Consider the following 112,981-nt stretch of genomic DNA (forward strand, 5'->3'; position numbering starts at 1 on the left):
CGCAATGAACGCGACGCTCGAAGGCCAGACCACCGCGCATTACATCGCCGAGCGCATCGAACGCTTCCCCGTCCGCGTCACCCAACTCGCGCACGGCCTGCCGGTCGGCGGCGAACTCGACTATCTCGACGAGGGCACGCTGGCGCAGGCTTTGAGAGCCAGAAGGCCAATGGCTTGACGCACTCCGCTTGACGATGGGCCCACGCGTACCTTAGCGAACGCGCATGACCGTCATGACCGTTCTCGAAGTCCCCGATCCCCGCCTGCGCCTCGTCGCGCAAGCCGTGGAGACGGTCGACGACTCCACCCGCACGCTCGTCGCCGACATGATCGAGACGATGTACGACTTCAACGGCATCGGCCTCGCCGCGACCCAGGTCGGCGTGCAGCAGCGCGTCCTCGTCATCGATCTCCAGGAGGAGAAGGACGAGGAAGACAAGCCGATCAAGGACCCGAAGGCGTACATCAACGCCGAGATCCTGTCGGTCAGCGAAGAGATGTCGACCTACAACGAAGGCTGCCTCTCGATTCCGGAGCAGTATGCCGAGGTCGCACGGCCCGCGCGCTGCCGGGTGAAGTGGCTCGATGAGACCGGCGCGACGTTCGAGGAAGACCTGGACGGCCTGCTCTCGACCTGCATGCAGCACGAGATCGACCATCTCAACGGCGTGCTGTTCATCGATCATATCAGCCGCCTGAAGCGCGATATCGTGCTGAAGAAGCTGGCAAAGGCGCGCAAGCTGGGGTGAAGCGTGGGTGTCGGTGCTGTCCGTGCTGAGAGTGCGGGCCTGAGAGCGCGCGGCTCATTCACCCAGCATGCTACCACCCCGGCGAAGGCCGGGGCCCAGTTGGAAAGGTCGCAGTAACGACGCGCTGCCCTAAGTTGGCAACGTCCCCCAACTGGGCCCCGGCCTCCGCCGGGGTAGTGCTGGTGGAAAAGGTGCCGACCTGCCCCTAGTTCCCCCGCGAAGGCGGGGGCCCAGGACCACAAGCGCCACCGCTTATAACCCTGGACCCCCGCCTCCGCGGGAGAACAATATTCCGATTGTCCTGCATCAATCGTTCGACGTATGTTCTCACCATGACGTTTCGAACCTTACCTCGAATTCCCTTGATCCCTGCTCTCGCTTCGGCGGCGAAAAATGGCTGAGTTCGCTATCATCGCCGTCCTTGCGCTAGCCGCCGGCATCCTCCTCGGCTGGCTTCTGGCCGCCCGCCGCGCCGCAACCCTCGCCAGCGAACTCGCCGTCGCCCGAACCAAGGTCGCCGACGCCGATCTCATCCGCACCGCGCGCGACGCGGTCGAACGCGAACGCAACGCCGCGATGCAGGACCTCGCCACCCTCCGCGCGCAGAACGCCGAGCGTACCACCGACACCGATCGCCTCCGCATCGACCTCGCGACGATCCGCACCGACCGCGACGCCGCCCGCACCGAAATCGCGACACTGAAGGCACAAGGCGAAGCGTTCGAAGCGCGCCTGCTCGAACTGCGCGAGGCGAAGGACGTCATGGCCGCGCAGTTCGGCGACGTCGCCAACAAGCTGCTCAGCGACGCGCAAAAGACCTTCCTCGACCGCGCCGACGCTCGCTTCCGCCAGTCGGAGGAGACCGCCGGGCAAAACCTGAAATCGATGCTCCAACCCGTCAGCGACCGCCTGCAACGCTACGAAGAGGGGGTCGCCAAGGTCGAGGCCGAGCGCCGCGATGCGTTCGGCGACCTCAAGGGCCAGATCGAACAGATGCGCCTCGGCCAGGAGAAGGTCTCGACCGAAGCCGCCAAGCTCGTCAATTCGCTCCGCAATGCCCCTAAATCCCGCGGTCGCTGGGGCGAGCAGCAGCTGAAGAACGTCCTCGAAACCTGTGGCCTCAGCGAGCACACCGACTTCCAAACCGAAGTCAGCGTGGCTGTCGGTGATGACGGCGCGAGATTGCGCCCCGACGCGATCATCCGCGTTCCCGGCGGCCGCGCACTGGTCATTGACGCGAAGGTTTCGCTCAACGCGTACCAGGACGCGTTCGGCGCGGTCGATGACGCCGAACGCCTGATCGGCCTCGCCGCACACGCAGCCTCGATGCGCGCGCACGTCAACGGGCTCGGCAACAAGGCCTATTGGAGCCAGTTCGCCGACACGCCCGACTACGTCATCATGTTCGTCCCCGGCGAACATTTCCTCTCGGCCGCGCTCGAACACGATCCGACGCTCTGGGACTTCGCCTTCGAAAAGCGCGTGCTGCTGGCAACGCCCACGAATTTGATCGCGATCGCCCGCACGGTCGCCGCGGTCTGGCGCCAGGAAAAGCTCGCCAACGAAGCACGAAAGATCGGCGAACTCGGCAAGGAAATGCACGATCGCCTTGCCAAGGTCGCGGACGACCTGCGGAAAGTCGGCGTCGGTCTCAACAGCGCGGTGAAGAACTTCAACGGCTTCACCAATTCGTTCAACAGTCGATTGATGGGCACGGGCCGGAAATTTCGCGATCTGAATATCGAGACGGGCCCACGCGATCTTGAGGACGTGCCGCTGGTAGAAGCGCTAGCGTTAGGCGAGGGGCCCGCGCTGATCGAGAAGCCGGAGAATGTCGAAAGCTGACCTTCCACTACCACCACCCCGGCGAAGGCCGGGGCCCAGTTGGGGGACGCGGATGATGGGCGCTGCGATCCGTTACTCCAGCTTTCCCACCTGGGCCCCGGCCTCCGCCTTGGTGGCGCTAAAAGAGGGTTTTCTCCGAACCGAAAACCGATCGGTACAAAATTCGTTCATCTCTCGGCAACCTTTCCCGACGCCGAGCATTAACCGGATAATAGTCCCTCACGAGTCATCCGGTCATGAAACACCTAGTCCCCATCCTCTGCGCCCTCATCCCCTTCGCAGCCATGATCGGCGCCTGCGTAACCTGTCCCTGACACCCCCCGCGAAACCACAAAACAAAAGGCCCGCCCGGATCACTCCGGGCGGGCCTTTCTGTATCGGCTAGAAGGGAAGCGAAGGGATCAACCCTGCGCTTCGTCCTCCTGGTCGCGCGGTGCTTCGGCGGTCGCGCCGGGCTCTGCGTTCGGATCGTAATCCTCGACGAAGCCAGCCTCGTCGCGCTCGAACATCGACGACATCACGTCGACGCCCGAAGCCTGCATCTCGGCCTCTTCAGGCGAGCGGGCGACGTTGACCTTGACGGCCACCGACACCTCCGGGTGCAGCGATACCTTGACGGTGTAGACACCGATCGCCTTGATCGGCTTGTCGAGCACGATCGCCGACTTGCCGACCTTGTGACCGTCGGCCACCAGCGCATCGACCAGATCGCGAACCGCGACCGAACCGTAGAGCTGACCGGTGTTCGACGCCTGACGGATCAGGGTCACGGTCGCGTCGTTGAAGGTCTTCGCTTCGGTCTCGGCATCGCTGCGACGCGATGCGTTGTCCGATTCGATCTTCGCACGGTTCGACTCGAACACCTTGCGGTTGGCTTCGTTCGAACGAAGCGCCTTCTTGTTGGGAAGCAGGAAGTTACGTGCGTAACCGTCCTTGACCTTCACCACGTCGCCGATAGCACCAAGCTTTTCGACGCGCTCAAGCAGAATGACGTCCATGGGGGCGCTCCTTACTTAACGATGTAGGGCAGCAGGCCCAGATGACGCGCACGCTTGATGGCCTGGGCCAGTTCGCGCTGCTTCTTTGCGGCCACCGAAGTGATACGCGACGGGACGATCTTGCCACGCTCGGACACGAAGCCCTGCAGCAACCGGACGTCCTTATAGTCGATCCGGGGAGCGTCTTTAGCGGAGAACGGGCAGCTCTTGCGACGGCGGAAGAATGGACGTGCCATAATTATTCTGCTCCCTCTTCACGGTCGCGGCGCGGGCCACGATCGGGACGATCGCCACGATCCGGACGGTCGCCACGGCCACCCTCACGGTCGCCACGACGCTCGCGGTCACGATCCGACTTGCGCATCATCACGGTCGGGCCCTCTTCGAGGGTGTCGACCTTGACCGTCATGTAACGGATGATGTCTTCGTTGATCTGGGTCTGGCGCTCCAGCTCTGCGATCACGCTGCCCGGGGCATCGATCTCGAGCATGACATAGTGCGCCTTGCGGTTCTTGGCGATCTTGTACGCCAGCGAACGCAGGCCCCAGTTCTCGGTCTTTACGACCCGACCTTCGTTGTCGTTCACGATCTTGGTGGCGATTTCCGCCAGTGCGTCCACCTGCGCTTGTGCCAGATCCTGGCGCGCAAGGAACACGTGCTCGTAAAGAGCCATGTCTTGTCCTTCGTCTTGGCCGATCGCTGATACACGCCCCATGCGTGCACCCCTCCGGCTGTCGTCTAGAATGCAAACAGGGGCGAGAGACGCGAATCTCTCACCCCGGTTGCAAAGGGCCTTACCCGATTATCCGGGAAAGGCAAGGCGCTGGTAGGCGTTACCGAAACGCGCCGCCACGAACCTGCACCACGTTGCCGCGGCCGTTGATCAGGAGCGCATCGTTGCCCGAGCGGACCCACTGGCTGCCACGCGGTGGAGTAGCGAGGCGATACGTCTTGTACGTCGTGATCACCCGGTAGTTCTGCGCCTGGCGACGATCGAACTGCTGGCCGGCGCGCCAGTTGCGATATTGTGGCGCCCGCGTGACGGTCTTCTTGGTGACGACGGTGCGGCCATTGTCGTTGTGGCGCACGGTGGTCACTTCGCGGCGCTGCTGCGCGTCTGCCGGTGCTGCGGCGAGCAGCGGGCTGGCGACGAGCGTGGCGGCAAGCGCGCTGAGGATGAACGTCTTCATGATAATCTCCCGTCTGAAACACGGCGCCGTTGCTGCGGCGTCCTCCATAATCTGGGAGCCGATTGTCGCAGGCGCTTGTCGCAAGGCCGGCGAAATGGTCGCATATTGTCGCAAGCCCGCAGGGTTCGTTCAGGTTGCAACTCGCCGCGCACCTTTCTAGGCCGCGACATCGAATTAGGAGAGGTCATGCGCGCGTTCATTTTCCCCGGCCAGGGGAGCCAGTCTGTCGGCATGGGCAAGGCGCTCGCCGATGCCAGTGCCACCGCCCGCGAGGTCTTCGCCGAAGTCGACGAGGCGCTCGGCCAGCACCTGTTCCGCCTGATGAGCGAAGGGCCCGCGGACGACCTGCTCCTCACCGAGAACGCCCAGCCCGCGATCATGGCGAACGCGATCGCCACCCTGCGCGTCGCCGAGAAGGAAGGCGGCATCCGCCTCGCCGACAAAGCCGACTATGTCGCCGGCCACAGCCTCGGCGAGTACACCGCGCTGTGTGCTGCCGGTGCGCTCGACCTATCAACTACGGCCCGCCTCCTGAAACTCCGCGGCCGCGCGATGCAGGCCGCCGTTCCGGTAGGCGAGGGCGCCATGGCTGCGTTGCTCGGCACCGATCTCGAAAAGGCGCAGGTCATCGCCGGCGCCGCAGTCGACGCGATTCTCGCGGAAGGTGGCCCCGAGCTGATCTGCACCGTCGCCAACGACAACGACCCCTCCCAGGTCGTCATCTCCGGCCACCGCCTCGCTATCGAAAAGGCGATCGCGCTGGCCAAGGACCTTGGCGCCAAGCGCGCGGTACTCCTCCCGGTATCCGCACCGTTCCACTGTCCGCTAATGCAGCCCGCCGCCGAAGCGATGGAGGCCGCGCTCCTCGAAGCCGACCTTCGCGCGCCCTTGGTCCCGGTCTTCGCCAACGTCGACGCGACCGCCGTCGCCGACCCCGGCGCGATCCGTCACCTGCTGGTCCAACAGGTCACCGGCATGGTCCGCTGGCGCGAATCGGTCCTCGCAATGCACGCGGCAGGTGTCGAGCACTTCGTCGAATTCGGCGGCAAGGTCCTCAGCCCGATGGTCAAGCGCATCACTCCCGATGTCGAAACCACCAGCGTCATCACGATGGACGACATCGAGGAATTCGTGAAGAAGATGTGATCACGCGGAGACGCGGAGCCGCGGAGAGTAGATTTGAGAGAGATCGATCAGATCAGCGGCGATGTGCTCGATCTCTCACTCCGCATCCACCGCGACTTGGGTCCGGGTCTCCTCGAAAGCGTCTACGAGATGGTGCTGGCGGGTAAGCTAGCCGGTCTGGGGTACCAAGTGGCGCGGCAGCGGCCGGTAGACATCGAATTTGAGGGGATGCGCTTCGAAGCGGCGTTCAGGATCGACCTCCTCGTCGACGAACGCCTCCTCGTCGAAATCAAATCGGTGGAGCAACTGAACGCCGCCCATGGCAAACAACTCCTGACATACTTACGCCTAACCCATCAGCCTGTAGGGCTGCTGATCAACTTCGGTGGCGCAACGCTGAAAGAGGGAGTGCGACGGATCGTAAACGACCATCGCCCCTCCGCGGCTCCGCGTCTCCGCGTGAACAAAATCTGATGGAGACCAAAATGTTCGACCTCACAGGCATGACCGCCCTCGTCACCGGGGCGTCCGGCGGAATCGGGTCCGAGATCGCCAAGGCCCTGGCCGCCCAAGGCGCGCGCCTCGCCGTATCCGGTTCCAACGCCGACAAGCTCGAAGCCTTCCGCGCCAGCCTCGGCGGCGACCACGTCGCGCTCCCCTGCAACCTCTCCGACGCCGCCGCCGTCGACGCGCTCGTCCCGCAAGCCGTCGAGGCACTCGGCGGCAGACTCGACATCCTCGTCAACAACGCCGGCGTCACCCGCGACAATCTGGCGATGCGGATGAAGGACGACGAGTGGGACAGCGTCATCCGCGTCAACCTCGAAGCCGCGTTCCGCCTCATGCGCGCCGCCGCCAAGCCGATGATGAAGGCAAGGTTCGGCCGGATGATCTCGGTCACGTCGATCGTCGGCGTCACCGGCAATCCCGGCCAGGCGAACTACGCCGCGTCGAAGGCGGGGCTCATCGGCATGTCGAAGTCGATGGCGCAGGAACTCGCCAGCCGCGGCATCACCGTCAACTGCGTCGCGCCCGGCTTCATCACCTCGCCGATGACCGATGCGCTGCCCGAGGCGCAGAAGACGGCACTCACCACGAAGATTCCCGCCGGCCGCCTCGGCGAAGGTGCAGACATCGGTGCGGCGATCGTGTACCTCGCAAGCCGCGAAGCCGGCTACGTCACGGGACAAACAGTGCACGTGAACGGCGGGATGGCGATGATCTGAACTTGCGCGCTGAACTGCCGCGTTCTAGGTGCGTTCAGGAAATACCGAAAACCCCCAGATTTGAAGAGGGAACTACCATGAGCGAGACCGCTGACCGCGTGAAGAAAATCGTCGTCGAGCATCTCGGCGTCGAAGCCGACAAGGTGACCGAGGACGCGAGCTTCATCGACGACCTGGGTGCCGACAGCCTCGACATCGTCGAACTCGTCATGGCGTTCGAGGAAGAATTCGGCGTCGAGATCCCCGATGATGCCGCCGAGAAGATCGCGACCGTCAAGGATGCGATCACCTACATCGACGAGCACAAGGCCTGATCGGGGCCCAATCGGGTAAGCACGGTCCGAGACTTTGGACCTGCCCTGATGGGTGTGATTTGAGCGGCTCCCCGTCCTTGGGCAAAGAGGGCGGGGAGCCGTTTCGTTTTGAGAGCAGACGGAGTTTGAAGCCATGCGGCGTGTCGTCGTAACCGGGCTAGGCCTGGTCACCCCTCTGGGGGCGGATGTTGAAACGGCCTGGGCGAATATCCTGGCCGGCAAATCGGGTGCAGCCACGATCACGCGCTTCGACGCGTCCGATTATGTCTGTCGGATCGCGTGCGAGGTTAAGCCCGCCGATCACCCCTATGGCTTCGATCCCGGCAAGCGCGTGGATCACAAGGTCCAGCGCCAGGTTGATCCGTTTATCATCTACGGCATCGATGCCGCCGGCCAGGCGCTCGAGGACGCAGGCCTGACCGAGATGACTCTCGAAGAGAGCTGGCGTGCCGGCGTCTCGATCGGTTCGGGAATCGGTGGGCTGCCAGGCATCGAGAGCGAATCGATCGTTCTCCACACCAAGGGCCCGCGCCGCGTGTCGCCGCACTTCGTCCACGGTCGCCTGATCAACCTGATCTCGGGCCAGGTCTCGATCAAATACGGCCTGCGCGGTCCGAATCACGCGGTCGTCACCGCCTGCTCGACCGGCGCGCACGCAATCGGCGATGCCGCCCGGATGATCGCGATGGATGACGCCGACGTGATGCTCGCGGGCGGCGCAGAGGGCACGGTGTGCCCGCTCGGCATCGCCGGGTTCGCACAGGCGCGCGCGCTGTCGACCAACTTCAACGATACGCCTGAAAAGGCTTCGCGTCCCTACGACAAGGATCGCGACGGCTTCGTGATGGGCGAAGGCGCGGGCGTGCTGGTGCTCGAGGAGTACGAGCATGCCAAGGCACGCGGCGCGAAAATCTATGCCGAGGTGATCGGTTACGGTCTGTCGGGCGACGCGTACCACGTGACCGCGCCGCATCCCGAAGGCGACGGCGCGTTCCGGTCGATGCAGATGGCGATCAAGAAGTCGGGCCTCAAGCTTGAGGACATCGATTACATCAACGCGCACGGCACCTCGACGCCGCTGGGCGACGAGCTCGAACTGGGCGCAGTCCGCCGCCTGTTCGGCGATGCGATCTCGGGTCTGTCGATGTCGTCGACCAAGTCGGCGATCGGGCATCTGCTCGGCGGCGCCGGTGCGGTCGAGAGCATCTTCTGTATCCTCGCGCTGCGCGACCAGATCGTTCCGCCGACGCTGAACCTCGACAATCCGAGCGACAGCTGCGTCGGCGTCGACCTCGTCCCGCACGTGGCCAAGAAGCGTGAAGTCCGCGCAGTGCTGAACAACTCGTTCGGCTTCGGCGGCACCAACGCCTCGCTGGTGATGACGAAGGTTCAGTAAACCTGTTCCCCGGCGAAGGCCGGGGTCCAGTTGGGTGATTGGTGCGATTTATCGGAGGGCCTGCCCAACTGGGCCCCGGCCTCCGCCGGGGAACTATAGTGCGCAAGGTCGGCTGTTTCGGACTCGTCTTAGCCCTGGCGGCAGTCGTTGCGCTGTTCCTGGTCGTCCAAGGCTGGGGCGGCGCTGGCCCCGCACCGCGCACGCTGACCGTGCAGATCGGCGAAGGCAGCACGCTGGCCGGCGCTGCCGCCGAACTCGAAAAGGCCGGCGCGATCCCCTCGGCCCGACGCTTTCGCCTGTACGCCCGCGTGTTCGGCTCGGGCGACCCGATCAAGGCCGGCGAATACCGCATCCCGCCACACACCAGCCAGTCCGACATCCTCAAACTGATGCAAGGCGGCAAGGTCGTCCAGCGCCTCGTCGTCGTCCCCGAAGGCTATCCTTCGGTCCTCGTGCACGACGCGCTGGCGAAGGCGGATGGCCTCACCGGCACCGTACCCGTCCCGGCGGAAGGCTCGATTCTCCCCGACAGCTACGCCTTCCAGGCCGGCGACACCCGCGCATCGGTCGTCACGCGGATGCAGGCGGCGATGAAGACCTACCTCGCCACCGCCTGGGCCGCGCGCAAGCCTGGCATCGCAGTGACGACGCCCGAACAGGCGATCATCCTCGCCTCGATCGTCGAGAAGGAAACCGGCAAGCCGTCCGAACGCCGCACCGTCGCCGCGGTCTACGGCAATCGCCTGCGCAACGGCATGCCGCTCCAGGCCGACCCGACCGTGATCTACCCGATCACCAAGGGCCGCCCGCTGGGCCGCCGCATCCTGCGGTCGGAACTGCACGCGAAGAACGGCTACAACACCTATGCCGAAGCCGGCCTGCCGGTCGGCCCGATCGCCAACCCAGGCCGCGCTTCGATCGACGCGGTGCTCAACCCGGCGCAGACCCAGGCGCTCTACTTCGTAGCAGACGGCACCGGCGGCCACGTGTTTGCGAACACGCTGGCCGAACACAACGCCAACGTGAAGAAATGGTACGCCATCCGCAAAGCCCGTGGTGAGATGTAGCGCGGGGCGTTCCGACTCACTCTCGACATTCCAGCGAAAGCTGGGATATCAGGCCGCAGGGACGGACTGTGTGGCACGAGATCCCAGCTTTCGCTGGGATGACGACTAGGCCCGCAACGCGTTAGCCGCACGAGCCTTGATCTCGATCTCGGCCATCGTCCCGCCGGTTACCCAGCTTCCCCCCACGCAGAGCACCGGCTTGAACGCCAGCCATTCGGGCGCGCTCGCCTCGGTGATCCCGCCGGTCGGGCAGAAGCTGCACTGGTAGAACGGCGCGGCCAAGGCCTTCAGCGCCTTCAATCCGCCATTCGCCTCGGCCGGGAAGAACTTGAAGTGCGTCAGCCCCAGGTCGAGCCCGGTCATGATGTCCGCCGCGTTGGCGATCCCCGGCAGGAACGGAATGCCGCTCTCGATGATCGGCGTGGCGAGGCGTTCGGTCAGGCCCGGCGAGACGATGAACTCCGCGCCAGCATCGCGGACCTGCGTGAACTGCTGCGTATTGACGACGGTGCCCGCGCCGACGATCGCGCCCGGCACCTTCTTCATCTCGGCAATGGCTTCGAGCGCGGCGCCAGTGCGCAACGTCACCTCGAGCACGCGCAACCCGCCCGCGACGAGCGCCTCGGCGAGCGGACGGGCAAGTGCGGCGTCCTCGATCACCAGCACCGGAATGACGGCGCTGGTCTGCATGATGTCTGCGATAGTGACGGTCGAGTTGGCGGTCATTGGGTATGTTCCTGTGCGAAGGCGGCCGCGGCGCCGAACAGGCCGGGCTGGGGATGAGTGATGAGCTTGACGGGCATCGCTGCCATCATGCCCTGGAAGCGGCCCTTGGCGACAAAGCGCTGGTCGAAGCCCGAGCGAATCAGGCGATCCTTGATCCGGAAGCCGAGCCCACCCGCAATCACGACCGCCTTGGCGCCCTGCGCCAGCGCCAGATCGCCCGCTACCGCACCGAGCGCGAGGCAGAAGCGGTCGAGCGCGGCGAGCGCGATCGAATCGGTGCCGTCGATCGCCTCGGTCCAGATCGTCTTGTCGTCGTGGCTGGGGACCGCGCGGCCCTCCAGCGCGGCGAGCGTCTCGTAGATCGCGACGATGCCGGGCCCGGCAACGACACGCTCGGCGGAGACGCGCGTGAACGTCTTGCGCAGCCGCTGCAATAAGGCATCCTCGATCCCGTCGAGCGGGGCGAAGTCCATGTGACCGCCCTCGGTTTCGAGAACCTGATAGCCGTCCTTGCGTCGCAGCAGCTGCGCGACGCCGAGCCCGGTGCCGGGGCCGCAGATCGTCGTGATGCCTTCGGACGGCAGCGGCGTATCAGGACCGCAGAGATGGATGAAGTCGCTGCTCGGCACCTGCGCGACGGCATGACCGACCGCGCCGAAATCGTTGACGACCACCCACTGGTCCGCCTTCAACCGTTCGGTGATCAGCGACTTGCGGATGATCCACGGGTTGTTGGTGAGGCGAATGACATCGTTCGCGACCGGCGACGCGACCGCGATCGCGAGCGCGCGGGGGAGGGGGCGGCCGAGCCCCGCCTCGAACGCCTGATACGCGGTCTGAAGCGACGCGTGGTCCGCGGTCTTCAGCGTCGCCGGCTCGCCGAGCGACACCACGCGGCCGTTCTCGACCTCGGCGATCGCGAAGCGGGCATGCGTTCCGCCGATATCTGCCGCTACGATTTCCATGTCATCCTCCGTCAGATATTATCATTACCGCCAACCCGTCATCCCAGCGAACGCTGGGATCTCGTGCCGCATAGTCCGTCCCCGTGGAGCGAGGTCCCGGCTTTCGCCGGGATGACGGGGGTGTGGCTGAGGCTACGGCGGCGTGTGTGACGTTCTAAAGTCCAGCCCCCGCCAGCATCGCCGACGCGCCCTTTTCGGCCTCGTCGGCCAGCCCGCGGAACATGCCGAACAGCTCGCGTCCCATGCCGCTTACCGGTGGCGGAACCGCGACCATCTTGCGCATCGCCCACACGTCCGCGTCGACCAGAGCCTCCAGCGTCCCGTTGACCGCATCGACCCGGATCATGTCGCCATCACGAATCAGCCCGATCGCGCCGTCGAGCAGAGCCTCGGGCGAGCAATGGATCGCGCAAGGCACTTTCCCGCTCGCCCCCGACATCCGGCCGTCGGTAACGAGCGCGACCTTGAACCCGCGATTCTGCAACACCCCCAGCGGCGGCGTGAGCTTGTGCAGCTCCGGCATGCCATTCGCGCGCGGCCCCTGGAACCGGACGACGACGACGACGTCCTTGTCCAGCTCGCCCCGCTTGAACGCCTCGATCACGTCCAACTGGTCGTTGAACACCACCGCAGGCGCCTCCACGATCCACCGCTCCCGCTCGACCGCGGACACCTTGATGCATGCGCGGCCGATATTGCCGGCGAGGATCCGCATGCCGCCATCGGCCGAGAACGGCGCGGTCGCAGGGCGCAGGATCGTCTCGTCGCCGCTGTCCGGCGTATCCCGCCAACCGAGCGTATCGCCCTCGACCACCGCGGTCTTCGCATACGCCGACAGATCGTCGCCGCCGATCGTCATGATGTCGCCGTGCAACAACCCTTCGCCGAGTAGCTCGCGGATTACATAGGGCATGCCCCCGGCAGCCTCGAACGCGTTCACGTCCGCCGAGCCATTGGGATACACGCGCGCAATCAGCGGGACCGCGCAGGAAAGGCGATCGAAATCCTCCCAGTCGATGATGATCCCCGCCGCGCGCGCGATCGCCGGAACGTGGAGCAGATGGTTTGTCGAGCCTCCCGTCGCGAGCAGGCCGACCGCGGCGTTCACGATCGCCTTCTCGTCGACGCAGTGCCCGAGCGGCCGATACGAATCGCCACGCGCGCCGATCTTCGCCAGCCGGTGCACCGCCGCCCGCGTCAGCTCCTGGCGCAGCTTGGTGCCCGGATTGACGAACGCCGCGCCGGGCATGTGGAGGCCCATGACCTCCATCATCATCTGGTTGGTGTTCGCCGTGCCGTAAAAGGTGCACGTGCCCTTCGAATGATACGCACCGATCTCGGCTTCGAGCAGCTCGTCGCGACCGACCAGTCCTTCTGCAAATTTCTCGCGAACCGCGGCCTTCGCCTTGTTCGGCAAACCGGTCGGCATCGGTCCGCCTGGAATCAGCACCATCGGCAGATGCCCGAAGCGCAACGCACCCATCAGCAAACCCGGTACGATCTTGTCGCAGATGCCGAGCAACGCGGCACCCTCGAACGTCCCATGCGACAACGCGATCGCCGTGCTCAGCGCGATCGTGTCGCGGCTGAACAGAGACAGCTCCATGCCCGGATAGCCCTGCGTCACGCCATCGCACATCGCCGGCACGCCGCCCGCGACCTGCGCGGTCGCACCCGCTTCGCGCGCCCAGATCTTCATCAGCTCGGGGTAGCGATAATAGACGGCGTGGGCCGACAGCATGTCGTTATACGCGGTGACGATGCCGATGTTCATGCCGGCATCGGCCTTCATCGCGTCGCGGTCTTCCTCGGTCCCGGCATAAGCGTGCGCTAGGTTCGCGCAGCCCAGACCCGGACGACGGACCTGCGCCGCCGCCTCGCGCTCGATCAGCGCGAGATAGGCGGCCCGGCTGTCGCGCGAGCGTTCGATGATCCGGTCGGTGACCGCGGAGACGACGGCGTTCAGCATTGTCACGGCGCCCAGTGCACGTCGACCGGGAGCTCGACTTCGGCAAGCACGCGGCCGATCGGATAGGACGACGACGGCCCCTGTTCGATCGCCTGCTCGAGCACCATCTTCTTCGCGTCGCCGGTGATCATGATCATCAGCGCCTTCGACGAAGCGATCGCCGCGGCCGACAACGTCACGCGTGCGAGGGGGGCTTCGGGCGGGAGCGGATCGGGCATCACGCCGAGCGCACGACGCTCTTTCGGACCGCTCAATGCCTCGTCGTAATCGGGACCGGGGAAGATCGACGCGGTATGCCCGTCGCCGCCCATGCCGAGCAGGCAGAAGTCGAGCGGCCAGTGCAAATCCTGCATCAGCGCATCCGCCGAACGACCCGCAGCCTTGTAGTCCGACATCGCCTCAGGGACGATCGGCTTCACGCGCGCACCCTTGGGGAGGAAGATCTTCGCCAGCGCGGTCACGTTCGACAGCGGATCGCCAAGCTTCACGATCCGCTCATCGCCGGGGATGATCGTGACCTTCTTCCAGTCTAGCTTGGCCTGAGCGAGCTTCTCATACGCAGCGAACGGCGTTTTGCCGCCCGCCAGCGCGATCACCGCCGAGCCGCGCGCGTCGAGTGCGCTCTCGATGACGAACTGGATATCACCCGCGACCGCGTTGGCGAGCTCGTCGGAATCCTCGTAATCCCACCATTCGATTTCGGTCATAAACTTGAACTCACTCAGAAAATTGCTGTCAAAAATGCCGTTCGTGCCGAGTAGGGATCGAGCGAAGCCGAGAGCCCGTATCGAGGTACAATGCCACAATCGGGCCGATCTCTCGATACGCCTTCTCGACTTCGCTCGAAGGCTACTCGGGATGAACAGAAAAAAACAAACTCAGTCGTCCTGCCAGGTCACGCCGTCACGCTCGGTCAGCGCGATCGCCGCCGACGGACCCCAGCTGCCCGACGCATAGCTCTTGGGCTTCATCGCGTTGGCCTTCCAGCCTTCGCGGATCGCGTCGATCCAGGTCCATTGCGCCTCGACCTCGTCACGCCGCACGAACAGCGTCTGGTCGCCCTCGATCAGGTCGAGCAGCAGCCGCTCATACGCGATCCGTCGACGCGAGCCTGCGAATTCGGCGTCCATGCTGAGGTTCAACGGTACTTCGCGCAGGCGGACGCCGTCGCGGTCGAGACCGGGCTCCTTCGCCATCACCAGCAGCTGGATATATTCCTCCGGCTGCAGGCGGATGATCAGCATGTTGGGCTGCAACAACCCACCACGCCCGGCGAACATCGAATGCGGCACGGCCTTGAACTGGATCGCGATCTCGCTGCGGCGCGTCGCCATGCGCTTGCCGGTGCGCAGGTAGAACGGCACGCCCTGCCAGCGCCAATTGTCGACATGCGCCTTGATCGCGACGAACGTCTCTGTGGTCGACGGCTTCCCCAGTTCGTCGGAGTAGCTCTTGACGATCTTCCCCTTCACCGCGCCGTCGGCATATTGCCCCGTCACCGTGACGTGCGGCACTTCCTCGGGCTTGATCAGCCGCAACGACCGAAAAACCTTCGACTTTTCGTCGCGGACATCGGTGCCCTCAAACCGTGCAGGCGGCTCCATCGCGATCAGCGCGAGCAGCTGCAACATGTGGTTGGCGACCATGTCGCGCAGTGCACCCGCCGTCTCGTAATAGCCCGCGCGATCTTCCAGCCCGACCGTTTCGGAGATCGTGATCTGGACGTTGTCGATGCCCTGCGCATTCCACACAGGCTCGAAGAACGAGTTGCCAAAGCGCAACGCGAGGATGTTCTGGACGGTTTCCTTGCCGAGATAATGATCGATCCGGTAGGTCCGATCCTCGGGGAAAGCCTTCGCCACCGCATCGTTGATCTCGCGGCTGGTCTCCAGGTCGTAGCCAAGTGGCTTCTCGAGCCCGACGCGCACCGTCTCACCGGCTAGTCCGACCTTGTGCAGCCCCTCGATCGCAGCTTCGAACAGCGATGGCGCGGTCGACAGGTAAATCGCCAGCCCGCCGGAAATATCGCCGATCTTGTCCGCCAGCGGCTGGAAGCTCGCCGGATCGGACAGGTCGGTCGGCTGGTAGAAGATGCGGTCGAGGAACGTCCCGATGGCGCTCTCGTCCTTGCGATCCTCGGGCAGGAACTCGTCGAGCGCCTTCTTGGCGAACTTGCGATAATCCTTGTCGTCATGCTCGTGACGCGCGGCGCCGGTGATCGTCAGTTCCTCGGGCAACAACCCGTCGGCGTGCAGGCCATAGAGCGACGGCAGCAGCATGCGCTGTGCAAGATCGCCGGTCGCGCCGAACAGGAGCAGCTTGGCTACGGGATTACGGTGCATGAAAGCTCCTGGATTTGGCGACGGACCGGGCGAAGAACGCCGGTCCTAGAAAACTAGGCCGGCTACGGGATCGACCCCGGCCATGATGTTGAGGTTCTGGACCGCTGCGCCGCCGGCGCCCTTGCCCAGATTGTCCAGCGTCGCGATCAGCCGCGCATGGCCGACCGCGTCGTTGCCGCAGACCCGCAGCGTCAGCCGATCGGTGCCAGCATTCTCCTCGATATCAACCGAGCCGATATCGCCGGGGGCAATCGAGACGAGCGTCGAGCCGTCGAACGCAGTGCGCAGGATTTCTTCAAGTACCGCGAGCGTTGGGCGGCCGGGCAAGGTGTGGAGGTGCAACGGCACTTCGACGACCATCCCGCGATAGGTATTAGCGACGGCAGGGGCGAAGATCGGCGCGTGCGTGAGGCCTGCGTGCTGCACCATCTCTGCGATATGCTTGTGCGCAAGGCCTAGCGCGTAGGCGCGGAAGGCCGTCGCGGGCTCACCATTCTCGAACGCCGTGATCATTGCCTTGCCGCCGCCTGAGTAGCCCGAGGTCGCGTTGACGCTCAGCGGCAGGTCGGCGGGGATGACACCAGCCGCGACCAGAGGCGCGACGAGCGCGAGGAATCCGGTAGGATAGCAGCCTGGATTCGACACGCGCATCGCGGTCGCAACCTTTTCGGCCTGGCCGGGCAGTTCGGGGAAGCCATAGGTCCAGCCGGCAGCGACCCGGTGTGCGCTCGACGCATCGATCACACGGGTGCGTGCATTGTCGATCAGCGACACTGCCTCACGCGAAGCGTCATCCGGCAGGCAGAGGATCACGAAATCGGCATCGTTCAGCGCCTCGCGCCGGGCCGCTGGATCCTTCCGGCGCTCTTCGGCGAGCAGGGCGATCGAAATATCGCTTCGCCCGGCAAGCCGCTCGCGGATCTCGAGACCCGTGGTGCCGACGGCGCCATCGATGAAGACGCTGGTCATGCGGCGTCCGTTGCCGAAAGGTCGAGCGCTTCGGCCGCGACGTAGCCGACGAGGCCACTAGGACGCGCAACGCCCCACGCAGAAACGCCGGCAATTTCCAGCACTTCGAAACTGTCGCCAGGATTGAGGTCGACCATCGTATCGCTCGTCTCGTCTCGTCCGCTGCGCAACAAAGCTGTGCGTGCCACGGGCCGTATCATCGGCACGGCATAGTGTGGAGCGAATACGTATTCGGCGAGGCGAATGTCGGCGATATCGCGGCGAACGGCATGGGTTCGCGGGTCGAGCTCGACCGAACGGCCCGTCAGCGCAAAGCTGGTGCGGGCCTGATCGTCAAAAGGCTCAAGCGTGAGCGGCAGCGCGCCCGTTGGAGCCAGCGGGGGCGGGGCCGTCGCCGATGAATTGCCCGAACTCTTCAAGAAAATCTGCCCCTTCGGTCGTGCGCGCGACGAAGATGTTGCGCTTGTCGCTATCGTCGCGTTGCCGGCGCAGATAGCCGAGGGCACCCAATCTGTTCAAGGCGCGCGTGACGACCGGCTTCGATACGTTCAGCGCGCGCGCCAGCCCACGCACCGTGTGGGGGCCCGGTTTGAGATAGACGAGCAAGAGTAGCGCCATTTGTCGATTGGTCAGATCGGGTTCACCCGAGCGGACGTAATCGACCAATGCGGTCATCCAGGTCGATAAGGTATTGGCTGCCATTGATGCCACAGCATTGATCCGCCATCTGAAAATGCCCGGCACCAGACGCTGTGCAGGACTTCATTACGGGGGCTCAACGCCCGCATGTGCGGCTTGTTTCCGCCTGTTGGCCGTGATGATGCGATATGACGTGGCCCCGTTCCGGTGATCGCCCGGTTGATCGCGGCCGCCGGGTCGCCTATGTGCCCGCCTTCGCAAAAGTTCCGGGGTCTTCCGCGCAATGTTCGCCTTTCTGCTTGTCATCCACGCGATCATCGCGGCCGCCCTCGTCACGGTGATCCTCATGCAGCGGTCGGAAGGCGGCGGCCTTGGCATGGGCGGCAGCCCGTCGGGCCTGATGTCGGCGCGCGGTGCGGCCGATTTCCTGACCCGCGCGACTGGCGTCCTTGCGACGATGTTCGTGCTGTTCTCGATCCTGCTCGCGGTCCTCGCGGCGAATCACCGGACGACCACGATCGATACGTCGCTCGCGCGCACTCCGGCGGCGGCAACGGCCGTTCCGACCGCGCAGCCCAAGGGTGACGCGGCACCGTTCGCCGGTGGCGCTGAGAACGCTGGCGTACCGGCTGGCACGACCAAGCCGGCCGATAACGGCGCGGTCCCGCTAGCCAACTAAACACTCCATTCGCCGATAAAAGGCCCCTGCGTGATCCGCGGGGGTCTTGTCGTTCGTCCCCAACACACGCTACGAGACTCTTCCCATGGCTCGGTACATTTTCATAACCGGGGGCGTGGTTTCGTCGCTCGGTAAAGGTCTCATGGCGGCATCGCTTGCCGCTCTCCTCCAGGCGCGCGGGTATACCGTCAGGATTCGGAAGTTCGATCCGTATCTGAACGTCGATCCCGGCACGATGTCGCCGTATCAGCACGGCGAGGTCTACGTCACCGACGACGGCGCCGAGACCGATCTCGACCTTGGCCATTACGAGCGCTTTACCGGCGTTCCCTCGCGCCAGTCGGACAACGTCACGTCGGGCCGCATCTATCAGCAGATCATCACGCGCGAGCGTCGTGGCGATTATCTCGGTGCGACCGTGCAGGTCATCCCGCACGTCACCGACGCGATCAAGGCATTCGCCCGCGCCGAAACCGACGGCATCGATTTCATCCTCTGCGAGATCGGCGGCACCGTCGGCGATATCGAATCGCTCCCGTTCATCGAGGCGATTCGCCAGCTCAAGAACGAGGAAGGTCGCGGCAACGCGATCAGCATCCACGTCACGCTGGTGCCGTACATCGCGGCTGCGGGCGAGCTGAAGACCAAGCCGACCCAGCATTCGGTCCGCGAACTCGCTGCGCTGGGCGTCCAGCCCGACGTGCTCGTCTGCCGCTGCGAGCACCCGCTGCCGCCATCGGAGCGCGCCAAGATCGCGCTGTTCTGCAACGTCCCCGCCAGCGCCGTCATCCCCGCGCTCGATGCGAAGAGCATCTACGCGGTGCCGCTCCAGTATCACGGCGAAGGTCTCGACATCGAAGTGCTCCGCGCCTTCGGGATCGAACCTGCCGAGGCTCCGGACCTGTCGCGCTGGACCGAGATCATGGACCGCCTGACCAACCCGCAGGGCGAAGTCACGATCGGCGTGGTCGGCAAATATGTCGGTCTCCAGGATGCGTACAAGTCGCTGAACGAGGCTTTGGTTCACGGCGGCATCGCGAATCGCGTGAAGGTCAACGTCCGCTGGATCGACGCCGAACTGTTCGAGAACGCCGAGAGCGACATCGCGGGACAGCTCGAGCCGTGCGACGCGATCCTCGTCCCCGGCGCGTTCGGGGAGCGCGGTGCGGAGGGCAAGATCGCTTCGGTCAAGTTCGCGCGCGAGCGGAAGATTCCGTATTTCGGCATTTGCTTCGGCATGCAGATGGCCTGCGTCGAGGGCGCGCGCGATCTTGCTGGTATCCCCAATGCGTCGTCGACCGAGTTCGGCCCGACCGACGAACCGGTGGTCGGCATGATCACCGAATGGATGGGCCGCGAAGGCCTCGAAACCCGCGCGGCCGAGGGCGACCTCGGCGGCACGATGCGGCTCGGCGCGTATGACGCGAAGCTCGACGGCAACAGCGTCGTCGCCTCGATCTACGGCGGCACCGACATCTCGGAACGGCATCGTCATCGCTACGAGGTCAACACGGGGTACAAGGAAGCGCTCGAACAGGGCGGGCTGGTCTTTTCGGGCATGTCACCCGACGGCACGCTCCCGGAGATCGTTGAACGCCCCGACCACCCCTGGTTCGTCGGTGTGCAGTTCCACCCGGAACTGAAGTCCAAGCCCTTCGACCCGCATCCGCTGTTCGCCAGCTTCATCGAAGCTGCGGTCAAGCAGAGCCGCCTGGTCTAAAATTGTCTGGCAACGGGGCGAGGAACACGCTGACCTCGCCCATGTCTTCAGTCCCCAAGGAGCGGCGATTTCAGGATCTGGCCGCGCCTTCGCCATTGCGGCGTCCAATTTCAGAAACGCCCTTGATACGAGCATATCAGCGGCCCGCGGCCTACGGGGGCAGGCGCGGGCGAGCATGGCGTCGATGCGCCCTGCGGTGATGGGGATCCGCGCAGACCATGTTTCTGCCGCCGCCAGGCGAAGTTTTTCTTGAAACACCGGCATCCCGAAACGACGTATGGTATGCGCGTAGTCGTCTGACTGGCCGTTTTCACGTTGGTATGCATCACCATTCCCTCTCCTACGTCTTTGCCCTGGCATGCCTACGCCACCGCGACGCCGCCTGATTTGCGGCGGGCCGTCATGCCGTCGAAGGGTGCCACGGCCAGCATAAGACAGCCTTTCGCTCGGGTAGGGTTTGCCGGTCCTGTCATGACCATAACCAACCGCCGCCGCGCCGCCGGCTCATTGATGCGAGCCCGTGCGACGTGCTGCAGATCGGGACTGCTGACGCAGTTCGCTCAAGGAGACTATCGATGACCACGACCTACGATACCAAGCTTGGCCTCTACATCGCCGGCGAATGGCTGGGGGCGGAGGGCCGCGATACGCAGGACGTCGTCAACCCCGCGACGGGGGCGGGGCAGGCTGCCTTGCCGCTCGCGAGCGTCGCGGATCTGGATCGTGCTTTGGAAGCGACCGAGCGCGGCTTTATCGCGTGGCGTGCCACCCCTCCCGAAAAACGCGCTGCAGTGCTCGTCCGTACCGCCCAGTTGCTGCGCGAACGCGGCGACCATATCGCGCGCATCGCGACGCTGGAGCAGGGCAAGATTCTTGCCGAAGCAAAGGGCGAGGTCGCTTTCGCCGCGTCGTTGCTCGAATTCCACGCCGGCGAAGCGCAGCGTATCTATGGTCGCGTCCTGCCCCGGCCCTCGGGTAGCCGCAGCATGGTACTGCATCAGCCGGTCGGACCGGTCGCGGCCTTTTGCGCGTGGAACTTCCCGATCATGAACGTCGTGCGCAAGATCGCGCCCGCCGTCGCCGCCGGCTGCTCGATCATCATCAAGCCATCGGAGGAGACCGCGGGCAGTGCGGTCGAGGTATTGCGCTGCTTCCAGGACGCAGGGCTTCCCGGCGACGTCGCCCAATGCGTGTTCGGCGTTCCCGACATGGTGTCGCGGCGCCTGCTCGCATCGCCGATCACCCGCAAGCTGAGTTTTACCGGCTCGGTTCCGGTCGGGAAGGCGCTGATGAAGCTTGCCGCCGACACGATGATGCGGACCACCATGGAGTTGGGCGGACATGGCCCGGTCCTGGTTTTCGACGACTGCGACCTCGACAAGACGCTCGATACGCTGGTCGCGCATAAATTCCGCAACGCCGGACAAGTCTGCGTCGCCCCCACGCGGTTCCACGTCCAGGACGGGATCTACGACCGTTTCGCCGCAGGCTTTGCCGAGCGCACGCGCCGGTTGAAGGTCGGCGACGGCATGGATGCCGCGAGCCAGATGGGCCCGATGGCGAATTCCCGTCGCCCGGACGCGATTGCCGATCTTGTCGGTGACGCGACGGCTGCCGGTGCCACGCTGCTGGCCGGTGGCGAGCGTGGCGGGGAGGGCGGTTTCTTCTTCCAGCCGACGGTCCTGTCCGAAGTCCCGCTCACGGCGCGGGCAATGAACGAGGAGCCGTTCGGGCCGCTGGCCCTGCTCAGCCGCTTCGGCAGCGACGAGGAGGCGATCACCGAGGCCAACCGCTTGCCGTTCGGCCTTGCCGCCTATTGCTTCACCGAGAACGGGCGACGCCAGAACATCCTCGGTGATGCGATCGAGGCGGGAATGATCGCGATCAACAACGTTCGCCTGAGCTACCCGGACAGCCCGTTCGGCGGGATGAAGGACAGCGGCCATGGCTCCGAGGATGGCCCGGAGGGTGTCGCTGCGCACCTCGTCACGAAGACCGTGCACATCAGCTAGGCGACGGTCAGGGGCTGTCGGGTACCGCATCGCGGACCGACGGCTCCTAGCCAGCTCTGGCGGCGTTGCTAGGGGGTGCCCTCAGCCGGGTCTGCGCCGCCGTCGAGCGTACGCGCGGTAGTCGAGGATGTGCAGCTTCAGCATGCCATGACGCGTCACTCGCCGGGTCAGCAAGGACAGGAACCGGCGCGAAGCCGTTGTCCGGGATAGCTGGAAAAAGCTTATGAACCCTACGAGGCTCGGCAATCGCGCCGCCCGTGACCGGCTGGATGTCCGCAAAAAGCTATACCGCCGGGTGATCGAGAGCGGGCATCACATTGAATATTATAAGCGATCCAGGGCGGCTTCTGGTTGGCCCGAACCTATGACGTCGGTCGATATACTGATAAGAAGTTGGGCGCCGCCGACGAGGCGCGAGACGCGAGACGCGAACGGTATGGACGTCCTGTCGTTTTCCAGGCGCAGGCCGTGGCGCGGAGTTGGTTCGACGAACTCGCGAGGGAGGGTTATGGCGCGCTGGCCGGGCCCTACGCGGTCACAGATGCCTGCGACGATTATTCCAAGCATTATCAGCATCGTCGATGCAAAAACGAAAAGAACAGGAAGGGCCGCTTAACCCGGATCAGGGGGGTGTTCGGGCCGCTCGAGGCGGGTAAGCCGAGCCAACCCCAGGTGACGCGGTTCGTCGTCAGGCGCATGTACCGCACCGGCTTAGCTGGGCCCGCCTGCTGGTCGAGTTGGAACCCCGCCGGGAGGGCAGGGTAGCCTAACGGTTCGGCCGATAGCTCTGATCCTCCTGCCTGGTATCGTACGCGTCGAAGGGGTTGCCGGTCTTCTAGACGTTATCCATTGCGATCGAGGCGGGGAGACATTGACCGGCTGCGCGGGCTCGGATCGCTTCGCGCGATGCCTGGAGGTTTTCGAGCGGGGCACCTGTCAGCAGATCGTCGCCGACCTCGGACGAGAGCGGGTCACCGAACCGATCGTCGGCAGCGCGAATGCCCTCCACAGTGCCGACGCCACGATCCAAAGGCACCGCCATCCTCCGAGCTGGTTCATTACTGGTTTCTCCGTAGCGCTGGCGGTCGCGGTGACCACGAACTCGTGGCGGAGGGGCTGATGCGCGCCGGTGCGAGTTGTGTCGGGGAGGGCGGCATGAGGGGCCGGTGCCGGAAAGGGTCTCCGCTAGCATAATCGATATAAGCAATCAGCGCGGCGGCCTTGCTAGGACGGTGTTACTCGAGCCGCATGATTATCGACACCCTCGCACGCGTCCGGCTATCGTTAGCGGATGAGCAATGATTCGTCCGAGCCTAAACGGCCGGAGCGCCTTAGGCGGTGGGCCAGTGCGCAGCGGGGGGCCGACGATGCCGTTGGCGCCGCTCGGGTGTTCAGCGTGCGGCAGCGGCTCGCGCTTCTTATCGGCTTCGCGCTGCTGGTGATCTTGCGTCTGCCGCTCGCCTGGGTGCAGGGGCGCTTCCTTGGAGAGGAAGGCAATATCTTCCTCGCCTTCGCGTGGCACCGGCCCGCGATTGAGGCTCTTCTGCGGTCGTTCGGCGGTTATCTAAACGTCGGTGCAAATGCGGCCACTCTGCTCGCCGCCCGCCTCGTGCGTGGCGGAGTACTGCCGCTCGAATTTGCGCCGTATTCGACGATGGTCACCGCGCTGCTGTTCCAGCTGTTCCCCGCGGCGCTGATCCTCACGGGTCGCACGTTCTGGCTTGGGAATCGTTGGGCGGTGCTCAGTGCGCTGTTAATCGTGGCGATTAGCCCGATGACCGAAGAAGTTTTTCTGAACGTGCTGCACATTCAGTTCCACCTCGCTCTGTGCGCGGGGCTAATCCTGGCGTTCGAGGTGCCGCGTCAGCGGGGTACGAGGATCAGCTATTGGACGGTGCTTTTCGTCGCGCCTCTGTGCGGCCCGGGCGCGATCGTGCTGTTGCCGTTCTTCGCTCTGCGCACGCTTGTCGAGCGTGATCGTGGCCGCCTTGCGCAGACCGCCGCCTTCACAATCGGTGCCGCGCTGCAACTGTTCGTGTTCTTTACCCCCAGCCCGGTGCGCGGCGCGTTCCTCGATCCCGCAGTACTCGCAGCGGTGATGTTCGTGCGGCTTGCCGCGTTGCCCTATCTCAGCTCCGGGACGGCCAACCGGCTCGGGGACATAACCTACACTTCGTACAGTGAGGGGGGCATCGGCTGGTGGGCGACGGTGGCGGCATCAATCGCGTATTTCGGGGCGCTTATAGCTTTTGCGCTGCGTAGTCGCCGCGACCGGCGCGATCCGGCGATCTGGCTGCTACTCTCGGGGCTAGCGATCGGCGGGGCATCGTTCGGCGGCGGCATGATTGCCACGGATCCGCACGAATGGTTCAGCGTAGACGCAGGAGAACGCTACAACTTCCTGCCACTGGTGCTGCTGACGCTGTCGTTGGTAGCGATTGCGATGAGGGAGGACGCCTATTTCCGTCGCATCTGCGCCACCTTAGTGACGCTGGCGCTGATTACGGGGGCGACCGGCTTTACCAAGCCGATCAGGGATTTGAGCAGTGGGCCGTCATGGCGGGCCGAGGTAGTCGCGTGGCGCGCGAATCACGATCATGCCTTAGTTCTCTAGCCCAAGGTATGGACCGCCGACCTCTCCGATCGGGCGCGGCCCTGCACCGGACTGGCGTCTGCGGATCCGGGCTACTGTGAAAGCGTCTGGCTGGGGCAAGTGGCGTCCCGCCCGCTTTCCCGACCCTATTCATCTACAATGCAATGAGCGCGTGGATCGTAAACTGGTCGCTGCGCCGGCCATATCTGTCGGGAGGCTCGCGCCGCGAAACATCAGGTACCGGGTCGGGCAAGGTAGGTAACCCGTCCCGGCTTCAGTAGGCTGGGGTTGGGGGTAGCGCACCGGCGTCCGGTGCATCGTCAAATCTACAAGCATTATCGCGGTGATCGCAGCGCCGAAGCGCCAACAGGCAATCCTCCCAAACCCAGCCCCGCCAATTTCCGGCTCGCACTGGCGTATTGGCACACAATCTCAATCGAGCTATTTTATATTGTAGCAGCACATGTACATGTTCGAACACGATTGTAACATTTCCTACAAATCTCGCGGGTTTTGTCAGAAATATCGCTAGGCTACGGGGTTTGCAATTGAGGTAACATTGTAGAATGCCGCGCTCTTGCACGAAATAGTCGCAGTTTTATTCGATATTTGAATTTTAGTTATTAATAGGCTGCGCCAATATTATGGCTGAAAAAATGCTGAGCATTGGCCTTTCCAAGCGCTCGTTTCCGGTGGCGGGGACGCTGCCATTGGCCAGCGCGACCCTGTGCAATTTTTCGGAACGACGGTATGCAGCGGCCAAAACGGGTCGCATGTAAGCCGTCTACAATCGTGCCACAGGGTTGCAGCGTAAACGGATACCGGGAAATTCTAATGGATGCCCTTAGGTCATCTAAAATGCGTTGCGCTAAATATTTGCGAAAGCTGGTGACCCCTACGAGAATCGAACTCGTGCTTACGCCGTGAGAGGGCGTCGTCCTAACCGCTAGACGAAGGGGCCGTTAGCAGATGCGGGCGTCTACGGAATGGGGTGGCCGTCGTCAAGACGGTTGCCGAACATTCCTTGGACGCCCGAAGTATTTTATCAGGCGGCGACCTTCTTGCGCTCGGCCATTTCTTCGTTGAGCATCTCGGCCAGCAGGAAGGCGAGCTCAAGGCTCTGGCTGGCGTTGAGGCGTGGGTCGCAGTGCGTGTGGTAGCGATCCGCCAGCGACTGCTCGGTGACGTCGACGGCGCCGCCGGTGCACTCGGTCACGTTCTGCCCGGTCATTTCGGCATGGATGCCACCGGCATGCGTGCCCTCCGCACGGTGAACCGCGAAGAAGCCGCGGACCTCGGCGAGGATGCGGTCGAACGGCCGCGTCTTGTAGCCGTTGGCAGCCTTGACGACGTTGCCGTGCATCGGGTCGCAGCTCCACACCACTGGATGGCCTTCACGCGTCACGGCGCGGACGAGGCGGGGCAGATTGGCCTCGATCTTGTCATAGCCATAGCGCGTGATCAGGGTCATCCGGCCGGGGATGCGGCCGGGGTTGAGCGTGTCCAGCATTCGCAGCAGCGCGTCGGGCTCGAGGCTCGGGCCGCACTTGATGCCGATCGGGTTGCCGATGCCACGCAGATATTCGACGTGGCTCGACCCTTCGAAGCGGGTGCGATCGCCGATCCACAGGAAGTGCGCGCTGGTGTCGTACCAGTCGCCGGTCAGTGAATCCTGCCGGGTCAGTGCCTGCTCGTATTGGAGCAGCAGCGCCTCGTGGCTGGTATAGAAATGCGTCTGCGCGAGTTGCGGCACGGTCTCCGGATCGATCCCGCAGGCGGCCATGAACTCCAGTGCCTCGCCGATCCGGTCCGCCGTCTCGGCATATTTCTTGGACCAGGGGCTGCGGCCCATGAAGTCGTGCGTCCAGCGGTGGACCTGATGCAAATTCGCATACCCACCTTGCGCGAACGCGCGCAGCAGGTTGAGCGTCGCTGCCGACTGCGAATAGGCGCGGATCATCCGCTGCGGATCGGGCGCGCGCGATTCGGCGGTAAAGGCGATATCGTTGACGTTGTCGCCGCGGTACGACGGCAACTCGATGCCGCCGATGGTCTCGGTATCGGTCGATCGTGGCTTGGCGAACTGGCCGGCCATGCGGCCGAGCTTCACGACCGGGAGCTTCGAGGCGAACGTCAGGACGACGGCCATCTGAAGGATGACGCGGAACGTGTCGCGGATGTTGTTCGCGCTATGCTCGGCAAAGCTCTCGGCACAATCGCCGCCTTGGAGCAGGAACGCCTTGCCGGCCGCGACCTCAGCCAGCGAGGCGGTCAGGTTGCGTGCTTCGCCGGCAAAGACCAGCGGCGGGAAGGTCGCGAGCTGGTCGGTCGCGACCGTCAGCGCTGCTGCGTCGGGATAGTTGGGAAGCTGCCGTGCTTCGTGACGCGTCCAGCTGTCGGGGGCCCAGTTCGCGGCCATATCATGTCGTCCGATTGGTGAATTGTGGCGCTCGCAATGCGCGAAAACACCTTTTTGCGCAACGAAGTAAAGCTTGGCTGGCAGCGGGCAAATGCTGCGCAGGTCAGTTCAACCGGATGTGGGCGATAAATCCATTCACCCTGGATTTAAAAATATATGGCGTCTTCGCTGTCCAATCGGCATGGTGGCCATATGGACATGCCAATGCGTATCATCATCGCACTCTCGATTATCGGCGGGGGCATCTTGGTCGGCGTACCGATCCTGATCATGTACTCGCGTCGTCGCCGCGCCGACAAACTTCGTCGCCGCGGGATCAAGAGCTACAATCGCAGCCCCCGTCCGGTCACGACCCGGACCGGTCAGTAACCCGCGTCGAGATCGGCGACGTTCTTCATCGGGCGACCGGCGAGGAATGCCGCAAGGTTGTCGAGGAACAGCGTCGCCCCTCGAGCGAACATCGTTGATTGGCTACGGCCCGACAGGTGCATCGTTACGATCGCGTTGGGTGCCGACCAAAGCGAATGATTCGCGGGCAGGGGCTCCGGGCTGGTCGGATCGAGCACGGCTCCGGCAATCGAACCGTCTGTCAGAGCCGCGATCAGCGCCTCGTCGTCGATCATGTCGCCGCGCGCGATGTTGATCAGCCAGGCGGACGGCTTCATCCGCTGTAACTCTTCGCGACCGATCATCGCGTGCGTCGCGTTTGTCGAGGGCGCGGCGAGGATTACCCAGTCGAACGCGTCGAGCCGGTCGCGCCAGGCGTCGGGCGTGATCGTGCCATCGCGGCCGGTGCGCGTGACGCCAGCGATCTCGACCCCGAACGCGGCCAATCGGTCACCGATCATCCTGCCGATCGTGCCATAGCCAATGATCAAGGCCTTGGTGCCGGCCAGTTCGATCTTTCCGGGCGCGTCCTTCAGCCATTCATGTCGGTCCTGCGCGCGGACGACGGTATCGAAGCGCTTGGCGGCGACGAGTACCGCCATCACCGCATATTCCGCGACCGCGACGGCGTTGATGCCGGCACCGTTCGTCAGCATGACGCCGTTCTCGCGCAGTGTATCGAGCGGGAACGCGTCGAGCCCGGCATAGATCGTCGAGACCCATTTGAGGTTCGGCCCCGCATGGCGGATCGCGTCGGCGACGAGTTCGGTCGGCTGCATGTCTACCCAGGCGATATCCGCATCGGCGATCATCGCGTTGGCCTCCGCGGGTTTGACGAACCATGCGGCATCGAGGTCCGCGGGCAGATGCGATTCGAGGAGCGGGCGGGCGGCGGCTGGCAGGACGGCTTTCATGGTGCGAACATCGGCGTACCGCGAGGCATGTCAAGTCGACCGGCTTTCGCAGTCAGGACTGTTCCGGCATCCAGGGTGCCGCTCATTCGAACACCTGCGAACTAAGGAGCAGCGAACCTCAGAACCAGTCGGCCCGCATCCTCTGGAGACGAGGTAGAATGTTTCCCCGCGAAGGCGGGGACCCAGACTGGGCTCCCGCCTTCGCGGGAGAACAAGAACGAACGGACCGTCGCCCGAACGCCGCCTCATTCTTCGTTCGGAGCAATAGCCGCCGGATAAGCCTTGGGTGACGAAGCGATGCGGACATTGCTCTGGCTCACGGTGAAGCGTGCGCTTCGAGAAGCGGTTAAAGCGCGATCTTCCAGTCCCACCCGAGCGAGTCGCCGTCCATCACCTCGACGCCCGAGGCCGCGAGTTCGTCGCGGATCGCATCCGACCGCTTGAAATCTTTCGCAGCGCGCGCGTCGCGGCGATCCTTTAACCGTGCTGCGATCATATCCTCGCCGATCGTCGCCGAGATCGGCCGGATCCGCAGGTCCTCGCGGCTGATCGTCGCCAGCTCCAGCCCCAGCACCGCGTCGAAATCGTCCAGCGCAGCGACCCGGTCCGCGGGCGCGACCCGCTTGTCCGCGAGCAGTTCGTCGAGGATCGGCAGCGCGCGCGGCGTGGCGAGATCGTCCGAAACCGCCTCCTCCAGCCGGTCGGCATAGGCATGCGCGCTACCCGACGGGCCGCCGGGCTCGCGAGCGCGCAGCGTTTCTACCGCCTGCACCATGCGCTTCAGGCGAATGGCCGCGGCCGCCAGATTCTCCCACGAGAATTCGAGTTCGCTACGGTACTGCGCCTGGAGGCACATCAACCGGTAGGCGAGGGGATGGAAGCCGCGATCCACGATCGTCTGCATCGTCGTGAACTGACCGGTCGATTTGGACATCTTGCCCGCGCGCTCGACCAGGAAGTTGTTGTGCATCCAGACCGTCGCGCCGGTGTCCGCGCAATCGCAATGCGCCTGGTTCTGCGCGATCTCGTTGGGATGGTGGATCTCGCGGTGATCGATGCCGCCGGTGTGGATGTCGAAATGCGCGCCTAGATAATGCTTGCTCATCACCGAACATTCGAGGTGCCAGCCGGGGGCACCGCGACCCCAGGGCGAGTCCCACTCCATCTGACGGTTCTCGCCAGGTGCGGACGTTCGCCAGATCGCGAAATCCTGCGGGTTGCGCTTGCCTGCGACCGGTTCGATCCGGCTTTCCACATCATCGTTGCCCGCACGCGCCAGACGCCCGTAGTCGGGCACCGTCGTCACGTCGAAATACAGGCCGTTTTCCAGAACATAGCAGTGCTCAGGCGCGATCTTCTCGGCGAACGCGATCATCTCGGCGATATGATCCGTGGCGACCGCCCATCGTGCCGGGGGCACGATGTTCAGGCGAGCGACATCGCGTTTGAACACGTCGGTATAATAGGCCGCGATCTCCCAGATCGAACGCCCTTGCACGGCGGCGGCCTTCTCCATCTTGTCGTCGCCGATATCGGCGTCGGACGTCAGGTGCCCGACATCGGTAATGTTGATGATATGGGTCGTCGGCCACCCCTTCCAGCGAAGCACGCGGCCCAGCGTGTCGGCGAACAGGAAGGCGCGCATGTTGCCGATGTGCTGATAGTTATACACGGTCGGCCCGCAGGTGTAGAGCCCGACATCGGTGGGATCGGTCGGTCGAAAGGTCTCGAGCTGCCGCGTGAGGCTGTTATAGAGTGTCAGGGGAGTACGGGTCATTCGCTGCTCTTAGCGACGCTTGGGCCCTCTCGCAAAGCCGTCACGCCGGTTGCCAGTAGATGACCTCGCCCGTGCGTTCGGCGCCAGCACTTTGGCTTGAAACACGGGCAGTGCCCTGATAGGGCACCCAGTTCATGCGGCGCGGACCAGTTCGCGACGGCAAAAATCTATTCGACCGGAGCTTAACGGGTTTATGCAGATCATCGTACGCGACAACAACGTCGACCAGGCCCTTCGCGCGCTTAAGAAGAAGCTGCAGCGCGAGGGCGTGTATCGCGAGATGAAGTTGCGCCGTCACTATGAGAAGCCGTCGGAGAAGCGTGCACGCGAGCGTGCAGCAGCGATCCGTCGTTCGCGCAAGCTCGACCGCAAGCGCGCCGAGCGCGACGGCGCACGCTAAACCTAGCCTCGGCCCGTATCCGATGATCGGATCGGGCCGAAACTCCGGTGCTCATTGGCTCCGGTATATTTTCCACGGCACGCGCGGCGCCCCGGCGTGACCAGATGACCGGGGCCCTGATTCGATGTCGATCACCGCAGTGCCGCTGCAGCCTGTAAAGCGCAGCTACCTCGTTTATCTCTGGATCGGCATTGCGCTCGCGCTGGTCGCGGCCGTCGCGCTTGCCCGGCAGGGCGATGACCCCTTGGCGCGCAACGCGCGGGCTCGCGGCGTGATGGTTACGGCCTCGGGCTTGCAGTACAAGGTGATCGCGCCGGGCAAGCCGAACGCGGCCAAGCCGACCGATGCAGATGTCGCGCTGGTCAATTACGAAGGCAAGTTGCTCAACGGCACGACCTTCGACAAGTCGCAGCAGCCTACGCCGATGCCGGTCACGGGTGTCGTGCCCGGCTTCTCGGAAGCGCTCAAGCTGATGCCCAAGGGCTCGAAATATCGCTTCTGGCTGAAGTCGTCGCTTGGTTACGGTGACAAGGCAACGGGGCCGATCCCGGCGAATTCGACGCTCGTGTTCGACGTCGAATTGCTCGATTTTCTCCCGCAGAGCGTCGTTCAGCAGATGCAGGCGCAGGCTCAGATGAGCCGCGGTGCCCCTGGCGGCGTTCCCGGTGGCGCCCCGGGTCAGCCTCAGCCGTAATTGCCGCGACGGCCGGGCGTTATCGATACGAGCTCGCCCGCCTCGGACTTTAAGAACGCAAAACGCGCCTCGGTTCGCCGCCGGGCGCGTTTTTTGTTTGGCGCTTGCTTTGGATATGAGGAGACTCAGGTCCTGCATCTCGACGGCGATCTCTATTGAGTCGGAGACGCTTTCGTTATCCTACCGGCAAAACGACGGTATCGGTCTTCGGCACGGGATGGGGTGCGGACACCGGTACAGCGCTGCGCTGACCTCGACGGGATAGGCCCGTTATAGGGGGTGACGGTCCAGCTCAGGCGGGAAATCGCTTCTAGTGAGGACCCGAACGGACGCTGCCCTTTCAGTCTCTCGAAATTTAAGATCACCTGTACGGCAGGCAAAAAAATAGCGGCCCGAAGACCGCTATTTTCTCGAACCAAGTCGTAAGACTTAGTTGCTGTCCGAATCGTCGTCGTTGTCAGCAACGATAACGATACCGGCAACGACTGCAGCCGCTGCGAGAACCGCAACGATGATGCCGCCGCCAGCGAGTTCGTTCTTCTTGCCCGAAACCGAACCGGTACGAACCGACTTAGCAACCGACAGATTTGCCGGTGCTGCCATGGCCGGAGCAACTGCCATCGTGGCTGCTGCTGCGGTCAGGATATACTTCCCAAGACGCATGATGAACTCCCTTTGTGCTCGTCACCTCAGGCAATGGCATAAAACCGCTTCCCAGGCAACCGAGGTCGCTGAAACAGTACGAAGCTTTTCGGACTGTTGCCGCAGTGCAACACACACCACCGCAACATCAGTATAGCGGTCGAGGCTCGGCGGTGAAGCCAAAGTTTGCGCAATGCCCGATATTTGGGCCAAAACCGTTAGTCCGCGCCAGCCCGATCATGCACTGATCGGCGTACCCGTCTGCAGCGACCAGGTTTCAGCGTTCTCCATCCCCAATGCCGTCAGGCGACCGGACGCGTAGGCACCGGTATCGATACCGATACGGTGGCCGCGACGCTCGACTTCGTCGGTCATCGTATGTCCGTGAACGATCGTCTTCTCCAGCGTGGAGCGATGGTCGAGGAACGGATCGCGGATCCAGCGCAAGTCGGTCGTCCGCTGCAGATCGAGCGGTGTGTCGGGACGCACGCCCGCATGGACGAACGCATAGTCGCCGATCACGATCATGTCCTCGAACTTGGCGAGAAAATCACGGTGCTCGTCTGGCACCAGCACTTCCAGCCGCTGTACGAGTTCCTCGTAATCCAGCCGCTCGTATTCAGCGGCCTCCATGCCGTAGCTGAGCACGGTTTCGCGTCCGCCGATTCGGCAGAACAGCCGCAGCGCTTTGGGTTCCCCTTCGAGCGCACCGAGAAAGATCTCCTCGTGATTGCCCAGCAGGAAGCGGACGTCTGCACGGGTCGCGGCCAGCCTGCGCAGGCGATCGATCACGGTCGCGGACGCAGGCCCCCTGTCGACGATATCACCAAGGAATATCAACGTCGTCTCCGCGGCGCCGCGCGCGGTTTCGTCCGCTTCGATCAACGTTAACAGTTCGTCGAGCAGGTCCGCTCGGCCGTGAATATCACCTACCGCGTAGACACGACGTCCCTTCGGGATATGCGACGGGCTTGCCTTGGGAACGCCACGAGACTTGAAAAGCTTTGAAATCATACTGCTAACGATGTGGAGGAGAAGATGTACGAGAGCTGATCGGACGTGACTTCGCATACGACGTTCGACGATTGGTCGCAATCAGTCGCGGCTCGGCGCACCGTTTTTACGTCCATCACGCATGACGCGACCGCGTGCGCTGGTTAAGGGATGTTGATGCCGATGATCGCGAACTTTTTGCCGCTCCTGATGCTCACCGTAGCGCTACCCGCCGCCGCTTCCCCGGCAGCCGAAGCACCGCCGGCGGCGTTTTTCGAAACACTCAGGACCGCGGATCTGCGGCTGGCGACCATCGCCTATCGGTTGACCACCGCGAACGCAGCGCTTTGTGATCGTCTGCAACCGCAGATTGGCATGCCAATCCACGCGCTGACGCAATACGGCCCAGCCGTGCGTACGGTCGCGATCACGACGTTCGGTTTCGAGACGACCATCGGCGTCGAAGCCGTCGTGCCGGGCGGACCCGCAGCACGTGCAGGGGTCCGGGCGAACGATTCGATCGTGACGATCAACGACGCCGTGCAACCCCCGCTACCGGGCATGGATGCCCCGGAAGGAGCCGGGACCCGTGATGCAGCCGAGGCCACGATCGCCGGGTCGCCGATCGCGAAACCGTTGCAGCTGACGATCCTCCGCGGCGGACAACGCTTGCCGGTCGTGATCACACCGGTAGCGGGATGCCGCTCACGCTTCGAAGTTCTGCTGGGGAGTGGTCTGGACGCGAGCGCAGACGGATCGGTCGTACAGATCGGCGAGAAGTTTTTCGATGGATACACGGACGATGAGATCGCGGTCGTCGTCGCGCACGAACTCTCGCACAACATCCTGCGACATCGCGATCGGCTGGATGCGGCAAAGATCAACCGTGGGTTGCTTGCCGAACTCGGGCGCAATGGCCGCTTGATCCGCGAAACCGAGGATCAGGCGGATCTGCTTGGAATCTATCTCCTGGCAAACGCCGGTTACGATCCGATGTCGGCGCCTGCATTTTGGCGGCAAAAGGGTGGCAGGATCGACGGTGGCCTGTTCCGCAGCCGTACGCACGCGTCGTCCAAGGCGCGCGCTGAGATGCTCGAAGTCGCCGCGCGTCAGATCGCCGCCACCCCAGGCAGGCCGATCATTCCGCCAGTCGTCGCAACCCGAGACGTGCCGCTTCGCTAGCGCCTCAGGCTAAAGGCGCACGCGGCTGGTCGGGCCAGATTCCGCGCGTGTCCAGCACGGCCTTGTCGGCGCGCTCTTCGAGCGGGATAGATTTGAACACGTCGTGATCGACGAGCACGATCATGATCGAGCACGTCTCGATCGCGGTATCGACGTCGATCAGCGTCGCACCGGTGTTGGCGAGTGCCGCCGGCAACGTCTGTGCATAGGGTTCGACGATCCGCACGCGGTGGCCGAACTGCCGTGCGACGGCCTCGGCGACCTTGACGGCCGGGCTCTCGCGGAAGTCGTCGATATTCGCCTTGAACGCCAACCCTAGGCACGCCACCAGAGCGTCAGGCTTCGCTTCGACGAGAGCCGCGACTTGGGCGATCACGTGATCGGTCTTGCCGTCGTTCACTTCGCGTGCGGTGCGGATCAGCGGGGTCTGCTCAGGCGCGGCATGGACCAGGAACCACGGATCGACGGCGATGCAGTGTCCGCCCACACCGGGACCGGGCTGGAGAATGTTGACGCGGGGGTGACGGTTCGCGAGGCGAATGACTTCCCACACGTCGACGCCCATCGTGTCGGCGATCAATGACAATTCGTTGGCAAACGCGATGTTGACGTCGCGAAACGCATTTTCGGTCAGCTTGGTCATCTCCGCCGCCCGCGCGGTCGTCGTGACACACGCTCCGCGGACGAACCGACGGTAGAACGTCAGTGCCTTGCGCGCGCACCGCGGCGTGATGCCGCCAATGACACGGTCGTTGTCGATCAGTTCGACGAGGATGCGGCCGGGCAGCACGCGCTCCGGGCAATAGGCGATCGCAATGTCGGCCTGATCCCCGGTCCGTCCGGGTACGCGCAAATCGGGGCGTAGCGTCGCCAGCAGATCGCGGACTCGTTCGGTGGTGCCGACGGGCGAGGTCGATTCGAGGATGATCGTGTCACCGGCCTTCAGCACGGTCGCGATCGTCGTCGCTGCGTCGAGCACATAGCCGATGTTCGGCGCGTGATCGTCGTCGAACGGCGTCGGCACGGCGATGACGAAGACGTCGGCGGGTTCGATCGCCGTCGAGGCGCGCAATGTCCCCCGCGCGACTACCCCCGATACCAGTCCGTCGAGATCGACCTCCTCAATGTGCACGTGTCCGGAGTTGACCGTCTCAACGACCGATTCGGTGACATCGACGCCGAGCACCTGCGCACCGGTGCGAGCGATGATGGCCGCGGTGGGAAGGCCGATATAGCCAAGCCCGAGGACGACGACGTTGAGGTTAGAGTCCGACAGCATGCGCGACGACCTTTGCGATTTTGACTGCGGCATGGCCGTCCCCGAACGGGTTATGGGCGCGGGCCATGGCGGAATAGCGCGACATGTCGTCGAGCAGGGTGAAGATTTCGGAAACGATGCGGTCTTCGTCGGTGCCGATCAGTTTCGCGGTGCCGGCGGCGACGCCTTCTGGCCGTTCCGTCGTTTCGCGCATCACGAGGACTGGCTTGCCGAGGGCAGGGGCTTCCTCCTGAACGCCGCCCGAATCGGTCAGCACGATATGCGCCATTCCGAGCGCACGGACGAAGTGCGGGTAGTCGAGCGGCTCGATCCGCGCGACGTTCGCGCGGGCGCCCAAAATCTCGTCCATGACCGAGACGACATTGGGGTTGGGATGGACGGGGAACAGTACCGCAACGTCGTCCCGTGCGGCAATGCGTCCGATCGCACGGGCGATGGCGGCCATGCCGTCGCCGAAATTCTCGCGTCGATGCGTGGTAACCAGCACGATCCGCTTGTCCGCGAACCGTTCGGCAATGTCGTCGAGACCCGCCGCCAGCGAGGGATCGGCCGCTACCCGGTCTACGGTCCAGTGCAAGGCATCGATCACCGTGTTGCCGGTGACGTGGATCGTGCTGGGCGCGATCGTCTCGCGGCGAAGTGCCTCCGCCGCCGTCTCCGTGGGCGCGAAGTGCAACGCGGCGATCGGCGCGACGATCCGCCGGTTCACCTCTTCCGGCCAGGGATGGTAGATGTCCCCCGATCGCAGTCCCGCCTCGACATGTGCGACCGGGACCTTTCGGTAATAGGCTGCGAGCGCGCCCGTCATCGCGGTCGCAGTGTCACCCTGCACCATGACGAGGTCCGGCTTTTCGGCATCCATGACGTCGCCGAGGCCGGTAAGCAGTCGCGCGGTCAGGCGATCGAGCGTCTGGCCCGGTTCCATCAAGTCGAGGTCGATGTCGGGCGACAGATCGGCGATCGCAAGGACCTGGTCGAGCAGACCGCGATGCTGGGCAGTGACGCAGGTTCGGACGGATAGCCCCGGGGTCGCAGCGAGCGCACGGATGACCGGGAAGAGTTTGATCGCTTCTGGACGCGTACCGAAAATGACTAGAATCTTTGACATGGCGCATCCTTAAACCAACGGCTTTAATGACGCGCTAATTGACTGCATCGATTTGCACGCATGCCTGCCGGCCGGTAGACGGACCAGCGAGATTACAGGGAGCTTCGAATGACGATTAAGCCGCTGCGCAAGGCCGTATTTCCGGTCGCCGGACTGGGCACGCGCTTCCTTCCGGCTACGAAGGCCATGCCGAAGGAAATGCTCACCGTCGTCGATAAGCCACTGATTCAGTACGCCGTTGAGGAAGCGCTCGAGGCGGGGATCGAGCAGATCATCTTCGTGACCGGTCGCAACAAGGGATCGCTCGAGGATCATTTCGATATCTCGTACGAGCTTGAGGATACGATGCGCGCGCGCGGCAAGTCGCTGGACGCGATCAGTCATATCCGTATGAAGCCAGGTTCGCCGGTCTATGTCCGCCAGCAGGAGCCGCTCGGTCTCGGTCACGCCGTATGGTGCGCGCGCGAGATCGTCGGCGACGAGCCCTTTGCCGTATTGCTCCCAGACGAGCTGATGGTCGGGAAGCCCGGGTTCATGAAGCAGATGGTCGAGGCGTATAACAGGGTCGGCGGCAACGTGATCGGCGCGCTCGAAGTCGCTGATTCGGAAACCGACAAATACGGCATCATTTCGCCGGGTGCGATCGACGGACGGCTCACCGAGGTGACTGCCCTGGTCGAGAAGCCGAAGCGCGGCAGCGCGCCTTCGAATCTCATGATCCCCGGCCGCTACATTCTACAGCCGGAGGTGATGCGTATCCTGGAGACGCAGGAGAAGGGCGCGGGCGGCGAGATCCAGTTGACCGACGCGATGGCGCAGTTGATCGGCAACCAGCCGTTCCATGGTTTCACGTTCGACGGCCAGCGGTACGATTGCGGCGACAAGGCCGGTTATATCCAGGCGAATCTGGCGATCGCGCTCGCCCGCGACGATATCGGACCAATCGTCCGCGAGTTCGCGACGAACCTGCTCGCGCGCTGAGCTACCAGCGTGCGCACCGGAACGTCAGAAGGCGTTCCGGTGCAGCAGGACGCGGAAGGTCAGGACGATGATCTTGATGTCGCGCCAGATCGACCAGTGCTCGAGATATTCGAGATCGGCCTGGAGCCGGTTGCGCAGGTCGTCTTCGTACACGGTTGCGCCGCGGTAGCCGCGAACTTGGGCGAGACCCGTCAGGCCGGGCTTGGCCGCGTGGCGATGCCAGTATCGCTCGTCGACTTCCCAGAACAACTTGTCTGCCGCACGGGATCCAAGCGCGTGCGGACGTGGGCCCACGATGCTCATGTCGCCTTTCAGGACGTTCAGAAGTTGCGGTAGCTCGTCGATACTGGTGCTGCGAATGAACTTGCCGATCCGCGTGACGCGATCGTCGTCGCGCGACGTCGAGCGTGCACCGGCCCCATCGCAACCGTCGACGCGCATGCTCCGAAATTTCATCAACCGGAACATCTTGTTGCTTCGTCCGATGCGCGTCTGGCTGAAGAAAACCGGCCCGCGCGAGTCGAGCTTTACCCATATCGCGATCATGACCAGCATCGGCATCAGCATCAGGAGTGTGCCGCTGGCGACGATGACGTCGAAGCAGCGCTTCACGAACCGGTCGAACAGCATCAGCGGTCCGTTTGCGATGATGACCGTCGGTATTTGTGCATGCGCACTGATGCCGAGCGGTGCCAGTGCGTTCAGCTCCGGCATGAATATCTCGCTCTGGATATTCGCGCCCTTAAGCGCCTGCGCCCAGGCGAGGCGACGTTCCGGGCTGCAGGCCACGATCACCCGGTCCGCGCCCGACAGGGATTGGGCCAGACGATCGTACATCACCGGGTCGTGGCGATCGGGGTCGAAATAGGAGTCCGAGGCGATTACCACGGAGAACTCGCCGGTCGGTATCGGCTGGCCCGGATCATAGAGCAATACGATGCTGAACGGGTTTCCGCCGATGATGGTAGGTAGATGCCGGACGAACAGAAACCGCCCGAACGCCAGCAGGACGATCCCAAAACCCGATCCCATTGCAACGACGAGGCGCGGGAACGTATCGCTCGCCTTCAGGCAGAACGCGATGAAGATGACGCCGGATAGCGCGAGCGCGTACCCCTGAAGTGCCTTTGCGACAGACCTGAACGGGTCACGCAGATTTACCGCAGCATAACTGCCATTGTTGAGCGTCGTTATCACGAACACGGGGATCAGCATTGCGAGAATGACGATCCAGTCGGTATTGGCGACGAACACGCCGCGTAGTCCGGCGGCCGCCAGATAACTGACGACGATGCACCCGGTATCTACCGTGAGGAGGCCGAGGATCAGGCGAATGCGTAGCGAGGACGCGCTGGGCCGCCATGTCCGCGCAAGTTTGTTCGCACGTGACGACGGAGCGCGGCTTAGCGCCCCGCTGTTCACATTCATGACCCAATTGGACGCACGCGCAGTCCCCCCTGCTCGAAGCACTACCGTTAAATGCCGCGATGCAAAAGAACAACTAGTCGCCCTTTGCGGGACGTTAGTTGAGATTTTTCCAATTCTGCTCGCAGATCAGCATGATGCGACAGCGAATTTATTTCGGCGTCTGACTTTTACCACAGGATGTGCATCCCGGATCCTTCGGTAGTCGAATCGTTCGAAACCGGAGTGCCAGGAGATCGATCAACAGCAACTTGCCCGCCGGATTGTCGCCGAACGGAGCGAGCGCACGCAACACTTCCAGCGCGGCCAGACTGCCGATCACGCCGGTAACGGGGCCGAGCACACCGTCCTCCGCGCAACTCGTCTCGGCGCGTTCGGGATCCTCACCGACGAAACACCGATAACATGGCTTGTCCGGTTCCCACCCGCGATAGGTCGCCAGTTGCCCCTCGAACTGGCCGACGGCCGCCGATACCAGCGGTATCCGCAGGCGATAGGCAGCATCGGCGACACAGAACCGGGTCGCGAAATTGTCGCAGCCGTCGAGGATCACGTCGGTGCCGGTCAACAGGTCCGTCACGGTGTCCACGTCGATCCGGACGCGGTGGGTATCGACCGTCACATGCGGATTGATGCGCGCCACCGCTGCGGCCGCGGCGTCCACTTTCGCGGTACCGGTATCCGCGGTCGTAAAGATCGTCTGACGTTGGAGGTTCGAAGGTTCGACGGTATCATCGTCGATCAGGATCAACCGACCAACGCCGGCCGCGCCCAGATACTGGATCGCGGGCGAGCCGATGCCCCCAGCACCGACGATCGCCACCGACGCCGCCTTGAGCCGCGTCTGTCCGGTGCCGCCGAATTCCTTGAGTACGATATGCCGCGCGTACCGGCTCAGCTCGTCGTCCGAAAGTGTCATCCGCCCCACGCGAACGTCAGGCTGGTACGATACCAGGTGTCGGTGTCCGCCTCGCCGACGTCCAGCGCGTCGCGGGTGCCAAGGATCACACCGGCGGCATATTGCTCGACCGTCGGACAGTCGATGGCGCGCGGCGTAACCCGTCGCACGCCGCCGCGCGGCGTCATCAGCACCGCCAGATCGACGGTGATCGTCCATCCCTGTGCGGTGCGTACCGCCTTTGCACAGCGGCCAGCCATCACTTCGCCGTGTACGTAGGCCGACGTGTTGGCGAGCGTGCTGGCCCGCCTGCGCGTGCGCAGTAGAGGCAATGTGCTCCAATCCTGCGGGGGCAAGGCGTTCGCGGCCGCCGGCGTGGACGCCGTTCCGGGCGGAACCGCAGGCGGCGTCGCCGCGGTCTGGAGCAGGAGGAGCAACGCCGCGATCATCATCGGCCGGTCGACCCGAACCCGCCCATACCGCGTGGCGTCTCGTCCAGCGTCGCGACCTCATCGAGAGCCGCCCGCAGCACGACGGCAGGCACGAGTTGCGCGATCCGGTCACCGCGCGCGATCGCGAACGCCTCGCGACCCAGATTGGCGAGAATCACCTTCACTTCGCCGCGATAATCGCTGTCGATGGTGCCTGGCGTATTAAGGCACGTGATGCCGTGCTTGATCGCAAGACCGGACCGTGGCCGCACCTGCACCTCATGGCCGGCCGGAATCGCGAGGGCGAAGCCGGTGGCGATCGCGGCACGATCGCCCGGCTGGAGAGTAAGGGCTTCGGCTGCAACGATATCCATGCCGGCCGCGCCTTGGCTTGCATACGCGGGAACCGGTAGACCATCGCCATGCGGCAAGCGTTTGAGTTCAATACGGATCATGGCGTGCGCTCTAGCGCATCGGCGATGCGGTCCGCCAGTCGGCTCGCAACGTCGGCCTTTGACAGCCTTTCCCAACTCTCGACGCCGGATCCGGTCACGAGGTGGACCGTGTTGCTCTCCCCGCCCATCACGTCGCCCGATACGTCGTTGGCGACGATCCAGTCGGCGGTCTTGCGCTCCCGCTTGGCGACCGCGTGTTCGATCACGTGCTCGGTCTCTGCGGCAAATCCGATCAGCAGGCGAGGGCGCCTGGCACCGCGGGCGAGCGCCGCGAGAATATCGGGATTTTCCGACAGGGTCAGCGTCGGCGTGCGCTCACCCTTCTTGATCTTCTGTGCGACGGCATCGACGTGCCAGTCCGCTACGGCTGCGACCATGACCGCCGCATCGACCGGTAACGCCCGCTCGACTGCGTCCGCCATCTCACGAGCGGTCTCGACATCGACACGATCGACGGCGGCGGGCGTTTGAAGCGTGACCGGTCCCGCGACAAGCGTTACGCGCGCGCCGCGTTCGGCAAGGGCCCCGGCAATGGCGAACCCCTGTTTACCCGAAGACCGATTGGCAATGTAGCGTACCGGGTCGATCGGTTCGTGCGTCGGCCCCGCGGTCACCAGGACATGGCGCCCGGCAAGACGTTTGGGCGGCGTCGGCGCGACCATCGCCTCGATCGCGGCCGCAATCATCGCCGGCTCCGGCAGGCGGCCAGGACCATATTCGCCGCACGCCATGATGCCCTCGTCCGGCGTCATCACCGTCACGCCGTCGGCGCGAAGCTGCACGACGTTGCGGACGGTCGCGGCGTGGCGCCACATGCGGACGTTCATCGCCGGTGCGACCAGCACGGGCTTATCGGTCGCCAGCAGCAGCGTCGTCGCCAGGTCGTTGGCGAGGCCCGCCGTCATCCGTGCCATCAGGTCTGCGGTGGCGGGCGCCACGACGATCAGGTCGGCCTCGCGACTGAGCTGGATATGACCCATCTCGGCCTCGTCCTTCAGGTCCCACAGCGTCGTATAGACCTTGTCTTCGCTGAGCGCCGCGAGCGTCATCGGCGTGACGAAATGATGCGCGGCCTCGGTCATCACGCAGCGCACCGCGTGGCCGCGGGTCTTGAGCAGGCGGATCAGTTCGGCGGCCTTGTAGGCGGCGATCCCGCCACCGACGATCAGGAGTATGCGCTTCATGACCGCGTCATTAGCGGATAACGCGCGTCACCGTAATGCGTCGCGTATCACGTGCAGCCACGATCATGTCGCGCAGGCCGTCGACCGCGAACACGATCCCGACCAGCAACACGGGTGTGGTGATCAGGGCCCAGTAGAAATTGTCGCTGCGGGCGAACAGCGAGATAAGCGCGGCATAGCCGGCGAACATCGCCAGCGCGCGGGTGGCAGTCGCATCGCGCCAGGCGACCCAGCCGAACAGGGAGGTGCCGAGAAGCAGCGAGGCAAGCCACTGCGGCACGATGTCGAGGCCGGACGAGATGGTCGCGAGCCTGACGTAGAAGCCGAACCCCTCGAGCCCGCTCCAGCCTTGCGAGGCACGGTCGAGCGGACCGCTGATGAGCGATACCGCATGCGCATGGGCTGCAAGGACGCCGGCGAAGATCGCGATCGCGCCAAGCCAACCGAGCGTCTCGCGCCGTTCGCCTTCGACCCACGCCATCACCGCCATGATCGCGACATACAGCAACGCGGTCTCGCGGATCAGCATGGCCGACAGTCCGAACGCGACCGCGGGTAGCCAATGGCCGGGGCGGCGCAGCGCCAGCGACAACGCGATCAAGGGACCCGCCCAGATCTCGTGGAATACCACGAAACTCGGGTCGAGATTTACATACAGACCGGCTATCACGAGCAGGCCTGCCGCACCGAGCGGCACCAAGCCGGTCATCGCCGGACGAAGCCGCGCTACCCAGGCCAATATCGTCCCGATGCACAACACGAGCAGCAGCAGGTTCACCAGTGTCGGTGGCAACGCCGCCTCGACGACGGCGAGCGTCGGGAGGCGAACCGCGAAGAACGGCTTGAGCGGGTAATGCCCGCTGCGCTGCGCTTCGGCAGCGACGGTGTAGTAGGGGGAGCCGCTACGGACGCCGGCGACGATCGTCTGGTACAGCAGCAGTTCGGTCTGGCCCGCCGGCGGAGCGTCGGACGCGATCGAGGACGCCGCGGCCCCCGAGTCGACGTCTGGCCGGGGTCCCGGTGACGCGATCGCGCTGAGGCAGGCGATGAGAAACACGATGAAGAGCGCGAGGCCGATACGGGCCTGCGTGTTCGGCATGCCTGCGAACCGGGTCGCGCCGGTCATCCATATCGGAGCACCGCGACGCGTCTTCATGCGTTCATCCGAAAAGCAGCGTCGTCGCGACCCCGGCCGCTGCAGCCAGCACCGCGACGAGGGCGTAGCGCCAGCCACCGCCGATCCGGATGACCTCGATCTCGCGCAGTGGCATCGTCGGCGGCGCGCCACCGGGGGCGGGGTAATGCGCTTCGATCCGGCGGACGAGCTCGGGAAGGCGGGTGAGCGTCTGGAAGTCGGCGATCAAGCGGTCGGCGATCATAGCTTCGGGACCCAACTCACCGCGGATCCAGTCGCGGACGAACGGTTCGGCGGCTTCCCAGAGGTTGATGTCGGGGTTGAGGCTGGTCGCGACACCTTCGACCATCACCATCGTCTTCTGGAGCAACAGCAGATGCGGCTGCGTCACCATGTCGAAATCACGCGTGATCGAGAACAGGCTGTCGAGCATCATGCCGATCGACATGTCCTTGACCGGCAGCCCGCGCATCGGCTCGCCGACCGCGCGGAGTGCGGTCGCGAATTCGGCGACGTCGTGGTGCGCGGGGACGTAGCCGGCCTCGAAATGGATCTCGGCGACGCGTTTGTAGTTGCCGGTGATCAGGCCGTAGAGGATTTCCGCGAGCCAGACGCGCGCGCGGCGGTCGATCCGGCCCATGATGCCGAAATCGATTGCGGCGATGCGATTGCCGGGGAGCGCGAACAGGTTTCCCTGGTGCATGTCGGCGTGGAAGAAGCCGTCGGCGATCGCCTGGCGCAGGAACGCGCGGACCAAAGTTTGCGCGAGGGCAGGCAGGTCGTAGCCGGCGGCGACGAGCGCGGGTCGATCCGACAGCTTGATGCCGTCGATCCATTCGATCGTCATGACCTTCGCGGTGGAGCGCGCCCAGTCGATCGCGGGAATGACGAAATCGGGCTCGGCGGTCATGCCTTCCGCGAGTTCGGACGCCGACGCAGCTTCGCGGCGAAAATTGAGTTCGCGCAGCGTCCAGCGCTTGAACGTCTCGATCGTCAGGCGCGGGCGCAGCCGCATCGCTTCGGGGCTGAGCGCCTCGAGTTGTGCGGCGGCCCAGCTATACGTGTCGATCGCACGCGCGAAGTCGGCTTCGACGCCGGGGCGAAGCACCTTGACCGCGACCTGACGACCATCGGTGGTGACGGCGCGGTGCACCTGCGCGATCGACGCGGCGCCGACCGGGACCTGCTCTATGCGGGAGAACAGCGTCTCCAGTGGCTTGCCGAAGCTCGCCAGCATCGCCGCTTCGATGGTCTCGTACGGTACGGGGGACAACTGGTCCTGAAGCCGCAGCAGATCATGCGCGGCTTCCTCGCCGACGAGATCGGGCCTGGTGGCGAGCGTCTGCCCGAGCTTGATCGCCGCAGGCCCGATCGCCTGGAAGGCATCGGCGTAGCGCGGCACCGCGGGCACGCGCGCGCCGAACCGCGCGATCCGTGCAAGGCGGCGGACAGGGGCAGGCGTGTTCGGGTCACGCTCGATGCCACGCAGCGCGCCGTGGCGAGCGAGGATACGGCCCCATTTGAGGAGGCGCCAGACGTGGGTGGTGGAGGCAGTCACTGGGCGTGTGCGCCTTGAGAAGGGCTTTGTTCACGCGAAGGCGCGAAGGCGCGAAGACAGATTGGTTCACGCGGAGACGCGGAGACGCGAAGAGGAGGAAGAAGTGGTTCGCGCAGGGGCGCGGGGGCGCAGAGGTATCGCGCTACGCCGCGAATGCGGCTTTTCACCGTCAGCGAAGAGGTAGCAGAGCGCTGTCGCGCAAAAGACCCGGCGCCTTCGCGCCTACTTACTCTCCGCGTCTCCGCGTCTCCGCGTGAACCACTCTTCGCGCCTTCGCGCCTTCGCGTGATCACTAGATCTTCCACCCGCTGTGGATCGCGACCAGACCGCCGAGCAGCGGTTCGACCTTTGTCTGCACGAAGCCCGCGTCCGCGATCATGCCCTTGAACTTGGGCATGTCGGGGAAGCGGCGGATCGACTCGATCAGATAGCGGTAGCTGTCGGCGTCCTGCGCCAGAAGCTGACCCAGCTTCGGGACCATCTTGTGCGAATAGGCGTCGTACACCTCTGCAAAACCGGGCCACACGGTGGTCGAGAATTCGAGGCAGTAGAACCGCCCGCCACGCCGCAGGACGCGGTGCGCCTCGCGCAGAGCCTTCGGAATATCCGTCACGTTCCGGATGCCGAACGCGATCGTGTACGCGTCGAAGAACTTGTCGGGAAAGGTCAGCGTCTCCGCATTAGCTTCGGTCCAGACCAGGCCGTCGATGCCGCGCTTCTGGGCGCGCTGCATGCCGACTTCGAGCATCTGCGGGTTGATGTCGGCGACCGTGATCGAGGCGCCCGATGGCTCCATGCGAAAGGCGATGTCGCCCGTGCCGCCGGCCATGTCGAGGATCTGTTCGCCTTCGCGCGGCTTCACCCGGCGGACGAAGCGGTCCTTCCACAGGCGGTGCATGCCGCCCGACATCGCGTCGTTCATCAGGTCGTATTTGGCCGCGACGTTCGAGAAGACGCCGCCCACGCGGGCAGTCTTCTCGGTGGCGGGGATGTCTTCGTAGCCGAAGGAGACGGTATCGGGCGTGAGGGGGGCTGCGGGCGCGATCAAGTCGTTCATACCCTGCGCTCTAGCCGCGCCTTGTGGCGCGAGCAAACGCAACCTAGCTGCAAGGCGTGCCTGAATTACCAGAAGTCGAAACCACCGTCCGCGGGCTTGAACCCGTCCTGAAGGGCCAGCGCCTGACATCGGTCGAGCCGCGTCGTGCCGACCTGCGGAAAGCGATCCCGGTCGATCTGCGCCAGAGGATGACCGGGGCGACCGTGACGCACCTTGGCCGGCGGGCCAAATATGGCCTGATCGACACCGATCGCGGCGATACGCTCGTCTTCCATCTCGGCATGTCGGGACGATGGCGAGTCGATCCGAGCGAGATCCTGCAGCACGATCATTTGCTGATCGGCACGGCGGCGGGGCGCGTGGTGGCGCTCAACGATCCGCGGCGGTTCGGCTTTCTCGATCTGTGGGCGACGGACGACATTGCCAATTATCCGCCTTTCCTCGTCATGGGGCCGGAGCCACTCGGGCCGGATCTGACGGCGGCGTATCTGCTCGAGGTGCTGGAGGGGCGTGGCGCGTCGATCAAGGCGATGCTGCTCGACCAGCGAATCGTCGCGGGGCTCGGCAATATCTATGTGTGCGAGGCGCTGCACATGGCGAAGATCGCCCCGTCACGCGCGGCGGGGCGGATCTCGCTGTTTCGACTCGAGCGGCTCGTCGAGGCGATCCGTACGGTGCTGACGGCGGCGATCCTCGCGGGCGGTTCGTCGCTCCGCGATTACGTTCGCCCGGACGGCGAGCTCGGCTATTTCTCCAAGCAATGGCGCGTCTATGGGCGCAAGGGCGAGCCGTGCGAATGCGGGGCTACCGTGAAGCGGCGTACCGAGGGCGGACGCTCGACGTTCTGGTGCCCGAAGTGCCAACGCGGTTGAGCGTTTCGGTTGACGCACGGGAGCAAAGTGGCTAGGGCCGCGGCTTCGAGAGGGCGTAGGAGCAATCCGGCGCCCCTTTTTATTCATTCGAACATCCAGAGGGCTTCATGGCGAACACGCCGCAGGCGAAAAAGCGTATCCGTCGCAACGACCGTCGCGCGGAAGTGAACGGCAACCGAGTCGGCCGTATCCGTACCTTCATCAAGAAGGTCGAGGCTGCATTGGCTTCGGGCGACAAGGGTGCTGCAACCACCGCACTCGCAGCGGCTCAGCCTGAGCTGCAGCGTGGCGTCGCCAAGGGCGTGCTGCACAAGAACACCGCGAGCCGCAAGTTCGCGCGTCTGACCAAGGCCGTGACCGGGCTCGCGTAAGCGAGTGTCATAGTCGATCGTCAGTATCGAAGCGGATTGCCCGCCGGTTCATTCCGGCGGGTTTTTTGCGTCTGCGAACGGAACCTGCCGGGTCCCAGTAAAACCTTAGGATTCCCCGCGATTCGAGTGGCCCGAAGTCAAGGCACGGAATGGTCCAAATCGCAAAAAATGCGTAAACACAGCAACTTATAAAAATATCGACGCATTTCCGGGGCTTGGTCAAGTCAACCCGCTTTATTTCGGAAATGTGACGTGTGCGGCCCTTGCTCCTCGCGCCGATCGCTTCATAACTGACCGCACAGCGACGGCGGATCACAGCGGTGAATCACCGGCGCTTCATGATAGGGCGAAGATGCCGGACGACCGTTTTACGGCGTCCTGGGGATCATTTTCTGTCGGGACTATATCACCAGCGCGAGTGTCGCGCGGGGCCGGAGAAGTGTGCGCGTGGCGAAGTGGCAGGGATCGATGACGCAGACGAGCGAGGCCGAAAAGGCCTGGGCCCGCGTGCGTACGTCCTTGCGCGAATCCGCCGGTGCGCGGTTGTTCGAGCAGTGGTTGAAGCCGATCGAGCTGATCCCGGGCGAGGACCCCGAATCGATCCGTTTGGCGCTGCCGTCGGCATTCATGACCAACTGGGTGCGCAATCATTATGCGGACCGGCTGGCGCTCGAATTCAAGCAGATCCTGCCGCACGTCCGCACCGTCCAGATCGAGACCCGGGCGCCGGCGCGCGCGTCTGTGGTGCTTGCGATCGAGCCTGTGCGTGCACCCGTGCCTGCGCCCGTGATCGCTGCGCCCGTCGCAGATCCGGTCGCCACCGAATCGAAGCCGGCAGCCGAGCCTGCGCAAGTCGCGATGAAGTTCGGTGTCGATCCGTCGTTGAAGCCGGCTCCGGCGGCGCCCGTTGCTGCACCGGTGGTGATGGGCACGCCTGCAGAGCGCCCGCCGCTCGACCCCCGTTACACCTTCGCGCGGTTTGTCGTCGATCCGTCCAACAAGGTCGCGTTCAACGCGGCCAGGGTGCTTGCCGAGCCGGGCCCCGTGCGGTTCAGCCCATTATTCCTCCACAGCGGCACGGGGCAGGGCAAGACCCACCTCATGCATGCGATCGGCCACGCATTCCTCGAACATAATCCGAACGCGGTCGTGCTGTGCATGTCCGCCGAGCGGTTCATGTACGATTTCGTCGCGTCGATGCGCGCGCGCGACACGCATGCGTTCAAGCAGCGGCTGCGCGGTGCCGACCTGCTGTTGATCGACGATCTCCAGTTCATCGCCGGCAAGGACGCGACGCAGGAAGAATTCTTCCACACCGTCAACGAGATCATGGCGGCGGGCAAGCGGCTGGTGATCTCCGCCGATCGCTGCCCACAGGCGCTGGAAGGCGTCGAGGCGCGGATCGTCAGCCGCATGTCGGTGGGGCTCGTCGCGGACATCAAGGCACCGGACCTGGTGCTGCGGCGGACGATCCTCGACCGCAAGCTGGTCGACCTGCCCGACATGCGCGTGCCGACCGACGTGCTCGACCTGCTGGCGAGCCGCATCCATGCGAACATCCGCGAGCTGGAAGGCGCGCTGAACCGCGTCGTCGCCTATGCGCAGCTAACTGGCGACACGATCGACCTCGACTTTGCGGTGGCGACGCTCGGCGAAGTGCTGCGCGGCGCGCAGAAGCGCGTGACGATCGACGAGATCCAGAAGCTCGTATCGGCGCATTTCGAGCTGAAGCCGCTCGACCTGATCTCCGCACGGCGTGCCCGGGCCGTGGCACGGCCGCGGCAGATCGCGATGTATCTGGCAAAGCGGCTGACGACGCGGTCGCTGCCCGAGATCGGGCGGAAGTTCGGCGGGCGCGATCACTCGACGGTGATCCATGCGGTGCGCAAGATCGAGGAACTGCGAGATTCCGACCGCGACATCGATGCGGCGGTGCGCGTGTTGATGCGCGAGCTGGAAGGCTAGCCAGCTCTTCCTTCATTGTTCTCCCGCGAAGGCGGGAGCCCAGTTCAGGCCCTCGAACATATTGCGCTGGCAGTGTTCGCCGCTGAGCAACCTCGCCAAGATCGTCATCCCAGCGAAAGCTGGGATCTCCCCGTGTGGCAGATGTCGCGTGCAACGAGAGAGACCCCAGCTTTCGCTGGGGTGACGATCTTTGGTTGAGTGCCGATCAAGCGGCCGCGGTGGCCGTCAGAACGTCAGACCTGCAACCCCATCGCGTCCTGCGTCGCCTTCAACACCGGCGCCGCCAGCGCACGCGCCTTCTCCGCCCCGGCCTGCAACACCGCCGTCACCGCGCTGCGGTCGTCGAGCAACCGGACCATCTCGTCACGGATCGGTCCGAGCTTCGCAACCGCCAGATCCGCCAGCGCGGGCTTGAACGCGCCGAAGCCCTTGCCGCCAAACTCGCCGAGCACGGTCGCCACGTCACTGTCCGCCAGCGCCGCGTAGATCGTCAGCAGGTTCCGCGCCTCGGCCCGATCGCCGAGCTCCTCGACGCTCGCCGGCAACACGTCAGGATCGGTCTTCGCCTTGCGGAACTTGTCGGCGATGGTGTCGTCGCTGTCGATCAGCTTTACCACTGACTGCTCGGACGGGTTCGACTTCGACATCTTCGCCGACGCATCGCGCAAGGACATGATCCGCGGTGCCGCCTTGCTGATCAGCGGCGCCGGCAGCGTGAACAGGTCCACCTCGTAGTCGCCGTTGAACTTGGTCGCGATGTCGCGCGCGAGTTCGAGATGCTGCTTCTGGTCCTCGCCGACCGGCACGTGCGTCGCGTTGTAGAGCAGCACGTCGGCGGCCATCAGCACCGGATAGTCGTACAGCCCGACGCTCGCGCCTTCGCGGTTCTTGCCCGCCTTGTCCTTGAACTGCGTCATCCGGTTGAGCCAGCCCACGCGCGCGACCGTGTTGAGCAGCCACGCCATCTCGCTATGCGCCGGCACCCGCGCTTGGTTGAACAGGATCGACCTGGCCGGATCGATGCCGGCCGCGATCATCGTCGCCGCGACCTCGATCGTGTGCGACGCGAGCTCGGCAGGCGCGATCCATTCGGTGGGTGCGTGAAGATCGGCGATGAAGAACATCGACTCGCCACCTTGCGCCGCGACGTCGTCCTGCAGCGTCACCCACTGCTTCACCGCGCCGAGGTAATTGCCGAGATGGAGATTACCGGTGGGCTTGATGCCGGAGACGACGCGCATAGTGAAACCTATCTGGAACGACGCAGAAGCGTGGAGATGTCGCCCAACCGGAACGCGCCGGTGAGCAATGTCGCGATCGCATAGACCACGCCGCCGGTCGTAACCAGCACCAGCATCGCGCCCCAGCGTTGTATGCTGGTGCCGGTCACGAAGGGCTGGAACAGGTCGTTCAGGAAATACATCACGACACCCATGATGAGCGCGGCGACCAGCAGCCGCCAGGTTCGCCGGCGAAGGCGCGCGTCCGCGACGAAATGTCCCCGTCGGGCGAGCGTGCGGTACAGCATCGCGACGTTGACGGTGCTCGCGATCGCGGTGGCGAGCGGTGGCCCCATGTGACCGAGCGGCTTGATGAAGGCGAGGTTGAGGACGAGGTTCACGACCATCGACATCGTCGCATAGCGGACCGGCGTCTTCGTGTCGGAACGCGCGTAATAGCCGGGCGTGAGGACCTTAACGAGGATGTACGACGGCAGGCCGATCGAGAAGGCAGCGAGCGCCTGCGCGGTCAGCACGCTGTCGTCGAGCGCGAACTTGCCGTGCTGGAACAGCGCGCCGACGATCGGGACGCCGCACACGATCAGCGCGACGGTTGCGGGCAGCGTCAGGAACAGCGCGAGCTCCATGCCGCGGTTCTGCGTCGCCATCGCCTCGGCATCCTCGCCGCGTCCGAGCTGGCGCGAGATGGTGGGAAGCAGGACGGTGCCCAGACCGATGCCGATCAGGCCCAATGGCAGCTGGTTCAGACGGTCGGCAAAATAGATGTAGGAAACCGAGCCCGCTGGGAGCAGCGCGGCGGCGAGCGCGGTCGAGACGACCAGGTTGATCTGCACGGCGCCGGCCCCGGCCGCCGCGGGCCAGATCAGCGACATGAGCTTCTTCACGTCGGGATTAAGCTGAGGACGCTTCAGCCGGAGCTTTACCCCGGATGCGCGACACGCCCAGATAAGCCATCCGAGCTGCAACGCCCCCGACACCGTCACCGCGATCGCCTGGTTGCGCGCGGTCAGCAGCGGCTGGTGTTCGTGGAACAGCAGCAGCGCCGCGATCAGTGTGGCGTTCAGCAGGATCGGCGCGGCGGCATTGATCCAGAACTTGTGCAGCGAATTGAGGATGCCACCGAGCAGCGACACGAGGCTGATCAGCAGCAGATAGGGCAGCGTGATCCGCGAGAGGTGGACGACATAGTCGAACCGCTCCGCGCTCGCGCCGTTGAACCCGAAGGTCAGCAGCCACGTCATCGGCCACGCCGCGAGTTCGAAGATCGCGGTCATCAGGATCAGCGTCGGCAGCAGCACCGACAGCGCGTCCTCGGCGAACGCGATCCCGTCAGGCAGCCCGCGGCCGTCCTTGTCGCCGACCTTCCGATTGAACATCGGAATGAACGCAGCGGAGAAGGCGCCCTCCGCGAAGAGGGCGCGGAACATGTTGGGGAGGCGGAACGCGATCAGGAACGCGTCCGACGCGAACCCGGCGCCAACGAACCGCGCGAACAGCGAGTCGCGCACCAAACCCAGGATGCGGCTGGCGAGCGTCAGCCCGCCGACCGATCCCAGCGCCTTGGCAAGGTTCATCTATTCCGCCCCCCGCTTCCTTCGATCAAGCCTGGCCGAAATCGCCGACGTTCGGCTGGATGCCCTGCTGCTCGGACTGCTGAAGGTACAGCTGCGAGAAGTCGATCGGCTCGAGCAGCAGCGGCGGGAAGCCACCGTCACGCACCGCATCCGACAGCACGCGGCGTGCGAACGGGAACAGCAGGCGCGGCGCCTCGCCCAGCAGGAACGGCTGGACATGCTCGGCCGGAATGTTGCGGAGGCCGAAGAGCCCGGCGTAGGAGAGGTCGACGATGAACGCGACCTGGCCGTCGGTCTCGGCGCGGACGTCGATCTTCAGCACGACTTCGTGAACCTCGTCGCCGACCTGCGCCGCGCCGATATTGAACTGCACGTCGATCGCCGGCGGAGTCTGGTTCTGGTAGACGGCGGGGGCATTCGGGTTCTCGAACGACAGATCCTTGACGTATTGCGAGATCAGGCCGGCAGCGGGAACCGTGTCCTCTCCGTTCGCGATAGCCTGGTCGCCAAACTGGCCGGGGGCAGTCACGCCGTTGTCCTGGTCATCCATTCGTCTTGTCCTTGAAGATATACGTAAGGGGAAGATTAGCGCAAAGAGGGGACCGAAGCGGAACGCTCGCGCGTTCTGGTTGGTCGAGGCGGTGCGATTAGCAGTGCCGACGGGGCGTTTCAACGGGCGCGGGTTTGAATAAGCGCAGCTTTGGCCTATGTTAGCCCGAAGATCGGAGGCACGGTTGTTTTACGTAGTTCTTCTCGCGATGGTGGCAGGCTTTCTCGCCATGCGCCTGTACAGCGTGCTCGGTAAGCGGACCGGGCATGAGCAGCCGCTGCCGCGCGCGGCCGAAGACCGACCTGCGCTTGCCGTCGTTCCGCGAACGGTCGACGCCGTTGCCGAACCGCGCGAGGTCGCCAACCGCAACATCGAGCCTCAGGCGGAGGCAGGTCTCCGCGCCATCGTCGCAGGCGAGCCCGGCTTCGACGTTGGCCGCTTCCTCGAAGGCTCGCAGGCTGCGTACCGCATGATCCTGGAAGCCTTTTGGAAGGGTGACGAGGACGCGCTTGCCGATCTTGCCAGCGACGACGTCCGTGCCGCTTTCGTCGAAGCGATCGAAGCCCGCCGCGTGGCCGGTGAAGTGCTCGACAACCGCCTCGTGTCGATCGAGCGCGCGATCATCGCAGATGCGAGCGTCTCGGGCCGCGATGCGCGGATTACCGTGCGTTTCGATGCGGACATCGCCGCCGTTACCCGCGATGCAGAGGGCAACGTCCTCGCCGGTTCGCTGACCGATGCGGTCGAGACGCACGACGTCTGGACGTTCGCCCGGACGCTCAAGAGCAGCGATCCGAACTGGAAGCTTGCGGACACTGACGAAGCCTGATGCGGGGTTTCAGGGGGGCAGGGCTTGGCGGCGTAGGGCTTGCGCTGCTGTTGAGCGCATGTGTCGGTGGCGTCGAGCCGCCACGTAGCAGTCCGGCACCGGTCGATCGCGATACTCGTCCCGACGAGCCGGTTCGCGTACATCCTTCGCGTGATACCGGCGCGTCGCCGAACATTCGCGGTATTCAGGCGCCCGCCCGGATCGTCGGCGCGGTGCCTTTGCTACCGGCGCCGGTGGTGCTCCCGGTCGAGCCATCGAACGCGGCAGCGGCTGGGGTGACGCCGGGACCGTCGCTTGCGGGTCTGCCGATCGACGACGCGCAGGCCCAGGCGGCGCTCGCGGCGTTCGTGACGAGTTGCCCTTCGCTGGTCCGACGGACCGACACGTCGGGCCTGACCCGCGGTACGGATTGGCAGCCGGCGTGCACGGCGGCGGCGTCGACTGATCGCCGGGATGCACGTACGTTCTTCGCACAATGGTTCGAAACGGCGCAGATCGGCGACGGCAAGGCCTTCGCGACTGGCTATTACGAGCCGGAAATCGCCGGTTCGCTGGATCGTCGCGACGGATATGCGCCGATCTATGGACGGCCGAGCGACCTGATCGACGTCGATCTCGGCGCGTTCTCGACCGCGCTCAAGGGCAAGAAAGTGCGCGGGCGGGTCGATCGCAGCAACCTCGTGCCGTATTACGATCGGACCGCGATCGAGCAGGGTGCGCTGTCGGGCAAGGCACCGATCCTCGCCTGGGCACGCGACCCGATCGAGCTGTTCTTCCTCCAGATCCAGGGTTCGGGGCGGCTGCGGCTGCCCGATGGCGAGATCCTGCGGATTGGCTACGCAACGCAGAACGGCCGTGACTATACCGGTATCGGCGCACTGATGAAGTCGCGCGGCTTGCTGCAGCCGGGCCAGACCTCGATGCAGGGCATCGTCGCCTGGCTCCACGCGCATCCGGCCGAGGGGCAGGCGATCATGCGCGAGAACAAGAGCTTCGTGTTCTTCCGCGAGCTGGAGGGGGCTCCGTTGGGCGCACTGGGGTTGCCGGTCACCGGCCAGGTCAGCGCAGCGGCGGACGTCAAGTTCGTGCCGCTCGGCGCGCCCGTCTTCCTGTCGCTCGATCGCCAGGACGCGAGCGGGCTATGGGTGGCGCAGGATACCGGCGGCGCGATCGAGGGGAGCAATCGCTTCGACACCTTCTGGGGTGCGGGTGCTGCGGCCGAGGCAACCGCCGGCGGCATGGCCGGGCGCGGTACCGCGTATCTGCTGCTGCCGATTGGCACCGTGGCTCGCCTGAACAGCCAAGCGAGTGGGGCGCGATATGGCGGGCCGTCCGCTCAACCCTGAAGAGGCGCAGCTCTGGGCGCGCGTGATGGCGAGCGTCCGGCCGATGCGCGCGGTCGCCGTGCGCATTCCCGAGCGTGCCCCGCCGCTACCCTCTCCGGCCAAGCCGGTGATCGGTCCCAATGGCAAGATCGTGCCGCCGCCGCCTGCACCGATGGGGCGGGTCAAGCCGATCGTGCGCAACGTGGTCACGCCGTTCGCAAGCCGGCCTGGCGCGAAGCCGCCGGTAGCGTCGCGCCCGGTCGCCAAGCAGATCACCGCGAATACGCTCGACGGCGGCTGGGACAAGAAGCTCGTGCGCGGCGCGGTGATCCCCGACAGCTCGATCGATCTGCACGGCCACACGCTGGCCTCCGCGCATACGATGCTCGACATTGGGCTGGGGCGAGCGATCGCGCGTGGTGACCGGGTGCTCCTGCTGGTGACGGGCAAGCCGCCGCGTCCCGAGAGCGAGCGGCCGCACGCCCGCGGCGCGATCCGGTCGGCAGTGACCGACTGGCTGGCCGGGTCACGCCACGCGGACGCCATTGCCGCTGTACGAGGCGCGCATCCACGGCATGGCGGGCTGGGTGCGCTGTACATCGTCCTGCGGCGCGGGCGGGAGCCGGCTCAGGGCTACTAGCTCCCGCCGCTAAGCCGGCGGAAGCAGTTTGGAACGCGTGCGGCTCGCTGGCCTAAGTTGCAGACCGGGCAGGTGTCTGCCAGCCGCCGCCCAACGCACGGAACAGGTCAACTTGCGCGCCGGCGATGCGGGCGTCCGCCGCCGCGAGGTCCGTGTCCGTGTCCGCGAGCGTCCGCTCCGCATCGAGGACGTCGAGGAAGTCGATCTGGCCTTCGCGCTGGCGGGCACGGGTGATGCGGGCGGCGGTGGCGGCGTTGTCATGGGCGGACTGCAACTGCGTGCGGCGATCGAGTTCGCGGGCATAGTTCGACAGCGCGGTCTCGGTTTCCTCGAGCGCGGTGAGGACGCTGCCGTCGAAATTGGCGAGTGCGCCGCGCGAGTCCGCCTCCGCGCCGGCGATCCGCGCGCGCGCGGCCGACTGGTTGAGCGACCAGTTCAGGAGTGGTCCTAGCAACCAGCGGATCGGGCCGCCGGTAAAGATGTCGCCGACGCTGAGCGCGGTCGAGCCGATCGATCCGCCAAGCGAGATCTGCGGGTAAAGCTGCGAGGTCTGGACCCCGATCCGCGCGGTCGCCGCCGCGAGGCGACGTTCGGCGGCGTGGACGTCGGGGCGACGGGCGAGCAGCGCCGCGCCGTCGCCGATCGGGATCGGCTGGTCGAGACGCGGCGTGGTGGTTCGCGCGCCGGCGCTGGCGGGCAGGTCCTGCGGCGTGCGCCCTGTAAGCGTGGCCAGACGGAACAGCGCCGCCTGACGCTCGGCCTCGATCTGCGGGATGTTAGCGGCGCGCTGATCACGCAGGGCTGCGATCCGGACCTGGTCGAGGCGGGCTGCGCGACCGGCGTCGACGCGCTTGCCCGTCAGCGTATTCGACTTGTCGAGCAGGTCTACGATGCGCCGCGCGACCGCAAGACGTTCGGCGGACGAGGCTGCATCGACATAGGCGCGCGTTGTTGCCGCGACGATCGAGACCCGGACGGCGTCCGCATCGGCCTGCGCCGCGCCGACGTCACCGCGGGCAGCTTCGACGTTGCGGCGGACTCTGCCGGCGAGATCGACTTCGTAGCTGACGTCGAGCCCTACATCGTAGGTGGCGCGTTCACGATCGAGGCCGGGCAGGTTCTGGAGTTGCGAGGTGCGCGCGTAATTGCCGCTCGCGCCCGCGTTTACCTGTGGCTCGCGATCCGTCTTCGCGCCGCGCAACGACGCGCGGGCGCTGTCTAGGCGGGCCACGGCGACACGGAGGTCGGTGTTGGCCGCCAACGCATCCGCGACGAGGCCGTCGAGGACCGGGTCGCGGTACATCCGCCACCAGTCGTTGTCGGGCGCCGTCGTGACGGTGGCGGCGTTGGCAGTGACGAACGACGCCGCCGCCTTGGGTGGGGTGATCGGCGCGACATAGTCGGGGCCGGCGGCGCACGCGGCGAGCGTCAGCGCCGAGAGGCTCGCGAGGAGGGCGGACTTCATGATGCTGGTCCTATTCGGCTGGCTGGAGCGTCGGGGCGGGTGCAGCAGGACGGCGGCGTTCGAACCGCAGCGCCAGCGCCCGTGCGACGACATAGAAGGTGGGGGTGAAGAGCAGCCCGAACCCGGTCACGCCGATCATCCCGAAGAACACTGCGGTCCCAAGCGCCTGGCGGAGTTCCGCACCGGCACCGGTCGCGATCACCAGCGGCACCGCGCCGAGGATGAACGCGAAGCTCGTCATCAGGATCGGCCGCAACCGGTCCTTCGCCGCGCGTACCGCGGCCTCGACCGGGGTGAGCCCGTCCTGTTCCTCGGCCTGCTTGGCGAACTCGACCACGAGGATCGCGTTCTTCGCGGCGAGCGCAATCAGCACGACCAGGCCGATCTGCGTGAGGACGTTGTTGTCCATACCCCGCAGGTTCACGCCGGTCATCGCGGCCAACAGGCACATCGGCACGATCAGGATGATCGCGAGCGGCAACGTCAGGCTCTCGTACTGCGCGGCGAGGACGAGGAAGACGAACACCACCGCCATGCCGAAGACGAGCGCGGCGGTGCTGCCGGCGGCCTTTTGCTGGTAGGCGATGCCGGTCCATTCATGCGCATAGCCCGCGGGCAGCGACGCATCGGCGAGCTTTTCCATCGCGACCAGCGACTGGCCCGAGGAATAGCCCTTGGCGGTGTCGCCATCGACCTCGACCGCGGGGAAGAGGTTGTAGCGGACGACGCGGTACGGGCCGGTCTTGTCCTTGAAGGTCGAGACCGAGCCGACCGGGACCATCTGACCCGAGTTGGAGCGCGTCTTGAGGTTGGCGATGTCCGCGGTGGTGTTGCGGAACGGTGCGTCGGCCTGCGCCGTGACGCGGTAGGTGCGGCCGAGCAGGTTGAAGTCGTTGACGAACGCCGAACCAAGATAGACCTGCAACGCCTCGAACACGCGCTCCGGGGGGACGCCCAAGAGGTTGGCCTTGGCGCGGTCGACGTCGGCGAAGATGCGCGGCGTGGCGGTGTCGAAGAACGTGTAGATCTGGGCGAGACCCTTGGTCTGGTTCGCCTGGCCGATCAGCGCGTAACTCGTCTTGCCGAGGTCGGCGTATCCGTGGCCGCCCTGGTCCTGCACCATCAGGCGGTAGCCGCCTGCCGAGCCGATACCCTGGATGAGCGGCGGAGGGACGATCAGCAGGCGCGCTTCGGTGATGTCGCCAGTCGCCTTCTGCGATTCCGCCATGATGCTCGCGAGCGTGACGCCGAGCTTCTTGCGTTCCTCGAAGCTTTTCAGCGGAATGTAGGCGGCGGCCGAGTTGGGGGCGAGCGTCTGCGAGGGGCCGTCGAAGCCCGCGAGCATGACCGCGCCCTTGACTCCGGCGAGCGGCAGGATGCGTTTCGCGACCTTCTGCATGACGGCATCGGTGCGCTCGACCGACGAGCCGGGCGGGAGCTGGATGACGGTCAGGAAGTAGCCTTGGTCCTGTGCTGGCACGAAGCCCGACGGAGTGACCATGAACACGCCGACCGTGACCGCGATCAGCGCGGCATAGGCGACCATCATCCGCTTCGGCGCGGTGACGAGACGCGCAGTGAGGCGGGCATAGCTGTTGCCCATCCGCTCGAACCCGCGATTGAAGGCATCGCCGGCGCGGCGCACGGTGCGGGTCAGGCGGTTGCCCGAGCCTGCGGGCGCGGTCGGCTTGAGCAGCATCGCGGCGAGCGCCGGCGACAGCGTCAGTGAGATCAGTAGCGAGATGATCGTCGCGGTCGAGATCGTCACCGCGAACTGGCGGTAGAACGCGCCGGACAGGCCGGTGAGGAACACGGTCGGGATGAACACCGCGCACAGCACGAGCACGATCGCGACCAGCGCGCCCGACACTTCGTCCATCGACGTACGCGCCGCCTCCAACGGGGAGAGCCCGTGCTCGAGGTTGCGCTCGACATTCTCCACCACGACGATCGCGTCATCGACGACGATGCCGATCGCGAGGACGAGGCCGAACAGCGACAGGTTGTTGAGGCTGTACCCGGCGGCGGCGAGCACCGCGAAGGTGCCGATCAGCGAGACCGGGATCGCCACGATCGGGATGATCGCCGCGCGCCATTTCTGCAGGAAGACGAGGATCACCAGTACCACGAGGATCATCGCCTCGAAGAGCGTGTGCTTCACCGCGTCGATCGACTGCGCGATGAACTCGGTCGGGTTGTAGATGACCTTGTATTCGAGGCCCTTGGGGAAGCGCTTCGACATGCTCTCCATCTCGGCGGTGACGGCTTGCGCCGCGCCGAGTGCGTTCGAGCCGGGACGCTGGAAGACCGCGGCGATGACCGTGGGCTTGCCGCTGAGATAGGTATTCGCGCCGTAATCCTGCGCGCCGAGTTCGACGCGGGCGACGTCCGAAACGCGGACCTGGCGGCCTTGCGCATCGGTGCGGATGACGACGTCGGCGAACTGCTTGGGATCGGTCAGGCGGCCCTGCGTCTCGACGTTGAGCTGGAACGCGCTGTTGCCCTTGTCATAGGGCGGCTGGCCGAGCGTACCCGCGGCGACCTGGACGTTCTGCGCACGCAACGCCGCGACGATCTCGCCGGCGGTGAGGTCGAGCGCGGCGGCGCGACCGGGGTCGATCCAGACGCGCATCGAGTAATCGCGCGCGCCGAACAGCTGCACGTCGCCGACGCCGTCGATCCGGCTGAGGCGATCGCGGACCTGGGTCAGCGCGTAGTTGGAGATATAGCCGCGATCGAGCGAGTTGTCGGGCGAAACGAGGTTCACGACCATCAGGAAGTCGGGCGACGTTTTCCGCGTCACCACACCGAGGCGCTGGACGTCCTCGGGCAGGCGCGGGACGGCGACCGCGACGCGGTTCTGGACGAGCACCTGCGCGGCGTCGAGGTTGGTGCCGATCTTGAAGGTGACGGTGATCGTGACCTTGCCGTCGCCGGTCGATTGCGACGACTGGTACAGCATGTTGTCGACGCCGTTGATCTCCTGCTCGATCGGTGCGGCGACGGTCTCGGCAACCGTCTCGGCGGACGCGCCGGGATAGGTCGCGCTGACCGTGACGGTGGGGGGGACGATGTCGGGATATTGCGACACCGGCAGCGTCATGTAGGCGATCGCACCGACGATCGTGATGATCACCGCGATCACGCCTGCGAAGATCGGCCGGGTGATGAAGAAGCGCGAGAAGCGCATGGGAATTTCCTCGGTAGAGGGGCGCGCAGCACCAACCGTTCCCCGGCGCAGGCCGGGGCCCAGTTGGGCGAACAGCAGTGATTAGTTCGAAACGCTATGCCACCTGGGCCCCGGCCTTCGCCGGGGAACGGTGGTTACTTCGCGAGCGTGGCTTCACCCGAGATGGGCTGGACCGACGACGGCGCACTCGTACCCGAGGCCACCACGATCCGGCCGGCCTTCGGCGCGACGGTCGCACCGGGCATCGCCATCTGCGTGCCCGAAATGATGATCCGGTCGTTAGGCCCGATCCCCGAGCGCACGATGCGGAGACCATCGACCACCGGACCAAGCTCGACCGGCTTCTGGCTCACGACGTTCTTCGCATCGATCGTCAGCAGAACCTTCCGCGCCTGATCGGTCTGTACCGCATCGTCGGGAACCAGCAGCGCCTGCCGTGTCCCTGCACTTGCAAGGCGCATGTTGCCGAACATCCCCGGCGTCAGGAAATAGCCCGGGTTGGCGAGCACCGCGCGACCGCGGATCGTGCCCGAACGCTGGTCGAGACCGTTGTCGGTGAAGTCGAGCTTGCCCTTCCAGCGATGCTCGGTCTCGTCCTGCAACTGGATCTCGACCGCTGCCGGTGTCGCACCGGGCTGCCGGGCGCGCTGCGTCTTGAGGTACAGCGCCTCGGAGCCGTCGAACGTGAAGTAGATCGGGTCGAGCGCGTTGATCGTCGTCAGCACCGTACCGCCGGTGCCTTCGCCGCCCGCGACCTGATTGCCCGCATCGACGCGGCGATCGGAGATGCGACCGCCGATCGGGGCGCGAACCTGCGTAAAGCCGACGTCGAGTGCGCGGGCGCGTTCGCGTGCCTGGGCTGCGGCGAGCGCGGCCTGCGCCGCTTCGAGCTTGCCGCGAAGGGCGTCGACCTCGCCGGCGGAGACTGCTTCGTCGGCGACCAGGCGTTGTGCGCGGCCAAGGTCAGTGCGGGCCAGCGACAAGGCGCTCTTGGCGCTGGCAACGTTGGCATGCGCCTCAGCAAGGGCAGCCGCGAACGGGCGGGAGTCGATCGTGAAGAGCAGCTGCCCCTTGCTGACGATCTCACCGTCGCGGAAGTGAATGCCGGTGACTTCGCCAGCGACGCGCGGACGGATCTCGACCGTGCGGCTCGGTGCGAAGCGGCCGACATAATCGTCCCACTCACTGACCTGTCGCACCAGTGGCGAGGCGACCGTGACGGCGGCGGGCGGGGGCGCCGCCATCGCCGCATCGGGATGATCGAACAGCTTCACGCCGACCGCACCGAGCAGTGCGATCGGCACGAGCACCATCGCGCCGCGCTGCCAGGCTGGCCGTCGATGACGGTCCGTGGGCGGCGAAGACGCGACGTCGGCGTCGTTCGCGGCCGTGATCGTGGTAAGTTGGTTCACGCTGCGATGCTCCGCTTCTGCTGGATGCCGACGCGCATGCCGGTCACGCTCTCGACGAGCGTTTCGATCTGTGCCTCGACGAAGCCGGCGGCGAGGAAGCCCTGGATCTCGGCCATCGGCAGCGCGAACCCGCGACGCCATGCGTACACGGCCATCCGCCGCAGCGCCTCGAGCCGGGGGTCGGCGAGCCGCGATGCGGTGCTGAGCCCGAACAGGCTGCCCATCGCCCGCGACATGCGGCTCGGGCCGGACAGGCTGCGCAACGTATCGCGCTTGGCGAGCGCGATGACGCTCCATTCCAGCGCCGAAAAGCCGGTCGGGGCAGGGGCTGCCGCCGTCTGCGTGCGGCTGGTGACGGGCGAAGCGAACATGTTGTCGAGGTCGAGATAAGCCATGGGATTGTCCCCCTTTTTGATCTTGGGCAAGCGCCGGCCTTCGTTGGTGGACGGTCCACCGACGTCGGCTGGTCGCAAGGCGCGCGCGGTCGTTGCCAGCATATCGTCATGCCGCGCCTGCCCGCTTGAATGTCGTGAGTTCGGTCGGCCGAGGCCGTCCGGTCTTAGGTTGTCACCGTGGTCATGGGTTGCTGTCCCCGGTTGCCTCATCCGAAACAGGAGGAAGCTTCGATACCAGTCGGTATATAAACCTGGGGTTCATCTAGTCAACAGACTTTTGTACCGCCCGGTATTTTTTATCGTGAGCGTAACGAACCGTGACTTTTTTGTCGGCCTGAGCGCCGCAGTCAGATTATTTGGTGGGCCAAACCGATAGGCTGGTCTCGACCAGCTGATTCAGCTCGATGCAGGTCGCGCCGGATCCCGCCTGGATCGACAGCCCCTGCATGATCGCGAACAGGTACCGCATCAGCGCATGCGACTCGAGGCCATCGGGGAACTCGCCCGCCGCCTTGGCCTCGTCGAACCGCTTCATCAAAGCGGCTTCGGACGACGCGCGACGCTTGGCGACCTCGGCCTTGATCGGCTCGGCTTCGGCGCTGCACGCAACGCTGCTGATGACGCTCAGGCACCCCTTGGGATCGCAGGTGCTCATCTGCATCTGCAGCGCACCGCGCAGCAGCCTTTCCGCTACGGCCCGCGCGGTCGGCGCATCGAGCGCCGAGGTCATATACGCCAGCTTTTCGCGCTCGTAGAGGTCAAGCGCCTTGTGGAAAAGCGCCTCCTTGTTGCCGAACGCCGCATAGAGACTGGGCTTGGTGATCCCCATCTCGGCGGTGAGTTCGGCCATCGACGCGCCTTCATACCCGTTGCGCCAGAACACGCGCAACGCACCCGCCAGCGCTTCGTCGAGATCAAACTCGCGGGGGCGGCCCTTGGGGGCGGTGAGCGTGCAAAGCCTATTCATACCGTTCGGTATATAGTGATGCGGGGCGAAAGGTCCAGCGAGCAGAATGTGTTGGCCCCGGCGATCAACGACCGACCGCCGTGTAAGCGAAGCCGGCCTGTTCGACGTCGGCGCGCTGATACACGTTGCGCAGGTCGACCATGACGGGTCCGGCCATCACGCGCTTCAACCGTGCGAGATCGAGCGCCCGATAGGCATCCCACTCCGTCACGATCACGACCGCGTCGGCACCGTCTGCGGCGTCATAGGCGTCGGAGCAATAAACGAGGTCGGGCATCATCGCCTTGGCCGGTGTCATGCCTTCGGGATCGTGCGTGCGAACCGTCACGCCGGCGTCCGCGAGCGCCGTCGCGATCGCGAGGCTGGGAGCGTCGCGCATGTCGTCGGTGTTCGGCTTGAACGTGAGGCCGAGCAGCGCGACCGTCTTCCCGCGCGGATTGTCACCGAGCGCGTGGAGTACCTTGCGGCCCATCGCGCGCTTGCGGCTGTCGTTCACCTTCACGACGGCTTCGACGATATGGACGGGCGTCTGGTAATCCTCGGCGGTCTTCAGCAGCGCCAGCGTGTCCTTGGGGAAGCACGAGCCGCCGTAACCGGGGCCGGCATGAAGGAATTTCTTGCCGATCCGGTTGTCGAGCCCGATCCCGCGCGAGACGTCCTGCACGTCGGCACCAACCGCTTCGCACAGGTCCGCGATCTCGTTGATGAACGTGATCTTGGTCGCGAGGAACGCGTTGGCCGCGTATTTGATCAGCTCGGACGTGCGGCGGCCCGTGAACAGGATCGGTGATTCGTTGAGATAGAGGGGACGGTAGACATCGCGCATGACCTGCTTCGCGCGCTCGTTATCGGTGCCGATGACGATCCGGTCGGGCCGCTTGAAGTCGCCGATGGCGGCCCCCTCGCGCAGGAACTCGGGGTTTGAAACGACCTCGACGTCGACGTCCGCGCGCTTTTCGCGGAAGATAGCTTCCACGCGGTCGCCGGTGCCGACCGGGACGGTCGACTTGGTCACGACGACGGTCGGCCCGGTTACCGCGGCGGCGATCTCTTCGGTCGCGGCAAACACATAGCTGAGATCGGCATGGCCATCCCCGCGGCGCGACGGCGTCCCGACGGCGATGAAGATCGCGTCCGCGCCGGCGACTGCGCTAGCGAGATCGGCGGTGAAGGTCAGTCGGCCGGCGGCGACGTTCGACGCGACCAACTGGTCGAGGCCGGGTTCGAAGATCGGCATGCGACCGGCAAGCAGCGCGTCGATCTTCGACTGATCCTTGTCGACGCAGATCACGTCGTGGCCGAAGTCCGAAAAACAGGCGCCGGATACCAGGCCGACATAGCCCGAACCGATCATCGTGATACGCATGGAGTTTCCCCGTAAAAGCCGCGCGACCTATCGGCAGTAATGCGCGTCGGTGCAAGCTGGAGAAGGGTGCTCGGTGTCGTTCGCGCCAGCCGGTCCGGCGCTTTCGACGGTAGGCAACTTACCACATTGCGCGCATCATGCGGTCGAGACTGGAGGCGGATATGCGTGTGACGATGATGGGCTGGGCTTTGGTGGCGCTGACGACGTTGGCGGCTGCGGATCGGGTCGATGCGGGACAGGCGGCCGCTCCGCCGTGCCCGGCTATCGTCTCGGCCGAATTTGCGGGGTGGAGCAAGCCGGTTTCGGTCGCGCCGGGCGGGATGCTTGCGATCGGCGCGGTCAAGAGACTCGCGCTCAAGCCGTCCGGAGGGGTTTCGTTCGAGGTCGCGCCCGCAAAAAGGCCCGCTACGGATACGTTTTCCGGCGTCGTCCGGTTCAACGTTGCGAAGGCTGCGACATACCGCGTGGCGCTTGCCGGGCCGGCGTGGGTCGATGTCGTCCAGGGCGGCAAGGTGCTGACCTCTCTCGCGCACGCGCATGGGCCGGCGTGTTCACCAGTGAAGAAGATGGTCGACTTCATGTTGCCGGCGGGGCGCTACGCCCTGCAGCTATCGGGTGCGAAGACGTCCGATCTGGCCGTGTCGATCACGATGATCCGCTGACCGGGGCGGCTGCAACCAAAGCCGGGCATGCCGGTTGAAACCACGACCGATAGCGCAACAGAGGAGCCAGACGATGGCAGACGACTTCAAGCAGGCAGTCGATGACGGTGCGAACGCGAGCAAGACAGCCACGGACCGCGCGGCGGATGCGGCCAAGGGCGCGGCGGACACGATGCGCGAGAATGCCGAGAAGGTCCGCGACGCATTCTCCGAGAAAGTCGTCGATCCGGCGAAGCGGGCGGGGGCGGCAATGAAGGAGTCCGGTGAGAAGATCGCGGAAGGCGGTGCGACGATCGGCAAGGCGATGATCGACCAGGCCGAACAGAACGCACGCGAGGCGTTCGCGGCGATGCGCGAGGCGGCAAGCGCGAAGGACCTGACGCAGGTGATGAAGATCCAGGGCGACTATCTGCGCGAGCAAAGCCAGCGCAGCATGGGCCAAGCGCGCGAGATCGGCGAACTCATCATGAAGTTCGGCAAGGATGCAGTGGCACCGCTGCGCGGCGGCGGCACTGAATAATCTACCTGACCGTGCGTTGCTTTAGCCCGTGGTGGAGCGGCGTACGGACGAGCAAGAACGCCGCCGCTCCGTGTCTATGACGGAGCCGGCGGCGGTCGGCCTTACCGATATTTGCGGTTAGACGAACAAGCCGACGAGCAGGTACGTGCCTGCACCGATCAGGCCCGCTGCGGGCAATGTCAGGGTCCATGCGACGACGATGTTGCTGGCAACGTTCCAGCGAACGGCAGACAATCTCCGCGCGGCGCCGACGCCGACGATCGAGCCCGTGATGGTATGCGTCGACGATACCGGGATACCCCAGAACGTCGCGGCGAATAGCGTGATCGCGCCGCCGGTCTCTGCGCAGAAGCCCTGCGCCGGGGTGAGGCGGGTGATCTTCGAGCCCATCGTGTGGACGATCCGCCAGCCGCCCGACAACGTCCCCAGTGCCATCGCCGCCTGGCAGGACAGGACGACCCATAAAGGAACGTGGAAGCTGCCACCGATCAACCCCTGCGAGTACAGGAGCACGGCGATGATCCCCATCGTCTTCTGCGCGTCGTTGCCGCCGTGGCCGAGCGAATACATCGCCGCCGAAATCAGCTGGAGTTTGCGGAACCGCTTGTCGACCCCGAGCGGGGTAAGCTTGAGACTGGTCCAGGCCACCGCGAGCACCAGCACCAGCGCGAGCATCAGGCCGATCGCGGGTGAGGCGAAGATCGCGACGACGGTCTTGATCACGCCGCTCCACACGATCGCGCCGAACCCGACCTTGGCGATGCCGGCACCCAGGAGCCCGCCGATTAGCGCATGGCTGCTGCTGGACGGGATGCCGAGCACCCAGGTGATGACGTTCCACGCGATCGCGCCGATCAGCGCGGCGAAGATCACCTGCGCATCGATGACGTGCGCCTGGACGATCCCGGTGCCGACGGTCTGTGCGACGTGGAGCCCGAACACCGCGAATGCGATGAAGTTGAAAAATGCTGCCCAGAGCACGGCATATTGCGGCTTGAGGACGCGCGTCGACACGACGGTCGCGATCGAGTTCGCTGCGTCGTGGAGGCCGTTCAGGAAGTCGAACAGCAGCGCGATGCCGATCAGGCCGATGAGGAGGGGGAGGGAGAGGATCATGCGCGGCCGCCTTCACCCGAACATAGACCCGACCCAGCCTGTTCTCCCGCGAAGGCGGGAGCCAAGGATACCAATAGGCGTCGTGGGTGGGATTCCTGGGCCCCCGCGTTCGCGAGGGAACAGCAAGGGCGTGCGCGATCCGCTACACGCCCGCGAAACACATCAAGCATGGTCGATGACCAGCCCCTGGATCTCGTTCGCGACGTCTTCGAAGCGGTCGACGATCTTCTCGAGGCTGCTGTAGATTTCGCGATTGATGATGAAGGTCATCGGGTCCGCGCTGATCTTCGATGCCTGGAACAGCGCGCGCAGGCCGGTGTCGTGGATATCGTCGGCATGACCCTCGATCTGGATCAGTCGGGCGGTCAGATCGTGCAACCGGCCAGCGTTGGTGCCGAGCGAGCGGAGCAGGGGGATCGCCTCTGCCGTAATCCGTGCTGCCTCGACGATGATGCCCGCCATATCGCGCATCTCGGGCGAAAATTCGGTCACCTCGTACAGGGCGATCGCGTTCGCCGTACCGTTCATCTGGTCGATCGCATCGTCCATGACACCGATCAGATCGGTGATCGCGCTGCGGTCGAACGGAGTCACGAACACCCGGCGGACGTCCTGAAGAACCTCGCGCGTGATATCGTCGGCCTCGTGCTCGCGCTTGACGATCTCGGCGATCTGACCCTCGATCGAGCCCTCGCCGTGCAGCAGTCGCGCAAGCGCATCGGCGCCGGCGACCAGAGTCGCGGCATGCGCGTCGAACAGTTCAAAGAACCGCCCCTGCTTCGGCATCAACGACTGGAACCAGCCCAGCATCGGAATTCTCCTTTTTGCGCTCTTGCGCACGACGGGTAAGATACGTTGCGCGAACGACGCCTGGATCGGCGGCTCGCGGAAAGCGGCGATCAGCGCCTTCAGGCCGGGCTCATTGACAGCCTCTGCCGCGCGATCAAGCGTAAACCAGCGGGTGTCGCGCTGTTCCCGCTCGGGCCAGTCGTCCAGTTGCTCGACGAAGGCGAGCGGAAACACGGTGACGACCATGTCGCGATAGCGGCCGGTGCGCCGGCGTTTTCGGTAGGCAAACTGGCCGACCGGGGCGGGGCAGGGGATGCCGCGGATGCCGGCTTCCTCATAAGCCTCCTGCGCGGCGGCCTCATGGCTCGCAAGTCCGACGATCGGATTGCCCTTGGGAATCACCCACCTACCGGTATCGCGCGAGGTGATCAGCATCACGCGCGCGTGTCCGGCTTCGTCGATCACATACGGAAGCGCGCCGATCTGCTGGATTGTCAGGATCCTCTGGCACCGCAGAATCGCGGGCGATGACGGCAGCTTATACCTGGTCTTTGCGCAAAGACAGTGGTTCGGCGACGTCGCCGGACGCCGATGCCGGGCGCCGTTACCGGCGCCCCAAATCTGTCCCATTCCCGGACGCGGCCAGCTTAACCACTTTTGCGACTGGTCGATCTGGTAAACGCGGCGTTAACGTTTGCAACATGACCAGACGCCTAGTCCTTACCAACGAAGCCGCCCGCCATCCGCTGCGCCGTTCGTTGCCGCCGCCCGTAGTCGCAGTCGCCAAGAACGACGACCAGGACATGAAGCTGTTCGCACTCAGCTTTGCCGCGTTCTTCACCTGTTTCTACAGCTTCATCTTCTAAAGCGAACGATCCTCCTCGCCCTGGAATCCGGCGCAGCCTGACGGACGGGAGATCGGCAACCATGCCTGCTTCACGTCCTCGCTTTCATCTCCTTCGGCGATACCTAATCCCGGCGAGGATCCTAGTGTCGCAACGTCGGCAGGCATCCGTCAGCATCGTCGTCGCACGCGCGGTGCAGCTTCTGCGCCAGCCATGCCGAGACCAGGCACATTGCCGCGACCAGGAACAGCATGTCCTCCGGCGTCACGCCCATCGCGGTGATGCCGATGACGAGGATCGATCCGATCGTCATCGCGCCCGAATTGACGACGTTGTTCGCCGCCACCGTGCGGGCGGTCTGGTCCTTCTCCACGGTCGTCGTCAGAAACGCATAGAGCGGGACGACGAACATGCCACCGGTGATCGCGATCGCCAGCAGGGTCGCCAGCACGGGAATCGCGCCCGGCTGGTGGATGAACCCGGCCCAGTCATAATAGTGTCCCGCCGGCGCCGGCGTCCAGTTTCGTGCCAGGAACGAGAACAACACGACGAAGCCGCCCATCGCTATCACCGATGCCGGCGAGAACTTCGCCGAGATGCGCCCTCGCAGCATCGAATTGATCACCACCGACCCGATGGCCACGCCGACCGAGAACACCGCGATCACGAAGCTGGCCACGCGCTCGTCAGCCGTCAGCACGTTCTTCACCAGCGGCGGGAAGACGATGATCAGTACCGCCCCGATCGTCCAGAAGAAGCTGATCGCGACGATCGCAAGGAAGAGTCGCGGGATGTGCAGCGTCGCGCTGATCAGCCGCCACGATGCGGTGAACGGGTTGTAGTCGAGCTTGAGGGGCGGACCTTCGCGGGGCGCCGGCGGAACCTGTCGTCCCGCGAACCAGCCGATCGCGGCGACGACCAGCACGCTGGCGGCGGCGCCCTCGATCGGGATCCAGCCCGCGGTCACGGTGCCGAGCAGGATCGCGAGATAGGTGCCTGCTTCGACCAGTCCGGTGCCGCCGAGCACGTCGCAGGGCGACAGGTGCTGCGGCAGGATCGCGTATTTGATCGGGCCGAAGAACGTCGAATGGACGCCGAGGCACAGCACCGCACCGAGCATCAGGCCAATTCCCAGCGACGGATGTCCGAACCGTGCGACCATCAGTCCGCTCGCGCCGAGCAGCATGATGCCGATCTCGACCGTCTTCACGATCCGGATGATCCGCGCCTTGTCGTGGCTGTCCGCCAACTGCCCGGCCAGCGCGGAGAGCAGGAAGAACGGCAGGATGCCGAGCCCCGTCGCCAACGCGTTGAAATTCGCCTCCATCTTCGGGTCGTTGAAGACCGCGTAGGTGGCGAACAGGACCATCGAGGTCTTGAACAGATTGTCGTTGAACGCGCCGAGAAACTGCGTCGTGAACAGGGGCAGGAAGCGACGTTGCTTCAGCAACCCAAGGGCATTGAGCATGACGGGAAATAGCCCTGATCGTTGCGATAATACCGCCAAGCCTTAGCCCAGAGCCATCCTCACGCCAACGCTTAAACCGGTTTCGCCTCGCGAGGGACCGGTATACAGGTGGTGTGTGTTGAGCTTGCCTAACCTCCTGACATTGTCGCGGATCGTCGCGGTGCCCCTGCTGGTCTGGTTCCTGTGGTGGCCGGATTGGGAGGCGGGATACGGCATCGCCTTCGTGCTGTACTGCCTGATGGGCATCACCGATTATTTCGATGGCTATCTCGCGCGGTCGAGCGGCGCGGTGTCGCGGCTGGGGATCTTCCTTGATCCGATCGCGGACAAGATCATGGTTGCCGCGGTGATCCTGATCCTCGTCGGCACGCGCGATATCGCCGGCATCCATGTCATCGCTGCGCTGGTGATCCTGCTGCGCGAGATCGCGGTGTCGGGGCTGCGCGAGTTCCTGGCGCAGGTGCAGGTTTCGGTACCCGTGTCGCAACTGGCAAAATGGAAGACGACGCTGCAGCTCGTATCGCTTGGCGGTATCATCCTCGGCGGCGCTGTCCCTGACATGGTCTGGGTCCACACCGTGGGCATCGTCGCGTTGTGGGGCGCGGCCGTCCTCACGCTGCTGACGGGATGGGATTATCTCCGCGTCGGCCTGAAGCACATGGACTGATCATGACGATACGGATGGTGTATTTCGCCTGGGTGCGCGAACGCATCGGCACGGGCGAAGAATCGGTCGAGCCGCCCGCGACTGTCGCGACGGTGGCCGACCTCGTCGACTGGCTGGCGGGTACGAGCGCGCCGCATGCCGAAGCGTTCGCGAACCGATCGCGGCTGCGCGCGGCGATCGATCAGGATTTCGTCCCACTCGATACGCCGATCGGCAGCGCGCAGGAGATCGCGATCTTCCCACCGGTCACCGGCGGATGATCCATATCTCGGTCCAGCAGTCGCCGATCGATATCGCGGCGGAGATGATACGTGCCGAAGCTGCGGGTGCAGGTGCGGTCGCGACGTTCACCGGCCTGGTCCGCGCAGACGACGGCGTGGGGACGCTCGAGCTCGAGCATTACCCGGGCGCGACCGAGGCTGCTTTGCTCAAGGTTGCGCAGGGCGCGGTCGCGCGCTGGTCGCTAAGCGCGGCGATCATCGTTCACCGTGTCGGGCCGATGCAGCCGGGCGAGCGGATTGTGTTCGTGGCGGCTACGGCCGCGCATCGTGGTGCGGCACTGGAAGCCTCCGCGTATCTGATCGATCGGTTAAAGACCGATGCGCCGTTCTGGAAGCGCGAGACCCGGGGTTCGACGTCCAACTGGGTGGAGGCACGCGATGGCGACCATGCCGCTGCCGCGAAGTGGGACGCCCCGACGAACTAGCGTGCCGCTCCCCTGGTTTGCTCTCGCGCAGAGACGGAAGTTCATGCTGGCTCCGGCCTTCGGAAGGCAACAATCGGGCCGCGATCTTAGATCGCGGCCCGCATCATATCAGCCGAGCTTCGGAACGCTCATGCCGTTGGTGAGATGAACGATGCCGTTCGTTTCCTTGATGTCCGCCGTGTCGACGAACGACTTGATCCCAGCCGTATCGGTCAACGCGATATTGCCGTTAGCCTCGAGCGACGCGACCAATGGCTGGCCGGCGAGTGTCGTCAGCGTAGCCTTGCCACCGCCCGCGGTGATCTGCGCCTTCAGCTGATCGGCGGTGATCGCGCCGGCAACGACGTGATACTTGATGATCGTCGCCAGCGTCGGCGCCGACTCGGGCTTCAGCAACGTATCCAGCGCACCGGCGGGAAGCCGCGTGAACGCTTCGTCGCTCGGCGCGAACAGCGTGTACGGGCCGGTGCCTGCGAGCGTCGTCTGCAACTTGGCGGCGGTCACCAGCTTGGCCAATGTGGCGCGGTTCGGCAGGGTTGGCAGCGCGGCCGCGATCGTCGTGGTTGCAGCAGCGGTGGGGGCGGCAGGAGCGCCAGGAGCCGTCGCCGTGGCCGTCGTTGGCGCAGGGGTCTGCGACGCGGCGGGCGCAGTAGTCTGTGCAGTCGCGCCGGCGGCGAGAAACAGGCTCGATGCCGCGATCATAAGGTTGGTCTTAACAGTCATCTGCAACTCCAGAGATTGTGAATGGGACTTGTGAAACTCGAACTGGTAAACTTGGGACGTTCAAAGCTTGATCTCAATGAATTTGCCGGCAAGGCGTAGCATAGGCGCGATGAACCGAGCCAAAATGCACGCGAACTAGCTCAACTTCGGGACGATAACGCCGTTGACGACGTGCACGACACCGTTCGACTGGCGAACATCTGCGGTCTCGACGTAACTCTTGTTACCGTTGACGTCGGTGAGTGCGATTACTGCGCCGACAAGTGTCGCGGTGATCGGGTCGCCCTCGACCGTGGTCAGCGTCGCCGTGCCGCCACCGGCCGCGATCCGCTGGCGCAGATCGTCGGCGGTGATGACGCCCGGCACGACGTGATAGGTCAGCACCTTGGTCAGCGAGGCCTTGTTCTCCGGCTTCAACAGCGTGTCGACCATCCCCGGCGCCAGCCGCCCGAACGCATCGTTGGTCGGCGCGAATACGGTGAACGGCCCGGGACCGGACAGCGTGCCCACCAGGTCGGCTGCCTTCACGGCGGCGACCAGCGTCGACAGGTTCGGTGCCGCCGAAGCGTTGTCTACGATTGTCCGTGTCGCCATCATCGGTACGCCGCCGACCGTCGGATTGGCCACTGCGGGTGGGCCATTCGGCACCGCGAGCGCCGGGTTGGCGGGCGTCGTCGAAGCGCTGGCCACGTCGTTTTTCGATTTGCCGCTGCATGCGGCGAGCGCCAGCGCGCTGGTCATCAGCAGCAGTGGAAGCGTCTTCGACATCGTTCGATCTCCAGCGGGAACTGGGAAACATACGATCGACGCCCGAGTTGGTTGCGCTCCCGTGCCAACCGCACGTCGCGCAGATCCCGTTACTGCACGTCCGCCAGGGCCCTTGCCATCAACCGGAAATCCTTCTCGCGTGGGCTCGCTCGACGCCAGACCAGCGCGATCCGGCGCACCGCGTTCTTCTCGTCCAGCGGCCGTGCGGTGATGTTGGTGTTATCCAGAATGCCGGCCTTGATCGCCATTTCTGGCAGCATCGTGATGCCGAGCCCGTTGTCGACCATCTGCACGATGGTATGGAGCGAGGTGCCGAGCATGGTCGCTTCCGCACGAAGTTCCGGCCGGTTGCACGCGCCGAGCGCATGATCCTTCAGGCAATGCCCGTCCTCGAGCAGCAACAGCCGCGTCTCGTCGATCGCCGACGCCGGGATAGCAGGCCGGGCCGACGGCACCTCGCCCGAGGGATAGGCGACGAACAGCCGGTCCTCGAACAACGTTTCCGACGTCACCTCGCCGCAGGCATAGGGAAGGGCGAGCAGCACGCAATCGGTTCGGCCATTGTGCAGCCCCTCGCACGCGGGGCCGCTCGGCTCCTCGCGCAGGAACAGCTTCAGATCGGGGTAGTCCTTGCGCAACCGCGGCAGGATCCTCGGCAGCATGAACGGCGCGATCGTAGGGATCACGCTCATCCGCATGTCGCCCGACAAGGGCTGGCCGGCGGCGCGGGCCATGTCGCCCAGCTCCTCCGCCTCGCGCAATACGCGCCGTGCCTTGTCGGCGATCCCGTCACCCAGCGGCGTGAACCGCACGACCCGCCGAGTCCGCTCGACCAGCACCACGCCGATCAGCGTCTCCAGTTCGCGAAGGCCCGCCGACAGCGTCGACTGCGTCACGAAACACGCCTCGGCCGCCCGCCCGAAATGGCCATGGTCCTTCAGCGCAACGAGGTACTGCAACTGCTTGAGCGTCGGTAGGTAGGTCGCAGCCATTAATCGCCTCGATCGATCATCAGCCAATAAATAGAGCGCCGGCTCGATAACGCCAGCGTTCATCGACCGGGTCGCACACCGAGAAGGGCCTTAGCCCCCTGCGCCTCTGCACTTTAGTGCCAGATCGCCCGGTAAAGCCCGAACAGGCTCGTGATCGTCAGGATCACTCCCACCAACACCATCAGCGTCTTGGCCGGTACGCGCTTTGCGAGCATCGCTCCGAACGGGGCCGCCATCACGCCGCCGATCAACAGGCCCACGGTGGCCTGCGTGAACGCCGCCCAGCCGAGCTGCGTAATGAACGTCGCCGAGATCGTCGCGGTCAGGAAAAACTCGGCGGTGTTCACGGTCCCGATCGTGGTCCGCGGCGCAGCGCCCTGGACCAGCAGGTTCGATGTCACCACCGGCCCCCAGCCACCGCCGCCCGCCGCGTCGAGAAAACCACCAATCAGGCCCAACGGCTCGACGATCTTCGGCTCCTTCTGCTTCGGCGGATAGCGCAGTCCGCGGTACAACAGATACACGCCGATCGACGTCAGATATGCCAGGATGAACGGCTTGGCCGTGCTCGCATCGATGTTCGACAATACGTACGCGCCCAGCACACCGCCGATTACCCCGGGGATCATCAGCCGCAGGAACAGCGTCCAGTTCACGTTCTTGTGCAGCACATGGCTGATCCCGGACACTGCGGTCGTGAAGGTCTCGACGGTATGCACCCCCGCCGATGCCGCGGCGGGCGGCACCCCGACCCACAGCAGCAACGTGTTCGAGATCACGCCGAACGCCATGCCCAGTGCGCCGTCGACGATCTGCGCGGCAAACCCGACCAGGACGAACGGTAGCAGCGTCTCGAAACTCAAGGTCGTCAGGTCGAACATTGGCATCCCCGGATGTATCCCGCGTCGTGTCGTCGCGGTGATCGCGCGCAAATTGCAACGCGAACGCAAACCCCACAACAAAGATAGGCTTTACCCCGATCCCTTGGGGCGGTCACGACGACGGTTCCAGGATCGGCCGGTTCTGGAAATAGCAGAGCCGATGCCCTAGATACGAGCCTCGCGAAGGGGACTACGCATGTCGAGCGGACTATTGGCCTATCTGGATTCGATCCGCGCACGCGATCCCGCTCCGCATTCGCGTGCCGAGATCATGCTGTATCCGGGCGTCTGGGCGCTCGGCTGGCACCGCATCGCGCATCGCCTGTATCGCTCGAAATTCTATTTCCTCGCGCGCTGCGTGAATCACTGGTCGCGCTTCACCACGGCGATCGATATCCATCCAGGCGCCAAGATCGGTCGCAACTTCTTCATCGATCACGGCTTCGTCGTGATCGGCGAGACCGCGGAAATCGGCGACGACGTCACGATCTACCAGTGCGTCACGCTCGGCGGCACCAGCCCGGACAACGGCGTCCAGGGCAAGCGCCACCCGACCATCCTGGACGGCGCGATCATAGGCTCGGGCGCGCAGGTGCTCGGTCCGATCACGCTTGGCCAGCGCTCGCGCGTCGGCGCCAATGCGGTCGTGACGCGCGACGTGCCCGCCGGCACGACCGTCGTCGGTATTCCAGCGCGGGCGACCACGATCGAGGGCGGCAACGCGCCCGAACTGCCGCGTTTCGTGCCGTACGGTACGCCCTGCAGCGAAGCGTTCGATCCCGCGACGCAGAAGATGGAGATCATGCGCTGCGAGCTGGAGACGATGCGCAAGCGGCTCGATGCACTTCTCGCGGATGGGCAGGCCGAGGACCATCTAGAGGACCGTCGCGACCGCGCATGATGGCAGATAGCTGATGGGCGTCGTACCTTTCCCAACGCCATCGAAGGCGACCCAGGTCGGTTTCGAACGCATGGAATTGACGCGGATTCTCGACCTCTATGGCCGGATGGTCGCTGCCGGACATTGGCGCGACTACGCGATCAACCTCGGTAAGGACGCCGCCGTCTTCGCAGCGTTCCGCCGTGCCGCCGAACGCCCCGAATTCCGGATCGAGAAACGGCCCTCGCTCCGCAACAAGCAGGGCATGTGGGCACTGATCGGCGAAGCGGGGGCCGTCATCAAGCGCGGCCACGAATTGGGTCCAGTCCTCGCGCCGGTCGAACGGCGGCTGATGAAGCTGGTCGAGAACTAGGCCCGCCGGAGTCGATAGCCACGGATCGTCGGCAGTTGCCGGACCGTCACACCAGCACTGGCGATGTCGCGCGGTCGGCTTCGCCGAATACGCGGAGATAGCGCGCGATCTCGGCCGGCTCGCCGGTCGCCTTGGCCGGGTTGTCCGACAGCTTGACGGCGGGGCGACCGTTCGCGTCGATCACCTTGCAGACCAGCGAGATCGGCTCCAGCGCCATCGCCCCATCCGGATCGCATCCCCGGAAGTCATTGGTCAGGTTCGTTCCCCAGCCAAAGCTCATCCGCACGCGCCCGTGGAAATGGCGATAGGTCTGCTCGATCGTGTCGATGTCCATCCCGTCGGAGAAGATCAGGAGTTTGGTCTTCGGATCGACACCCTGCTGCTGCCACCAGCGGATGATCTGCTCGCCACCGGCGATCGGCGGCGCGCTGTCGGGACGGAAGCCGGTCCATTCTGCAAGCCACGAAGGCGCGTTGCGCAGGAACGCCGTCGTCCCGAACGCATCGGGCAGCGCGATCAGCAGATTGCCGTTATAATGTTGCCGCCAATGCTCGAGGACGCGGTACGGTGCCTCGGCGAGCGCAGCATCGTCCACCGCAAGCGCGGCGGCGACCATCGGCAGTTCGTGCGCGTTCGTGCCGATCGCCTCAAGGTCCGAATCCATCGCCAGCAGCACGTTCGACGTGCCGATGAACCGATCGCCCAGGCCTTCCTTGAGCGCCTCGACGCACCAACGCTGCCACAGGAACCCGTGGCGTCGCCGGGTACCGAAATCCGAGAGCACCAGGTCGGGCAATTCTCGCAACCGCTCGACCTTCTCCCACAGCTTGGCCTTGGCGCGCGCATAGACGATATCGAGGGCGAACCGCCCGCGGTCGCGCAGCGCGGCACGCGACTTCAGTTCGTTGATGATGGTCAGCGCGGGGATCTCCCACATCGTCGTGTTCGCCCACGGACCCTCGAAATGCAGCTCATACTGGCCGTCGACCTTGCGCAGATCATACGGCGGCAGGCGGAAGTCGGCGAGCCAGACCAGGAAGTCGGGGCCGAACATCTGGGCCTTGCCGTAAAAGCTGTTGCCCGCGAGCCAGATCAGTTCCTTCTTCGCGAACCGCAGCGTCCGTGCATGGTCGAGTTGCGCACGCAGTTCGCCTTCGTCGACGATGTCCGCGAGCCGTACCGCCTTGGTCCGGTTGATGAGTGCGAAGGTGGCCGAGACGTCCGGGTATACGTGCCGGATCATCTGCAGCATCAGCAGCTTGTAGAAATCGGTGTCGAGCAGACTGCGCACGATCGGATCGAGCCGGAAATTGTGGTTGTAGGTCCGTGTGGCGATATCGGTGACAGCCATGCTGCGGGCTCCTGCGTTGCTCGCGCTGCGGGTGTCCGAGAAGACGCGATTGTGTCAAGCGGCGGCAAAGGAGACGGCAATGGCGCGGTTCGTGGTGGTGGTCGACACGCAGTGGGATTTCATGGCGGGCGCGGGGGCACTGAGCGTCGCGGGCGCCGAGCAACTCGTCGAGCCGATGCAACGCTGGTTGGCGACGCTCGCCCCCGATGATGTAACCGGCATTCTGTTCACGTTCGACACGCACTTTCGCGAAACCTATCCGGCATCGCCGGAGGCGCAGATGTTTCCGATCCACTGCGTTCGCGGCACGCAGGGGTGGGGCAACATGCTGGATATGGCGCAGATCGACCCGGCGATCCCCCTCTATCGGATTGAAAAGGGCGTCTTCGACATGTGGGCCGAGCCCGGCCTTGCGATCGAGAATGCACGCGGTGCCACCAGGCCGACGGTCGATCGCGAAGCTTTCTTCGCCGATCTGGCACGTCGCGGGATCACCGATGTCACCGTGATCGGTGTCGCCGCGGATTACTGCGTTCGCTGGGCGGTCGACGGGCTGCTCGATCGCGGTTTTGCGGTAAGCGTCGCTGCCGATCTCACGCGCGGCATAGAACGCCAGATCGAGGCCGTCGCCGCCGATGAGTTTGCCGGCAAGCCGATGACCGTCGACCGCGTCACCGACCCACGCGGGGCGGCCGCGGCCTAGGCCATCTCCGCGAGCAGTCGCCCGACGTCGACGGTTGCGAACGACGCGAAATTATCCGCGACGCCAAATGGCAGCAACAGCGTCCGGCCGTGGACGATGCCGCCACAGCTATAGACGACGTTCGGAACATAGCCGTCGCGTTCCTTTGGGCTGGGGACGATCAACGGCTGCGTCATGCGCGCCAGCAGCTTGGTCGGGTCGTCCTTGTCGAGCAGGCAGGCGCCGATGCAATAGTTGCGGACGCTGCCGACACCGTGGGTCAGCACCAGCCAGCCCTCGTCGATTTCGATCGGCGATCCGCAATTGCCCATCTGGATGAACTCCCACGGCCATTTGGGCTCGACGATCTTGGTACCCCCGTCCCAGGTCAGCAGGTCGTCCGACGTGAGGAACCAGATATTCTCGTTGTCCTGGCGGCCGAGCATGGCGAAACGCCCGTCGATCTTGCGCGGGAACAGCGCCATACCCTTGGTGCCGGAGACAGCGCCGCGCATCGGCTGCATTTCGAACGTCTTGAAGTCTTCGCCGCGGATCAGTTCGCAGCGCGCCTCGGAACCGCTGAACGCGGTATAGGTCCCGAGATACTGGATCTCGCCATCGTCCTCGAATCGCACCAGTCGAAGGTCTTCGATCCCCTGGCGCTGGCTCGGCAACACGGGGAAGAGTACCGTCTCCGACAGTTCGCGACTTCCCCCGCATTGCAGGCGGGTCGGCCCGCCGTCCGAGGCGCCTTGATCGGAGGGTTCGATCCGCGGCGGCACCGCCGTCTGGCTGGCCGGATCGACCGAAAATCCGTCCGCCGGGGACCATGCACCGGTCCGGAACGTGACCGACGAGACATGGCCCTCGCCGATCCCGCGCAGCGACAGGATGAAGCGAAGGCCGTCGCTCGGGGCGTCAGCCTGGTCGGGATCCAGAACCATGCTGGGATTGAACAGCGCGGCAGCCTCGAAGGAATATTCCTCGCTCAGATACGCGCCGATCAACAATTGCTGGTCGCGGTCGATCGGACGCGGGTCGTGCAGTACCGCCATCACTTCGCCGAACCGGTGCAACAGCAGGTCGTCGACGTCGCGGTGGCGTTCGTCGAGCGACACCATCACGCGCTCGCGCTCGGCGTGCAGTTCGTCGGTGGTGAGCGACAGGACCCGGTCGATCACGCGCTGGGCACGCGGGTGTCCCTCGACCTTGAAAGCGCCCGGATATTCGACGTTGAACGGCCGGATTACCGTTCGTGAGGGATCCGGCCGCAACTGGATATTGGAGAAGGCGACGAGATCGTTTGCGGCCATTATGCGCTCCAGATGGTATTTGCGGTCTTGGAACCGTCCTTGCCAGTGAACGCCGAAGCGCCCGGAACGACTACATGAAAACCGCGTCATGCACGCGGATCAGGATAACACCGCCAGCCGCCGAAACACCGCAGAAAAATTCGCGCGCGATGACGAGCAGCCGGCCTTTCGGGAGGGCGGGCTGAAGAGGGGCGTATTGTGCAGACACCAGTATCAGGGCCGGCACCACGGTCGGGCGATTGCGCGCTCGGTCGCCACACCCCGCGGTCGCGTCACCGCGATATCAAGGACGAGCCGATCCAGCGCTCGGCCTGTCGGTGTTGCGGCGCCGCGATCGTCAAATCCGCCGTCAGCCGCCGGTGGATCATATCAGGCCTGCTCGGTTGAGCGGCGTACATCGTAACAAGAGGGGAAGTACCATGCAGAGTATGATAATACGGGGGACGGTGATGAGCATCGTCCTGATGACCTCGCCGCTGCCCGCGATCGCCCAGGGGCCGGGCGGGCAACACGGGGAGGATCGCGGGCCCTCGCCGGCGGCACTTGCGGAGCATCAGGCCCGCGAGGCCGACGACATGGCGCTGCTGCTCAACCTGCGGCCGGAGCAACGTCCGGTATTGATGACGTTCCTGCGATCGATGGCGCCACCCCGGTTTCCGTCCCCCCAGTCTCCGCCGCCGCGCGGTGCTTCGGATCCGGCACGGACCGATGGCACGGCATGGCAACTGGACCGGATGACCCGCGACGCGGCGCGGCGTTCGGCCGACGATACGCAGCGTATCGCGTCGTTGCGCGGTTTTTACGACGCGCTCGATCCGGCGCAGCGACGGGCGTTCGATGCGCTGATGCGACTGCGGCATGGCCCGGCACCACGCGGGCCGATGCACGGCGGCGACGGACCGCCGCCGCCGATCGACGGCATGCCGCCGCGGGGCTGATCGCGGCCGACACTCCGATCTGCCACGCGGTGCGTGACAGATCAGGGTTCGGGTTGCTCCAGTGGCGGCGCGATCGGCGCGTCCGAACCGTTACGCCACGTTTCTGCGCCTGCCCGTGGCAATTCGCCACGGGTCAGTGCGCCGTCGTCGTTTCGGTCGAGCGCCGCGAACCGGGTCGCTGCCGCCTTTGCAAACTCGGCGGCATCGACGCCGCGGTTCAGGTTGGCGTCCGCGGCGATGACCGGCTCGGGCAGGTCGAAGAATCCGTAGCGAGCGGCGCCCAGGCGTTCGTGCACGGTCGCAGCGCCCTTCTTGCCGTCGTCACCGCCCAGGCGCATGCCCTGGCCACCAGACCCGCCTCCGCCCCGGCCTCCGCCCCGGCTTCCGCCACCGCCCGGACCGCCGTGGCCGCCGCCCCGCGCGCCGCCCGAGGGGCCGCGTGCGCCGCCGGCGACACGGATTTCCGGAACCATGACGTTTTCGTACACGGCGATATCGTCCGGATCGATCTCTCCGTCCTTGCCGCGATCGAGGACCGCGAAGAACCGGCTCGCGTCGCGCTGGAACTCGGCCAGCGTGATACGGCCGTCACCATCGGCATCCGCGCCGGCGAACCACAGGTCCTGGGCCGCGCCCGGCCGCTGCGACGTCCGGAACGGCTCGCCCATCGGGCTGATGAAAAGCTGCCCTCGACCACGGGCGGAACCGTCCGGGCCAGGCCGGTGGCCGGGACGTCGACCGTGTTGCCCGCCTTGCATCGGGCCCCCCGGCCGGGACGGCTGTGCCGCGCACCCCGCGATTGTCGCCGCGATGCCGAACAGAAGGACGATACGCATGCAAACTCCTCGCGTGGTGGAATGCGTCTCTGACACGTCGATCGTTGCCGGCATGTTTCAACGCACGGCTACACCGGCAAAGTGACCTGTGCGATCAGTCCGCCGCCCGGCCGGTTCTCGATCGTCGCGTCGCCGCCGTGCCCGCGGGCCACCGCGCGGACGCTAGCAAGGCCCAACCCGCTGCCGCCGGTATCGCGGTTGCGCGACTGCTCGGCGCGGAAGAACGGCTCGAACGCGCGCGCCAGATCCGACGGGGCCATGCCGGGTCCCGTATCCGAGACCTCGACGATCGCGACGCTGCCTTCGCGCCGTACCACGACGTCGGCGTGGCCGGCATAGTTGACCGCGTTGCCGACAAGGTTGGCCAGCAACGCCTTCAGCGACGGTGCGTCGCCTTCGAGCGTCAGGGGCTCACCCGGTTGCAGCACCACGGTTGCGCCATCGTCGGCAAAATCGTCCGACACGCTTTCGGCCAGCGACCGGAGGTCCAGCTTCTGCCGCCGGACGTGGCGGGTCATGTCGCGGACGAACGCCATCGCCGAGCCGATGCGCTGGCTCATTTCCTGGATATCGCCCTCGCTTGCCGCGCGAATATCGTCTGGCGCCTTTTCCAGGCGAAGCGACAGCCGCATCAACGGCGTCCGCAGGTCGTGCGCGACCGCGGCGATCAACGTCGTGCGATCCTCGACATAGCGGTTCAGTCGCTCCTGCATCAGGTTGAAGGCGCCGGCGGCCTCGGCGATCTCGGGCGGGCCGGAGACCGGTAGCGGGTCGGTGCGCGGATCACGGCCGAGCCGTTCGGCGGCGGCCGCGAACAACGCGATCGGTTTGGCCACGCGGCGTGCCAATGCCCACGCGATCGGCGCCGCGACCGCCATCGCGACCAGGAACCAGAGGACGATCCGCATCCGCCACGGACCGAGCGTGCCGTGTGCCGGGCGGATGACGTGCCACTTCCCGCTCGCGGCTTCGATCGAGACGACGAAGGGGCCGAACAGCGCGTTGTCGAACGACGGTAGCCGGTGGGGAGGGCGGCCCATGCCGATCGGCAACGGCGGGCGAAGCGCCCCTGCGAACATCGGCATTGCGGATCGCTCGGTCTCGACCGTCACCTTTTCGCGCGGCAGTTCCAGATCGGACGCGATCATCTCGGCGAGATGCGCATCCCGGGGGCTATCGGTCGGTTGGGGCCTGCCGGCGGATATCTCGATCTTGAGCAGCCCGGTCGGATCCTTACCCAGTTTCGCGACGGTGGCGACACGGTTGGCGGTGAATATCACGGGCGTCGGCGGCGGCATCAGCAACACGACGGCGAAGTTCAACACCTGCACCAGTAGAACCGTCGCCAGCATCAGTGCGAAGATCCGCAGGAACAACGGCCACGAACGTTGACCGTCGCGCTTCGCGATCGACACTTGGCGCGCCTCGAAACGGGTCATTGGCGGACCACGCGCGGTACGAAGAAATAGCCTTCGTTGCGGATCGTCCGGATGATCTCGTCGCCGCGCGTCCTCAACTTCCGCCGCAAGCGACTGACCTGGACGTCGATCGCGCGGTCGAACGCGTCGGTATCGGGTCCGCGGGCAGCCTCCAGCAGCGCATCGCGGGCCAGTACACGCCGTGGTCGCTCGACGAACGCACGCAGAACCGCGAACTCGCCGTCGGTAAGGTCGATCAGCGTACCGTCCGGATCGAACAGCTCGTGCGCGGCGAAGTTCACCCGCCACCCCAGGAACCCGAAGGCGCGGCTTTCCCCCGCATCCTGCATCTCGCGCGCGCGCAACGCCGCCCGGACTGTCGCCAGGATCTCGCGTGGGCTGCACGGCTTGGACAGATAGTGGCTCGCGCCGATTTCCAGCCCGAGGATACGATCGGGTTCGTCGCCGAGCGCGCTCAGCATGACGACCGGCGGCGCATTCATCCGCGCCAGGCGGCGGCAGACCGATAGCCCATCCTCGCCGGGCATCATCACGTCCAGCAGGATCAACGACACGGAGCACCGCGCCAGCACGCCGTCCATTTCCTGCGCGTTGATCGCGGTCTCGACCTGATATCCGTGCATACCCAGGCTCTGCGCCAGCAACGTGCGAATCATATGGTCGTCATCGACCACGAGCAGCACGGGTCTTGCCGGATCGGGAACGGGGCGTGGAGTCATTGGGCACTCCTGAACGTAAAGTGTGTTCGGTATATTTCCGTGCAGGTTAGCGTGACGTCTCGGCTTTCCAGTTTATCGGCCGGATCGGGTGTCTGCGACGAAATCGATTAACGCCCGCAAAGGTGCGGGGAGGTACCGCCGACCTGGGTAATAGAGAAACGGCCCGGAGAAGCGCTGCCACCATGGCTCCAGTACGGGCACGAGCGCACCGCTATCCAGGTGCGGCCGCAGCCACTCCTCGAACAGGTAGATGATGCCGGTGCCGGCGATCGCGGCGTCGACCGCGAGGTCGGTTGCCGATCCGATCCGCACCAGCAGCGGCCCGCTGGGCTCGACCTTGACGATTTCGCCCGCGCGTTCGAACTCCCAGACGTCCATCGCGCCGCTCGCGAACTGGCCGCGAAGGCAGGCATGGCCGAGCAGGTCGCGAGGATGGGCGGGGGCCCCTCGTCGGGCGACATAGTCAGGCGACGCAGCCGTTGCGAACCGTTGTTCGCGTGGGCCGATCGGCACCGCAATCATGTCCTGTTCCAGCCGCTCGTCATATCGGATTCCGGCATCGCACCCCGCCGCGAGCATGTCGACGAAGCCATCCTCGGCAATGACTTCCAGCCTGATATCGGGATAGGCCGCGAGGAACGCGGGTACGATGGCGGGCAGCACCAGTCGCGCTGCGCTGACCGGGACGTTGAGCCGTAACGGCCCCGCAGGCGTGTCCCGGTAACCGTTGACGATGTCGAGCGCCGCCTCGACTTCGGCAAGTGCCGGGCCCAGCCTGTCGAGCAGGCGCGCACCCGCTTCCGTCGGGGCTACGCTTCGCGTCGTACGATTGAGCAGCCGGACGCCGAGCTTCGATTCAAGGCGCCGGACCGCTTCGCTCAGCCCCGACGCACTTACCCCGCCGGCCCGCGCGCCTTCGCGAAAGCCGCCTGCACGTGCGACCGTCACAAAGGCATTCAGATCGCCGATATCCGCCGCCATTGTGCGCCCTTTCGAACAACCTGTGCCGATACTGCCCTGTTATCGTAAAAGCCGGCGCGGTCCATATGCCGATCCGAGGATCACGTCGCGGAGGACCATGTCATGAACACCAGTAATCCTGTCGCCGAAAGCACCGTCCAACTCGGTGCGCGGCACGTCAAGCGTATCGGCTACGGCGCGATGCAACTCGCCGGGCCCGGTGTTTTCGGCCCGCCCAAGGATCACGGCGCCGCATTGGAGGTGCTCCGCGCCGCAGTAGCAGCCGGCGTCGACCATATCGACACGAGCGATTTCTACGGTCCTCACGTCACCAACCGCCTGATCCGCGAGGCGCTGCACCCGTACTCCGACGACCTGGTCATCGTGACCAAGATCGGCGCTAAGCGCGGGTCGCAGGGGTCATGGGAGCCGGCCTATTCGGCGGACGAACTCAGGAGCGCGGTTCACGACAATCTTCGCAACCTGGGACTGGAAACGCTCGACGTCGTCAACCTGCGGATCATGTTCGATGCGCATGGACCTGCCGAGGGCTCGATCGCAGCGCCGCTCGCCACGCTTGTCGACCTGCAACGCGAAGGCCTGGTACGCCATATCGGCCTCAGCAACGTGACCGCGCAGCAAGTGGCGGAAGGGCGTTCGATGGCGACCATCGCGTGCGTGCAGAACCAGTATAATCTCGCGCATCGTGACGACGATGCGCTGATCGAGGACCTGGCGGCGTCGGGTATCGCCTATGTGCCGTTCTTTCCGCTCGGTGGGTTTTCGCCGCTGCAATCGACGGCTTTGTCAGATGTCGCGCACAGCCTCGACGCGACGCCGATGCAGGTTGCGCTCGCATGGTTGCTGCAGCGCGCACCCAATATCCTGCTGATCCCCGGCACGTCGTCGATCGGCCACCTGCGCGAAAATCTTGCAGCGTCGCGGATCGTGCTGTCGGCGGATGCGGTTGCGATCCTCGACCGGATCGGGGCGGATACGGGAACGAACTGACCGATGAACAGCGATGTGCGCGGATGCCGCCATGGATCCGCGCACATCGCGCATTTCCGTTGCGGACGCGGGCGTCTATCGGTCGCTGGATGTCGAAGAAACGCTACCTGACCGCGACGCTGCCTGATGGCTATGTGAAGACGATCGGTCCGACCTCGGCACCGTTCACGCATTACTGGCGGATCGTCGCGGTGCTCGAGAACGGAAAGACCGAGATTTTCTGGGGGCATACCAAGTCGCTCGCCGAGGCGAAAAAGAAGCGCAACGCGCTCGCCGATGCCGCAACCCAGCGCGGCTGGCGACGCTATGATTTCGAGTTTGTCGGCTTGACGGTGACAGACGGGTAGAACGGCGGACGTGACCCGAACGCTGGTTCAGCGCCGGTTCGATACGCCCTCAGCCGATGCCCCAATCCACCAACCGTGCCGTACCGTCGGTGGTAGGGGCGATCCGGCCCGGCGTTCGCGACAGGCGCGGGGCGGGGGCGGCCTGCCACACACCGTCGACGCTATCGCCGCGGTCCGCCATGTGCCCGTGCATTGGGACCTCGTCGAGTTCGAGCACCGGGGCGAAACAGGTGTCGGTTCCTTCCAGCACCGCACACCAGTCATCGCGAGATCTGGTCACGAAGATCGAGGCGAATCGTCGTGCGGTTTCGGGCCAGCGGTCCACGATCATCTGGTCCGCCGCCAGTTCGACCGGCAACTCAAGCTTACCGAGCAGTTCGGCGTAGAATTTCGGCTCGATCGCGCCGACCGCGACAAAGCGGCCGTCGGCGCAGGTGTAGCAGCGATAAAAGGGCGCCGCCCCGCCAAGCATGTTGCGGTCCCGGTCCATCGACAGGTGTCCGGCGGCGGTCAGCCCTGTGAACATCGTCATCATCGACGAGACGCCGTCGACGATCGCTGCATCGACGACCTGACCACGCCCGGAGCGTCCGCGTTCGAGCAACGCCGCGAGAATCCCGGTGACGAGGTACAGCGAGCCGCCGCCGAAGTCGCCGATCAGGTTCAGCGGGGGAGGGGGCGGGTCGCCGGGCGTGCCGATCGCCGCCAGCGCCCCGGTCAGCGCGATGTAATTGAGGTCGTGCCCGGCGACCTGCGCGAGCGGACCGGTCTGCCCCCAGCCGGTCATTCGGCCGTAGACGAGCCGCGGATTGCGTTCGAGCATTGTCTCGGGCCCGAGCCCGAGCCGCTCCATCACGCCCGGCCGCAATCCCTCGATCACGACGTCGGCATGATCGACGATCGCCAGCGCCCGGTCGCGCCCTTCCGGCGTCCGGATATCGAGCGGGAGGCGCGCACGGCCGCGGTCCATGACCGGGTTGTGCCAGCCGCCACCACCGACCCGCTCGATCCGCAGCACCTCGGCCCCCAGATCGGAGAGGAGCATCGCGGCATGCGGGCCCGGCCCGATGCTGGCGAACTCGACGACGCGGAGGCCGGCGAGCGCGGTCACCGGTTCAGCATTTCGACGATCGTGACGTTCGCCATCCCGCCGCCCTCGCACATCGTCTGCAGGCCATAGCGGCCGCCGCGCGCCTTCAGCGCATGGATCAGGGTCGCCATCAGCTTCGTGCCGCTCGCGCCGAGCGGATGGCCGAGTGCGATCGCGCCGCCGTTGACGTTGAGCTGCGCAGGATCGACGCCGGTCGCCTTGAGCCACGCCAGCGGGATCGCCGCGAACGCTTCGTTCACCTCGAACAGGTCGATGTCGTCGATCGACAACCCGGCGCGCTTCAGGGCCTTGAACGTCGCCGGGATCGGCTCCTCCAGCATGATGACCGGATCGCCGGCGGACACCGTCAGCGTGTGGACGCGCGCGAGCGGCGTCAGGCCATATGTCTTCAACGCCGCCTCGCTGACGATCAACGTCGCCGAGGCGCCGTCGGTGATCTGGCTCGCGTTGGCGGCGGTAATCGTGCCGCCCTCGGCGATCGGCTTGACCCCGGCAATGCCCTCGATCGATGCATCGGCGCGAATGCCTTCGTCATGCGCCAGCGTACCGACCGGGACGATCTCGTCGTTGAACGCTCCGACAGCCGTCGCGACTGCGGCGCGCTTGTGGCTTTGCAGGGCGTAGGCGTCCATCGCCTCGCGGGTCAGGCCGTATTTGTCGGCGACCATCTGCGCGCCCTTGAACTGGCTGAATTCGGCGACCTCGAACCGGTCGAGGATCGCTTGGCTCCACGGACCTTTACCCAGTCCAGCCTCGGCATACAGACGGACGTTCGAGCCCATCGGCACCCGCGTCATGCTTTCGGCACCGGCGGCGATCACGACGTCCTGCGTACCCGACATGCTCGCCTGCGCGGCGAAGTGCAGCGCCTGTTGCGACGATCCGCACTGGCGATCGATCGTGACTGCGGGGACGCTGACAGGCAGTGACGACGCGAGCACCATGTTGCGCCCGAACGCGAACGCCTGCTCGCCCACCTGGCTGACGCAGCCGACGATCACATCCTCGATAACCGCGGGGTCGAGCCCGGTTCGCGTTACCAGCGCGTCGAGCACGATCGCCCCCAGATCCGCCGCATGAGCCCCTGCTAGCGCACCCTTGCGGCGGCCACCGGGCGTGCGCAATGCGTCGACGATATAGGCATGGGCCATCGGACTACTCCTGAGAAACGGGTCTTGGGATATCGGTTCTGCGGTCGAGGGCCTCGGTTTCTGGCAGATCGCGGGTGCGGCATGTCCGACGCTGTCACGCCCGACACGCCGTACCGGTCGTCAGTCGATCAGTTCGACCGCGACGGCGGTTGCTTCGCCGCCGCCGATGCAGAGCGCCGCAACACCCTTTTTCAGCCCGCGTAGCTTGAGCGCAGCCACCAGCGTGGCGATGATCCGCGCGCCGCTCGCGCCGATAGGGTGGCCCAATGCGGTCGCACCGCCGTTGACGTTTAGCTTCTCGCGCGGGATGCCGAGTTCGCGCATCGCGATCATCGCAACCGTCGCGAACGCCTCGTTCACTTCGAACAAGTCGACCTCCTCGACGCTCCAGCCCGCGCGATCGAGGACCTTTCGGATCGCCGAGACGGGGGCGGTCGTGAACAGCGCGGGAGCATGCGCATGCGCCGCGGTAGCGACGATCCGCGCCTCCTGGCTCAGCCCGAGCTTCTCAGCGACGCTCGCGCGGGTCAGCACAAGGGCGGCGGCACCGTCCGAGATCGATGCCGAGGTTGCCGCAGTGATTGTCCCGTCCTTGGCGAAAGCGGGACGCAGGCCCGGGATCTTCTCGGGCTTGGCCTTGCCGGGCTGTTCGTCCTCGCTGACGATCACGTCGCCGCTGCGCGTCTTGACGGTCACCGGCACGACTTCGTCGGAAAAGCCTCCGCTGGTGATCGCAGCGCTCGCACGCGTGAGGCTCTCGATCGCGAACGCGTCCTGGTCCTCGCGGGTAAACTGGTATTCGCCGGCGGTATCCTCAGCGAAGGCGCCCATCGGCTTGCCCTTCTCATAGGCATCCTCGAGGCCGTCCATCATCATCGAATCCGACACGACGTCATGGCCGATCCGCGCACCCGAACGGTGCTTGGCGAGCAGGAACGGCGCGTTGGTCATGCTCTCCATGCCGCCGGCGATCACGACGTCGACGGTGCCAGCCATCAGCGCCTCGGTCGCCATGATCGTCGCCTGCATGCCCGAGCCGCACATCTTGTTGACGGTGGTCGCCTCGACGGAATTAGGCAGGCCAGCGCCGAGCGCGGCCTGACGCGCGGGTGCCTGGCCGAGCCCGGCGGGCAACACACAGCCCATATAGATGCGGTCGATGATCGCCGGATCGACCTTCGAGCGCTCGACCGCGGCGCGGACCGCCGTCGACCCAAGTTCGACCGCAGTGACGCCGGACAGCGCCCCCTGGAAGCCGCCCATCGGCGTCCGGGCATAGCTGGCGATGATGACGGGATCGGTGGACATGCTTATTCCTTCGTGAACTGCGGCGAATACGACCTGTCGCGAACGCCATTCCAAATTGTCATATCGGTCCGCTAGGCACGATTGCCATACGCGCAGGTATGCACCCTACTGGCGAGTAGTTGCGCTTGCTGCCGCCTTCGTGTCAAGAACGCGCATGCCTGCCCGACCTTCCGTCAAACCGCCTGCCGCCTCTCCGTTCCCGACGACGGCCGCTCGCGAGGCGCTGCGTCTGAAAAAGCGCGATGCATTGCTTCGGGCAGCGGTAGGCATGTTCAACGAACGCGGCTTTCACGCGACCTCGCTCGACGACGTGGCCGCGAGTCTCGGCGTAACGAAGCCTGTGATCTACCATCATCTCGGCAACAAGGATCAGGTGCTGCTCGAATGCGTCCGCGTCGGGCTGGGGCAGTTGCGCAGTGCGGCAGACGAGTCCCAGCGCATTGACGGCAGCGGACTGGATCGGCTTACGGCGTTCCTGCGGCTGTATGCCGAAGTGACGATGGACGATTTCGGCCGGTGCGTGATCCGGACGCCTGACGAAGTGCTCTCGCCAGGCGCACGGATGGAGTTTCGCGCGCTGAAAACCGAAATCGACGGGACGATGCGCGGCATGATCGAGGCGGCGGTGCGCGACGGGTCGGCAGCGGTGAAGGACGTGCGGCTGACCGCGTTCACGCTCGCCGGCGCGCTCAACTGGCCTGCGCGCTGGTTTCGTCCCGAGGGCCCGATGTCGGCGCCGCAGATCGCTCGCGACATCGCCGAACTCCTGTGCCTGGGGCTTCGTCCGAGCTCCTGAAGCAAGGTCATGCTCAGCCGGTCATGTCCTTCAGCATCACCGCCGTATCCGCGAGCATCGCCGCAGCGATAACCGCCCCGGTCTCGACCAGTTTGCGTCCCTGGACGTAATCCTTGACCGCACCCACGCAGTCGAGCGCGATGACCCGACCCTCTCGCAAATACACGACCGAGAATTTTCGCGTCGCCGGATCGCCGCGGAGGACCGCCTCGTCATAGCCGACCGAGAGGCCGATGGTCTGCAGCTTCAGGTCGTACTGGTTCGACCAGAACCACGGCACCGCATCGTACGCGACCGGCTGGCCGGCGATGTACTTTGCAACGACGGTCGCCTGATCATTGGCGTTCTGAACCGATTCCATGCGGACCTAAGCACCGACGGCGAAGCGGTTGACGCGCAGCGCGCAGTCTCCGATCGCGTAGATGTCCGGCAGCACGGTACGGCAGAACGCATCGACCGCCACGCCGTTGCCGATCCCGGCTCCCGCGGCGATCAGCGGCGCGACCTGGGGCACGATGCCGATGCCGACGATGACCATATCGGCCGCGATCACCTCGCCGTCGGCCAGCCGGACGCCGGTTACCTGGCCGTCGCCGAGGATACACGCGACCGTCTGGCCGAGACGTACGTCGACGCCGTGCGCGCAGTGTTCCGCCTCGAAAAACCGCGACAGGTCCTAGCCTGCGACCCGCGCGAGCACGCGGTCGAGCGTTTCCAACAGCACCACCGACTTGTCGAACTTGCGGAGGACGGCGGCGGCTTCGAGGCCGATATAGCCGCCGCCGATCACGACCGCCGTACGGACGTCGGGCAGTTCGGCGATCATCCGGTCGGCATCGGCGCGGTCGCGGACGGTGTGAACCCCGCCGAGATGATGGCCACCGCACGTCAGGCGTCGCGGCGTTCCTCCGGTTGCCCAGATCAGTTGCCCGTAGGAGATTTCAACGTGGTCTTCGGTCGAGAGCTTGTGCGCGGACGGGTCGACCGACACGACAGCCGATCCCAGCAGAAGATCGATCCGCTGGTCGATCCAGAATGCTTCCTGGCGGATGAGGATGCGTTCGAAGCTTTTCTCGCCCGACAGATAGTCCTTCGACAAAGGCGGGCGTTCATACGGCAGTTCGGCTTCCTTGCCGACGATCAGGATCGAGCCGGCAAAGCCCGCCTTGCGCAACGCGATCGCGCACGCCGCGCCGCCGTGCCCTCCGCCGACGATCACCACGTCGGCCGACGGCGCCGATTGCCGCGACATGTCGCCTACCGTCTTTCGCATCCGAACTCCCCGTCGTGACTCGCTGTTGCCCGAACGTGCACATCGCTCGACAAGGCGTCACACCTATCGGTGAACCGACGCGTTCTCAATCGCCTGTCCGGCTTGGTGCGCGGTTCCGGGTACGCGCACGCACGCGACTTTACGAAGATTTGCATCGAAACCTCATTATGGATCGTATTGCACCCGACATGGTGGGGCGTCTCGGTCGCTGCGCCGACGCGCAGCAGCCTGTCGCAACGGGAAAAGGGGAGTGGCATGACGGCGATCGGTAAGCGGGTCGACGAAACGGGGACGCTAATCCGCGACGGTGGCGCCTTCTATCTGCGGCGAGACATGGGCGGTCGATACGAGCTCGAACTTCCCCGGACGCCCGTCGATCTGGTCGAAAAACGTGTCCGCCTGATCGGCACGTTGGTTGGCAGCGATCTCGTCAACGCGGACGGCGTGGCGCCGGCGTGATCGGGACGCATATAAGCGCAAAATGGCCGCCGAACCTTATCGGACACCCCATGCAACGAGCGGTCATGGCCTCTCCCGCGACCGGTTCGGGCGTTGCCGCGACACCGGGGCTAGCTTAGGTGACGGGTATCGAACGGCAAACGACGAGTAGACGGCATTGAGTGATACGCCCGAACGCGCCGTTGCAAGCGCATCGAAAATGACGGTCGATGCCGAACGCATCGCTGCGGAGTTGATCGGTCAGGACGTCGGAAGCGACCCGTTCGTTGCGGCCGTTCGTGCCACGCGCATGCCGATGATCATCACGGACCCTCGGTTGCCCGATAATCCGGTCGTTTTCACCAACGACGCATTCTGCCGACTGAGCGGCTTTACGCGTGTTGAAATCCTTGGTCGAAACTGCCGCTTCCTGCAGGGACCGGAAACCGATCCCAAGACGGTCCGGCGTATTCGCGAATCCATCGCGCGTGCCGAGCCGATCGAAGTCGATATCCAGAATTACCGCAAGGACGGCGAGACGTTCTGGAACCGGCTGTTCGTGGCGCCGGTCTACGATACCGAAGGCGTCCTCGCGTACTTCTTCGCCAGCCAGGTCGACGTCACGATCGAGCGGGACCGACTAAAGGGTCTGGAGTCCAGCAATGCCTCTCTGATGGCCGAGCTGACGGACCAGCTGCGTCTGCAGCAAGAGCACGAACGCGAACTGGCGTTCACGCTCAAGGCCGTACGGTTCGGTACGTGGAGCCTCGAGATCGCGACCAAGCGCCTCACCGCGTCGGAAACCTGCAAGGAGATCTTCGGTCGGCCGATCGATGCACCGTTTACCTATGCAGACCGGTTGGACGCGATCCATCCGGAGGACCGGGCAAAGAGCATCGCAGAGGTACGCCGCTGCGTCGAGGAGGCGACCGATTACGACGTGATCTACCGCGTGAGGCGTGGCGACGGCGAGATGCGGTGGATCGGATCGCGCGGACAACCCTTCTTCAACGCCGATGGCGAAGCGCTGCGGATCGCGGGCGTCTCGACCGATATCACCGACCAACGACGCGGCGAGATCATGCGTGCGGCATTGGTCGAGCTTGGCGACATGTTCCGTGATACCGAATCCGCCGACGACATCGCGTTTGAGGCCGCGCGGATCATCGCCAATACGCTCGACGTCGGACGTGCCGGCTATGGAGAGATCGACAGCGCTGCGGAAATCGTCACGATCGTTCGTGACTGGAGCGCGCCGAACGTCGCGCCGCTGTCGGGCAGCTTCAACCTGCGCGATTTCGGATCGTATGTCGACGACCTGAAGCGCGGCAACGAAGTCTGTATCGTCGACGCTCGCGCGGACCCGCGGACGTCGACCAAGGCCGAAGCGCTCGAAGGCCTGAACGCCCGGGCGATCATCAACATTCCGATCATGGAGAACGGCCAGCTCGTCGCGATGCTCTATCTCGGAGACGCGGACGCGCGCCAGTGGCGTCCGGACGAGATCGTGTTGGTTCGCGAAGTCGCCGAACGCACCAGGATCGCAACCGAGCGACGGCGCGCGGAGCAGGAACTCGCGGCGCTGGCATCGTCGCTGGAACAGCAGGTGGTGGCCCGGACCGGCGAACTGCGCCATGCCGAGGATGCCTTGCGCCAATCGCAAAAAATGGAAGCGGTCGGGCAGCTCACCGGCGGCGTTGCGCATGATTTCAACAATCTGCTTACCGTGATCCGTTCGGCCACGGACCTGTTGAAGCGTCCGGACCTCAGCGCGGAGCGACGCGAACGCTATATCGATGCGATCTCGGACACCGCCGATCGCGCGGCAAAACTGACCGGTCAGCTTCTCGCATTCGCGCGTCGGCAGGCGCTGAAGCCCGAGGTCATCGATGTCGGGCGCAGCCTGGACGTCATATCGGACATGCTCGGCACGCTGACGGGGTCGCGGATCGTCATCGGCATCGACGTGCCGGACCGGGCCTGCTTCACCAACGTCGACCCCAGCCAGCTCGATACGGCGCTCGTCAACATGGCGGTCAATGCGCGTGACGCGATGGACGGTGCCGGCCGTATCGATATCGTCGTCAGGCCCGCATCCTTCATCCCCGCGGTACGATCACATCCCGCGGTCAAGGGACGGTATGTCGCGATCGCGATGACCGACACCGGTTCCGGTATCGAGCCCGAAAAGCTGGAGCGCATCTTCGAGCCGTTCTTCACGACCAAGGATGTCGGGCAGGGGACTGGCCTGGGTCTCAGCCAGGTCTTCGGATTTGCCAAGCAGTCGGACGGCGACATCATCGTCGAGAGTGCCGTCGGTCTAGGCACGACGTTCACGCTCTATCTTCCCGAAGTCGACGCGATCGCACCGATGACGTCCGACGACGCCGTCGAAAGTCTGGCCGATGGTCACGGCACCTGCGTCCTGGTGGTCGAGGACAACCGGGAAGTCGGGACGTTCACGACCCAGTCGCTGGCCGAACTCGGCTATGTGACCATCTGGGTTTCCGACGCGCAGGACGCGCTGGCCGAACTGGCTAAAGACGCGTCGCGCTTCGACATCGTGTTCTCGGACGTCGTCATGCCGGGAATGAACGGCATCGAACTCGGCAAGACCATCCGGTCGCGCTACCCGAACTTACCGGTCGTGCTCACCTCGGGGTACAGCAACGTGCTTGCGCAGGATGGAACGCACGGCTTCGAATTGCTGCACAAGCCCTATTCGGTCGAGCAGCTCTCGCGCATTCTTCGCAAGGCGGCCGGATAAGCGTCGGATCAGGTCGTCGACCACTGCCGCAGGAGATTGTGGTAGATGTTGGTCAACCGATCGATCGCGTCGTGGTCCGGATGATCGCCGCTCAGCGCCTGGATCGCGCTGTCGAGTTCGAACAACGTCCGTCTGTCCTGGTCGCTCTGCACGAGGCTCTGCGTCCAGAAGAACGACGCGAGCCGCGTACCCCTGGTTACCGGCGTGACGTGGTGCAGGCTGCTGCCGGGGTAGATGATCATGTGGCCGGCAGGCAGCTTTATGCGCTGCTCGCCGAAAACGTCGTCGATCACCAGTTCGCCGCCGTCGTACTCGTCGGGATCGCTGAGGAACACCGTCGCCGATATGTCCGTCCTTACACGCAGCGCCGTACCGGGAACCGGGAAGATCGCGCTGTCGACGTGTGGGCCGTAAGCCCCGGCACCTTCGTACCGATTGAAGCGCGGCGGCAGGACGCGCAACGGCAGCGCCGCGGCAATGAACAGCGGGGTCTGGCCCAGCCGATCGACGATCTGGTCGCCTAGGCGACGTGCCGTGGGATGATCGATCGGCAACTGGAGATTGCTCTTTACGCGCGCCGCACGGTGTCCCGCGGTAGCGCGCCCGTCCACCCACTCCGCCGCCTCGAGCATCGCGCGTGCATCGCGGACCTCGTCGGCGCCAAGTAGGTCGGGAATCTGCAGCAGCATGGTGAGGCCTCGGATCGGTCGATGACGATGCCGTAGTGAACTTGGGCGCGCGATGCGACCGCCGCGCGCATAGTGCGCAAACTTATCGGGGCGGCGCATGAGGACGCCGCCCCTACGGCGTCGATCAGTAGGTATAGTTCAGCGACAGTACCGCTGCACGGGCATCGCCGGGGGTCGCCCAGCCATTGTTGCGGATACGCGTGTAGTAATCCTTGTCGGCGATGTTCTTCACGTTGACCTGCACGACCATCTTGGGTGTGACGTCATACGCGACATAGGCGTTATGGACCCAATAGGCGTTCGACTTGAGGACGTTGACGTTGGTGGTCGCGAACGGGAAGCTGCCCTGGTAGGTCGCGCCGTAGCCCAGGCGCAGCCCGAACGGCAGCGCGTACGTCGTGAACAAGCTGCCCGAATGCTTCGGCGTATTGGCGAGCTTGGCGCCGTGAAGCGCATCGGGAATCGCAACCGTGTTCGTGCACCCGGTCGAGCCCGGCGCGTTCAGGCACTTGTCCGAGACCGACTGGATCAGCTCACCGTCGAGATAGGTGTAGTTCGCCGTGATCTGCCAAGCCGATGTGATCTTGCCAATTGCGCTCAACGAGACGCCATCGACGCGGGAATGACCGTCGAGCTGCTGCGACGGGATCAAGGGGTCGCCAGAGTCCACACGGTAGGAATTGCGCTCGTTGCGGAACACCGCGGCGCTCAGCAGGACGCCCGCGCCGAGTTCGGCTTTCGCGCCGATCTCGAAGGTTTCCGCGCCTTCCGGCTTCGTATTGCACGTCTGCGACGTGCCGGTTGCGACGCACGATCCATTGACCGAGCTCTGTGACGGAGTCTTCGAATTGCCGTAAGACGCGTACAGCGTAACCGCCTCGATCGGCTTGTAGACCAGCCCGGCGCGGTACGAGAAGAATTCGGCATCGTTGCGCGTCGGCAACCCCGGCACGATCGCGCCCTGCGGCGTGGTCAGCGTTGCCGCCGCGCCGGCGGTATCCGCGCGGAAGCGGCCGTGATTGCTGTCCCAGCGGACCCCGCCGTTCAGCTCCACCTTGCCGAGCTTCAGCGTGTCGAACAAATAGACCGCGTAGTTGGTCACTTCGCCGTGCTGGCCGCTGTTCTGGATCAGGTTGACCGGTCCGGTGTAGACGTTGCTGCCATAAGCGAAGCCAGCCGGACCCTGCACGACCTCGTTCGGGTTGGCGATGTTGACCAGCGGAAAGGCGGTAACGACCAGCGTGCGATTGGCATTTCGCAGCGCGTTGCCGGTGGCCAGCGTGTATTTTTCCCAGCTCGCCGAGGCGCCCAGGACCGCGGTGTGCTCGATCGCGCCGGTGCTGAATGCTGCCTTCAGGTCGAGCTGATCGTACATCAGTTCGTTCTCTGAATCGCGGTAATTGCCGCGCGGACCACCGATCAGGTAATAGCCTGCTGGCACGGTCGCCGGACATGCCGCGCCGGTCGGCTGCACGCCCGTCGCCAGGCAATAGGTGCCCTGCGGCGGACCGACGACCGACAGTTGCGAGACCTTCTGCCAGCGGCCGAGATTACGGATCGATACCGTGTCGCTGAACTCGTGCTCGCCGATCGCGGTGCCCTGATCGACCGTGATGTCCTGGCGATCGACGTTGCGAAATCCGAAATAATCGCTGCGATCGACACCGGGCACCGGGCCCGCCGCCGTTGCATTGGTGAAATAGGGGACACCGTACTGAGGGATGTTGTCATCCTCCTGGTGCACGTATTGCAGCGTCAGCCGGGTCGGGCTCTCGATGCCGATCGTCACCGACGGCGCGATTCCCCAGCGCTTGTTGTTCTCGACGTCGCGACCGGGAACGTCGTTCTCGTGCGCCATGGCATTCAGCCGGACCGCGATCAGGTCGTTGACCCGGACATTGGCATCCACCGTACTGCGATAATAATTGTCGGTGCCGATACCGCCGCTGACGACGATCCGCGTTTCCGCCAGCGGACGCTTGGTGACGATATTGATCTGACCGCCGACCGATCCGCTGCCCGTCGTCACCGAGTTCGCACCGTTGACGACCTCGACCTGCTCGAGATTGAACGAATCCGAGCGGCTATAGGCTGCGCTGTCGCGCACGCCGTCCTGCGTGATGTCGTTGCTCGCCGAATAGCCACGCAGGTTGATCTGGTCGCTGGGCGGGGTGCCCCCTTCGGCCGCGCCGAAGGTGATACCGGCACGGTCGAGAGCATGTCACGAAGCGTCAGCAGGTTCTGCTGGTCGATGACTTCCTTGGTGATGATCGTCACGGTCTGCGGCGTGTCGCGGACCGGGCGGGTTGCCTTGGGGCTTTCCTGCTTGCGACCAACCTCGATCTCGAGCGCGGTATCGCTGACCGTCACCCCGCCGAGCGCCGGTGCATCCTGCGTCGTCTGGGCGGATGCGTGCGACACGGCGATGGGCAGCAGAAGTGATCCGACGCAGGACAGCGCCAAGAATGACGGCGCCTTTGCATAGGCGTTTGGAAGCAGCGACATTGAGTTTCCCCCCGGGGTAATGTGATGTCGCTGCTGTTATTGAGAGTCATTCTCATCGTCAATATATATTGCGACTTATTCGCAACAATCAAACGCGTTCAAGTGGTTAGTCAGGGTAACGATCGGAGATAGTTCTACGCCTTGACGTCCCCTGAGACCGAGCGTGCGGGTAGTGCTGCACGCTCCGCTGTGCGCGCGCTCGTCCGAAAACGCTGGCTACGCTCCGGCACCGACGCGGAGAACGAACGGGATCACGACATTGCCGCGTACGAGCGCCGGCTGGCCATTGTGGATCGTTGGCGACCATCGCCAATGGCGGACGGCACCATATGCAGCCCGGTCCAGTCGCTCGAAACCGCTGCTTCGGGCGATCGAGATTTGCTCGACGCGTCCCTCCAACGACAGCAAGACGGCCAGGATCACCGTGCCCTGCTCACGCAGTCGGCGCGACTCTACCGGATATCGCGGCGGCGTGGCGGAGATCATCTTGCTGGACAGATCGCCGACCTCCGTCGTCGATGCGCTGGGTGCGGCCGGCTTCGCCTCGGCGAGTGGCGTTTGAGCTGTTTCGACGGTCGTGGACGTGCGCGCAGGAGGGATGGAGATTTCGGTCACGGCGACCGCAGGCAACGGTGTTGGCGCCTCGACTAGAGGTATCGGCGCTACGACCGCGACGTGGGCCTGGGGGGCAGCGTCGGATTGCCTGGGCTCGGCCTTCGCCCGTGCGGGCGGGGGCGGGGGCTCCGTCAGGTTCGCCAGATTTAGGATGGTCAGGCGCTGCTCATGTTTACGGTGCGGCGACAGGTTTCCGAGATAGTGGAGCGAAGAAAACGTGGCGCCTGCCAATATTACGGCAGCGACCGCCGAAAGAGGGTTCATTCGGTTGGGCTGGTAGACCGTTCGCCCGACCGGCACCGGATACAGAAACGCTGCCCCCGGCGCAGGTACCGTCTGCACCGTTTCGACCGTCGCCGACGACGGTCTCGCAAGGGTCTGGACAGGCATCGGCAATCCATTCAATAACAGGCTAATGCGGATCACTCGCATAAACAGGCGTGCTTGCCTAGTGCTCGACGGCATCTCGTATTGGGTCGGCGCGGGCCGTTGGCATGGTCGGCGGCTTCATTGCAAAGTGTGCGGCGGCGACCTAGCGTCCGATCTCCATGCACGGCGACGCCGCCCCCAACCGAGTACGACCCGGAACTTGATTGTTACAAAGGACTCCCGGTCATGAACGCGCCCATCACAAGTCGAAGCGTCACTGACAGGTCGAGACCTGGTCCGACCGATCGCGGCGCGTGCTGATGGATGCTCGGCCGCCGTCGTTCATTCCGGCCGATATCGAACGACTGGCAGATTATGAACGTCATGCGTCGTCGGGTCTGCCCGCGCATGTCTGGCACCATATTCAGGACGGTGTGGATGCGGGCTCGACCATTGGGAACGACCGGTTGTCGTTCGACCGGTTTCGTCTGTTGCCGCGCGTCCTTGGCGATCTGCGCGACGGCAATACCGAGATCGAGCTGTTCGGGCGACGTCATGCGGTCCCCGTCCTGCTGGCGCCGGTGGCCTATCAGCGCATCGTCCATGACGAGGGCGAGCTGGCGACGGTACGCGCGGCGATGGCGCTGGGCGTGGGAATGGTGGTCAGTACGCTGTCGAGCGTTCCGCTCGAAGATATTGCCTTAGCCGCACGCCAAACCGCGGACGAACTCGGCATCGCCGCAGCGCCCCTGTGGTTCCAGCTTTATCTGCAGGAGGACCGGGCATGGAGCCTCGCGCTCGTGCGACGCGCGGAGGCGGCGGGGTACGAGGCGATCGTGGTCACCGTGGACGCATCGATCAAGCGGTCAAGCTTCACGCTGCCGGAGGGCGTCGACGCGGCCAACCTCCGCGGTATGCCCAGAGTGTCGCACACGACGCGCCCTGGCGGCCGCATCCTGTTCGGCACTCCTTTGATCGACGCGGCACCTAGGTGGGACGATATCGCATGGCTACGCGGGGCGACGCGACTGCCGATCATCCTGAAGGGCGTCCTTTCGCCCGACGATGCTCGCAAGGCCATCGATCATGGGTGTGACGCTGTGATCGTATCGAACCACGGCGGCCGCGTGCTCGACGGGTTGGCGACGCCGGTCGAAATGTTGCCCGCCATCGTCGACGTAGTGGCTGATCGGGTGCCGTTGTTGCTCGATGGCGGCATCCGCCGTGGCACCGATATCGTGAAGGCGTTGGCGCTCGGCGCGACTGCCGTGCTGGTCGGGAGGCCGCAGTTCCACGCGCTCGCGGTAGCCGGGATGGCGGGCGTCGTGCACGCGCTCCATATTCTTCGCGCCGAACTGGAATTCGCCATGGCCCAGATCGGATGCCGTGCTCCCGCCGACATATCGGCGGATCATCTGATTCGATAGCTCGCCTGCGGGGGCGTCGCGCTACGTAGCCCCCGCAAGACGTCTGATCGTTCGAACAGTTACTTGGTCAGATCCGTGAACAGCGACCGGTAATAGGTGATGGCCAGCGGGATGTTGTCGATCGGCGTCCGCTCGTTCAGGCCGTGGCTGAAGTCGTCGGACTGCTTGATGAAGATCGGGCTGACGCCGTAGCTCGGGACGCCGACCGAGCGGTACCACATCGAATCGCTCGCGCCCGCCGACATGCTCGGGAAGATCGGCACGCCGGGCCGGATCTTGCCCATCGCGGTCTTGACCGCACCGGTCAGGTCGGCGCGCAGCGGAGAGGCGTCGGTCGGGTTCGACCCTTCGGTGACGTCGCTGAACTTCACGCCCGGATCGGCGGCGACCTTCGCCAGTTCGATCATGACCGTGGCGGGCTTCACACCGGGGAAGATGCGGCAGTTGATGTTCGCAGTCGCACGCTGCGGCAGGGCGTTCAGCGCGTGGCCGCCGCTGACCATCGTCGTGACGCAGGTCGTGCCGATCTGGCCGACATACCCGGTGTTGGCGGCAAGCGTCTCGATCGCTTTCTGGTCCGCCGGGTTGGCGACGAAGGCACGCATCGCCGCGCCGAGCTCGGGCGTCTGGCGCGGGGCGACGCCTTCGAAATAGCCCTTGGTGATCGGCGACAGCTGCGGGGTGAAGCGATATGCCCCGATCTTCACCAGTGCCGCCGACAGTTCGTTGATCGCGTTGACCTTGCGCGGTGCGGAGGAATGGCCGCCCTCGTTGGTCACTTCCATCTGGAAGTCGGCGTAGGTCTTCTCGGCCGCACCTATCGTGAAATATTCGGGCTTGCCGTTCTCTGCGTACAGCCCGCCGCCGCCGTCGATGTTGAGCGCCATCTCGCTGGCCTTCAGCTTGTCGGCGATCAGCGACGACGTCTTCATCACCGTCTCCTCATCGCCTGACAGCGCCAGGACGATGCCGCGCTTCGGCTTGTAGCCCGCCTTCTTCATGTCGAGCAGCGTGGCGATCGCGAGGGCGGCGTCGAGCTTCATGTCGGTCGCGCCGCGGCCGTAGAGATAGCCGTTCTCGACCACCGCGGTGAATGGATCGCGCTGCCAGTCGGCGGGCTTGGCCTCGACCACGTCGATATGGCCGGACACGACGATCGGCTTCAGCGCCGCGTCGCTGCCTTTCCAGGTCGCGATCAGATAGGCGGTGTCGTCGACCGGCGTGATCGTCACGTCGGCGTCCGCGAAGCCGCCCGCGACCAGCGTCGCCTTCAGATACGCGGCAAGCTGCGGCGTCTGGTTGCCGGGGCCGCGCACGCTACGAAACGCGATCATCTTCCTGGCGATCTCTAGCCCATTGGCAGGGGCGGTCGTCGCGCTCGTCTGCGCCGCAACAGGGAGTGCAGACGCCAGCGTGGCGGCGGTCAGGAACAGCTTGAACATCGGGGTCATTATCGTCTTTCCTCAAGGGCATATGCCCATGCCAGATCCGCCTGCGACCGATCGATCGCAGGCGGTAGTTCCATTCAGAATTTCGCGCCGGCCCGGATGCCGATCGTACGCGGCGTGCTGGTGACGATGTAGGTACGCTGCGAGCACGTCCCGCATTGCTGGAAGCGGGACAGCTGCGCACGTTCGTCCCACAGGTTCTGCACGAACACTTCGAAGGTATAGCCGGACAGGTCCGCACCGATCGACGCGTTGCCGGTCGTATAGGCTTTCAATCGGCCGAGGCTTGCCGCCTGGATCGTCCGTACGTCCGATGACGCCGAGCTCTGATGCGCGACCAGCCCCTGGATATATGCCTTCGCGCTGCCGATCGGGACGCTGTAGCGCGCGGTGCCGCTTGCTTTGAAGCGCGGCGTGATCGGCAGGCGCGTCCCCTTCACGGCCAGCACGTCGCTGCCGTCGCCGATGCAGACCTGCGTCGCGCACAGGTCGTTCCGCGTCTTGGCATCAGTGTACGAGCCCGCCGCGGTCAGCGACAGGCCGCCGGTCGAGAAGTTCGCATCGGCCTCCGCGCCCCTGATCCGCGCATTGGGACCGTTCTGGATGATCGTGAAGCTGTTCGCGCCCAGGAACGAGAACTGGAACTTGTCCCATGCCTGTTGATAGATCGTGGCATTGAACCGCAGTCGGTCGAACAGCGTCGTCTTCATGCCCAGTTCGTAGTTGGTCAGGAAGTCGGCGTCATAGGGCGCGACGTCGCCGCGACGATTGATCCCGCCCGGGCGGAAGCCGCGCGACACCGTGCCATAGACCATCACCTTGTCTGTCGGCTTGAACGTCAGGTTGAAGCGGTAGGTGGCGCCTTGCCCCTGCGTCCGCTTTGGGATCAGTCCGGTGGTCGTGTAGGTCGCCAGGTTGGTACAGGGAGAGCCCGCCACCGCGGCCGGCAGCAGCGCGGCCGTGTTGCCGCCGCTGAGATACGCCTCACGCAAGGTCTGGCCGTTGGCGAGATAGCAGCCGGCGACGCCGGTCCGACTACTGCCGGCCGCGTTGAAAGGCGTTGCCGTATACGGGCGGCCATCGTCCGGATCGACCGCGGGGTTACGCCCGAAGCCGTAGAAGCCGATCAGCGAATTGTCGTAGATATAGGCGCGACCACCGGCGGTCGCGGTAAGGTTCGGCAGGATGTCGTAGCTCGCCTCGCCGAACATTGCATAGTCGGTGTCGACGCGCTTCTGCTCGGTCAGCCACAGCGTGCCCGGCGAGCCGTTGACCGACACCGCGGTACCCAGATTGGCGATCTGGTAATCCTGGTGGATCGCGTTGGTCTGGCGCTGGTAGAAGCCGCCGGCGACGATCCGGAAGCGGTCCTCCGCAGGCGACGCGACGCGCAATTCTTGGCTGGTCTTCTTGAAATGATCGGTGCCGATGATCTTCTGGCGCGGGTCGATCGTCCGGCCGGCATTGTCCTGATAGTAGAAATAGCCCGCGAGCCCGCCGACCGAAGAATACATCGAATCATACGCTTCGGCGTAATCGGTATAGTCGCTCGACGTGTAGGTCTTGCGGTCGAGATACGCGCCCGCGTACGTCACGTCCCAGTTACCGAGCTTGCCCTCGATCGTCAGCGCGCCCTGGATGAAGCGGTCCTTGCGATATTCGGGGAAGAAATGCTGCACCTGGAGATCGCCGACCTTCGGGTCATAGCCATAGGTGCCGTGGTTGCGCTGTTCCTGGTACAGGACGGTGGGCGTGACGGTCCAGTTGCTGTCGAGATCGACCTTCAGCGCGGCGCGGCCGCCATAGGTTTCGGTGTCGTTGTAGTTCTTCTTCACGAACGCCGCATTGTCGACCACGACGCCGCCGTTCGCCGAGGTGCACGAGGTCGCGGTCGGCTCGGGCAGGTAGCTGCGGCAGCCGGCGACGTTGTCGATATAGCCGGCATCGCGCTGGTAGAAGCCGACTACCCGGAGCGCTGCCGACTGGGCGAGCGGGATGTTGAGCATGCCCTCCAGCTTGTCGCCCATGCCACCCGCCTTGACGGTGTTTACCTCTGCATCGACGCGGCCGTAGAAGCCGCTGAAATCGGGCTTGTTGGTGATGATCCGGATCGTGCCCGCTTCGGACGAGGCGCCGTACAGCGTGCCCTGCGGTCCGGCGAGGCTCTCGATCCGCGCGATGTCGTAGATGTGGACGTCGAGCGTACCGCCGATCGTCGTGACTGGCTGTTCGTCAAGGTAGGTGCCGACCGAGGGGAGGGGGCCCGAATGGTTGCCGTCGCCGCCCGATGCGACGCCGCGCATGTAGACGACGGTCGATCCGGGCTGCGTGGTCTGGAACGACACCGATGGCAGCAACTGCGTATATTGCGCGAAGTTCGAGATGTTGAGGTCGTCGAGCCGCTTGGTCCCGATCGCCTGAATGCTGATCGGCACGTTCTGGATGTTCTGATCGCGCTTCTGCGCGGTGACGACGATGTCACCTTCATACTCTCCCGACGTCTGTGCTGCCGTGTCGGATACCGGCGCGGCGCCGGGTGCGGTCTGTGCGGATACCGGCGCTGCGAGGGCCGACGACGCCAAGAGCGACGCGATCAGTACGCGACGATCGAAATTAGACATTGGAAATGGCCCCCACGACGAATTGTGTCCGAAGGGTGTGTTGCGACGCAACAAAGGTCAAACGAAGCTTGGCCGTTCCAGATTTTTATGACGCGTCCGTGACGTTTTCGCCACGGCTCAGGACTCTGCCACATCGCCGAGCGCCACCCGCAAGGGGCCAAGCCACGGGGCATAGGGACGCCAGGCATCGACGCCGTCGCGGTTGATGGGGCGGCGGACCTGTTCCGAACTCGCGGTACGAACCGCGCGATCATTCTCGTGGAACGCGAGGCAGGCAGGCTCGAAGTCGAGGCTGCATGCCGTCAGCAATGCACGCACCTCGGCTTCGGTATTTTCGATCAGCTTTTCATGGTCGACCAGATGCACGCGGCCCGGCAGGACGGCGTCGACATGCGTCATCAGCCGGACGTAATCGCGGTAATAGCGGCCGAGATCGTCGAGCGAATAGCTGAACGATTGGCCGCGTGCGTAATGTTGTTTGAAATTCGAGAAGCAGCACGCGATCGGATCCCGGCGCGCATCGATGATCCGGGCATTGGGCAGCGCGAGATGGATCAGCGGGACGTGCGCCCAGTTGTTGGGCAGCTTGTCGATGAAAAACGGGCGATCGGTGCGCCGCTGGATCGCCGCGCGGCGCAGATAGTCCTCACCGATCTCGCGCAACGCGTCGGCGGACAGCGCCGCAATGCCGTCCGGGTAATCGGCGATCTGGCGTGCGATGGCCGGCATGTCCGGGAGTTCGGTCGTCCCTTCGACCAGGCTGTGGCTCGCAAGGATCTGCTCGACCAACGTCGAGCCTGCCCGCGGCATGCCGAGGACGAAGATCGGATCGGGCGCCGCGCAACCCTGGCCATGCCGCGCCTCCAGCAGGGCGGGTGTCAGCGCCGCGATGCTGCGGTCGACGAACGCCGTCGTCTCGGCGGCATCATAGGCGATACGGGTCCGGCGCAGCGTGTTGCCGGCATCGTAGTGCGCGAACGAGCGCACGGCATCGCGACGATCCTCGAAAGCCTTGCCGAGCGCAAAGTCGAGGTGGAAGCGGTCTTCGTCACCAACGTCGTCGCGCGCGAGCGCAGCCTCCATCGCGGCGATGTCGCTATCGTCGAACCGCACCGTCTTGAGGTTGGCGAGGCTCCACCAGGCATCGCCGAGCGTCGGCTGGAGCGCCAGCGCGCGGCGATAGGCGGCGATGCCGTCGTCGCGGCGCCCGACGGTCTTCAGCATGTGACCGTAGCTCAGCCACACGCGCGGCTGGGTCGGCGCATCGTGCAGCACCTTTTCATACAACAGGATCGCATCCTCGAACCCACCCAGCCGGCCGAGCGCGGCGGCCTTCAGGTTGGCATGGCCGGGATTGTCGGGCTCGTCGGCAATGACCGCGTCGAGCAGGGTCAACGCCTCGGGCGCGCGGTTCTGCCGGTACAGGACTAGGGCAAGGTTCGCGCGCGCCGCCGTAAAGCCGGGCGCCAGCTCGACCGCGCGGCGCAATAACGTCTCCGCATCCTTGTACCGTCCGATCCGGCCCGCCAGTTCGGCCAGCATGCGGATCGCGCGCGCTTCGAACGGGTCCTGCTTGAGATACGCCTTGAGCAGCGGTTCGGCGACATGGAGCTGGTTGTCGTGCAGCGCGAGCGCGGCCTGCATGAGGTCGCTGGGCCAGCGGGGGTTTGGGGCGGTTGCCATCGCGGGCGACAGTCCGGGACGAGCGCGCAGCCGTCAAGCGTACGCGCGAAGTTTAGCCCGGCCTGGGGGACGACGAACCGGGCAGCGACCCGACCCGCCGGCCGAAGCCGCCCCCGATCTGCCGGCGCTAATTGGCCGAAGCGGCAGCTTCGATATCGACGGTTGGCAGGTACCGCGGGGCCGACCGGGGTAGGGCGCGCTGTTCATACGCATAGCCGGCCCGTAGCACGGCTTCGTCGGCATTCCTCGTTGCGATGAACGACAGCCCGACGGGCAGGCCGCGCACGAGTCCCATCGGTACGGTGAGGTGCGGATAGCCGGCGATCGCGGGCAGCGCCGCCGCCGATTGCCCTTCATAGGTGTCGCCGTAGATCGGGTCGCTCAGCCACGCCGCGGCATAGGTCGGCTCGACGAGGATCTGCGCGCCCGCTGTTTTCAACATGGCATCGATCCCTTCTACGCCGGCCAGTCGAAGCGAGGTCGCGCGTGCGGTCCTGTAGGCCGGATCGTCCAGCCCCGCCGTCTTGTCCGCATCCTCGAACAGTTCCTGTGCGAAGAACGGCATCTCGGTCGACGCATGCTCGCGGTTGAAGGCGATCACCGCGCCCAGTGTCCGGGTCTTCACCGAGGCGGGGGTGGTCGCGAGATACGTGTTCAGATCGGCCTTCAGTTCGGTCTTGAGAACCGTCAGCTCCGCAGCGCTTAAGCCATCGAGCTTGGGACTTTTGACCTCGACCAGCACTGCACCAGCGGCGCGCAAGACGCCAAGCGCGGCCTCATACCGTTGGGTCAGATCGACCGACAGGCCTTCGGGCCGAAGGACCCCGACCCGCACCCCCGACAGGCCGTTTGCCGACAGGCTGGCCGTATAGTCCTTCGTCACCGCGCCGGCAGTCGCGCTATCGGCCGGATCTGCGCCGACCATGCCCGACAGCAATATCGCGGCGTCCTTCACGCTGCGTGCCATCGGCCCCGGCGTGTCCTGGCTGTGACTGATCGGCACGACATGCGTGCGGCTGACCAAGCCGATCGACGGCTTGAACCCTACCAGGCCGTTGATCGAAGACGGGCAGACGACGGATCCGTCGGTCTCCGTACCGATCGCCGCGGCCGCGAAACTGGCGGCCACCGCCGCGCCCGATCCGGATGACGACCCGCACGCGGTCCGATCGAGGACATAGGGGTTCTTCACGAGGCCACCGACCGCGCTCCAGCCGCTCATCGAGTGGGTCGAGCGGATGTTCGCCCATTCCGACAGGTTGGTCTTGCCTAGTATGACGGCACCGGCACGCCGCAAATACGCGATCATCGGTGCGTCCCGCCGGGTCAGGTTATCCTTCAGTGCCAAGCTCCCCGCGGTTGTCGACAGGGGATCCGCGGTCTCGATATTGTCCTTGATCAGTATTGGAATGCCGTGAAGCGGACCGCGCACATGGCCGGCCTTGCGTTCGGCGTCCAACGCTCGCGCTTGCGCGATCGCGTCGGGGTTGACCGCAATGACGGCGTGCAGCGCCGGTCCCTTGCGATCCATCGCGGCGATCCGGTCGAGATAGGCCTGCGTGAGGTCGACGCTGCTGACCTGCCCATCACGCAACATTACGCCCAGCCGGTCGAGCGACACGTCTTCGACGGAAACGGTTTTGGCGATCGCGGGGCAGGCTGTGGCAGCGAGCAGGATGGCGGTGATGAAACGGCGCATGAAATCCCCCATGATGAATACCTTAGGTTGATCCGGACCGAAGCGTTCGCGCAAGTGGCATAGTGATCTGATTGCAAAGCGAAACGCTGACTACCGGCGTGATTGGCGTCGTTCCGATCGACGCTTGCGACGAACGCCTTCCGAAACGCACGACGCGATCGGTATCGGTGACGGAATCGACCTAGACTTCCCCCGCAGCAAGCCTGCTGTTTGTAAGGAAGGACGTCTATCATGACTCTCGACTACGGCGCCGCCGTGCCCGCGAACTGCAACGATCATCACCAGGATCGCGCGATCGACACACCCGACACGGTCCCTGTTCGACAACCGTTCCAGTTCGTCGACCTGGAAACCCACTTCGACCCCAGTCTCGATACGCTCTGGACCTACATGCGGCAACGAAGCCGGCCGAGTTTCAATCCCGGGCTGCTCGCGGAGTTCAACCAGTGGCAGAACGACATTGCCCATGCCCGCTCTTCCGGCATCATGCCGATCCGTTACGTGGTACTCGGGTCGCGGTTTCCCGGCGTTTTTTCGCTGGGCGGAGACCTCGACCTGTTTGCGGGGCATATCCGCAAAGGCGACCGGGATGCACTCGTGCGCTACGGACGCGCGTGCGTACAGATCCTGCATCGCAACATGCGCAGCCTCGACCAACCGATCATTACGATCGGACTCGTCGAGGGCGACGCGTTGGGCGGCGGGTTCGAAGCCCTGCTATCGTTCAACGTGGTCATTGCCGAACGCGGGACGAGTTTCGGCCTTCCGGAAACCAATTTCGGCCTGTTTCCGGGGATGGGCGCGCATTGCTTCCTGTCCCGCCGGCTTGGAGCCGCGCGTGCCGAACAGATGATCCTGAGCGGGAGAACCTATAGCGCCGAGGAGCTGTACGATCTTGGCATAGTTCACGCCTTGGCGGACGCGGGCAGAGGCCGCGCCGAGGTCGAAGCCTATATTCGGCAGAACCGCCGCCGCCACAGCGGCCATTGCGCGATCTACGAGGCATCTCGGTCGGTCAATCCACTCGCGCTCGCCGAGCTGGAGGCTGTCGTGGACCTGTGGGCCGACGCAGCGTTGCGGCTGAGCGACGCGGACCTCAAGCTGATGCGGCGCCTGGTCGGTGCCCAGACGCGCCTGCTCGACAAAGCTGCCGCGTAGATATGCAACCGGGTAGGCGGCGGCTCTAAAGGCGGCTGCGTACCTTGACCCCGTCGCCGGCAAGCAGGGTCGCGACCATGCTTGCCGGCATCGGCTTCGCCAGCAGATAGCCCTGTACCGCGTCGCATCTCGTACGGCGCAGCTGATCCAGTTGCGCTTGGGTCTCGACGCCCTCGGCGACGGTCCGCATGCCCAGCTTGGCCGCAAGTTCGATCACGGTCTGGACGATCGCGACCGACGCAGGACTCTGCTCAAGGTCGGTGATGAAGGTCCGGTCGATCTTCAAGGTCTGGAACGGGAACTTGGTGAGGTAGCTGAGCGAGGAATAGCCGGTCCCGAAATCGTCCAGCGTCGTGCGAACGTGAAGACGGTTGATCGCGTCCAGCGCGGCGAGCGACGCCTCGATATCGTCGAGCAGGACCGATTCCGTAACCTCGAGCTCGAGCCGGTTGGCATCGAGCCGGCTGGTCGCGAGGGCACTCATGATCACCATCGGCAGGTTTGCCGAGCGCAGCTGGATCGGCGAGAGGTTGACCGCGATCTTGATCTCGCCTGGCCAGGTGCTGGCGACGCGGCATGCTTCGCGGATCACCCAGCTGCCGATCGCAACGATCAGCCCATTGTCCTCGGCGATAGGAATGAACTCTGAGGGCGGAATCGAACCATGCCGGCGGTTGGTCCAGCGCAACAACGCCTCGCACGACAGGATGCGCTCGCCGGCCAGATCGAAGATCGGCTGGAACTCCAGATGGAATTCGCCGCGTTCGAGCGCCCCCTGCATCTCGGCGGCCAGGTCCCGGCTGCGCTCGACCTTCTCGTCCATCAACGGCTCGTAAAAGCACATCTGGCCGCGCCCGCTATCCTTGGCCCGGTACAAGGCCAGGTCGGCATTCTTCAGCAGCGTATCCGCGTCCGCGCCATCCGCAGGTGCGATCGCGATACCGAGCGATGCACCGACCCGAAGCTGCCGTCCGTCATGCTGCACGGGCCGTTCGACGAGTTCGATGATCCTGTGCCCGATCGTGACCGCATCCCCGCGTTGCTCGACCTCGCAGACGACGGCGAATTCGTCGCCACCGAGGCGTGCAACGATTCCGCTGTGCCCGAACGCATTGTCCAGCCGGTGTGCGACGGCGGCTAACAAGGCGTTGCCTGCCAAATGCCCGAACGAGTTGTTGATTTCCTTGAAGCGATCCAAATCGATCCAGTGGATCGCCAACCACCGGGTCCCACCGTTCAGCGCCTGTAGCCGCGCTTCGAAGCGCTCGCGGAACGCAGTGCGGTTGGCGACGCCGGTCAGATCGTCCCGGCGCGCGATCGCGGCGTGATGTTCCGCCAACGCGGCTTTCTCGCGCGATACCGTCGTTGCCTTCAGGATGACGCCATACGTCTGCAGCGTGATGTCCATCATCGCCACGACGAACAGCATGATCACGATCGCCAACACGATCTTCAGCGGTTCGAGCGAGACGAGGAGGCCGACGGACAGGGGCAGCGATGCGAAACACAATTGCGATAGTGCGATCCACGGGCGACCGGCATTGCGACCCGCGATGCCGGCGGCGTAACCGATCGTCGTCGTCACCGCCAGCAACTGCAGGACGCCGTCGCTGGTATGCACCAGCGTGAGCAGGCCGAACGTGCCCAGCAGCGCCGAGTAGCAGAGCGCACCCGCGCGATAGAGCAGTTCCTGGCGGCTCGTCTTGATCTCGGACGGCAGATCGCGTTTCGGCGGATGGCGCCACAACCGTAGGGTATCGATCACGCGAATGCCGGCGACGATCGCGATCGCCACCGCACACGCAATCATCGATTTGTTACCGCTGACCAGCGCGACGCTTCCGGTGATGGCACTGCTGGTCAAGGCCCCGATCACCAGCGACTGGGGAGATGCGTAGAGCGATTCCACCAGCGTCTCGCGAACCGACGCAACGATCGCCTGATCGGAGTGCCGTAGCTGTCTCAAGCGGGATATCAGACCGGTCATTCGGTCCTCCATGGACGGCAAGAGTGTAAAAGAAACGAACAAATTCAAATGATGCGCACGATCCGTCGCATATCACCCCACTATCGCGGTCTATCGATCGCGCGCATCGGAGTATCGTGAATTGCCGTCCGGCCTGTGCTGAATTCTGCCGAACGATCGTGGAATTCGGCGCGGCACACATCCTGGACTTGGGCCGGCGCGCGTCATTCCCGAAGGTATCCGCCGGAAAGCTGAGACGCCGAGCCTTGTCGATCGGCGGCGGACCTACTTGCGATAAGGGTTTCGCAGGTCCTGTATCCAGCCCGCCGTCGGGGGAGGGGCAGGGGCAGCGGTCAGGGCCGGTCTGCGGTCGAGCGTTCTCGCTGGCTCTGGCGCGCGCGTCGCGACCGCAACCTTCGACCGGGCTTCATCGAGGTCGATCGGCGTGTCGAACGCCAAGCCGGCAAACCCGCCGCGTACCCATTTGACGGTACCCGTGACGGCCTGAAGTGCTCCCACCGACGCCCGGATGGTCATGTCGGCGTGCAATCCGGCAGCGTTGTCGATCCGCATGCCACCTACCGAAAGGTCCCTGACGCGGTGACGCGTTGCCGATCGTCCCGAATCCCTTTCGACCGAGGCGGTGAGCATCACGCTGGTCCGGGTGGCGCGCGCGGTGTGATCCGGCAGGGCACCGTCATCGTGAATGCGCGTGGCGTCTCTGGGTTCAGACATGGGTAAGGCTCTAGCATCGCTACGAAATCGAGGATTGAGTTGGCGTCGTGGTGCGCGATCCAGCGAGCGGCGACGGCAGCACAGCAACGCCTATCCGGGGATCCCCCAATTGGCTTCCTCGTCCGCAGCCTTTGCGGTGCGTACGAGATGGTCGACATAGGCCTGAAAAATCGGAACGGTAAAGGTCACGAGCGTCGGCTCGCCCTTGGGCTCCTTGAAAGTCAGTATCACGAACCGCTGGCCGTCCTCGTCGAGGACAAGACCGGCTTCCATGGCACCGGGGCCGCTTGGGGTAATGATCGTCGCTGCCACTGGAAAACCTCGCTGGTCGATTGCCGCGCCGCGTTATCGCAGCATCACCGCTTTACCAACGTCAAGCTATCTCAAGCCGCGCTTGCGACGACGTGATGCGACCCTGCATCGTTCGCGGGACGGACGTGCTCTACCACTGAGCCTGCCTGCGCCGACCCGCGAGCAGCCTGCATCTTACGGTATTCGAAATAGAGAGCAATTAGGGAGAACATACCAACCTCGATTATTCATTGCTGCGTCGCAGCATCGCGATTGCCATGCCTCCGCGTGCGCGCGGGAGCAATTGCATCGTGACTAACCACGATTGCGGAAAACGACACTCCGCAACTGTTGCTTGGGTCGGAAGCAAAGATCGTGGGCACGGATGACGTAGCTCAGACTGCTGCTCGGCGTACGCTGGTACTGCGAAGATCCCGGATCTCCTGCGCGCTGATCGCACGATCCCGTCCCGCACATTTGATGATCAAGCGTCCGGTGCCGGCTTCGTCACGTTCGCCGAACGCTTCCACCATTTCCGTCAGCGAGCCGGCCGCGAGCGGCTCGTCGTCGCCTTCGATGTCGTCGGCGCTTCGGCGCAACAACTGCGCGGGCATGTTCCACATGGTCTTCAACACAATTACTGACTCCGGCCCCCCGGTTGTCAGTGCAATTGGGGTTTGAACCGCACGCGGTCCAGGTGCGGCTATCGCGGATGCGCTCGCCTAACCGTCGCGCACGATGAACTGCCTGGATCGTGGCCAGATAGCGAATGACGGGGACGGCCGTCCCGACCCTCCACCGGAGAATGTCGGGAGCAGGCCATCGTGCTGCCTTGGGCTCTAGTTGGTCGTTCGGCGCGAGTTCGACATGCGTTCCGCATTTGCCGCGTTTTCGGAATCGATCGCTGCCCATTCTTCTTTCGAATGGCAGGTTCGGGTCTGAAAGTTGGAGCCCGTCACGCTTTCACGTCGACAGATCGGTTTTGGCGGTTTCGCGTTGGCGAGCGCGACAGTCGTGTCGGTCGGCGGCGCAGCGGTCGGTGCCGTCTGCGCGAAACCGGCGATGGAGCTCACTATAAATACAGCTGCGATGATAGCCTTCATCAGGGCGCTTCCTGTGTTGAGTCGGGTAACGATACCGGGGATGCCGACAAGCGCAAGGGCGCGATCGGCTCTCGAACATGGTCTCCCTCGTCCAGCCAGAATGCATGAAGCTAATGCTGCGGCCTTGTCGGTCTGGGACCGCGAAGGCTTCAAACCTCTAAGGTTGGCCTTGTGGGGCTGATTGGGCCGGTAGCCGCCGCCGAACCGGATAGCGCTTGGCGGCCGTCGGTTGCTCGAGACCCGCTAGGACAGCATATCTATCCGCTTTTCGATCGGCAGCGCGATCCTGACCGGGCGTCTCCGCAATGAACTGATCACGCCCATGGCGAGATGTACCCCACGGCTGGAACCAAGGATGTGGAGAAGGGCTAGAATTGCACGCCGGGCGGACTGTTGCAGTTCTTAAGCGTCGAGAGCGGGTAGCGGCGCGATCCGCCGGATGGCGATGGCCACGGAGCGTTCTTGCGACGGTCTGGCGCAGGCAAAAAAAAGGCCGGTATGACCCGGCCAAAGTTTTTAGGAGAGGATGCCTGAAAGGCAAATTCTCAATGCTGCATCGCAGCGCGCATCGCAAATACAGAATAGGAAACAGAGCGTTGCGTTTTTTGCATCGCTCGTTGGTTGCGACCGCAAACGGGGCATGCTTGAGTTGGGCGCTGCGCAACGGTTCCGTTCGGCGATATAGGTGAAATACACTGACTTACTTATCGACGCCGTTGCGGTATGCCGCTCTCGTCGCGGCGAGCATTCTTTTTACCGTGCTCGTCACACGCCGCTCGTCGCGACATCGCACAGCGTTTTTGTTTGGGTTACGCATACGTCATCGCGGCGGGTAGAGCTTCCCCAAGACGCCTCCCCGCCGCGGTGCCTTCAACTACCGCCTGTCCGTCGATAGGCTCGATTGCTGCTGGGCGGCTTCGATGCCGGCGACCGCTCGGCCGTCATGGGGGCAGGCCCTCGATCAACAGGCGCAACCCGCCGATAGCTGGTCAGCCGATCCAGAACGGTGGGCTCAGTGAATGAAGCGAGCGCACGAGGTCGCCGGTCGCCGCCAGCCGTTCGTAAGTCGCTCTGGCTCGATCTGTCGCGCCGCCGCTTTGCGCAGCGCGACATGAAATGGTCGACAGCGCATCGCGGCGCCGTGTCAGCGCGCAATCGAGCGATACAGGGCGGCGATTTCAATCTGTAAAATGGTGGACGCACTTGGGCTCGAACCAAGGACCCGCTGATTAAGAGT

General features: G+C 64.9%; 105 protein-coding genes, 2 tRNA genes and 2 pseudogenes (2 of these 109 cut by a window edge). 41 read left to right on the forward strand and 68 right to left on the reverse strand.

The genetic code is table 11. The annotated features are described in order from the left end of the window. The 3 genes from recR to SJY41_RS02005 form a co-directional block, all read left to right on the forward strand. Positions 1–178, forward strand: partial view of a recombination mediator RecR gene (gene recR, locus SJY41_RS01995; RefSeq protein WP_056052820.1) — the 3' end only. The gene continues 419 nt to the left of window position 1, outside the view; the window shows 178 of its 597 coding nt (coding positions 420–597); the start codon falls outside the window, past its left edge; the stop codon is at positions 176–178. Positions 179–224: 46 nt separating this feature from the next. Beyond that, complete coding sequence (def, locus tag SJY41_RS02000) at positions 225–749, forward strand: peptide deformylase (protein WP_380778613.1); 525 nt, start codon at positions 225–227, stop codon at positions 747–749. 393 nt (positions 750–1,142) lie between these two features. Continuing rightward, a complete protein-coding gene (locus SJY41_RS02005; protein WP_380778614.1) occupies positions 1,143–2,594 on the forward strand; it encodes a DNA recombination protein RmuC in 1,452 nt (483 codons plus the stop codon). 401 nt (positions 2,595–2,995) lie between these two features. On the opposite strand, the gene rplI is transcribed toward SJY41_RS02005, so the two are convergent. The 4 genes from rplI to SJY41_RS02025 all read right to left on the reverse strand — a co-directional run bounded on the left by rplI (position 2,996) and on the right by SJY41_RS02025 (position 4,782). After that, a complete protein-coding gene (gene rplI, locus SJY41_RS02010) occupies positions 2,996–3,592 on the reverse strand; it encodes a 50S ribosomal protein L9 (RefSeq protein WP_107952437.1) in 597 nt (198 codons plus the stop codon). A gap of 11 nt (positions 3,593–3,603) precedes the next feature. After that, positions 3,604–3,828, reverse strand: a complete 225-nt coding sequence (rpsR, locus tag SJY41_RS02015) for a 30S ribosomal protein S18 (protein WP_031393978.1) — start codon at positions 3,826–3,828, stop codon at positions 3,604–3,606. A 2-nt stretch (positions 3,829–3,830) separates the two neighbouring features. Next, on the reverse strand, positions 3,831–4,265 hold the full coding sequence (gene rpsF, locus SJY41_RS02020) for a 30S ribosomal protein S6 (protein WP_056062596.1): 435 nt from the start codon (positions 4,263–4,265) through the stop codon (positions 3,831–3,833). A gap of 160 nt (positions 4,266–4,425) precedes the next feature. Then, on the reverse strand, positions 4,426–4,782 hold the full coding sequence (locus tag SJY41_RS02025; protein ID WP_380778618.1) for an RcnB family protein: 357 nt from the start codon (positions 4,780–4,782) through the stop codon (positions 4,426–4,428). Between the two features lie 186 nt (positions 4,783–4,968). On the opposite strand from SJY41_RS02025, the gene fabD reads away from it, so the two are divergent. From fabD to mltG, 6 genes are all read left to right on the forward strand, one after another. Beyond that, positions 4,969–5,928, forward strand: a complete 960-nt coding sequence (gene fabD / locus SJY41_RS02030) for an ACP S-malonyltransferase (protein WP_380778620.1) — start codon at positions 4,969–4,971, stop codon at positions 5,926–5,928. Positions 5,929–5,961: 33 nt separating this feature from the next. Further along, complete coding sequence (locus tag SJY41_RS02035; protein WP_380778622.1) at positions 5,962–6,381, forward strand: GxxExxY protein; 420 nt, start codon at positions 5,962–5,964, stop codon at positions 6,379–6,381. An 11-nt stretch (positions 6,382–6,392) separates the two neighbouring features. Then, the gene (gene fabG, locus SJY41_RS02040) at positions 6,393–7,133 is read left to right on the forward strand and encodes a 3-oxoacyl-[acyl-carrier-protein] reductase (RefSeq protein ID WP_380778623.1); all 741 of its coding nucleotides are present in this window, start codon (positions 6,393–6,395) and stop codon (positions 7,131–7,133) included. Positions 7,134–7,210: 77 nt separating this feature from the next. Next, positions 7,211–7,447: an acyl carrier protein gene (locus tag SJY41_RS02045; RefSeq protein WP_031393971.1), complete on the forward strand. Its 237-nt coding sequence runs from the start codon at positions 7,211–7,213 to the stop codon at positions 7,445–7,447. Between the two features lie 133 nt (positions 7,448–7,580). Next, the gene (gene fabF, locus SJY41_RS02050; protein WP_380778626.1) at positions 7,581–8,843 is read left to right on the forward strand and encodes a beta-ketoacyl-ACP synthase II; all 1,263 of its coding nucleotides are present in this window, start codon (positions 7,581–7,583) and stop codon (positions 8,841–8,843) included. A 98-nt stretch (positions 8,844–8,941) separates the two neighbouring features. Next, entirely contained in the window at positions 8,942–9,910 is a 969-nt protein-coding gene (mltG, locus tag SJY41_RS02055) for an endolytic transglycosylase MltG (RefSeq protein ID WP_380778628.1), read from the forward strand. Between the two features lie 105 nt (positions 9,911–10,015). Here the strand turns inward: mltG and eda are convergent, their stop codons facing one another. From eda to SJY41_RS02095, 8 genes are all read right to left on the reverse strand, one after another. Next, positions 10,016–10,636, reverse strand: a complete 621-nt coding sequence (gene eda / locus SJY41_RS02060) for a bifunctional 4-hydroxy-2-oxoglutarate aldolase/2-dehydro-3-deoxy-phosphogluconate aldolase (protein ID WP_380778630.1) — start codon at positions 10,634–10,636, stop codon at positions 10,016–10,018. Then, positions 10,633–11,601: a glucokinase gene (gene glk, locus SJY41_RS02065; RefSeq protein WP_380778633.1), complete on the reverse strand. Its 969-nt coding sequence runs from the start codon at positions 11,599–11,601 to the stop codon at positions 10,633–10,635. The genes eda and glk overlap by 4 nt, the downstream gene beginning before the upstream one ends. A 154-nt stretch (positions 11,602–11,755) precedes the next feature. Continuing rightward, complete coding sequence (edd, locus tag SJY41_RS02070; protein ID WP_380778635.1) at positions 11,756–13,570, reverse strand: phosphogluconate dehydratase; 1,815 nt, start codon at positions 13,568–13,570, stop codon at positions 11,756–11,758. A 2-nt stretch (positions 13,571–13,572) separates the two neighbouring features. Next, positions 13,573–14,277 carry a 6-phosphogluconolactonase gene (pgl, locus tag SJY41_RS02075; protein ID WP_380778637.1) on the reverse strand — a complete coding sequence of 235 codons (705 nt, stop codon included), beginning with the start codon at positions 14,275–14,277 and terminating at the stop codon, positions 13,573–13,575. A 171-nt stretch (positions 14,278–14,448) separates the two neighbouring features. Then, positions 14,449–15,912 (reverse strand): glucose-6-phosphate dehydrogenase, encoded by a 1,464-nt coding sequence (gene zwf / locus SJY41_RS02080; protein WP_380778639.1) that lies wholly within the window; start codon positions 15,910–15,912, stop codon positions 14,449–14,451. 45 nt (positions 15,913–15,957) lie between these two features. Beyond that, positions 15,958–16,881 carry an N-acetyl-gamma-glutamyl-phosphate reductase gene (argC, locus tag SJY41_RS02085; RefSeq protein WP_380778641.1) on the reverse strand — a complete coding sequence of 308 codons (924 nt, stop codon included), beginning with the start codon at positions 16,879–16,881 and terminating at the stop codon, positions 15,958–15,960. Continuing rightward, positions 16,878–17,069, reverse strand: coding sequence for a hypothetical protein (locus tag SJY41_RS02090; RefSeq protein ID WP_380778643.1), 192 nt, complete (start codon positions 17,067–17,069; stop codon positions 16,878–16,880). The genes argC and SJY41_RS02090 overlap by 4 nt, the downstream gene beginning before the upstream one ends. 154 nt (positions 17,070–17,223) lie before the next feature. Then, positions 17,224–17,556 carry a MarR family transcriptional regulator gene (locus tag SJY41_RS02095; RefSeq protein ID WP_056050858.1) on the reverse strand — a complete coding sequence of 111 codons (333 nt, stop codon included), beginning with the start codon at positions 17,554–17,556 and terminating at the stop codon, positions 17,224–17,226. A gap of 247 nt (positions 17,557–17,803) precedes the next feature. Here SJY41_RS02095 and secG point away from each other — a divergent pair, with 247 nt between their 5' ends. The 3 genes from secG (at position 17,804) to SJY41_RS02110 (ending at position 21,931) form a co-directional block, all read left to right on the forward strand. Further along, complete coding sequence (secG, locus tag SJY41_RS02100) at positions 17,804–18,199, forward strand: preprotein translocase subunit SecG (protein ID WP_056050855.1); 396 nt, start codon at positions 17,804–17,806, stop codon at positions 18,197–18,199. Positions 18,200–18,284: 85 nt separating this feature from the next. Then, a complete protein-coding gene (locus SJY41_RS02105; protein ID WP_380778645.1) occupies positions 18,285–19,919 on the forward strand; it encodes a CTP synthase in 1,635 nt (544 codons plus the stop codon). Positions 19,920–20,494: 575 nt separating this feature from the next. Next, entirely contained in the window at positions 20,495–21,931 is a 1,437-nt protein-coding gene (locus SJY41_RS02110; protein WP_380778647.1) for an NAD-dependent succinate-semialdehyde dehydrogenase, read from the forward strand. A gap of 835 nt (positions 21,932–22,766) precedes the next feature. Here the strand turns inward: SJY41_RS02110 and SJY41_RS02115 are convergent. Next, entirely contained in the window at positions 22,767–22,967 is a 201-nt protein-coding gene (locus SJY41_RS02115) for a hypothetical protein (RefSeq protein ID WP_380778649.1), read from the reverse strand. A gap of 360 nt (positions 22,968–23,327) precedes the next feature. Here SJY41_RS02115 and SJY41_RS02120 point away from each other — a divergent pair, with 360 nt between their 5' ends. After that, on the forward strand, positions 23,328–24,545 hold the full coding sequence (locus tag SJY41_RS02120; RefSeq protein ID WP_380778651.1) for a hypothetical protein: 1,218 nt from the start codon (positions 23,328–23,330) through the stop codon (positions 24,543–24,545). A gap of 865 nt (positions 24,546–25,410) precedes the next feature. Here SJY41_RS02120 and SJY41_RS02125 read toward each other — a convergent pair. Further along, positions 25,411–25,485, reverse strand: a tRNA-Glu gene (locus tag SJY41_RS02125). Between the two features lie 84 nt (positions 25,486–25,569). Further along, a complete protein-coding gene (locus tag SJY41_RS02130; RefSeq protein ID WP_380778652.1) occupies positions 25,570–26,943 on the reverse strand; it encodes a class II 3-deoxy-7-phosphoheptulonate synthase in 1,374 nt (457 codons plus the stop codon). Positions 26,944–27,147: 204 nt separating this feature from the next. Between SJY41_RS02130 and SJY41_RS02135 the strand changes: the two genes are divergently transcribed. Further along, entirely contained in the window at positions 27,148–27,312 is a 165-nt protein-coding gene (locus tag SJY41_RS02135; protein ID WP_380778654.1) for a hypothetical protein, read from the forward strand. On the opposite strand, the gene SJY41_RS02140 is transcribed toward SJY41_RS02135, so the two are convergent. Together SJY41_RS02140 and cysS are read right to left on the reverse strand one after the other, a co-directional pair. After that, the gene (locus SJY41_RS02140; RefSeq protein ID WP_380778655.1) at positions 27,306–28,244 is read right to left on the reverse strand and encodes a D-2-hydroxyacid dehydrogenase; all 939 of its coding nucleotides are present in this window, start codon (positions 28,242–28,244) and stop codon (positions 27,306–27,308) included. The two genes, SJY41_RS02135 and SJY41_RS02140, sit on opposite strands and share 7 nt — an antisense overlap. A gap of 346 nt (positions 28,245–28,590) precedes the next feature. Next, positions 28,591–30,021 (reverse strand): cysteine--tRNA ligase, encoded by a 1,431-nt coding sequence (cysS, locus tag SJY41_RS02145; protein WP_380778657.1) that lies wholly within the window; start codon positions 30,019–30,021, stop codon positions 28,591–28,593. A gap of 193 nt (positions 30,022–30,214) precedes the next feature. Here cysS and rpsU point away from each other — a divergent pair, with 193 nt between their 5' ends. Together rpsU and SJY41_RS02155 are read left to right on the forward strand one after the other, a co-directional pair. Continuing rightward, complete coding sequence (gene rpsU / locus SJY41_RS02150) at positions 30,215–30,421, forward strand: 30S ribosomal protein S21 (protein WP_055878578.1); 207 nt, start codon at positions 30,215–30,217, stop codon at positions 30,419–30,421. Between the two features lie 124 nt (positions 30,422–30,545). Beyond that, the gene (locus SJY41_RS02155) at positions 30,546–31,115 is read left to right on the forward strand and encodes an FKBP-type peptidyl-prolyl cis-trans isomerase (RefSeq protein ID WP_380778658.1); all 570 of its coding nucleotides are present in this window, start codon (positions 30,546–30,548) and stop codon (positions 31,113–31,115) included. 429 nt (positions 31,116–31,544) lie between these two features. On the opposite strand, the gene SJY41_RS02160 is transcribed toward SJY41_RS02155, so the two are convergent. Continuing rightward, positions 31,545–31,778 carry a hypothetical protein gene (locus tag SJY41_RS02160; protein WP_380778660.1) on the reverse strand — a complete coding sequence of 78 codons (234 nt, stop codon included), beginning with the start codon at positions 31,776–31,778 and terminating at the stop codon, positions 31,545–31,547. 216 nt (positions 31,779–31,994) lie between these two features. Next, a complete protein-coding gene (locus tag SJY41_RS02165) occupies positions 31,995–32,771 on the reverse strand; it encodes a metallophosphoesterase family protein (RefSeq protein WP_380778661.1) in 777 nt (258 codons plus the stop codon). A gap of 162 nt (positions 32,772–32,933) precedes the next feature. Between SJY41_RS02165 and SJY41_RS02170 the strand changes: the two genes are divergently transcribed. Then, positions 32,934–33,932 carry a PDZ domain-containing protein gene (locus tag SJY41_RS02170; RefSeq protein WP_380778663.1) on the forward strand — a complete coding sequence of 333 codons (999 nt, stop codon included), beginning with the start codon at positions 32,934–32,936 and terminating at the stop codon, positions 33,930–33,932. A 4-nt stretch (positions 33,933–33,936) separates the two neighbouring features. Here SJY41_RS02170 and wecC read toward each other — a convergent pair whose 3' ends face one another. Beyond that, positions 33,937–35,211: a UDP-N-acetyl-D-mannosamine dehydrogenase gene (wecC, locus tag SJY41_RS02175; RefSeq protein WP_380778665.1), complete on the reverse strand. Its 1,275-nt coding sequence runs from the start codon at positions 35,209–35,211 to the stop codon at positions 33,937–33,939. Continuing rightward, the gene (gene wecB / locus SJY41_RS02180) at positions 35,195–36,319 is read right to left on the reverse strand and encodes a non-hydrolyzing UDP-N-acetylglucosamine 2-epimerase (protein WP_380778667.1); all 1,125 of its coding nucleotides are present in this window, start codon (positions 36,317–36,319) and stop codon (positions 35,195–35,197) included. Before wecB ends, wecC begins: the two co-directional genes overlap by 17 nt. Before the next feature lie 108 nt (positions 36,320–36,427). On the opposite strand from wecB, the gene galU reads away from it, so the two are divergent. Continuing rightward, positions 36,428–37,300 carry a UTP--glucose-1-phosphate uridylyltransferase GalU gene (gene galU / locus SJY41_RS02185; protein WP_380778669.1) on the forward strand — a complete coding sequence of 291 codons (873 nt, stop codon included), beginning with the start codon at positions 36,428–36,430 and terminating at the stop codon, positions 37,298–37,300. Positions 37,301–37,324: 24 nt separating this feature from the next. Here galU and SJY41_RS02190 read toward each other — a convergent pair whose 3' ends face one another. The 8 genes from SJY41_RS02190 to SJY41_RS02225 form a co-directional block, all read right to left on the reverse strand. Next, a complete protein-coding gene (locus tag SJY41_RS02190; RefSeq protein WP_380778671.1) occupies positions 37,325–38,728 on the reverse strand; it encodes a sugar transferase in 1,404 nt (467 codons plus the stop codon). Positions 38,729–38,876: 148 nt separating this feature from the next. Further along, positions 38,877–39,644 carry a HesA/MoeB/ThiF family protein gene (locus SJY41_RS02195; protein ID WP_380778673.1) on the reverse strand — a complete coding sequence of 256 codons (768 nt, stop codon included), beginning with the start codon at positions 39,642–39,644 and terminating at the stop codon, positions 38,877–38,879. Further along, the gene (locus SJY41_RS02200; protein WP_380778675.1) at positions 39,641–40,075 is read right to left on the reverse strand and encodes a hypothetical protein; all 435 of its coding nucleotides are present in this window, start codon (positions 40,073–40,075) and stop codon (positions 39,641–39,643) included. Before SJY41_RS02200 ends, SJY41_RS02195 begins: the two co-directional genes overlap by 4 nt. Next, a complete protein-coding gene (dut, locus tag SJY41_RS02205; RefSeq protein WP_380778677.1) occupies positions 40,072–40,509 on the reverse strand; it encodes a dUTP diphosphatase in 438 nt (145 codons plus the stop codon). Before dut ends, SJY41_RS02200 begins: the two co-directional genes overlap by 4 nt. Beyond that, positions 40,506–41,693, reverse strand: coding sequence for a bifunctional phosphopantothenoylcysteine decarboxylase/phosphopantothenate--cysteine ligase CoaBC (gene coaBC / locus SJY41_RS02210; protein ID WP_380778678.1), 1,188 nt, complete (start codon positions 41,691–41,693; stop codon positions 40,506–40,508). Before coaBC ends, dut begins: the two co-directional genes overlap by 4 nt. A 10-nt stretch (positions 41,694–41,703) precedes the next feature. Then, positions 41,704–42,849, reverse strand: a complete 1,146-nt coding sequence (locus SJY41_RS02215; protein ID WP_380778680.1) for a hypothetical protein — start codon at positions 42,847–42,849, stop codon at positions 41,704–41,706. Between the two features lie 4 nt (positions 42,850–42,853). Then, positions 42,854–44,386, reverse strand: coding sequence for a 2-polyprenylphenol 6-hydroxylase (gene ubiB, locus SJY41_RS02220; protein ID WP_380778682.1), 1,533 nt, complete (start codon positions 44,384–44,386; stop codon positions 42,854–42,856). A gap of 292 nt (positions 44,387–44,678) precedes the next feature. Beyond that, positions 44,679–45,443 (reverse strand): class I SAM-dependent methyltransferase, encoded by a 765-nt coding sequence (locus tag SJY41_RS02225; RefSeq protein WP_380778683.1) that lies wholly within the window; start codon positions 45,441–45,443, stop codon positions 44,679–44,681. A gap of 56 nt (positions 45,444–45,499) precedes the next feature. Here SJY41_RS02225 and mutM point away from each other — a divergent pair, with 56 nt between their 5' ends. The 3 genes from mutM (at position 45,500) to dnaA (ending at position 48,651) form a co-directional block, all read left to right on the forward strand. Continuing rightward, on the forward strand, positions 45,500–46,315 hold the full coding sequence (gene mutM, locus SJY41_RS02230) for a bifunctional DNA-formamidopyrimidine glycosylase/DNA-(apurinic or apyrimidinic site) lyase (protein WP_380778685.1): 816 nt from the start codon (positions 45,500–45,502) through the stop codon (positions 46,313–46,315). A 107-nt stretch (positions 46,316–46,422) separates the two neighbouring features. Continuing rightward, a complete protein-coding gene (rpsT, locus tag SJY41_RS02235; RefSeq protein WP_031394736.1) occupies positions 46,423–46,686 on the forward strand; it encodes a 30S ribosomal protein S20 in 264 nt (87 codons plus the stop codon). Positions 46,687–47,154: 468 nt separating this feature from the next. Further along, complete coding sequence (gene dnaA / locus SJY41_RS02240; RefSeq protein ID WP_380778687.1) at positions 47,155–48,651, forward strand: chromosomal replication initiator protein DnaA; 1,497 nt, start codon at positions 47,155–47,157, stop codon at positions 48,649–48,651. Positions 48,652–48,884: 233 nt separating this feature from the next. On the opposite strand, the gene trpS is transcribed toward dnaA, so the two are convergent. The 3 genes from trpS to secB are packed head-to-tail and all read right to left on the reverse strand — an operon-like array spanning position 48,885 to position 52,016. Beyond that, positions 48,885–49,892: a tryptophan--tRNA ligase gene (trpS, locus tag SJY41_RS02245; protein WP_380778689.1), complete on the reverse strand. Its 1,008-nt coding sequence runs from the start codon at positions 49,890–49,892 to the stop codon at positions 48,885–48,887. Positions 49,893–49,900: 8 nt separating this feature from the next. Further along, entirely contained in the window at positions 49,901–51,466 is a 1,566-nt protein-coding gene (murJ, locus tag SJY41_RS02250; protein WP_380778692.1) for a murein biosynthesis integral membrane protein MurJ, read from the reverse strand. Between the two features lie 25 nt (positions 51,467–51,491). Continuing rightward, positions 51,492–52,016, reverse strand: a complete 525-nt coding sequence (secB, locus tag SJY41_RS02255; protein WP_380778695.1) for a protein-export chaperone SecB — start codon at positions 52,014–52,016, stop codon at positions 51,492–51,494. Between the two features lie 184 nt (positions 52,017–52,200). Between secB and SJY41_RS02260 the strand changes: the two genes are divergently transcribed. The 3 genes from SJY41_RS02260 to SJY41_RS02270 are packed head-to-tail and all read left to right on the forward strand — an operon-like array spanning position 52,201 to position 54,810. Further along, the gene (locus tag SJY41_RS02260) at positions 52,201–52,845 is read left to right on the forward strand and encodes a Tim44/TimA family putative adaptor protein (RefSeq protein ID WP_380778697.1); all 645 of its coding nucleotides are present in this window, start codon (positions 52,201–52,203) and stop codon (positions 52,843–52,845) included. Beyond that, complete coding sequence (locus SJY41_RS02265; RefSeq protein ID WP_380778699.1) at positions 52,845–54,191, forward strand: murein transglycosylase A; 1,347 nt, start codon at positions 52,845–52,847, stop codon at positions 54,189–54,191. Before SJY41_RS02260 ends, SJY41_RS02265 begins: the two co-directional genes overlap by 1 nt. Continuing rightward, positions 54,166–54,810, forward strand: a complete 645-nt coding sequence (locus tag SJY41_RS02270; RefSeq protein WP_380778701.1) for a Smr/MutS family protein — start codon at positions 54,166–54,168, stop codon at positions 54,808–54,810. The genes SJY41_RS02265 and SJY41_RS02270 overlap by 26 nt, the downstream gene beginning before the upstream one ends. Positions 54,811–54,862: 52 nt before the next feature. On the opposite strand, the gene SJY41_RS02275 is transcribed toward SJY41_RS02270, so the two are convergent. The 6 genes from SJY41_RS02275 to SJY41_RS02300 all read right to left on the reverse strand — a co-directional run bounded on the left by SJY41_RS02275 (position 54,863) and on the right by SJY41_RS02300 (position 63,605). Then, the gene (locus tag SJY41_RS02275) at positions 54,863–56,275 is read right to left on the reverse strand and encodes an efflux transporter outer membrane subunit (protein WP_380778703.1); all 1,413 of its coding nucleotides are present in this window, start codon (positions 56,273–56,275) and stop codon (positions 54,863–54,865) included. A 10-nt stretch (positions 56,276–56,285) separates the two neighbouring features. Continuing rightward, the gene (locus SJY41_RS02280) at positions 56,286–59,465 is read right to left on the reverse strand and encodes an efflux RND transporter permease subunit (RefSeq protein WP_380778704.1); all 3,180 of its coding nucleotides are present in this window, start codon (positions 59,463–59,465) and stop codon (positions 56,286–56,288) included. 134 nt (positions 59,466–59,599) lie between these two features. Then, entirely contained in the window at positions 59,600–60,877 is a 1,278-nt protein-coding gene (locus SJY41_RS02285; RefSeq protein ID WP_380778706.1) for an efflux RND transporter periplasmic adaptor subunit, read from the reverse strand. Beyond that, a complete protein-coding gene (locus SJY41_RS02290; RefSeq protein ID WP_380778708.1) occupies positions 60,874–61,272 on the reverse strand; it encodes a hypothetical protein in 399 nt (132 codons plus the stop codon). Before SJY41_RS02290 ends, SJY41_RS02285 begins: the two co-directional genes overlap by 4 nt. Positions 61,273–61,624: 352 nt before the next feature. After that, complete coding sequence (locus SJY41_RS02295) at positions 61,625–62,239, reverse strand: TetR/AcrR family transcriptional regulator (RefSeq protein ID WP_380778710.1); 615 nt, start codon at positions 62,237–62,239, stop codon at positions 61,625–61,627. 64 nt (positions 62,240–62,303) lie between these two features. Further along, positions 62,304–63,605 (reverse strand): UDP-glucose dehydrogenase family protein, encoded by a 1,302-nt coding sequence (locus tag SJY41_RS02300; protein ID WP_380778712.1) that lies wholly within the window; start codon positions 63,603–63,605, stop codon positions 62,304–62,306. Between the two features lie 161 nt (positions 63,606–63,766). Between SJY41_RS02300 and SJY41_RS02305 the strand changes: the two genes are divergently transcribed. Continuing rightward, complete coding sequence (locus tag SJY41_RS02305; RefSeq protein ID WP_380778714.1) at positions 63,767–64,267, forward strand: hypothetical protein; 501 nt, start codon at positions 63,767–63,769, stop codon at positions 64,265–64,267. A 73-nt stretch (positions 64,268–64,340) separates the two neighbouring features. Beyond that, positions 64,341–64,787, forward strand: a complete 447-nt coding sequence (locus tag SJY41_RS02310) for a phasin family protein (protein WP_380778716.1) — start codon at positions 64,341–64,343, stop codon at positions 64,785–64,787. A gap of 117 nt (positions 64,788–64,904) precedes the next feature. Here SJY41_RS02310 and SJY41_RS02315 read toward each other — a convergent pair whose 3' ends face one another. Beyond that, the gene (locus SJY41_RS02315) at positions 64,905–65,903 is read right to left on the reverse strand and encodes an anion permease (RefSeq protein WP_380778718.1); all 999 of its coding nucleotides are present in this window, start codon (positions 65,901–65,903) and stop codon (positions 64,905–64,907) included. A gap of 162 nt (positions 65,904–66,065) precedes the next feature. Further along, entirely contained in the window at positions 66,066–67,184 is a 1,119-nt protein-coding gene (locus SJY41_RS02320) for a DUF47 family protein (protein WP_380784036.1), read from the reverse strand. A gap of 209 nt (positions 67,185–67,393) precedes the next feature. Between SJY41_RS02320 and SJY41_RS02325 the strand changes: the two genes are divergently transcribed. Continuing rightward, complete coding sequence (locus SJY41_RS02325; protein ID WP_380778720.1) at positions 67,394–67,558, forward strand: hypothetical protein; 165 nt, start codon at positions 67,394–67,396, stop codon at positions 67,556–67,558. Positions 67,559–67,679: 121 nt separating this feature from the next. Here the strand turns inward: SJY41_RS02325 and SJY41_RS02330 are convergent, their stop codons facing one another. After that, entirely contained in the window at positions 67,680–69,005 is a 1,326-nt protein-coding gene (locus SJY41_RS02330; protein ID WP_380778722.1) for an MFS transporter, read from the reverse strand. A 115-nt stretch (positions 69,006–69,120) separates the two neighbouring features. On the opposite strand from SJY41_RS02330, the gene pgsA reads away from it, so the two are divergent. Genes pgsA through SJY41_RS02345 form a run of 3 tightly spaced genes read left to right on the forward strand, consistent with a single transcriptional unit; the run spans position 69,121 to position 70,378 of the window. Next, entirely contained in the window at positions 69,121–69,672 is a 552-nt protein-coding gene (pgsA, locus tag SJY41_RS02335) for a CDP-diacylglycerol--glycerol-3-phosphate 3-phosphatidyltransferase (RefSeq protein ID WP_056057734.1), read from the forward strand. 2 nt (positions 69,673–69,674) lie between these two features. Next, a complete protein-coding gene (gene moaD, locus SJY41_RS02340) occupies positions 69,675–69,932 on the forward strand; it encodes a molybdopterin converting factor subunit 1 (protein ID WP_380778724.1) in 258 nt (85 codons plus the stop codon). Next, positions 69,929–70,378: a molybdenum cofactor biosynthesis protein MoaE gene (locus SJY41_RS02345; RefSeq protein WP_380778726.1), complete on the forward strand. Its 450-nt coding sequence runs from the start codon at positions 69,929–69,931 to the stop codon at positions 70,376–70,378. The genes moaD and SJY41_RS02345 overlap by 4 nt, the downstream gene beginning before the upstream one ends. 108 nt (positions 70,379–70,486) lie before the next feature. On the opposite strand, the gene SJY41_RS02350 is transcribed toward SJY41_RS02345, so the two are convergent. The 4 genes from SJY41_RS02350 to SJY41_RS02365 form a co-directional block, all read right to left on the reverse strand. Further along, positions 70,487–71,101 (reverse strand): fasciclin domain-containing protein, encoded by a 615-nt coding sequence (locus SJY41_RS02350; RefSeq protein WP_380778728.1) that lies wholly within the window; start codon positions 71,099–71,101, stop codon positions 70,487–70,489. A gap of 135 nt (positions 71,102–71,236) precedes the next feature. Next, positions 71,237–71,869, reverse strand: coding sequence for a fasciclin domain-containing protein (locus SJY41_RS02355; RefSeq protein ID WP_380778729.1), 633 nt, complete (start codon positions 71,867–71,869; stop codon positions 71,237–71,239). Positions 71,870–71,958: 89 nt separating this feature from the next. Next, positions 71,959–72,861: a hydrogen peroxide-inducible genes activator gene (locus SJY41_RS02360; RefSeq protein ID WP_380778733.1), complete on the reverse strand. Its 903-nt coding sequence runs from the start codon at positions 72,859–72,861 to the stop codon at positions 71,959–71,961. 113 nt (positions 72,862–72,974) lie between these two features. Then, positions 72,975–73,742 (reverse strand): sulfite exporter TauE/SafE family protein, encoded by a 768-nt coding sequence (locus tag SJY41_RS02365; RefSeq protein ID WP_380778735.1) that lies wholly within the window; start codon positions 73,740–73,742, stop codon positions 72,975–72,977. 196 nt (positions 73,743–73,938) lie between these two features. On the opposite strand from SJY41_RS02365, the gene epsC reads away from it, so the two are divergent. Both epsC and SJY41_RS02375 read left to right on the forward strand, forming a co-directional pair. Beyond that, positions 73,939–74,643 (forward strand): serine O-acetyltransferase EpsC, encoded by a 705-nt coding sequence (gene epsC, locus SJY41_RS02370; RefSeq protein ID WP_380778737.1) that lies wholly within the window; start codon positions 73,939–73,941, stop codon positions 74,641–74,643. Between the two features lie 13 nt (positions 74,644–74,656). Then, positions 74,657–74,995 carry a DUF2794 domain-containing protein gene (locus SJY41_RS02375; protein ID WP_380778739.1) on the forward strand — a complete coding sequence of 113 codons (339 nt, stop codon included), beginning with the start codon at positions 74,657–74,659 and terminating at the stop codon, positions 74,993–74,995. Between the two features lie 46 nt (positions 74,996–75,041). On the opposite strand, the gene pncB is transcribed toward SJY41_RS02375, so the two are convergent. Then, positions 75,042–76,346: a nicotinate phosphoribosyltransferase gene (pncB, locus tag SJY41_RS02380; RefSeq protein ID WP_380778741.1), complete on the reverse strand. Its 1,305-nt coding sequence runs from the start codon at positions 76,344–76,346 to the stop codon at positions 75,042–75,044. On the opposite strand from pncB, the gene SJY41_RS02385 reads away from it, so the two are divergent. Continuing rightward, positions 76,345–77,049: an isochorismatase family protein gene (locus SJY41_RS02385; protein ID WP_380778743.1), complete on the forward strand. Its 705-nt coding sequence runs from the start codon at positions 76,345–76,347 to the stop codon at positions 77,047–77,049. The two genes, pncB and SJY41_RS02385, sit on opposite strands and share 2 nt — an antisense overlap. On the opposite strand, the gene SJY41_RS02390 is transcribed toward SJY41_RS02385, so the two are convergent. After that, a complete protein-coding gene (locus SJY41_RS02390; RefSeq protein ID WP_380778745.1) occupies positions 77,046–78,341 on the reverse strand; it encodes a glycoside hydrolase family 130 protein in 1,296 nt (431 codons plus the stop codon). The genes SJY41_RS02385 and SJY41_RS02390 overlap by 4 nt on opposite strands. Positions 78,342–78,760: 419 nt before the next feature. Between SJY41_RS02390 and SJY41_RS02395 the strand changes: the two genes are divergently transcribed. Next, positions 78,761–79,279 carry a Spy/CpxP family protein refolding chaperone gene (locus SJY41_RS02395; protein WP_380778747.1) on the forward strand — a complete coding sequence of 173 codons (519 nt, stop codon included), beginning with the start codon at positions 78,761–78,763 and terminating at the stop codon, positions 79,277–79,279. 41 nt (positions 79,280–79,320) lie between these two features. Here the strand turns inward: SJY41_RS02395 and SJY41_RS02400 are convergent, their stop codons facing one another. The 4 genes from SJY41_RS02400 to SJY41_RS02415 all read right to left on the reverse strand — a co-directional run bounded on the left by SJY41_RS02400 (position 79,321) and on the right by SJY41_RS02415 (position 83,254). Then, a complete protein-coding gene (locus SJY41_RS02400; RefSeq protein WP_380778749.1) occupies positions 79,321–80,115 on the reverse strand; it encodes an EF-hand domain-containing protein in 795 nt (264 codons plus the stop codon). Between the two features lie 68 nt (positions 80,116–80,183). Next, complete coding sequence (locus SJY41_RS02405; protein WP_380778750.1) at positions 80,184–81,554, reverse strand: sensor histidine kinase; 1,371 nt, start codon at positions 81,552–81,554, stop codon at positions 80,184–80,186. After that, positions 81,551–82,273, reverse strand: a complete 723-nt coding sequence (locus SJY41_RS02410) for a response regulator (protein WP_380778752.1) — start codon at positions 82,271–82,273, stop codon at positions 81,551–81,553. Before SJY41_RS02410 ends, SJY41_RS02405 begins: the two co-directional genes overlap by 4 nt. Before the next feature lie 72 nt (positions 82,274–82,345). Continuing rightward, complete coding sequence (locus tag SJY41_RS02415; protein WP_380778754.1) at positions 82,346–83,254, reverse strand: LysR family transcriptional regulator; 909 nt, start codon at positions 83,252–83,254, stop codon at positions 82,346–82,348. Positions 83,255–83,356: 102 nt separating this feature from the next. Here SJY41_RS02415 and SJY41_RS02420 point away from each other — a divergent pair, with 102 nt between their 5' ends. Next, positions 83,357–84,244, forward strand: coding sequence for an aldo/keto reductase family oxidoreductase (locus SJY41_RS02420; protein ID WP_380778755.1), 888 nt, complete (start codon positions 83,357–83,359; stop codon positions 84,242–84,244). Positions 84,245–84,333: 89 nt separating this feature from the next. After that, a complete protein-coding gene (locus tag SJY41_RS02425; RefSeq protein ID WP_380778757.1) occupies positions 84,334–84,591 on the forward strand; it encodes a hypothetical protein in 258 nt (85 codons plus the stop codon). Between the two features lie 49 nt (positions 84,592–84,640). Here the strand turns inward: SJY41_RS02425 and SJY41_RS02430 are convergent, their stop codons facing one another. From SJY41_RS02430 to SJY41_RS02440, 3 genes are all read right to left on the reverse strand, one after another. After that, entirely contained in the window at positions 84,641–85,702 is a 1,062-nt protein-coding gene (locus SJY41_RS02430; RefSeq protein ID WP_380778758.1) for a CaiB/BaiF CoA transferase family protein, read from the reverse strand. Next, positions 85,699–86,853: an acetyl-CoA C-acetyltransferase gene (locus SJY41_RS02435; protein ID WP_380778760.1), complete on the reverse strand. Its 1,155-nt coding sequence runs from the start codon at positions 86,851–86,853 to the stop codon at positions 85,699–85,701. The genes SJY41_RS02430 and SJY41_RS02435 overlap by 4 nt, the downstream gene beginning before the upstream one ends. A gap of 120 nt (positions 86,854–86,973) precedes the next feature. Then, entirely contained in the window at positions 86,974–88,161 is a 1,188-nt protein-coding gene (locus SJY41_RS02440) for an acetyl-CoA C-acyltransferase (protein ID WP_380778762.1), read from the reverse strand. Between the two features lie 154 nt (positions 88,162–88,315). Here SJY41_RS02440 and SJY41_RS02445 point away from each other — a divergent pair, with 154 nt between their 5' ends. Then, the gene (locus tag SJY41_RS02445; protein WP_380778763.1) at positions 88,316–88,957 is read left to right on the forward strand and encodes a TetR/AcrR family transcriptional regulator; all 642 of its coding nucleotides are present in this window, start codon (positions 88,316–88,318) and stop codon (positions 88,955–88,957) included. Positions 88,958–88,970: 13 nt separating this feature from the next. Here SJY41_RS02445 and SJY41_RS02450 read toward each other — a convergent pair. Next, a pseudogene (locus SJY41_RS02450) lies at positions 88,971–90,209 on the reverse strand (NAD(P)/FAD-dependent oxidoreductase). Between the two features lie 276 nt (positions 90,210–90,485). Between SJY41_RS02450 and SJY41_RS02455 the strand changes: the two are divergent. Together SJY41_RS02455 and SJY41_RS02460 are read left to right on the forward strand one after the other, a co-directional pair. After that, positions 90,486–90,689 (forward strand): DUF5818 domain-containing protein, encoded by a 204-nt coding sequence (locus tag SJY41_RS02455; protein ID WP_380778765.1) that lies wholly within the window; start codon positions 90,486–90,488, stop codon positions 90,687–90,689. Positions 90,690–90,888: 199 nt separating this feature from the next. Further along, positions 90,889–93,435: a PAS domain-containing protein gene (locus SJY41_RS02460; protein ID WP_380778767.1), complete on the forward strand. Its 2,547-nt coding sequence runs from the start codon at positions 90,889–90,891 to the stop codon at positions 93,433–93,435. A gap of 8 nt (positions 93,436–93,443) precedes the next feature. Here SJY41_RS02460 and SJY41_RS02465 read toward each other — a convergent pair whose 3' ends face one another. From SJY41_RS02465 to SJY41_RS02475, 3 genes and pseudogenes are all read right to left on the reverse strand, one after another. Further along, positions 93,444–94,124, reverse strand: coding sequence for a Fe2+-dependent dioxygenase (locus tag SJY41_RS02465; RefSeq protein WP_380778769.1), 681 nt, complete (start codon positions 94,122–94,124; stop codon positions 93,444–93,446). A gap of 124 nt (positions 94,125–94,248) precedes the next feature. Beyond that, positions 94,249–96,494 (reverse strand): annotated as a pseudogene (locus tag SJY41_RS02470) (TonB-dependent receptor). A gap of 351 nt (positions 96,495–96,845) precedes the next feature. After that, complete coding sequence (locus SJY41_RS02475) at positions 96,846–97,244, reverse strand: energy transducer TonB (protein ID WP_380778771.1); 399 nt, start codon at positions 97,242–97,244, stop codon at positions 96,846–96,848. Positions 97,245–97,933: 689 nt separating this feature from the next. Between SJY41_RS02475 and SJY41_RS02480 the strand changes: the two genes are divergently transcribed. Then, positions 97,934–99,040, forward strand: coding sequence for an alpha-hydroxy acid oxidase (locus SJY41_RS02480; RefSeq protein ID WP_380778773.1), 1,107 nt, complete (start codon positions 97,934–97,936; stop codon positions 99,038–99,040). 59 nt (positions 99,041–99,099) lie between these two features. On the opposite strand, the gene SJY41_RS02485 is transcribed toward SJY41_RS02480, so the two are convergent. The 4 genes from SJY41_RS02485 to SJY41_RS02500 all read right to left on the reverse strand — a co-directional run bounded on the left by SJY41_RS02485 (position 99,100) and on the right by SJY41_RS02500 (position 106,491). Further along, entirely contained in the window at positions 99,100–100,491 is a 1,392-nt protein-coding gene (locus tag SJY41_RS02485; RefSeq protein ID WP_380778776.1) for a M20/M25/M40 family metallo-hydrolase, read from the reverse strand. Positions 100,492–100,565: 74 nt separating this feature from the next. Further along, positions 100,566–103,109, reverse strand: coding sequence for a TonB-dependent receptor (locus tag SJY41_RS02490; RefSeq protein ID WP_380778778.1), 2,544 nt, complete (start codon positions 103,107–103,109; stop codon positions 100,566–100,568). 117 nt (positions 103,110–103,226) lie between these two features. Then, positions 103,227–104,792 carry a sulfotransferase gene (locus SJY41_RS02495; protein ID WP_380778780.1) on the reverse strand — a complete coding sequence of 522 codons (1,566 nt, stop codon included), beginning with the start codon at positions 104,790–104,792 and terminating at the stop codon, positions 103,227–103,229. Between the two features lie 127 nt (positions 104,793–104,919). Further along, positions 104,920–106,491: an amidase gene (locus SJY41_RS02500; RefSeq protein WP_380778781.1), complete on the reverse strand. Its 1,572-nt coding sequence runs from the start codon at positions 106,489–106,491 to the stop codon at positions 104,920–104,922. A 231-nt stretch (positions 106,492–106,722) separates the two neighbouring features. Between SJY41_RS02500 and SJY41_RS02505 the strand changes: the two genes are divergently transcribed. Next, positions 106,723–107,649, forward strand: coding sequence for a crotonase/enoyl-CoA hydratase family protein (locus SJY41_RS02505; RefSeq protein WP_380778783.1), 927 nt, complete (start codon positions 106,723–106,725; stop codon positions 107,647–107,649). Positions 107,650–107,674: 25 nt separating this feature from the next. Here the strand turns inward: SJY41_RS02505 and SJY41_RS02510 are convergent, their stop codons facing one another. The 6 genes from SJY41_RS02510 to SJY41_RS02535 form a co-directional block, all read right to left on the reverse strand. Then, complete coding sequence (locus SJY41_RS02510) at positions 107,675–109,636, reverse strand: putative bifunctional diguanylate cyclase/phosphodiesterase (RefSeq protein ID WP_380778785.1); 1,962 nt, start codon at positions 109,634–109,636, stop codon at positions 107,675–107,677. A gap of 264 nt (positions 109,637–109,900) precedes the next feature. Further along, entirely contained in the window at positions 109,901–110,350 is a 450-nt protein-coding gene (locus SJY41_RS02515) for a PilZ domain-containing protein (RefSeq protein WP_380778787.1), read from the reverse strand. A gap of 90 nt (positions 110,351–110,440) precedes the next feature. Continuing rightward, on the reverse strand, positions 110,441–110,662 hold the full coding sequence (locus SJY41_RS02520) for a hypothetical protein (RefSeq protein WP_380778789.1): 222 nt from the start codon (positions 110,660–110,662) through the stop codon (positions 110,441–110,443). 374 nt (positions 110,663–111,036) lie between these two features. Then, positions 111,037–111,276 carry a hypothetical protein gene (locus SJY41_RS02525; RefSeq protein ID WP_380778791.1) on the reverse strand — a complete coding sequence of 80 codons (240 nt, stop codon included), beginning with the start codon at positions 111,274–111,276 and terminating at the stop codon, positions 111,037–111,039. Positions 111,277–111,480: 204 nt separating this feature from the next. After that, positions 111,481–111,744, reverse strand: a complete 264-nt coding sequence (locus tag SJY41_RS02530) for a hypothetical protein (protein ID WP_380778792.1) — start codon at positions 111,742–111,744, stop codon at positions 111,481–111,483. Positions 111,745–112,935: 1,191 nt separating this feature from the next. Continuing rightward, positions 112,936–112,981: transfer RNA gene (locus SJY41_RS02535), tRNA-Lys, on the reverse strand; it runs 30 nt beyond the window's last position.

This window comes from Sphingomonas sp. R86520 (genome assembly GCF_042466285.1).
Lineage (GTDB): Bacteria > Pseudomonadota > Alphaproteobacteria > Sphingomonadales > Sphingomonadaceae > Sphingomonas.

Bases quoted from the DNA above. Each gene is read 5' to 3' on its own strand.
- def (WP_380778613.1), top strand. From the start codon at position 225: ATGACCGTCATGACCGTTCTCGAAGTCCCCGATCCCCGCCTGCGCCTC.
- SJY41_RS02005 (WP_380778614.1), top strand. From the start codon at position 1,143: ATGGCTGAGTTCGCTATCATCGCCGTCCTTGCGCTAGCCGCCGGCATC.
- rplI (WP_107952437.1), bottom strand. From the start codon at position 3,592: ATGGACGTCATTCTGCTTGAGCGCGTCGAAAAGCTTGGTGCTATCGGC.
- rpsR (WP_031393978.1), bottom strand. From the start codon at position 3,828: ATGGCACGTCCATTCTTCCGCCGTCGCAAGAGCTGCCCGTTCTCCGCT.
- rpsF (WP_056062596.1), bottom strand. From the start codon at position 4,265: ATGGCTCTTTACGAGCACGTGTTCCTTGCGCGCCAGGATCTGGCACAA.
- SJY41_RS02025 (WP_380778618.1), bottom strand. From the start codon at position 4,782: ATGAAGACGTTCATCCTCAGCGCGCTTGCCGCCACGCTCGTCGCCAGC.
- fabD (WP_380778620.1), top strand. From the start codon at position 4,969: ATGCGCGCGTTCATTTTCCCCGGCCAGGGGAGCCAGTCTGTCGGCATG.
- fabG (WP_380778623.1), top strand. From the start codon at position 6,393: ATGTTCGACCTCACAGGCATGACCGCCCTCGTCACCGGGGCGTCCGGC.
- SJY41_RS02045 (WP_031393971.1), top strand. From the start codon at position 7,211: ATGAGCGAGACCGCTGACCGCGTGAAGAAAATCGTCGTCGAGCATCTC.
- fabF (WP_380778626.1), top strand. From the start codon at position 7,581: ATGCGGCGTGTCGTCGTAACCGGGCTAGGCCTGGTCACCCCTCTGGGG.
- eda (WP_380778630.1), bottom strand. From the start codon at position 10,636: ATGACCGCCAACTCGACCGTCACTATCGCAGACATCATGCAGACCAGC.
- glk (WP_380778633.1), bottom strand. From the start codon at position 11,601: ATGGAAATCGTAGCGGCAGATATCGGCGGAACGCATGCCCGCTTCGCG.
- edd (WP_380778635.1), bottom strand. From the start codon at position 13,570: ATGCTGAACGCCGTCGTCTCCGCGGTCACCGACCGGATCATCGAACGC.
- pgl (WP_380778637.1), bottom strand. From the start codon at position 14,277: ATGACCGAAATCGAATGGTGGGATTACGAGGATTCCGACGAGCTCGCC.
- zwf (WP_380778639.1), bottom strand. From the start codon at position 15,912: ATGCACCGTAATCCCGTAGCCAAGCTGCTCCTGTTCGGCGCGACCGGC.
- argC (WP_380778641.1), bottom strand. From the start codon at position 16,881: ATGACCAGCGTCTTCATCGATGGCGCCGTCGGCACCACGGGTCTCGAG.
- SJY41_RS02095 (WP_056050858.1), bottom strand. From the start codon at position 17,556: ATGACCGCATTGGTCGATTACGTCCGCTCGGGTGAACCCGATCTGACC.
- secG (WP_056050855.1), top strand. From the start codon at position 17,804: ATGTTCGCCTTTCTGCTTGTCATCCACGCGATCATCGCGGCCGCCCTC.
- SJY41_RS02105 (WP_380778645.1), top strand. From the start codon at position 18,285: ATGGCTCGGTACATTTTCATAACCGGGGGCGTGGTTTCGTCGCTCGGT.
- SJY41_RS02110 (WP_380778647.1), top strand. From the start codon at position 20,495: ATGACCACGACCTACGATACCAAGCTTGGCCTCTACATCGCCGGCGAA.
- SJY41_RS02130 (WP_380778652.1), bottom strand. From the start codon at position 26,943: ATGGCCGCGAACTGGGCCCCCGACAGCTGGACGCGTCACGAAGCACGG.
- SJY41_RS02135 (WP_380778654.1), top strand. From the start codon at position 27,148: ATGCGTATCATCATCGCACTCTCGATTATCGGCGGGGGCATCTTGGTC.
- SJY41_RS02140 (WP_380778655.1), bottom strand. From the start codon at position 28,244: ATGAAAGCCGTCCTGCCAGCCGCCGCCCGCCCGCTCCTCGAATCGCAT.
- cysS (WP_380778657.1), bottom strand. From the start codon at position 30,021: ATGACCCGTACTCCCCTGACACTCTATAACAGCCTCACGCGGCAGCTC.
- rpsU (WP_055878578.1), top strand. From the start codon at position 30,215: ATGCAGATCATCGTACGCGACAACAACGTCGACCAGGCCCTTCGCGCG.
- SJY41_RS02155 (WP_380778658.1), top strand. From the start codon at position 30,546: ATGTCGATCACCGCAGTGCCGCTGCAGCCTGTAAAGCGCAGCTACCTC.
- SJY41_RS02160 (WP_380778660.1), bottom strand. From the start codon at position 31,778: ATGCGTCTTGGGAAGTATATCCTGACCGCAGCAGCAGCCACGATGGCA.
- SJY41_RS02165 (WP_380778661.1), bottom strand. From the start codon at position 32,771: ATGATTTCAAAGCTTTTCAAGTCTCGTGGCGTTCCCAAGGCAAGCCCG.
- SJY41_RS02170 (WP_380778663.1), top strand. From the start codon at position 32,934: ATGATCGCGAACTTTTTGCCGCTCCTGATGCTCACCGTAGCGCTACCC.
- wecC (WP_380778665.1), bottom strand. From the start codon at position 35,211: ATGCTGTCGGACTCTAACCTCAACGTCGTCGTCCTCGGGCTTGGCTAT.
- wecB (WP_380778667.1), bottom strand. From the start codon at position 36,319: ATGTCAAAGATTCTAGTCATTTTCGGTACGCGTCCAGAAGCGATCAAA.
- galU (WP_380778669.1), top strand. From the start codon at position 36,428: ATGACGATTAAGCCGCTGCGCAAGGCCGTATTTCCGGTCGCCGGACTG.
- SJY41_RS02190 (WP_380778671.1), bottom strand. From the start codon at position 38,728: ATGAATGTGAACAGCGGGGCGCTAAGCCGCGCTCCGTCGTCACGTGCG.
- SJY41_RS02195 (WP_380778673.1), bottom strand. From the start codon at position 39,644: ATGACACTTTCGGACGACGAGCTGAGCCGGTACGCGCGGCATATCGTA.
- SJY41_RS02200 (WP_380778675.1), bottom strand. From the start codon at position 40,075: ATGATGATCGCGGCGTTGCTCCTCCTGCTCCAGACCGCGGCGACGCCG.
- dut (WP_380778677.1), bottom strand. From the start codon at position 40,509: ATGATCCGTATTGAACTCAAACGCTTGCCGCATGGCGATGGTCTACCG.
- coaBC (WP_380778678.1), bottom strand. From the start codon at position 41,693: ATGAAGCGCATACTCCTGATCGTCGGTGGCGGGATCGCCGCCTACAAG.
- SJY41_RS02215 (WP_380778680.1), bottom strand. From the start codon at position 42,849: ATGAAGACGCGTCGCGGTGCTCCGATATGGATGACCGGCGCGACCCGG.
- SJY41_RS02225 (WP_380778683.1), bottom strand. From the start codon at position 45,443: ATGAACGACTTGATCGCGCCCGCAGCCCCCCTCACGCCCGATACCGTC.
- rpsT (WP_031394736.1), top strand. From the start codon at position 46,423: ATGGCGAACACGCCGCAGGCGAAAAAGCGTATCCGTCGCAACGACCGT.
- dnaA (WP_380778687.1), top strand. From the start codon at position 47,155: ATGACGCAGACGAGCGAGGCCGAAAAGGCCTGGGCCCGCGTGCGTACG.
- trpS (WP_380778689.1), bottom strand. From the start codon at position 49,892: ATGCGCGTCGTCTCCGGCATCAAGCCCACCGGTAATCTCCATCTCGGC.
- murJ (WP_380778692.1), bottom strand. From the start codon at position 51,466: ATGAACCTTGCCAAGGCGCTGGGATCGGTCGGCGGGCTGACGCTCGCC.
- secB (WP_380778695.1), bottom strand. From the start codon at position 52,016: ATGGATGACCAGGACAACGGCGTGACTGCCCCCGGCCAGTTTGGCGAC.
- SJY41_RS02265 (WP_380778699.1), top strand. From the start codon at position 52,845: ATGCGGGGTTTCAGGGGGGCAGGGCTTGGCGGCGTAGGGCTTGCGCTG.
- SJY41_RS02270 (WP_380778701.1), top strand. From the start codon at position 54,166: ATGGCGGGCCGTCCGCTCAACCCTGAAGAGGCGCAGCTCTGGGCGCGC.
- SJY41_RS02275 (WP_380778703.1), bottom strand. From the start codon at position 56,275: ATGAAGTCCGCCCTCCTCGCGAGCCTCTCGGCGCTGACGCTCGCCGCG.
- SJY41_RS02280 (WP_380778704.1), bottom strand. From the start codon at position 59,465: ATGCGCTTCTCGCGCTTCTTCATCACCCGGCCGATCTTCGCAGGCGTG.
- SJY41_RS02290 (WP_380778708.1), bottom strand. From the start codon at position 61,272: ATGGCTTATCTCGACCTCGACAACATGTTCGCTTCGCCCGTCACCAGC.
- SJY41_RS02295 (WP_380778710.1), bottom strand. From the start codon at position 62,239: ATGAATAGGCTTTGCACGCTCACCGCCCCCAAGGGCCGCCCCCGCGAG.
- SJY41_RS02300 (WP_380778712.1), bottom strand. From the start codon at position 63,605: ATGCGTATCACGATGATCGGTTCGGGCTATGTCGGCCTGGTATCCGGC.
- SJY41_RS02305 (WP_380778714.1), top strand. From the start codon at position 63,767: ATGCGTGTGACGATGATGGGCTGGGCTTTGGTGGCGCTGACGACGTTG.
- SJY41_RS02310 (WP_380778716.1), top strand. From the start codon at position 64,341: ATGGCAGACGACTTCAAGCAGGCAGTCGATGACGGTGCGAACGCGAGC.
- SJY41_RS02315 (WP_380778718.1), bottom strand. From the start codon at position 65,903: ATGATCCTCTCCCTCCCCCTCCTCATCGGCCTGATCGGCATCGCGCTG.
- SJY41_RS02325 (WP_380778720.1), top strand. From the start codon at position 67,394: ATGACCAGACGCCTAGTCCTTACCAACGAAGCCGCCCGCCATCCGCTG.
- SJY41_RS02330 (WP_380778722.1), bottom strand. From the start codon at position 69,005: ATGCTCAATGCCCTTGGGTTGCTGAAGCAACGTCGCTTCCTGCCCCTG.
- moaD (WP_380778724.1), top strand. From the start codon at position 69,675: ATGACGATACGGATGGTGTATTTCGCCTGGGTGCGCGAACGCATCGGC.
- SJY41_RS02345 (WP_380778726.1), top strand. From the start codon at position 69,929: ATGATCCATATCTCGGTCCAGCAGTCGCCGATCGATATCGCGGCGGAG.
- SJY41_RS02350 (WP_380778728.1), bottom strand. From the start codon at position 71,101: ATGACTGTTAAGACCAACCTTATGATCGCGGCATCGAGCCTGTTTCTC.
- SJY41_RS02355 (WP_380778729.1), bottom strand. From the start codon at position 71,869: ATGTCGAAGACGCTTCCACTGCTGCTGATGACCAGCGCGCTGGCGCTC.
- SJY41_RS02360 (WP_380778733.1), bottom strand. From the start codon at position 72,861: ATGGCTGCGACCTACCTACCGACGCTCAAGCAGTTGCAGTACCTCGTT.
- SJY41_RS02365 (WP_380778735.1), bottom strand. From the start codon at position 73,742: ATGTTCGACCTGACGACCTTGAGTTTCGAGACGCTGCTACCGTTCGTC.
- epsC (WP_380778737.1), top strand. From the start codon at position 73,939: ATGTCGAGCGGACTATTGGCCTATCTGGATTCGATCCGCGCACGCGAT.
- SJY41_RS02375 (WP_380778739.1), top strand. From the start codon at position 74,657: ATGGGCGTCGTACCTTTCCCAACGCCATCGAAGGCGACCCAGGTCGGT.
- SJY41_RS02385 (WP_380778743.1), top strand. From the start codon at position 76,345: ATGCTGCGGGCTCCTGCGTTGCTCGCGCTGCGGGTGTCCGAGAAGACG.
- pncB (WP_380778741.1), bottom strand. From the start codon at position 76,346: ATGGCTGTCACCGATATCGCCACACGGACCTACAACCACAATTTCCGG.
- SJY41_RS02390 (WP_380778745.1), bottom strand. From the start codon at position 78,341: ATGGCCGCAAACGATCTCGTCGCCTTCTCCAATATCCAGTTGCGGCCG.
- SJY41_RS02395 (WP_380778747.1), top strand. From the start codon at position 78,761: ATGCAGAGTATGATAATACGGGGGACGGTGATGAGCATCGTCCTGATG.
- SJY41_RS02400 (WP_380778749.1), bottom strand. From the start codon at position 80,115: ATGCGTATCGTCCTTCTGTTCGGCATCGCGGCGACAATCGCGGGGTGC.
- SJY41_RS02405 (WP_380778750.1), bottom strand. From the start codon at position 81,554: ATGACCCGTTTCGAGGCGCGCCAAGTGTCGATCGCGAAGCGCGACGGT.
- SJY41_RS02410 (WP_380778752.1), bottom strand. From the start codon at position 82,273: ATGACTCCACGCCCCGTTCCCGATCCGGCAAGACCCGTGCTGCTCGTG.
- SJY41_RS02415 (WP_380778754.1), bottom strand. From the start codon at position 83,254: ATGGCGGCGGATATCGGCGATCTGAATGCCTTTGTGACGGTCGCACGT.
- SJY41_RS02420 (WP_380778755.1), top strand. From the start codon at position 83,357: ATGAACACCAGTAATCCTGTCGCCGAAAGCACCGTCCAACTCGGTGCG.
- SJY41_RS02425 (WP_380778757.1), top strand. From the start codon at position 84,334: ATGTCGAAGAAACGCTACCTGACCGCGACGCTGCCTGATGGCTATGTG.
- SJY41_RS02435 (WP_380778760.1), bottom strand. From the start codon at position 86,853: ATGGCCCATGCCTATATCGTCGACGCATTGCGCACGCCCGGTGGCCGC.
- SJY41_RS02440 (WP_380778762.1), bottom strand. From the start codon at position 88,161: ATGTCCACCGATCCCGTCATCATCGCCAGCTATGCCCGGACGCCGATG.
- SJY41_RS02445 (WP_380778763.1), top strand. From the start codon at position 88,316: ATGCCTGCCCGACCTTCCGTCAAACCGCCTGCCGCCTCTCCGTTCCCG.
- SJY41_RS02455 (WP_380778765.1), top strand. From the start codon at position 90,486: ATGACGGCGATCGGTAAGCGGGTCGACGAAACGGGGACGCTAATCCGC.
- SJY41_RS02460 (WP_380778767.1), top strand. From the start codon at position 90,889: ATGACGGTCGATGCCGAACGCATCGCTGCGGAGTTGATCGGTCAGGAC.
- SJY41_RS02465 (WP_380778769.1), bottom strand. From the start codon at position 94,124: ATGCTGCTGCAGATTCCCGACCTACTTGGCGCCGACGAGGTCCGCGAT.
- SJY41_RS02480 (WP_380778773.1), top strand. From the start codon at position 97,934: ATGGATGCTCGGCCGCCGTCGTTCATTCCGGCCGATATCGAACGACTG.
- SJY41_RS02485 (WP_380778776.1), bottom strand. From the start codon at position 100,491: ATGACCCCGATGTTCAAGCTGTTCCTGACCGCCGCCACGCTGGCGTCT.
- SJY41_RS02490 (WP_380778778.1), bottom strand. From the start codon at position 103,109: ATGTCTAATTTCGATCGTCGCGTACTGATCGCGTCGCTCTTGGCGTCG.
- SJY41_RS02495 (WP_380778780.1), bottom strand. From the start codon at position 104,792: ATGGCAACCGCCCCAAACCCCCGCTGGCCCAGCGACCTCATGCAGGCC.
- SJY41_RS02500 (WP_380778781.1), bottom strand. From the start codon at position 106,491: ATGCGCCGTTTCATCACCGCCATCCTGCTCGCTGCCACAGCCTGCCCC.
- SJY41_RS02505 (WP_380778783.1), top strand. From the start codon at position 106,723: ATGACTCTCGACTACGGCGCCGCCGTGCCCGCGAACTGCAACGATCAT.
- SJY41_RS02510 (WP_380778785.1), bottom strand. From the start codon at position 109,636: ATGACCGGTCTGATATCCCGCTTGAGACAGCTACGGCACTCCGATCAG.
- SJY41_RS02515 (WP_380778787.1), bottom strand. From the start codon at position 110,350: ATGTCTGAACCCAGAGACGCCACGCGCATTCACGATGACGGTGCCCTG.
- SJY41_RS02530 (WP_380778792.1), bottom strand. From the start codon at position 111,744: ATGAAGGCTATCATCGCAGCTGTATTTATAGTGAGCTCCATCGCCGGT.